Source organism: Rhizobium sp. NZLR10 (genome assembly GCF_019685125.1).
Lineage (GTDB): Bacteria > Pseudomonadota > Alphaproteobacteria > Rhizobiales > Rhizobiaceae > Rhizobium.
In genome coordinates this window covers 169,849-282,823 of sequence record NZ_JABDWE010000006.1, presented here as the reverse complement: position 1 = coordinate 282,823, position 112,975 = coordinate 169,849, and the positions used below count along the sequence as shown (strand labels likewise).

The window sequence follows — 112,975 nt, the reverse complement described above, 5'->3', positions numbered from 1 at the left end:
ACCGAGGCCCCAGTCGGCGTGCACGGAGAAAGTCGCAAGGCTGCGACGGAGAATGCCCTGCGGCTTTTGGAGCGGGTCGGTCTGTCGGAAAAGGCGGCCAGCTATCCTCGCCAGCTCTCCGGCGGTCAGCAGCAGCGCGTCGCCATCGCCCGCGCCCTGGCGATCAAGCCGAAGCTGATGCTGTTCGATGAGCCCACCTCTGCGCTCGACCCGGAGCTGGTCGGCGAAGTGCTTGCCACCATGCGCGATCTCGCCAAACAGGGCCTAACGATGATCGTCGTGACCCACGAGATCGGTTTTGCCCGTGAGGCGGCCGATCGGGTCGTGTTCATGGACGACGGCAATGTCGTTGAGATGGGCAAGCCTGAGGATGTCATCGGAAATCCGCAACATCCTCGCACCCAGGCCTTTCTCGCCCGATTTCTCTGACTGGCACCACTCAGCTGCTTCGACCCGCAGGCCGGAGCAATGGTTCTTTTCGATCACGACTGGATGTGTTCATGCCCACGCTCGATAATGCCTATGCCCGCGTTTCCGATTTCGAAGCTATGGAGGCGGAGCTGAAGGCGACCCGCCAGTATCTGCATGCTCGTCCGGAACTCTCTTTCGAAGAAGCGGAAACGGCACGTTATGTCGCCGAAAAGCTGGAAGGCTGGGGTTATGACGTGACCCGCAATGTCGGGGGCCATGGCGTTGTCGCGCGGCTCAGCGCAGGCAAGGGTGACAAGAGTATCGCCATCCGCGCCGATATGGATGCTCTGCCGATCGTCGAGGCAACGGGGCTTTCCTATGCCAGCAACACTCCCGGTAAGATGCATGCCTGCGGCCATGACGGCCACACGACCGTCTTGCTCGGCGCAGCCGAATATCTCGCCCGCACCCGCCGCTTCAGCGGCACGGTGACACTGATCTTCCAACCGGCGGAAGAGGCGGGCAAGAATAGCGGCGCCCAGGCGATGATCGCCGACGGCCTGTTCGAGCGGTTTCCGTTCGACGCAATCTTTGGTCTGCACAACCACCCCGGCGCTCCCGAAGGCACCCTGCTGCTGCGATCAGGCCCGATGATGGCGGCCTCGGATACCGTCAATATCACCATCAAGGGCAAAGGCGGCCATGCCTCGCGCCCGCACCTGACCATCGATCCCGTGGTCGTGGCATGCAACCTCGTCGTCTCGCTGCAGACGATCATCTCGCGCAACCTCGATCCGACCCAGACGGCGGTCGTTACCGTCGGCACGATCCATGCCGGCGATGCGGTCAACGTCATTCCGGAATATGCCAAGCTCGCATTGAGCGTGCGCTCTTTCGAGCCGCGCATCCGCGATCTTCTGCAGCAGCGCATCACCAAGCTGGCCCGCTCAGTGGCCGAAGGTCACGATGCTTCCATCGAGATCGACTACGATCGCGGTAATCCTGTTGTCGTCAATTCGCCTGTTGAGACGGATTTTGCCCGGATCGTAGCCGTTGAACTGATCGGCGAAGACAGGGTCGCGACTTGCCCGCTCATTCCCGGCAGCGAGGATTTTTCACACTTTCTCGAGCACAAGCCGGGCAGCTTCCTGCGTCTCGGCAATGGCATGAATTCCGCCATGCTGCATAGCACCAAATACGACTTCGCCGATGCCAGCCTGACGGTTGGCGCGGCAATGTGGGCAAGGCTCGCGGAGCGCTACCTTCAGGACGACGTCTGAGGCTGCTGCCGCTTCGGATTTGGAGCTTCCCAAGGGGACCACAGGCGATCGTGATCCTCAACTGCCGAAGCCGGTCATATCGAACACGGCCGCGTTGTCCTGAACCTCGCGCAGCCCTTTATACGAGGCGTGGCGGAGACTGCCGTCATCGGTCCAACCGCGAAACTCGATCTCGGCGATCAGTGTCGGCTGCACGAAGACGTAGCGCTTGCCCTTCAGGGGAACGACCGGCCGGGTCGTCTTCAATCGGTCGAGCGTCTTTTTCAGGTGCTCGGCATCGCTAGTGCTAAAACCGGTTCCGACCGACCCCACGGAAATCCAGTCAAAACCCTTCTTGCCGGCGAGCAGCAGGCTGCCGATGCCGCCGCGCGCGGATGCCGACTGTTCGTAACCGACGATCATGAAGCTCTCGCTCTCAACGCATTTGATCTTCAGCCAGTCGCCTGTTCGGCCACTGCGGTAGGGCCGGTCGCGATGCTTGGCGATGATGCCCTCCAGCCGATGATGGCAGGCATGCTCGAGGAGGTCTTCGGCCGGCTGGTCTATCTCTTCGGAAAAGCGGATCTGCCCATTGCCGCCTTCTGGTATCAGGTCTTCAAGAAGGTGCCGACGCACGGCGAGTTCGGTGCCGGTCAGGTCATGTCCGTCAAGATACAAAAGGTCGAAGGCGTAGAGCATCGACTCGGACGAGACCCGCTTGCCGCCTCGACCGCCGAGCGAACGTTGCAATGCGCCGAAATCCGATCGGCCGTGCTCGTCCATAACCACCGCTTCCCCGTCCAGTATGGCGGTGGCCACACCCAGTTCTTTGGCCGCCGCGGCGATGGTGGGAAAGCGGTCGGTCCAGTCATGGCCACCACGCGTAATGACACGAACGCTCTTCGGCTCGATGTGGATCGCCAGCCGGTAGCCATCCCACTTCGCCTCGTAGAGCCAATCCGAACCCAGCGGCACGGTGGGTTTCAGCAGCGCAAGGCAGGGCTCGATCCTCGCCGGCATTGGATCGAAGGGCAGGCTTGGCTGGTCGGGATCGCGCTTGCGGATCGGACGAGACTGCAGCGTTGTGTTGGACTCGTTGAGAAATGGCAATGAGGGGCGGCGCGAACGCGTCATGATGGATGTTTGCCCTTCCCGGACCGGTTTTCCGCTTCGACCGACTTGCGAAGCGCATCCATGATGTTAATGACGTTGCTCGGCGCCGGCTCTTCCTTTTCGCTCGCCTTGGGCTTCGCCTTGCCCGGCTTTTTCATCTGCTTCCGCTTCGCATCGATGATATCGAGAAGCTTGTCCTGAACCGGATCGGAGACCATTTTCGGGCTCCAGTGCTGCGTCTGCTTTTTGATCAGCTGTTGAACCAGCGGCATCATCTCGCTGTCGGCTGCGTCATCGTCAACCGTCTCGAAATAGGTCTTGGCGTCGCGAACCTCGTCACCGTAACGCAGCGTCCAGAGCACGATACCCTTGCCGCGTGGCTCGAGCATGACGGCGCGTTCCCGCCTCGAGATCACCAGCCTGGAAATACCGACCATATTCTCGGCTGCCATGGCGTCGCGGATAACGGTGAACGCCTCCTCACCGACCGGGTCGTCCGGAGAGAGGTAATAGGGCGTATCGAGCCAGATCCACTCGACACCGTCGCGCGGTGCGAAGACCTCGATGTCGATGGTCTTGGTACTATCCAGCGCGACGTTTTCCAGTTCCTCGTCTTCGAGGATCACATACTCGTTCTCACCGCGCTGATAGCCCTTGACCTCGTCCTCCTCCTTGATCTCCTTGCCGGTGACGGAATCGACATAGTGGCTCACGACGCGGTTCCGGGTTTCCCGGTTCAACGTGTGAAAGCGTACCTTCTCGTTTTCCGACGTGGCCGGCGTCATCTGGACGGGGCAGGTCACCAGCGACAGCTTCAGATAGCCTTTCCAGTGGGGGCGGGGCACTATCACTTCCTCCTCGATCAGCCGGCACGGCGCTGGTGGGCGCCGGTGCTGCGGCCCTTGGATCCGGACGCTCGAGTGGCTTTTTGCCTGCTCTTGCCGGCATTGGCGTTGGCCGCGGTGCGTTTGGTCTTGGCAGGCGCGGACATTCCCGCACTTTCACGCAGCGCCTGCAGAAGATCGCTCGGCTTGGACGCGGCGACCACCTTTTTCTTCGGCAGAGTCCGGCCCTCCATTTTGGCCTTCACCAGCTCCGCCACCGCCTTTTCATACCGGTCTTCGAACTGCTTGGGATCGAACTGGCCTTTTTTCGTGTTGATGATGTGTTTGGCAAGCTCCAGCATCTCGCCCTCGATCTTCAGATCCGGCATCTCCTCGAAAGCCTTTTCCGACGAGCGGACCTCATAGTCGTAGTTCAAGGTGGAGCCAATGAGGCCGCTGCCATGCGGCCGAATGAGAACGGTGCGCAGGCGCCTGAACAGAACCGTGCGGGCAATTGCGGCGACCTTGGCTTTCGTCATGCCGTCGCGCAGCAGCTTGTAGGCATCGCTGCCCATCTTGTCAGGAGCAAGATAATAAGGCTTGTCGAAATAGACGTCGTCGACCTCGTCAATGGGAATGAACGCTTCGACCTTCAGCGTCTTGTCGCTGTTTGGAATTGCGGCCGCGACTTCATCGGGTTCGAGGACGACGTATCGCCCATCCTCAATCTCGAAGCCTTTGACCTGATCGTCGCGCTCGACGGCATCGCCGGTTTCGCTATCGACGAACTCGCGCCGGACACGATTGCCGGTCTTTCGGTTCAAGGTATTGAAGGCGATCCGTTCGGAAGAGGATGCCGCCGTGTAGAGCGCAACAGGAAACGCGACTTCTCCGAACTTGATATAGCCCTTCCAATTCGCTCGCGGCGCAACCATCGACCCGACTCCCTCACGCAACCAACGCGAGTCAACGGCTGACCCCGCCATTTGTTCCGAGTCAAAACGAATCTAAATTCAAGCACTTAACGCGCCTAAGTTTCTCGTTTTGCGAGTCGCGAGATGCTTTTGATTCCATGCGTCTTTTTGCCGTGGCGTGCGTTCTAAAGCATGTCGCGCAAAAGTGTGCAGCGGTTTGCGGCAACGACATGCGCAAAAGCAAAGAGCTAAAGCGCGAGGAGCGAATCCGAAAGATCGCGGCGCACTTTGACGAGACGGCAACCACTGGGATGAACGACACGACCAAGCGCGAACTCATCGATACCGCCACCGACAAACGCTACGTCCGCCGCAATGAAACGGGGCAATTCAAGGAAAGCGACGATGTCGGCCGCTCACTGTCGGCCGATCGTCGCCAGACGGCGAAGACCAAAACGAAGCCTGGTGAGGGCGATCGCGGCGATCGGACCGTCAAACACTGACAAAGCAACGAGCCCTCCCTATCGGAGGGTTCGATCCCGCCAGCAGACCATCACTCTCACGGCAGCTGCGCACCGCTGACGGCGACATAGACCGAATACACCGAACGCGTCGCCGCAATAAGCAGCCGGTTGCGCCTGGGCCCGCCGAAGGTGAGGTTGGCGACGGTTTGCGGCACGCGGATCTTGCCGATCAGTTTTCCCATCGGATCGAAACAATGCACGCCATCGCCAGCACTCGACCAGAGGTTTCCGTTCACGTCGGTGCGGATGCCGTCGGGAATGCCGTTGTCGATCAGGCAGAAGACCCGGCCGTTCGCAAGCCTGATGCCATCCACCACGTCGAAAGCGCGGATGTGACGCGGCAGGCTCTCATCATGGCTTGCGGCTGAATCCGCTACGTAGAGTATCGTCTCGTCTGGCGAGAAGGCAAGGCCGTTCGGCTGGATGAAATCGGTGGCGACAGTCGCAAGCCCCCCGGTCGCCGGATCGAGCCGGTAGACGTTGCGGGTCGGCTGCTCCGGTACGGCGCGATAGCCTTCATAGTCCGACATGATGCCGTAGGTGGGGTCGGTGAACCAGATCGTGCCGTCGGATTTCACCACCACGTCGTTCGGCGAATTCAGCTTGGCGCCCTCGAAACGATCGGCGAGCACGGTGATCGAGCCATCGACCTCGGTGCGCGTGACGCGGCGGGCGCCATGTTCGCAGGAGATCAGCCGCCCCTGCCGGTCGCGCGTGTGGCCGTTGGCGAAGTTGGAGGGTTGCCGGTAGACGGAGACACCACCCTCGGGCGTCCATCGCAGCATGCGCTGATTGGGAATGTCGCTCCACAGCAGCTGGTTCGCATCGTTGAACCAAACGGGACCCTCCGCCCAGCGGCAACCGGAATAAAGTTCGTCGAGAGCGGCGCTCGTCACGATCAGCTGCCGGAAGCGCGGGTCGTGGATTTCGTAGATGCTGGCCTCGGCCATGGCGGTCTTTCCGTTTATCGCATGCCGGCCCGGCGACCGCCGGCGAGCATGATGACGCTGATGATGATGAGGCCGGTCATGATGAGGCGGATGCCGGCGCCGACCCCGTAAGTGTTGAGCATGGAGACGACCAGGAACATGAAGAGCGATGCACCCCAGATACCCGGCACGTTGGAATCGCCGCCGGCGACCGCGGTGCCGCCGATCACGACGACGGCGATCGACATCAACAGATATTCCGAGCCCATATTGAGCGCCGCGCCGCCGGAGAAACAGGCGAGCAGATAGCCTGCGACCGCGGCGAGCACAGCGCAGAACAGATAGGTGACGAAGCGTGTGCCGTCGACCGGTATGCCGGCCATGCGCGCCGCCGGCATGCTCTGGCCGATCGCCGAGATCCAGCGCCCGTAGATCGTCTTCTCGAGCAGGAACCAGGCAAGCAGCGAGATGACAAGCGCGACGATCGCCACATTCGGGACGCCGAGCGTGTTCGAGGTGGTGAACTCCGCAAGCATGCTCGGAGGCTTGATGCGCAATCCCCGGTTCGTCCAGATCGCGGCGGACTGGACGATGAAGCTCATGGACAGCGTGGCGATGATCGGCGGAATGCGCAGCGCCTTGATCAGCGCATAATTGCCGAGGCCGACGACAAGGCCGATGACGACGGCAACGAGAAGGCCGGGCAGGATCATGCCGTTTTCGACATTCATCAGCTTCAGCGCCACCGTGCCGGCAAGCGTCATCGTGGCGGGAACCGAGAGATCGATATTGCCGGGACCCAGCGTGATGACGAACATCTGGCCGATGCCGACGATGACCGAGAAGGCAGCGAAGGTGAGTGCTGCCTGCGACAGGCCGAGCGTGCTGGCGCCGAGCGTCACCATGATCGTCAGGAACCAGACGATGAAGGCGGCGAGCCACGACCAGATCCAGGGTTTGCCAAAGAGGCTGAGGAGTGGGGTCATCGGCGTTTCTCCCGCTTCTCCAAGCGGTTCAGCATCAGGCGAAGCGCGAGCACGATGATCAGGATCGCGCCCTGAGCCCCGATCTGCCAGTCCGGCGAGATGCGCAGGAAGGATAGGAACGAGCCGGCAAGCGTCAGGGTCAACGCGCCGATGACGGCGCCGACAGGGGAGACGCGGCCGCCGATGAACTCACCGCCGCCGAGGATGACGCCGGCGATCGACAGCAGCGTGTAGCGCAGCGCGATATTAGCATCGGCCGAGGTCGTCAGGCCGACGAGGGCGATGCCGGCAAGCACCGCAAACAAGCCGGCAAGACCGTAGGCGCTGGCGCGCGCTGCGACAATCGACCAGCCGGCGCGCTCGACCGAGCGCTGGTTGCCGCCGATGCCGCGGATCAGCACGCCGAGCGAGGAGCGCATAACGAGAAGATGAGCGACAGCGGCGATGATAGTACTGGCGACGATCGCCATCGGCACCAGTGGCGGCTTGACGGTCATCAGCCAGCGCACCCAGTCCGGCGCCTGACCGCCGGGTGCCGGCAGCAACAGCACGGCAAGGCCGCCCCAGACGAAGCTCATACCGAGGGTGACGACAATGGACGGCAGGTTGCGCAAATGGATGACGACACCGAGGCCCGCATAGATGGCGATCGCGCCGGCAAGGATCAGGATGCCGGTCAGTGGAGCATCCCGCAGAAAGGTTGCGGTTACGCAGGCGACGAAGCTGACGAAGGTGCCCATCGAGAGATCGAGATCGTTGACCGCCATCACCAGCATCTGGGCGATCGTCGCCAGCGCGATGGGCACAGCCAGATTGAACAGCAGGTTGAGCCCGACATAGCTCATGGCGCGCGGCTGCAGCCAGAAGACGGCGGCGAGCAACAGCGTCAGCGACAGAGCGGGGATGGCAAGACGCATGGCGTCGGACGACAGCCGGAACGTCATGCGGCGAGCCCTTCGAAGGAGGCGGCGATGATATTCTTCTCGTTGACCGCGTCGCCCGCAAGTTCGGCGGTGATGCGGCCTTCGCGGAAGACGTAGACGCGGTCACAGAGGCTCACTTCGTCCATTTCGGTCGAGTACCAGATGAAGGTGCGGCCACGCGCCGCTTCGTCGCGGATGATGGCGTAGACCTCCTGCTTGGTCCCGACGTCGACGCCGCGCATCGGATCGTCCATCAGCACGATCGGCGCGCGCGTTGAAAGCGCGCGGGCGAAGAGCACCTTCTGCTGGTTGCCGCCGGAAAGCGACAGGATGCGATTGGCCATATCGGGCGTGCGGATTTCGATCCGCCGCCTCCAGTCGGCGCCCTTCATCTCCTCTTCGCCGGCGAGGATCAGGCCGCGCCGGGTGAGGTCACCGAGCGAGGCGATGGAGAAGTTGCGTAGGATGCTCCAGAGTTCGAAGACGCCGTTAAGGCGGCGGTCGCCGGCGACGAAGGTGACGAGCGGATCGCGCTCAGGCAGCCAGTTGCCGGACTGGGCGGCATGCAGGGCAAGCAGCAGTTCGGTCTGCCCGTGGCCGGCCAGTCCCGCCAGTCCGATGATTTCTCCCTTGCCGGCAGCGAAGGGCAGGCCTTTCGTCTGATGGGACAGAATGAGCGGAGCGGTGGATTGTTCGCGCCCCGGGCGCTGCTTGGTTTCCTCCTTGGCGACAGTGCCCATCGCTTCCACAAGGCCGTGATGGTCGAAGCCCTGCGCCGGACGCTCGGCGACGACGCGGCCGTCCTTCATGACGACGATGCGGTCGGAGGTTTCGAGGATCTCGTGCAGAATATGCGAGATGAAGATGACCGATCCGCCGGCGGCGATGAAGCGGCGGACATGATCGAGCATCTGGCGGGCAAGGCTTGCATCGAGTGACGAGGTCGGTTCGTCGAGGATCACCAGCCGCGGCGCAACACCGGCGTCGGAAAAGGCCATTGATATCTCGACCATCTGCCGCTCGGCGATCGAAAGATCGCCCACGGCCCGGCTGCTGTCGATACCATGGCCGGGAAAGACGGCATCGAGGCTCTTCTCGATGATTTTTTCGGCTCGCCTGCGCCAGCCGAAACCGCCGAGATGACGATGCATGATGCGCGTGTTCTCGACGATGGAGAGGTTGGGACAGAGCGAAAGCTCCTGGAAGACGCAGCGCACGCCGCGAGCTCGCGCCACGTTGATGCCGTAGCGCTCCAGCCGCTCGCCGTCGCTTGCCACACTTCCTTCGTGCGGTGTGAGGCCGCCGTTGATCACGCTGACGATCGTCGATTTGCCGGCTCCGTTATGTCCGACGAGCCCGACGCATTCGCCCGGCATGACGCGGAGTGTGACGCCGTCGAGCGCCCTGACCGCGCCGAAGCTCACCTTGGCGCCATCGACGGCGATCACCGCCTTCAAAACCTCATCCATGCTGCCCGCCATGCCTGCTTGCAAAGAATGCCGCGCGGCCATTTGCGGGCGCGCGGCGGTCGCCGGGAGATTTACTTTGCCGACTCAATGACCTTGATCGCGTCTGCCTGCGTGTATTCCACGTTGGCAACGCCGCCGGCCTGGGTATTGGCAAGGTTGGTTTCGAGATTGTCCTGGTCGATGCGCAGGAAGGGCACGACGAGGTCCTTCTTGACTTGCTTGCCGTCGAGGATCTGCTGGGCGACCCAGAAGGCGAGCGTGGAGACACCCGGCGCGATGGACACGGACATGGTCTCGTAGCTCTTCGCCTCTTTCTGCTCCTTCCACCACTTCAGTTCGTCTTCACGGTTGCCCATGATAATGATCGGCATCTTCCGGTCTGTCGCCGCAATCGCCTGTGCGGCGCCATAACCGTCGCCGCCCTGCGTTACCACGCCGGCGATGTCGGGCAAGCTCGGCAAGATGCCGGCAACAGCCTTCTGCGCCACGTCTTGCGCCCAGTCTCCATGAACGGAGCCGACAATCTTGAACTGCGGGAACTGCTTGACGCCGTCGTGGATGCCTGCCGAGATCTCGTCGTCGACGAAGACACCGGCAAGGCCGCGGATTTCGAGCAGGTTGCCGCCATCAGGCAGTTTCTTCGACAGGTACTCGACTTCGCTGCGGCCCATTTCCTTGAAGTTGACGGCGATGCGCCAGGCGCAGGGCTCGGTCACGATGCCATCAAAGGAAACGACGGTGATGCCGGCGTCGCAGGCCTCCTTGACCGCGCCGTTCAGCGCCGTCGGCGAGGCTGCGTTCAGCACGATGGCGTCATAGCCCTGCAGGATCATGTTCTGGATCTGCGCGGCCTGTTCCGTCGCCTGGTTCTCGGCGGTGGTGAAAGGGTCGGCTGCGGCAACGGCGCCGGCCTTCACGGCTTCACCCGTCACCTTTCCCCAGCTCGTCAGCATGGCTTGGCGCCACGAATTGCCGGCATAGTTGTTGGAAAGGGCGATTTTCTTGGCCGCTGTGTCGGCAAAGGCGGAAACGGGCATCGCGGCGCAAGCAATAGCGGCCGATGCCAGAAGCATCTTGCGGATTGTCATGTCTTCCTCCCTGATGATCGCGCTGGTCGGCGGATCGCTTCACTCCTGCCAACCCAATCGGGCTCGAGTGAAAATTGTTCTTGCACTGAGCTTCCTCCTCTCAGTAAGGGCAGGATGCGGGAGATCGACCGGCCTGTACAGGGGCAAGGCAGCAAGTCGTTTGCGGGTTTTGCGCAATTAGCTGCGGGTTTACGCAAGACGGCGGCGCTTCCGTGGGCGCTTACTGCAAGGGGATCGCCGCGGGTTGAGGAGCCTGCTGCCGTCTCGGGGAGGAACTACCATGCTGCATCTCGCACCCGCAGCCATGTTCGACCACTATCTCGGTATTTCCCGGCTGCTCGCGGGCCAGCTCGACTTCCGCTCGGCTATCCGTTCGGTTGCGGCCGAAGTCGCTCATATCATCCCGCACGACCATCTCGATGTCTGTGTGCTTCTTGAGGGAGGCAACTACCATACGGCCTACGAGACGGGCATCGAAACCGCCTGGGGCAACCTTGCCGGCGCGCCTGTGGTCAACAGCCCGATCCGTTCGCTGCTCTGGGGCGAGGTGGACTTTCTGCTGGCGGACGACGCCATGACGGACCCGCGTTTCCACTTCGAGGGCGCCTTCAAGCGGCCGATCGTCGAAGAGTCGCTGAGGAGCCGCCTGCATGTACCGATGAAGGTTCAGGGCACGATCATCGCGGCGCTCTCCTGTTCGTCGCGAACGGCGGGCGTCTACACGATGGAGGATATCGAACGCGCCCGCATCATTGCCGACCTGCTGACACCCTATTTCTTCGCGCTGCAGGCTGCCGAGCAGGCGCAACGCTCGGCCATCGTCGAGGCAGAGGCCCGCGCCCGCGAGGAGGGATTGCGGCAGGGCGCGCTGAAGCTGACCGAGGCACTGGAGCAGGAACGCCAGCGGATCGGCATGGACCTGCACGACCAGACGCTTGCCGACCTGACGCGGCTCGCCCGCCGGATCGACCGGCTGTCGCGCAACGGCGAGGTGGCCCCCGAGGCGCTGGAGCCCGTTTCCCGTTCCCTGCAGCATTGCATGCAGGATCTGCGGCAGATCATCGAACAGGCCAAACCCTCCGTGCTTCAGCTCTTCGGTCTCGCGCAGGCGATCGAGCACCATCTCGACCGATCGACCCGCGACACGGGATCGGCCATCGAATGGGGCCTTGTCGACGAGACGCACGGTGCATTGGAGCGGTTGGAACCGACCGTCAGCGTCGCGCTGTTCCGGATCGCCCAGGAGGCGATCAACAATGCGGTGCGCCATGCCGCCCCGCTGGCCGTTACCGTGCGGCTCGAGGCCGACGAGGAGCGGCTGTCGATCGAAATCTTCGACGACGGGACCGGGCTCGCCAAGGCGCGGGGACGGATCGGCGGCGGCATCGACAATATGAAGACCCGTGCGCGGCTGATCTCGGCGCGTTTCACGACCGGGCCTGGCCACAACAATCACGGGACTGCGGTGCGCGTCGTGCTGCCGCTTACGCCGCACGACCCGGCGAGCGGGCCGGACTGAGGAGAGACACGATGAAGGTTCTGATCGTCGAGGACGACCCGCTGCACCGTTCCTATCTGCATGAGGCGGTCAACGCCGCCCTGCCGGAATGCGATACGGTGATCGAGGCTGAGAACGGCACCGTCGGCGAGAAGCTCGCCCGCGACCACAAGTCGGCGCATATCGTCATGGACCTGCAGATGGTCAGCCGCAACGGCATCGAGGCGGCACGCACCATCTGGAAGGAGCGGCCGGAGACCCGCATCCTGTTCTGGTCGAATTATTCGGACGAGGCCTATGTGCGCGGCGTCTCGCGCATCGTGCCGGATGGCGCAGCCTACGGCTATGTGCTGAAATCCGCCTCCGACGAGCGGCTGAAGCTGGCGCTGCGCTCGATCTTCATCGAGAGCCAGTGCGTCATCGACCGCGAGGTGCGCGGCCTGCAGCAAAAGAGCCTCGGCCAGGCGAACGGCTTTACCGATTCCGAATACGAGATCCTCGTCGATATCGCGCTCGGTCTCACCGACCGGGCCATTGCCAAACGCCGCAGCCTGTCGCTGCGTAGCGTGCAGAACCGCCTGCAGCAGCTCTACGACAAGCTCGACGTCTACCAGAGCGCCGGCGACGACCACGAGGACGGCCGCTTCAATCTCCGCGCCCGCGCCATTACGGTGGCTTTCCTGCGCAAGCTGCTGAACTACAGCGCTCTGGAGCGGGCCGAGGCAGAGCTGCAGGAGTGGCTAGACGGAAAGTAGTCCGGAGCTTGCTGGAAAGCCCATAATTCTGCCCAGGCGGATCAGGCGATGGCTTTCAACGGCGCGCGGCTGCTCGGTGCTGCCTCGGGCTTGCCGAACAGGAAGCCCTGCATCTGCGCCGGATGGCTTGCATGAAGGATCGCAAGCTGTTCTTGCGTCTCGACCCCTTCGGCAATTACCGGCAGGTTGAGCGTCGACGCCATCTCGATGACATTCTCAAACAGCGCCCTGATGGTGGGATCGACGCCGATGCCGGCAAGGAAGCGTCTATCGATTTTCAGCTTGTCGAACGGAAAATCGCGGAGGTTGCTGAGCGAGGAATAACCGGTCCCGAAGTCGTCCAGGACGATCCGGATCCCCATCGAGCGCAGCTGACCGAGCGTGGAAAGGACGGCAGCCCGATCGTGAAACAGCGCCGACTCGGTGATCTCAAGCTCCAGGCGGTCAGGCTGCAGTCCGGTTTTCGCAAGAATTTGCGAGAACTGCTCCACCAGGTTCGGCATCAGAAACTGAACCGGCGAGATGTTGACCGCGATCGTCAGCGGGGTTTTCCACGAGGCTGCTTCGCTGCAAGCTTCTTCCAGGACCCAGATCCCGATGGGGATGATGCAGCCGGTTTCTTCGGCGACAGTGATGAAGTCTGCCGGTGCAAGGATGCCTCTGCTTGCATGACGCCATCGCAACAATGCCTCGTAACCGCACGGCTCTTGCGAGGATGTATCAACGATCCTCTGGTAGACGAGGAACAGATCACCTTTGCCGAGTGCGTGCCGCAGATCATGCTCGAGCTGCCGCTTGGCATGCAATTCAATGTCCATCGCCTGCTCGAACGTGCAGGCTCTGCCGCGGCCGCCGCTCTTGGCCCGGTAAAGCGCCATGTCGGCATTGTTTCTGAGGCGCCGATCGGTAACGCCGTGCTCCGGGTACAAGGCAATGCCGATGCTGGCGCCGAATCCCGAAGAGGTTGCGAGATCTGCGAACTCGCCGGCGAAAGCCTTCAGCAGATCGGCCGACAACGCTTCCGTCTGTTGGCGGGACGTATTTGCGAGGATGATGCAGAATTCGTCTCCGCCCATGCGAGCGATCGTGACATGCGGTGGCAAGGTGCGGACCAAGACCTGCGCAACCCGCTGAAGAACTGCGTCCCCCTCGGCATGGCCGAACGTGTCGTTGACGAGTTTGAAACGGTCCAGATCGAGGGCAAGAAGCGCCAGCCCGCTTGGTGTTTCTGCAGCGCCGGCAATCGCCATCTCGAAACGCCGGTCAAACTCGCGACGGTTCGCGAGGCCGGTCAATGGGTCATGGCGCGCCATATGCTCGATCCTGCGGCTCGCCTCATGGCGCTCGGTCAGATCGCGTACGGCTATGACCTGGCACTCGCGCCCACGATATTCGATCGTTCGAGCAAGGATCTCGACCGGAATCCTGTCCTGGCCCTCTCGGAACACGGCGCCTTGGCAGGTGTCGATGCCAAGGCGTCTTTCGATCGCAAGCACCGCCTCGACCGGTTGCCCTTTCAGAAGCGCAGCTGCCTTACCGGCCATCGCCGCGAATTTCTCGTTGAGATCGATGACGACATTCTCCTGGGCAATGACGAGCCCCTCGAACGAGGCGTTCGCCAGCCCGCGCAGATCGGTCAAATGACGGTCAAGAAACAGGGCTGCGGCGGCTCCGAGCAGGATCAATGTCGAGATGATCGATACAGCGATGGCGATGGCGATCCGATCGACCGATGACAAATCGGCATGGACGGGCTCGGCGGAAGGGGTGATCTGGACACCGCTCATCGACACGGTATGCAGGCTGCAGATCGCCAGGACGATACACGCCGCGCTGGCGAAAATGTAGGAACGGCTGCCTGCGCTCCGCCGTAGGACGGCAAACGCAACCATGCCGAACACGATTGCCAACATACACGCAACGATCGATTTATCTACGGCGAGTGAGACCATGCTGAAAGGCGTGATCGCGAGCAGCCCCACGAAGTGCATCGCCGCAATGGCAATGCCGACCAAGACGCCACCAGACGCCTGGACAAGCCGGCTAGCATTCATGAAAGCGATTTCAACCGCTACCGCAAACAGAACGACGGCGGCGATAATCGACAGAACGATCAGAGGGCCGTCGTAGCCGATGGGCACCGGACCGGCATAGGCCAGCATCGCGATAAAATGGGTTGCCCAGGTGCTGGCGCCGAGAACGACGGCAGCGGCGATGAGCCAGTAGTGGTGGTGGTGCCGCACGCATTCCTGCGCACGCGTCAGCATGAAGACTGCCGTCAGGCTGCCGAAGCAGCAGATCGCCAGGGCAACGAAAAGCAACGTCCAGTCATGCTGGTCGGCGATACATGAAAGCACAGTGAACATGGCATCTCCCGAAGGTGGGGGGAGGGTGCCAAAGCGGACCTAACGAAATCATATAGGCATCATTAAAATGCAACTAATCCATGCATAAACCACAACGAAAAGACGAGAAAAAGCGTCACCTGGCAAGCCGCGAATAAAGGTGGCCACAAACCGCAGCTTCGGCCGAAGCAAGCCGACCTCTGACAAAGTGGTATTCAGGAGCTCCCCAGCGGGAGTGAACGCTTTGGCGTCTGCCAATGACGGACCGGAAATGACGCGGTACCGCGCCGCGACAAGGTTGTATATTCCGAAGGCTGCCAATCCGGCGGCAACCGCGATCCCCTAAGTTCCATAAGACAGATTACGCCACATTGTGATGTAGGAGGGTACATTCTATTTAGTAATGCGACAGTTGGGCCAGTTAGAGATGCGACAGTCTCGCCTCTTGATATGCTGGTCAATGTCAACTTACTGCTCGGCCTCATGCTGCAGGCTTATGACCATGCCGGTGCAGCCGGTCTGCTTTCGCTGGAGCGATCGCGGCCATGCAATCGTCGCCATAGCGAGAATCTTCGCAGCGCGGCGCATGTGTGCTTGAGTTGAGCGAGCGCCAGGTTTGCCGATTGCTGAACCGTATCGGCACTGGCGGCGCGGCGTCGGTGCGGCACAAAGGCGATCGGCCGGCCGTCGAACAGCCGGATCAGCGACGGCGTTCGGGGTTATGCGGTAACGCTAGGATTTCGAGCCCCAGCAATATTCCGCGACCGAGATATTTCAGAATGGGGGCGATCAGGCTGGCGACGCCGCCTGCTTCACTGCCGATGTCCATAGTGGTGTCCTTTTCGATTCGACGGATCAATATCGAAGGGGCTGTCGGGTTTCAGGACTCGGCACCTGCGCTGCTTGCAAAGAGCGCGACCGTGGCAATTACCGCAGGCAGGCTGAACGCCGCTGCGGGAGCGTACATGTAACCGACAGCGCCGACACCGCAGCCGAGGGCGAAGGTCGCGACGGCTGCTGCCATCTTTTTAACCCGTGCTTTCGCTGTCACGACTTCGTCGGCTTTCGGATCGGTCAGAATGTCCGCGAGATCGAGCATGATCTGCGTGGTCGTGCCGGTCATCAGCGTGGAAGGCGGCGCTTTCGACAGATGCGCCTTGTGAAGCCCATTCTGAATAGCCATCGCCGAAACCAGGGCCATGCCGACCGCCAGTGTGACGGCCCCTTCTTCAGCCCGAAACGGGCCATGAAAGAGTGCGTAGGCAGCAACTCCCACAAACAGCAGCAGCTTGACGACAAGCATTGGCCGGATGGGTGAGCGATCCCGACTTTGAAGTTTCAGGCAGACCAGACGTGATACAAAAACGACCAGACAAAACATCGGTAGTGCCAGGAGTTTTGACAATGCTCCGTCCAGACCGTGCGCCAACGTGGCACCTAGCGTCACGAAGTTTCCAGTGACATGGGCGGTGAACAGCCCGGAAAGCGACAGGAAGCCGAGTGTGTCGACATAGCCGCCATTAAAGCTCAGGAGTGTGGGAAGGGAAGGAAGTTTCATGATCGTGACCTCGACTGATGCTGTTGCCGTAATTTCGTGTCTCGCACGGCACCTGAGTTTTGCCGCTGATCGTCGGCTCTCGCAATTGCATCAATTGTTTCGAATTCATTGCGCCAGGCGACATAATGGAAAGGGCGGCCGAAGCCGCCCTGACCTTTGCGTTTTCGTTATGCGGCATCAGGCCGATTGATGGTCAAGAAGTGACGGACGACGGGCTTCTCCGGGCCGACGTGGTAGGTCAGAACTTTGCCCTGAAGGTCGGCGTCTGCATTGGAAACCCGCCGGTGCTGGCGAAGGTGTTCGGCCCAGGATTCCACCATGAACCACTCGACGATCTTCTCCGGGTCAGCCGAGTCTTCGGTAACGCCCCAGCCATATGCTCCATCGCGGCGACGCTCCTTGGACAGATAATCGATTGCGTGCAGGAACGCACTGCGGTGCTGCTTCTCGACCTTGTACTCGATCAGGATCAGAACCGGACCACGGTCATGGGCGATCGGCTCGGCGACAAGCGGTTCGGGCCAGTGGTTGGACGGCACCATGTCGGCATCGCCTGCAGGAAGCTTCACGCGATGCATGATGAAACCGGCAACGAGAAGACCAGCCGCTCCAATGAGCAAGGTAGACTGGATGCCAACAGCTTCGCCGACAGCACCCCAGCCGAGGCTTCCGGCAGTCATCGCACCATTGAATACGGTCAGGTAGACGGCAAGACCACGACCGCGCACCCAGTTGGGTAGAACAGCCTGCGCTGCGCCGTTGAGCGTGGTCAGGGCGGTGATCCATGCGCCCCCGAGGAACATAAGAACGATGATGGCGACGATCTTCGGCGGGGCAAGCGACAGGACACCCAAGACGACTGCGGTGATCAGTGCTGCGCCAAGAAGCAGACCGTCCGAGCTCAGGCGTTCGCGCAGCCTCGGCATGACCAAGGCTCCACCGATCGCACCAGCTCCGACCGCACCAAGCAGGATGCCGTAGAAGCTGGCATCCCCACCGAGCAGTTGCCGGGCGACGAGCGGGAGGAGCGCCCAGACGGCGCTGGCGAAGGCGAAGAAGATGGCGGCCCGCAGGAGGACGACATGCATCGGTCTGCTGGAGCGGGTGTAGCGAAGTCCGGCGCGGAAGGCACCGAAGAAGTTCTCCTGAAGCGCGTCGTTTGCATCCTTCGCCCGTGGCCACCAGACCAGAGCTGCGATCACCACGATGTAGCTTGCGACATCCGCGCCATAGGTGATCCCGGCTCCAAAGGCTGCGAGAAGCAGGCCGCCCGCAGCAGGCCCGATGGAGCGGGCGATATTGATGCCGAGCGAGTTGAGCGCCACCGCGCTCTTCACGTCCTCACGCTTCACCAGTTCCGGAACGATCGCCTGCCAGGTCGGCCCCATCAACGCGGCGCCAATGCCGCCGAGGAAGGTCAGGCCGATCAGCGCGCTGACCGAAAGCATGCCTGTCTGGGACAGAACCACCAGGGATATACTGACGGATGCCAGCAGGAGCTGGACAGCGATCAGGAACTTGCGGCGATCGAGGATGTCGGTGAGAACGCCTGCCGGGATGGCAAGCAGGAAGATCGGCAGGGTTCCGGCCGCCTGAACCATGGCGACTGCGGCGGGCGATGCGGACAGATCCGTCATCAGCCAGGAGCTGGCGACGTCGCGCATGAAACTTCCGGTGTTGCCAACGACGGTGGCGATCCACAGAACAGCGAAGACTGGCTGTGCGAGGGGCCCGAAGGTTCCCCCGGATGATTTTGCGGCACTCATTTGCCTGCTCCCTTGGTGAGGTCAAATGCTGCAACGAAGACGAATGCGCCTGCGAGGCCCAGGTGCTCGAAGAAGGCGTTGGCCGCCATCATACGGTCCATGCCCGGGGCCATTTCCCAGAAGCGGAGCGCGATGAAGGTCGCGAGAAGCGTGAAGCCAGCCAGCGCCAGGGCGCCTGTCCAGCGCAGGAAGCCCGAGACCACCATGGCGGAAGCCGTGAGTTCGAAGACGATGACGGCGACTGCGAAGAAGGCCGCTGGATGGAGGTCGAAATGATCCATCTCGGCCAATGCGCCGTTGAAATCGAAGATCTTGGTGAGCGGTCCCTGGATATAGGCGGCGCAGAGCGCCAGCAGCGACACCGTTCGCGTGACAGGAGAGCCGACGACGCGGGCCAGACTGCTCCGAACTGGATTCGACATATGTGATTGGTTGGTCATATCTGCTCCCTGCAGGTTCGCCGGTCTGAACGAGCGGCTGCGTTTGATGGAGCGATATTGGCTGGTTACCGCCCTGCCAACAATTGCAGCAATCGTTTCGATTCAATTGCGATTTTTGAAATTATGAAATGGATTGCTCGGGCGGCGGCGTGGCCGCCCAAGCGTGAAGCCGAGATCAGACTGCCCAGCAGGAGCAGCCGAGAGCGCCGAAGAATCCCTTGAGGTCGGCGATCGGAAGTTTGGACGTCCAAGCACCGGCATGATCATGCCCATGCACGCCGCAATCGCTGGCACATCCGCATGTGGAGATTGCCGTGCGGCGTAACGAACGGGCACCGGCACCTTCCGGCTCGCCCCAGGCGGCATAGCCGCCGAATTTGCGGACAGGAGACCAGTCGGGCATCGCGGGCGGGATGTCGTTCTCGTCGAGCGTCTTGAAGTCGCCCGCGCCGTAGACGATCTTGCCACCGACCATGGTCAGCTCCGAAACGAGGAACGAGATTTCGTCCTCGGCGCAGGAGAAGAAGTCCTTGTCCGGCACGACCAGATCAGCGAACTGGCCCTTTTCGATACGGCCCTTCTTGCCCTCTTCGTTCGAGAACCAGGTGACCATTTCGGTCCACATGCGAAGCGCCGTCTCGCGATCAAGGCAGTTGGCACGCGGGTAGAGTTGCATTCCGCCAACTGTCTTGCCGGTCACCATCCACGAGAGCGAGACCCACGGATTGTAGGAGGCGACACGGGTGGCATCCGTACCTGCCGAGACATTCACGCCCTTGTCGAGCATGCGCTTGATCGGCGGCGTGGCTTCCGCCACGCCATGGCCGTAGCGCTCGACGAAATATTCGCCCTGATAGGCCATGCGATGCTGAGTGGCGATGCCGCCGCCAAGTGCCGCAATGCGGTCGATCGACCGTTCCGATATGGTCTCCGCGTGATCGAAGAACCAGTTGAGGCCTTTGAGCGGGATGTCCCTGTTGACCTTCTCGAACACGTCGAGCGAGCGGGAGATGGTCTCGTCATAGGTGGCGTGCATGCGCCACGGCCAACGGTTTTCGGCAAGAACCCGGACCACCGCTTCCAGCTCGCCTTCCATCTCCGGAGCCATTTCAGGACGTGGCTGTCGAAAATCCTCGAAATCGGCGGCGGAGAAGACAAGCATTTCGCCGGCACCGTTGTGACGGAAATAGTCGTTGCCCTGCTTGTATTTGACCGACTGCGTCCAGTTCAGAAAATCCTGCTTTTCTTCCTTCGGTTTCTGCGTGAAGAGATTGTAGGCCAGACGAACCGTCATCTGGTTCTCGTCCGACAGCTTCTGGATGACCTCGTAATCGTCCGGATAGTTCTGGAAGCCGCCGCCCGCGTCGATCACTCCGGTCACGCCAAGGCGGTTCAGTTCGCGCATAAAGTGGCGGGTCGAGTTTACCTGATAGTCCAGAGGAAGCTTCGGCCCCTTGGCGAGCGTCGAGTAGAGAATGCCTGCATTCGGCTTGGCCAGCAGCATGCCAGTCGGATTGCCATTGGCATCACGGGTGATTTCACCACCCGGCGGGTTCGGCGTATCGCGGGTGTAGCCGACGGCGCGCAGGGCCGCGCCATTCAGGAGTGCCCGATCGTATAGATGCAACAGGAAGACCGGGGTATCGGGAGCGATCGCATTGATCTCCTCGATCGTCGGCAGACGCTTTTCGGCGAACTGATGTTCGGTGAACCCGCCGACAACGCGCACCCATTGCGGCGCGGGCGTGATCGCCACCTGGCGCTTCAGCATGTCCATGGCATCTGCGAGCGAGCGCACGCCGTCCCAGCGCAGTTCCATGTTGTAGTTCAGGCCACCGCGAATAACGTGGGTATGGTTGTCAATCAGGCCCGGCAGGACGCGCTTGCCCTTGAGGTCGACGATCCTGGTGTCGGGGCCAGCCAACACCATGATCTCGCTGTCGGATCCGACCTCCAAGAACAGCCCGTCCTTGATGGCGATCGCCGTCGCGTTCGGATTGGTCCGGTCAAGTGTGGTGATGCGGCCGTTGTGAAGGATCAGGTCGGGATGCATGGTGTCTACTCGGGTCTGGTTGGGATCGGCGGCTTTCGCCGGTGAGAAGAGGTTCGAAAACGCCAGGCTTGATGCTCCTCCAAGGAAGGTTCGCCGCGTCGTCATCAGCTCCGCTCCTCTACTTGGCCGTCTGCGCGATGAGCAACGTCGATACGATCGCCGCCCTTGGGTAGGTGACCGAACATGTGCGGCTTGATCTGATGAAGCCATGAGACGGCTACCGGCTCCTTGCTCCACAAGGTCTTTGCGAGCGGTATGATCTGTTCGCCGACAAGAATTCCGAGAAGGCCGACTAGAGCGATGACCGGCGGTGCGGGTGAGCGGACGTTGAGCAGGCTGTAGACGATGCCGACAAGCAGGCCTGCACCGAGCGACAGGAGATAGATTTTCATGGGATGTCCTCCAGAATGACGGAAAGACCGCCCCGACGGGGTTATCGGAGCGGGCCGAGCAGGCCTTACTTGGCGGGGTTCGGGCCGATGCGCTTGCCGTGGGCGACGCGTTCGGCGGCCTTGTGGACGTGGGTGTAGGCATAGTCGATGCCCATGCCATAGGCGCCGGAGTGTTCCTTCACAAGCGTGGTGACCGCGTCGTAGGTCTCCTTGCGGGCCCAGTCGCGCTGCCACTCGAGCAGAACCTGCTGCCAGGTGACCGGGATCACGCCTGCCTGCACCATGCGATCCATCGCGTATTTGTGTGCGTCGGACGAAGTGCCGCCCGAAGCGTCGGCGACCATGTAGATCTCGTATTCCGGAACGTCGTGGAGGGCGGAGAGTGCGAAGGTCGTGTTGCAGACTTCCGTCCAGAGCCCCGAGACGACGATCTTCTTGCGTGCGTTGGCGGCATTCTTCGCCAGCGCGTCACGGACGTTCTGGTCGTCCCAGGAGTTCATAGAGGTCCGCTCGAGAATATCGTTCTCCGGGTAGACGGCGAGCAGTTCCGGAAAAGTATTGCCCGAGAAGGATTCGGTTTCGACCGTGGTGATCGTGGTGGGGACGTTGAAGATCTTGGCGGCCTTGGCAAGGCCGACGACATTGTTCTTCAGTGTCTGGCGATCAATCGACTGCACACCGAACGCCATCTGCGGCTGCTGGTCGATGAAGATGAGCTGGCTGTTTGCCGGGGTCAGGACTTCGAGCTTGGACATAGTCAATTCCTCTTCGGTTGTTTGGACCGCCTGTGCGGTGTCAGAATGGGCAGCAGCATCGGATGCCGCGGCACGACGCTCGTTCTGCAATCCTTGGAGTGTTGCGGGTTCCCTTTGAGAGCCGCTCACTCGTTGTCTTGGCTGCTGAATAGAAATCTATTGCGTCGGCTCTCGACACGGAATTGCAATATTACTTGCGAATGAATTACACATTTCGCAACAATGGACATCAAGCCTCAGCTTCCGCCGTTCCGTAGTGGGGAAGCGCCCGCCGCTCGCCCGATCAGGGGAGTCGGAACCACGCCTGGAATCTGGCGCCGAAACGCCTGGGCCGCTCCAGCGCGCGCGGCCAGATTTGCCTGTCTTTCGTTCCATGGATCTGACTATTCGACAAGACCTGCGGCGAACTTCGCGCGAGAAACTATCCTAATATGACCCGACGCGCCACAACGGTGGATTGAGCGGAAATTTGCAAACCAGCGGCTCGGGAAGTCTGTTCGACCTCCACGCCCTCTTCATAAGAGTTCATTGTGAGGGAGCATCGGCGGTCGCCAACAATATGGGCGAATGGGTCCAGGCGGGCAGTGCACGCACTCTCGTGACGAGGCCTCTTCGGGAAGCCGAGATGACAATGGCCTATGTCGCCAGAGGTTACACCGAGCGGGATCCTGCCGTGGTCATATCCGGCCGACGACGCGTTTCTCATCGTGCTCCATCTGATCGAGTCGAGCATTCCGACATATGGCAGAACAGACCGCCCTCTCCTCCGAAGATCTTATCCCAAAGGATCCGTCTGTCTCATAAGTCTGCGCAGGGCGCGGCAATCGCCGTCCGCGGAAAGTTCGAAGCATTCGTCATACATCTCCCGCGGAAGCATCTGACCGAACTCGCGGATCAGACAGGTGAGGGCTGAATGATCTGGCTGTCTGTCGCGGCATGGATGATCCTACGGTGCGGGATATCGGCGCTGCCCTCCTGCCCCTGATCGGTCAGGATGGCGCGGACCGCTCTCTCGTCGCGCATATCGCCCTCGCCCTCAACGCCCGCATAGCTCATCGCTGCGGGCGTTCGCGCAGGACGCACTGAAGCGCCGCGATTCAGGGATCCGCGACGCTTCAAGTTCTTCGTCACATGACGATCAATGCTGGGCATCAGGCCGCCAGCGGCACGAGGTTGGCCTGGATCTCATCCCGGAATTCCTCGTATCGGCTCGGGAGCTTGAGTGCTTCGCCGAGATGCGCGGTGTCCTCGTCTCGGTTGAAGCCCGGCTCGTTCGTGGCAACCTCGAACAGAACGCCACCCGGCGTGCGGAAGTAGATCGCCCAGAAATAGTCGCGGTCGATGACGGGCGTGACCTGATATCCGGTATCCATCAGCGCCTTGCGCACCTCAAGCTGCTTCTCGCGGTTGTCGACCGCAAACGCGATATGGTGGACCGAACCCGCACCCTGACGGGCAAAAGGCGTCTTCGGCAGTGCTGCAAGATCGATCGTGTCCGCTCCGTTTCCGTTTGGAATGATGAAGCGAGTCACATCGCCCTCCTTTTCGGCGCGTTGGTAGCCCATGAAGCCGAGCAGTTCTTCAGTCGCTGCGATATCGTGCAGGCTGAAGCGAGCGCCGGCGAAACCGCGGATGGCAGCATCGCTAGGGATACCGTCGCCCAGCCATGGGGCGCGGGTATCGTCGGCGGACTCGATAAGCGCAAGGCTGTCGCCATCCGGTCCCATGAAACGAAGACGGTTGGCACCAAAGACGGTGTCCGTTTCCAGCCCGTCGACACCTTGAGCGGTGAAGCGATCCTGCCAGAACTTCAGCGAACCCTTCGGCACGGAGAACTGCGTTTCACCGACCTCGCCCACGCCTGGACGCCCCAGCATCATGTTCTGGAACGGGAAGTAGGTCATGACCGTCCCGGCTGAGCCGTTCTCGTCGCCGTAATACAGATGATAGACGCTTGGGTCGTCAAAGTTGACTGTCTGCTTGACGCGGCGCAGGCCCAACGTGTCGGTGAAGAAGCGGTTGTTCTGCCGCGCATCCGATGCCATCGAGGTCACGTGATGCAGTCCCTTGATATCTTTGATCATGTCGATGCCTTTCAATGGGCGTTGATGTTCGTGTGTTGATATGAATGTAGGCCGGTTGATCGCCGCCGAGAATTGCAATATTCCTTGTGATTGAATTGCAATTTTTGAAACAATGATATGAACGATTACAAAGCTCTCCGAACCTTCCTCCTCGCCGCCGAGAAGCGGAATTTCGCCCAGGTAGCCCGCGAACTGGACATGACACCCGCAGCCGTCACGCGTGCCATCGCCGCGCTCGAGGCAGAACTCGGCGTTCAGCTCTTTGTGCGCACTACGAGGCAGGTTTCCCTCACGACCGATGGCGCGATCTTTGCCGCGCAGATCCAGCCTGCGGTGAAGACGCTCGAAGACGCACGGCGCGAGGTGATGAACACTCACAAGGCTGACGAAGGGCGGCTCCGGATCAGCGCGCCGACATGGTTCGGAAAGGCAGTGCTGCCGCCGATCCTTTCAGGATTCAAGGAACGATATCCAAAGATGAGCTTCGAGATCTCGCTGTCCGATGGATTGGTGAACATTGTCGATGACGACTACGACCTGGCGATCCGCATCTCATCCCAACCATCGGACAAGTTCACGATCTGGCGCAAGATCCGTGCCGTTCCTCGGATACTCATCGCGGCGCCCGGGAGTCGGTTCGCCGAAATGCAGCACCCGAACGAACTGACACCTGACGACTGCCTCGCCTATAGCGGTGAGAGCCGGCGCGAGAACTGGGTGCTATCGGATGGTGGATCCAGCATGACGATTTCGGCAGGTCGGGCCTTCAGCGCCAACAGTGGCGAGGTTCTGGCGGACATGGCCGCCGACGGTGTGGGCGTTGCCATGCTACCGGGGTTCAATATTGCCGACCACATCCGCAGCGGTCGTCTTGTCCATGTCTTCAAGGGATGGGCTCCGCCCGACCTGTGGTTGACGCTCTACTACCCGCCATATCAGGCCCTGCCGCCCCGGATCGCATCCTTCTCGAAGTTCTTCGAAGAGCAAGTCCCGGCGCACATGGTCATGCTGGATTGACGTTCAGTTAGGACGACGATCAGGCTGCTTGCTTTGCCTTGATCTGCTCGGCCACGAGCGCCTGCAGATGCCAGAGATTTCGGTCTCGGATCCCCTCGGCCTCAAGATCAACGATCGTGTTGTGCAGATATTGCGCGCACGATCCGCCCTGCCCGCAGGCGTTTGCGATTAGCTCCGCGGTGGTCTGCCTCGGCAATGGCTTGGTGAGGCCGGATCGTCTGGTACTTGCCCAGAAGGTCAGGGCGTTCTTCATGCCTTCAGGCGTCTGCACGCGAACCCACCGGACCATGGCGGCGACTTCGTGGTACTTGATTTCGCGCGCCACGAGCGCACCGAGATCCTGGCGGCGACGCTCTTCGGATAAACGGAGTACCACACCATCACAACGCCCGCCGCGTTCGAGAACCATCATCAGACCTGGTTGTTCGCTGGTTGCCCGCCAACGTTCGATCCTCAGCGAAAACGATCGATGCCATCCATATGCGAATGCTGGCATTCGGGCTGCCGGCTCGAACTCAGGGTTCCAGATAAGGGACCCGTAAGCGAAGACCCAAATCGGTTCGCCACCTGCCTCTCGTTCAATCCTGTCGACGAGACAGTCAAGTTCCGCCTCGGAGAGTGGTGTCCAGCCCGGTTCTGGGCCATCGTCCAGGACGTCTCGCAACGTCAGGGCAACAAGCTCTGGGGTCAACAGCATCATGGTCCCGTTCCGAATTTCGTGCTGTGTTCAATAAAAGATCGGAGCCGCGATTGCTTTCACATCGCGGCTCCGGGTCTTGTTTAGGACTGCACGAAGGCCAGAAGATCGGCGTTCAGGACATCGGCATTGACGGTCAGCATGCCGTGCGAGAAGCCGGGATAGGTCTTGAGTGAACCATTCTTCAACAGCTTTGCCGACTTCAGGGCCGAATCCGCGATCGGAACGATCTGGTCATCTTCGCCGTGCAGTACGAGCGTCGGAACCGTGATCGCCTTCAGGTCTTCCGTTTGGTCCGTTTCGGAGAAGGCCTTGATGCCGTCGTAGTGGGCCTTGGCTCCGCCCATCATTCCCTGCCGCCACCAGTTCTGGATCACACCTTCCTGAACTGTCGCGCTATCACGATTGAAGCCGTAGAACGGACCGGCCGGAACGTCGCGGAAGAACTGGGCGCGGTTCGTCGCGAGCGCCGAACGGAAACCATCGAAGACTTCGATCGGCAGGCCTTCCGGGTTGTTCTCGGTCTTCAGCATCAGCGGCGGCACAGCCGAGACGAGAACCGCCTTGGCGACGCGGCCGGCGGGCTGGCCGTGCTTGGCGACATAGCGGGCAACCTCGCCGCCGCCCGTCGAGTGGCCGATATGCACGGCATTCTTCAGGTCGAGCGCTTCTGCGACGGCGAAGGCATCGGCGGCGTAATGGTCCATATCGTGTCCGTCGGCAACCTGGGCGGAGCGACCGTGACCGCGGCGGTCATGGGCGACGACGCGGTATCCCTTCGAAAGGAAGAAAAGCATCTGGGCGTCCCAGTCGTCCGATGACAGCGGCCAGCCGTGATGGAAGACGATCGGCTGCGCATCCTTCGGACCCCAGTCCTTGTAAAAGATCTCAACGCCGTCGTTGGTGGTTATATATGCCATTGTCTTGGTTCCTTCGATTGGGTTGGTGGCGGGAGCAGCGTTGGCTGCGAAGCTGAGAGAGGGTGAAATTGCCATGGCCGCTGCGGCGGCGCCTGCGGAGAGTAGTACGCCCCTGCGTGTTCATGGAAGAAAGGTTCTGAGCCATCTCGCGTCTTGCGAGTTCATCATTGAAAACTTCAGGCGACGCTGTGTTCGTCTGACGGATGGATATTGCCGTCAGATCCTCACACCCACAATTGCGTGAATAGTTTCTATTTTATTGCCGGGTCTGCAATAATGAGACGCGCCTTCGCAGAAGTGAAGGTCCGATCTTGAAGCCGCCCCCGAAATCGAGCAAGGCGGCGTTCATATCCGGACGTTTCATCAGGACGAAGAACGATCTCTTTGAGATGCCTGCAGCATCCCTCGCGGCCCGCAAGGCGCCGAGGAAAGGATCCTTGGAGGGTATTTAGCAGAAGGCGGGTGTCTGGTTCCCAGAGCCAACGGCCAATTTAACGTTGCATTATATCACTCCCGTATCTGGAGGTGGAGATTGCAGATGGCGGCAGCTGCGCATGTGATGCCAGCGCCAAGTCCCTTGTTTCTATCGCACCTCAAATTCCGGATCGGGCGGAACCTGCATGGCGAGAGCGAGATGGTTTGTCTGGCCGGCAAGTCCGATGATCGTCAGGAGTTCGCCGTGTTGGGCATCGGTCATTCCCCGCGCACGGGCGGCAGCGGTATGGGATTGAACGCAGTACTGGCAAGCATTGGCGGTTGACACCGCTATGTAGATCATCTCGCGCGTCAACGGATCGATCGCGCCCTCGACCGTCATGACCGATTTGAGCGTTTCCCATACGCGTTTGAGGTTTGCGGGATCGATTGCAAGGGCACGCCAGAAGTTGTTGATGAAGTCGGTCTTGCGTGTCGCTCGGATGTCGTCGAACACGGCTTGCACGGCCGGAATGGCTGCGGCCTCTTGGTCCGACAGGAGTTTGACTGTTGTCATCGAAAGTTCCTCTCCGGGCGCCGATTTACGGCCTCTGAAATTGCCGGGACATCCGGCGCAGCCTGCGGACGATACGAAGAAACGACAGGCGCCGCCAGTCTCCCCGTCGGCGAGGAAACCATCGGCGAGAAAGAACGATCGAAGTCGGTTGTTTTTACGAAAACACGCAAAATTAGAAATTATTGTCTATATCTTTTATAGATTATTTTGTTCGATGACCCTGTCGATTTCAGCGATGAGATTTTCGAACGCCCTTTGAACGCTTCTTCGGGCGCATGTGACCTGCCGACTTCTTCCCATATCAACAGGAGATTTCCATGAGCAATCCGGTTCTCGTCAATCAGATCATTCCCGACACCGATGTCGTGCCGCTGACCGGCCGTGTCGGAGCCGAAATCAAAGGTATCCGCCTCGGCGGAGAACTTTCGGATGCAACGGTGGCGGCCATCAATCAGCTTCTCCTGAAGCACAAGGTCATCTTCTTCCGCGACCAGGGACATCTTGACGATTCCGAACAGGAATCCTTCGCACGCCGCCTGGGCGACCTCGTGCCGCATCCAACCCAGGGACCGGTCGCCGGCACCGCTTCCATCCTCAACCTCGATTCCAGCCGCGGCGGCGGCAGAGCGGACCAGTGGCACACCGACGTTACCTTCGTCGACGCCTACCCCAAATTTTCTGTCCTTCGCGGCGTCGTCATTCCGGCAGCCGGCGGTGACACGATCTGGTCCAACACCCATGCGGCATACGAAAGTCTGCCGGCGCCGCTCAAATTGCTGGCGGATAATTTATGGGCCATTCACAGCAATGCCTATGACTATGCCGCCGTGCGCCCTCGCGCCACGGATGCAGAGAAGAAGCATTTCGAGGAGATTTTCACCTCGACCATCTACGAGACCGAGCATCCGGTCGTGCGTGTTCATCCGGAAACCGGCGAAAGATCGCTGCTGCTTGGGAATTTCGTTCAGCGCCTGATCGGCGTATCGAAGGCCGATTCCGCCAACCTCTACGAGGTCTTCCAGTCCTACGTCACCGCGCCGGAAAATACCGTGCGCTGGCGCTGGAGAGCCGGAGATGTCGCGATCTGGGATAATCGCGCCACCCAGCATTATGCTGTCAACGATTATGGCGACCAGCACCGGGTGGTGCGCCGCGCCACTGTTGACGGCGACGTCCCCGTCAGCGTCGACGGTCGCCGCAGCACAACCCATGTGAAGGCTGCCAAGCGACAAGCAACGGCGGCGTGATCACGGCCGCATGGATGTCGCCCGGCGCAGGTTCTACCAGAGTTTCATGTGCCGGTTGACGTCCTTGTAGAGCAGGTAGCGGAACCGGCCGGGGCCGCCGGCGTAACAGGCTTGCGGGCAGAAGGAGCGCAGCCACATGAAGTCGCCGGCCTCGACCTCGACCCAATCCTGGTTGAGGCGATAGACCGCCTTTCCCTCAAGCACATAAAGGCCATGCTCCATGACATGGGTTTCCATGAAGGGGATCACCGCACCTGGCTCCAGGGTCACGATATTGACGTGCATGTCGTAGCGCACATCGGCTGGATCGATGAAGCGGGTCGTGCCCCAGCGCCCATCGGTGTCGGGCATCGCCCGGATCGGATGGTCATCCTCATGCGTGACGATGGCCGGCGGCAGCTCCAGCCCCTCGACCTCCTGAAAGGCCTTGCGGATCCAATGGAAGATCGCCGCGGTCGAGCCATCGTTTTTCAGGCGCCAGGCCGAACCGGCCGGGATATAGACGAAGGAGCCGGCGCGCAGCGCGTGGCTGACGCCTTCAAGCTCCACCGTCATGCCGCCTTCGACGACGAAGAGGACCGCCTCGGCCCGCTTGTCCGGCTCCGGCCGGTCGCTTCCGCCGCCCGGCTGAACTTCCATAACATATTGCGAGAAGGTCTCGGAGAAGCCGGAAAGCGGCCGGGACAGAACCCATGCCCGCGTTCCCGTCCAATGCGGAAGGACGCTCGTGACGATATCGCTCATGACGCCGCGCGGGATGACCGCGTAAGCCGTGGTGAAAACGGCCTTGCCGGAAAGCAATTGGGTCTGCGGCGGCAGACCGCCAAGCTTCGAATAATACTCTGTCTTGTCCATTGATGCGGCTTTCCAGGCAGGTGTCACTACATCTGCTTTATGCGCCGCCAGCCCGTTAGGCAACTGCCATTGGGCCAAGCGAACCTACCGATCGGCCATCACCAGATGGCCCGGTCCGACTTCACGATAGAAGGTGGCCGGAGGCTGGTAGTCGACCGAGCGCATCGGGCTCTTGATCTCGTCATTGGCCACCATCCGCTTTTCGTGGCGGCGGTCCGGATCGGGCACCGGCACGGCGGCGATGAGTTTCCTGGTGTAGGGATGCTGCGGATTTTCGAAGACGGCGGCCCGTGGGCCGATCTCGACGATCTCGCCGAGATACATCACCGCCACCCGGTGGCTGACGCGCTCGACCACCGCCATGTCGTGCGAAATGAACAGGAATGCGAGGTTGAGGCTCTGCTGCAGGTCCAGCATCAGGTTGATCACCTGCGCCTTGATCGAAACGTCGAGCGCCGAGACGCTTTCGTCGGCAACGATGACCTTCGGCTGCAAGGCAAGCGCCCGGGCAATACAGATGCGCTGGCGCTGGCCGCCGGAAAATTCATGCGGATACCGCGCCGCCATATCCGCAGACAGGCCGACCTTCACCAACAGGTCGGCGACCACGTCCCTTGCCTGCTTTGCATTGCCCATCCTGTGTTCGAGATAGGGTTCGGCGATCGCCGCACCCACCGTCATGCGCGGATTGAGGCTGGCAAAGGGATCCTGGAAGATCATCTGCACGGATTTTCGCATCTCGCGCAGCTCCCTCCTGTCGAGGCCGAGCACCTCCCTGCCCTCGACGAGAACGGAACCGGCTTGCGGCTCGATGAGCCGCAAGATGGCGCGCCCCGTCGTCGATTTACCGCAGCCGGACTCGCCGACGAGCGACAGCGTCTCCCCGGCATGGAGATCGAAGGAGACGTTCTCGACCGCGTGCACGCGGCTGGTCAGCCGGCCGAACAGGCCGGAGTGAATGTCGAAACGCTTGGTGAGGTTCTTCACCTCAAGGACCGGCGCCATCGCGACCGTATCGGCGGCTTCGGCCGGAATGTCGGATTCCCCCGTCGCCGTATTGACCACGGGGAAACGCAGAGGCCGCTGGCGGCCCTGCATTGAGCCGAGCACCGGCACGGCCGATAGCAGCGCCCTGGTATAGGGATGTCTGCCGCGGTGGAAAATATCGGCGGTGAGCCCGCTTTCCACCTGTTCGCCGCGATACATCACCACCGTCCGGTCGGCGATCTCGGCGACGACGCCCATGTCATGGGTGATGAACAGAACCGAGGTCCCCTCCTCCTCCTGCAGCATCTTGATGAGATCGAGGATCTGGCCCTGGATCGTCACGTCGAGCGCCGTCGTCGGCTCGTCGGCGATCAGCAGTTTCGGCCGGCTGGCAAGGGCCATGGCGATCATGACCCGCTGGCGCATGCCGCCGGAAAAACGATGCGGATATTCGCCGAAACGCGAGGCGGCAGAGGGGATGCGGACTTTTTCCAGCAGCCTAATCGTCTCGGCTTTGGCATCGGCTCGGCTCATATCGGAATGGCAAAGCAGCGCCTCGGAGATCTGGTCGCCGATGGTGAAGAGCGGATTGAGCGATGTCATCGGCTCCTGGAAGATCATCGCCACCTCGTTGCCGCGCACCTGCCGCATGGCATGTTCCGGCAAGGCCAGCAGGTCGCGGCCGCCGAGCAGCACGCGGCCGTCGACGCGGCTCGTATCCGCCTGCAGCAGCCGCATGATGGAGAGCGAGGTGACGCTCTTGCCCGAGCCGGATTCGCCGACGATCGCCACCGTCTCGCCGGGTGCGACGGTGAACGAGACATCGCGCACCACCGGCTTCCAGGCGCCATCCACCAGAAAGGAGGTGGTTAGCCTGTCGACGGAAAGAACGGGTGCGCTCGTCTCGATCGGTTGCGCTTGAACCTCAGCCATATCGCTCCCCTTGCGGCTTAATCCGGCCAGCGCAGCGCGGCATCGAAGCGGTGCCGGCTGCGGTTTTCGATCGGCGTCGCGATGATTTCGTTGGAAGCGCGCGCCTTGTCGAGTTCCTCGGCCAGGCGGTTTGCGACGATGACGTCCTGGCCCGGATGCAGGTTGCACGGGTCGAGATAGAAATAACGGTGCTCCACCTCATGGTCGCGCACGATGATCGGCGGGTTGCCCCTCGCCAGCGCATCGGCCAAGTCCCAGGCGGTGATATGGGCCTCTTCGGGATCGACGATCAGGCGCAGCCGCTCGAGCGGATTGTTGGTCGGGTCAGGCTCGATCAGCGAGGTCAGGCCGGGGCGGCCATCGAGTGTGCGCTTCCACAGGTTGAGATAACCGGTCTCGCGTTCGCGGATGCCGGCATGGTCACGGTTTTCCCAGGCTTCCAGCGCTGCCATGACGCCGAAGATGCTTTCCTTGCCGACCTTCATGCCGCGGCCGATGCCCATGTTCTGCAGGAAGGCATGGCGCACCAGTTCCTTCCGGCCGGCAACGATGCCGGAGGTCGGGCCGCCGAGGAACTTGTGGCCGGAATAGAGGGCGATATCGGCCCCCTGCTCCAGGAAAATCCGGAGATCGTATTCCGAGGCGGCATCGACGATCACAGGCACGCCCTTGGCATGGGCGACCTCGACGAATTCCTTGAGGTTCAACAGGCCGTAATCGACGACATGGTGGGAGACGACATAGACGGCGGCGGCTGTTTTGTCGGTGATCGCCTTTTCCATGTGGAAGCGATGCGTCGAGGTCGCCTGGCCGATCAGCACGGCCTTGCCGCCGGCAAGCCGGATCGCCTGGTCGACCGGCGCGCCGTAGCTCACCACATGGCCCATCTGCACCAGCACTTCGTTCTTCTCGGGCACGGCATCCGGCAGCTTCTCGATCGCCAGCAGATTGTCGGCGGTGATGGCGCCGGCGACCGCCAGCGAAATACCGGCCGAGCAGGAGGCGGTGACGAAGCCCGCCTCACCGCCGGTCAGCCGGGCGATGATGGCGCTTGCCTTGCGCTGCAGGTCGTTGATCTCGACGAAATGCGGCAGGATCGATGCCATCGCCTCGATCGCCTCCGGCACGACGATCGACGCGCCGAGGCTGGTCATCGTGCCGGATACGTTGATGACGGGCCGAAGGCCGAGCGAAGGTCTGATATCATTGGGCATGAAGGTCTCCAGAAGTCTGGGTCGAGGAACGGGCCATGGGTGGACCCTTCTCCAAATATGAAAGCTCTCGTCAGCCATTCAAGGCAACGATCGCCTCGATCTCGACGGTGATGTTGCCCGGCAGCGAGCCGAAGCCGACGGCTGAGCGGGCATGTTCGCCGGCCGCGCCGAAGACCGCGATCAGCAGATCCGAGCAGCCGTTGATGACGCTCGGATGATCCTCGAACTCAGGCACGGCATTGACCATGCCGAGCAGCTTGACCACCCGCTTGACGCGGGAGAGATCGCCGAGCGCATCATGCATGACGGCGAGCAGATTGATGCCGGTCAGCCGTGCATGCCGATAGGCCTCCTCGACACTGACGCCGGCGCCGACCTTGCCGGCATGCAGGAAGCCATCGGCCTCGCGCGGCCCCTGGCCGGAGAGGTAGAGCATATTGCCCTCCACCACATGCGTCACGAAATTGGCGATCGGCGGCGGCGGCGGCGGAAGCTTGATGCCGAGGGCGGCCAACCGTTGGTAAGGCGAGTTCTCGACCTTGCCGGCGGCGGTGGGAAACTGATTCACGCAAACTCCTGTCATGCAAATTTGGATTGGGCCGACGTCTGGTCGGCGGATTAAAGGTCCTTGCGAAGTCTTGGATCGAGCATGTCCCTGAGGCCGTCGCCGACCATCTGCAGCGACAGCACCGAGAGGATGATGGCGACACCCGGAAACAGCGTCATCCAGTCGGCCTGGCCGATATATTGGCGGCCGGCGGCGATCATCGTTCCCCAGGTCGGGATTTCGGGGCTGACGCCGAGGCCGAGGAAGGAGAGCCCGGCTTCGGCGAGCATGGCGCTGGCGAAGAGGAAGGTGGCCTGCACCAGGATCGGCGAGAGCAGATTGCGCAACACATGCCGGGTCATGATGTGGAAGGTCGAAATGCCGAGCGCCTTTGCCGCCTCGACATAGGGCAGCTCGCGAATGACCAGCGTCGACGCACGGACGATGCGGGCAAGGCGGGGCGCATAAACGATCGACAGCGCGATGATAACCGTGGTCAAGGAGGGACCGAGGGCGGCGACAAGCGCGATCGCCAGCAGAATATCGGGAAAGGCCATCATCGCGTCGATCAGCCGGGCGATCGGCGTATCGAGCTTCTGGAAAAAACCGGCAAGCAGGCCGAGTGTCACGCCGATCACGGCTGACAGGCTGACGACCGCCACCCCGACGAGCAGCGACAGGCGGCCGGCAAAGATCGTGCGCGAGAAGACGTCGCGGCCGAACTCGTCGGTGCCGAAGAAAAAGGTGCCGCTCGGCGGTTTCAGCCGGTTGACGATGGAAAGTTTGGACGGCGAATAGGGCGCGACGACAGGGGCGAAGACCGCCAGCAGCACGAAGATCGTCAGGATCAGCAGGCCGAAGGCCACCGTCTTGCGCTTCAGCAGGCGGCGGACGAATTTGCTGCCTTCGCTCTCGGCGGGCTTGATCGCGATATCGGCCATCAGTAGCGCACCCTCGGATCGACCAGCAGATAGAGCATGTCGATTGCAAAATTGATCAGCACGTAGAGGGCGGCGATGACGAGCAGCGCCCCCTGGATGACGGGGTAATCGCGGCGCAGCACCGCCGAGACGACGAGATTGCCGACACCCGGCAGGCCGAAGACGGTCTCGGTGACGACGGCGCCCGAAATCAGCACCGCCGCCGTCAGGCCGAGCACCGTCAGGATCGGGATCAGCGCATTCTTCAGCGCGTGCTTGAGGATGACCTTGCGCTCGACCAGCCCCTTGGCGCGCGCCGTGCGGATATAATCATCGCCGAGCACATCGAGCATCGACGCGCGGGTGAAACGCAGGATCAGCGCCGAGGAGACGATGCCGAGCGCGAAGGCCGGCAGGGTCAGATGATACATCCGCTCAAGGAAGGTCGAGCCGGGGCCGCCATAACCCGAGACCGGGAAAAGGTTGAGCCGGACGGCGAAGAACTGCATCAGGATGAGGCCGAGCCAGAAGCTTGGGATGCTGGCGGCAAACATCGCCAGCGTCGTTGCCGCCTGGTCGACGAAGGAGCCGCGCCGATAGGCCGCATAGATGCCGATCGGCAGCGCGATGACGCCGGCAATGGCCAGCGAAAACAGCGTCAGGAAGAAGGTCGGCTCGGCGCGGTCGAGCAGAGCCGAGGTGACAGGCATGTTGAGGAAGATCGACTGGCCGAGATCGCCCCTCAGCAGCTGACCGATATAATAGAAATATTGCAGGCCGAGCGACTGGTCGAGGCCGAGGCGGCTCCGCAGATCGGCAACATCCTGCGGCGTCGCATCCGGCCCGAGCATGACGGCAGCCGGGTCCCCCGGCGTCACGCGCACGATGACGAAGACGATCGTGACGACGAGAAACATCACGACGATCATGCCGAACAGGCGCTGGAGGATGTAGCGGATCATGAATGCTGGCCTTCAAGCCCTTGCAGATGCGGCAGAAAAGAAGACCGGCACCGGCCACGAAGGGCCAGCGCCGGCGGCGATGTTTACTTCTTGATCGAAGCGTTCCAGAAATACGGCCATGGGGCCGGATCGACACCTTCGAGCTTGACCGATTTCGCCGAGACGGCGTTGAAATCGCCGATCTTCATAAAGGGCGCATCTGTATAGATAGCCTTCTGGACATCGGCCCAGAGCGCGGCGCGCTTCTTCGGGTCGACCTCGGCGGTGAAGGCATCGACGGCGGCCTTGCGGGCCGGCGTATCCCACCAGCCGGGCGAGCTGGTCGAAAGCGAGCCGATCAGGGCCGGCTCCGGCAGGAACGGGCTGTGGGTGATGTAGATATCCCAGAGCTTCGGATCGGTGCGGCGCTGAGTCAGCGTCGCCCAGTCCACCACCTGCATATCGACGGTGAAGCCGGCAAGCTTCAGATATTCTGCGGCGACCTGCGCCATCTTATAGTGGAATTCGTACTGCCGGCTGGTCAGGATTCGGATCGGCTCGCCATTATAACCGGCCTTCTTGGCAGCAGCGGCCGCCCCTTCCGGATCCGCGAGATTATAGGCGCCTTCGACGCCGGCATCGGTCGACCAGGAAAAGGACTTCGGATAGATGGCGCCGTCGAGCGCATAGAAATCCTTGCTGCCGAAAGCGGCGGCCAGCATGTCTTCCATGCTGAGTGCCTGGCGGATCGCCTTGCGGACCTCGACATTCCCAGCAACACCTTCCTTCGTGTTGAAGACGAAGACCGGATAGCCGAAGGGCTTCAACATGACCGGCTGCGAGGCAGTCGACGCCTTCACCTTATCGTAGGATTCGACGGCGATCGAATCGACATAATCATACTGGCCGGAGACGGCGGCTTCGACACGGGTGTTCGGATCGGGCACCGGCACGAAGCGGATTTCATCGAGATATTGATGGCGGGCGCCGCCATAACCATTGCTGTCGCCTTCGCGGGACTTATAGCCATCGAAGCGGACGAGCTGGATATACTGGTCGGCCTTGCGCTCCTTCAGCATATAGGGACCGGTGCCGATGAACTCCTTCATCGGCTCGTCCTGTTTTTCCGACGGGATGATGATCGCCGCCGAATTGTTGAAGGCAAGCAGCGAGGTCAGCGGCGCATAGGGCTGCTTCAGCGTGATGGTGACGGTTGAAGGATCGACAGCAGTGATCTTGTCGATGAAGCCCGACACCTGCTTGCCGCGCGAGGCGATCTTCATCCAGCGGGTCAGCGAGGCGACGACATCGTCCGAGGTCATGTCGCTATTGTCGTGGAATTTGATGCCGGTCCTGAGCTTGATCGTATAGGTTTTGCCATCGGCGCTGATCTCGGGCAGGCTTTCGGCCAGTAGCGGCGTGACGTTCCAGCTCTTGTCGAATGTGTAAAGCGTTTCGAAAATATGCTGGGTGACGATGCCGACGAGATCGGCCGTCGACGACATCGGATCAAGCGTCGGCGGCTCGCCGATCGTCGCGACATTGATGACGCCGCCCTTTTCCTGGGCAAGCAGGGTCGAAGGCAGGGCGACGAGCGCGGTGCCAAGGAGAAATGCGACAAGTGTTTTCATGAGAAGGCTCCCGGTCCAGTTCCACAATTATGTAATTCATCTTTTTGTAAGAGAATAAGAGCTGGATTGATCCTGTCAAGCGTGGGTGACCGATTATGCCTCTGCCGGGATACCGGAACGCGAGAAAACACAATCTTCGGCTGCGCCTGCACGAAGGCTGCGCATTATGCCAAGCACACGGATGGTCAGGCTTCAGCGGAACGGGAGAAAAGAATGAACATCAATTTCAAGGGCGGAAAATGGCTGAACGAACCGGCCAGCTGGCACGCCGACGACACCGCCCTCACCCTGACGACCGATGAAAAAACCGATTTCTGGCGGGAAACCCATTACGGCTTCACCCGCGACAGCGGCCATTTCCTTGCCTTTCCCACGGCAGAGAGCTTCACCGCCCAGATCCGCATCCAGGGCGAATTCCGCACCCTCTACGACCAGGCTGGCCTGATGGTGCGCCTCGACGGGAAACGCTGGGTAAAAACAGGCGTGGAATTCACCGACGGCGAAGCTTTCCTCAGCACCGTCGTCACCGACGGCAGGTCCGACTGGTCGGTGTCGCAGCCCTTCAAGGAACTCGAAGATTTCCAGATCCGCGTCACCCTCGCCAACGGCGCCCTGCGCATCCAGACCTCTCGCGACGGGAGCCGCTGGCCGCTGCTGCGGCTAGCGCCCTTCCCGGCCGCCGACGGTTACGAGGTCGGGCCGATGGCCTGCACGCCGGAGCGCAGCGGGTTGACGGTGCGGTTTTCGGAGTTTTCGATCGGGTTGGCGATTGCGACGGATCTTCATGATTTGAGTTAGACGCTATTATAAGATTCTCTGCGGACACGATCTGGGGTGATCCACGACTGTTGGCCGTTCTATTCGTCGCCCCTGCTGTAAATGCCACACAAATAGGACTGTCATTTTCGAGATGACATCCGCCCCATTCTCTGCGAAAAAGAGCGCGATGAGAGACAGGGGCGCCCGTCGACAGACGGGCTGAGAAGCACCCTTCGAACCTGAACCGGATAATGCCGGCGGAGGGAGTCGCTCGGGGTCGCGGCTCGCCGTACGAATTACCCCGTGCCCGCCCCCGCCTGAAAGGGGCCACATGCAGACCAGGACCACACCAGGAGCCATGCTGAAGGCGATGCGCGAGAAGCCGCCGCTCGTTCAGTGCATCACCAATTACGTCGCCATGAACATCGCCGCCAACGTCCTGCTGGCCGCCGGCGCCTCGCCCGCCATGGTGCATGCCGCTGAGGAAGCCGGCGAATTCGCCGGCATCGCCAACGCGCTGACCGTCAATATCGGCACGCTGTCGTCGCAATGGATCGACGGCATGCAGGCCGCAGCGAAGGCAGCGACCTCAGCCGGCAAACCCTGGGTGCTCGATCCGGTCGCCCATTATGCCACGGCTTTCCGCCGCGATGCGGTCGCCGGTCTGCTGGCGCTCAAGCCCACGATCATCCGTGGCAATGCCTCCGAGATCATCGCGCTCGCCGGCGGCGAGAGCCGCGGCCAGGGCGTCGACAGCCGCGATCCGGTTGAACAGGCGGAAGGTTCAGCGCGATGGCTCGCCGAGCGCCAGCAGGCGGTCGTCGCCGTCACCGGTGCAGTCGATTTCGTCACCGATGGGGAGCGGGCGGTGCGGATCACAGGCGGATCGGCCTTGATGCCGCAGGTCACCGCCCTCGGCTGCTCGCTCACCTGCCTCGTCGGCGCCTTTGCCGCCACAGTACCCGAGGATATGTTCGGGGCGACGGGCGCAGCACTCGCAACCTTCGCCATCGCCGGCGAAGAGGCAGCACTCGGTGCGGCCGGTCCCGGCTCCTTCGCCTGGCGCTTCCTCGATGCGCTGAACGCGCTTGACGCCGAAACGCTCGATGCCAGGGCCAGGATATCGGCCGCATGAAGACCTTCGATCTCTCGCTCTATCTCGTCCTCGACCCCGATCTCTGCGCCGGGATCGGCATGGTCGAGACCGCCCGCCTTGCCGTTGCCGGCGGCGCGACAATGGTGCAACTGCGCGACAAACATGCCGGCACGACCGGGATGATCGAGACCGGACGCGCGTTGAAACAGGCGCTTGATGGCACCGGCGCCCTGCTCATCGTCAACGACGATGTCGAGGCGGCCATCGCCATCGGCGCCGACGGCCTGCATATCGGCCAGGAAGACATGGATGCGGCGAGAGCGCGCAAGATGATCGGCCCCGGAATGATCCTCGGCCTGTCGGTCGAGACCGAGGCGCTCGCCGCTGCCGTCGATCCCAGCCTCGTCGATTATACCGGCGTCGGCCCGGTGTTTGCGACGCCGACCAAGGCCGACCACAAGCAGCCGATCGGCTTTGAGGGCCTGGCAAGGCTGGTGGCGGCTTCGCCGGTGCCGTCGGTTGCGATCGGCGGCCTGAAGGCAGAGCATGTGGCCGAAGTCTTTGACGCGGGCGCCAAGGGGCTTGCCGTCGTCTCCGCCATCTGCGGCACGCCGGACCCTGAAGCCGCTGCTCGCCGCATCGCCGGAGAAATCCGAAAGGCCCGCGCATGATCCGCAACGTCTTATCGATCGCCGGCTCCGATCCCTCGGGCGGCGCCGGCATCCAGGCCGATCTCAAGGCCTTTTCCGCTCGCGGCGTCTACGGCATGGCGGTACTGACCGCGCTGACGGCGCAGAACACTCAAGGTGTCACCGGCGTGCATCTGGTGCCGCCGCAATTCGTCGCCGACCAGATCAACGCCGTCTTTGCCGATGTGCGCGTCGATGCCGTCAAGATCGGCATGATCGCCAATGCCGGCATCGCCGATGCCGTCACCAACGCGCTTGTTGCCGCACTGGCCGACCGGCGCAGCATCCCCATCGTCATCGACCCCGTCATGATCGCCAAGGGCGGCGCCGCCCTGCTGGCACCCGAAGCGGTCGACGTGCTGACCAGCCGGCTGCTGCCGCTGGCGACACTTCTGACCCCGAACCTGCCGGAGGCCGCCGCCCTGCTGCACCAGCCGGTGGCGACAAACCGGTCTCACATGGCGGCGCAGGCCGAGCAGCTGCGCGCGCTCGGCCCGGCGGCCGTGCTGGTCAAGGGCGGTCATCTCGACAGCGACGACAGCCCCGACGTGCTTGCCACAGCCGACGGCCTGCACTGGTTCGAAGCCAGACGCGAGCCGACCAAGAACACCCACGGCACCGGCTGCACGCTGTCGAGCGCGCTGGCGGCAGAGCTTGCCAAGGGCGCCTCGGTGTCTGAGGCCGTCGCCATCGCCAAGGATTACCTCGCCGGCGCGGTCGCGGCATCAGGAAGCCTCACCGTCGGCTCCGGCCACGGCCCGGTGCAGCATTTTCATGCGCTCTGGAGAGTCGAGGGATAAGCGCGCACATCGACGCACGCTTCCATCGAAACGGCTCGGGCTCGCGCCCCGAGCCGTTTTTGCGTTCGGCAACTACCTTGCTTTGAAAGCAGGAGCGTAACGGCGAGCAGCGTTGCGACCCATCTGAAAAATCCCTGTTGACAAGCCCAGCCAGATCGCCAAATCTATGTCATTAAAAGGGGATATATTCCGTAATAGAGGAATATCAGGAGGAGTGACGGGTGCCAGACCTGCTTGTGAGCTTATACTCCACACAGCTTGCCGATCTGAAGCGGAAAGCCGACGATGTCAGCGTTTCCATCCGCCCGGCCCTTCCCCCGGAATTGCATCTCGTCGTCAACTGGGTTCGCGAAAACTTCAGCGAAAACTGGGCGAGCGAAGTTGCAATCGCCTTCGCGCGTCAGCCTGTTGCCTGCCTGATCGCCGTCGACGGCGGCAAGCTCAAGGGCTTTGCCTGCTATGACACGACGGCGCGCGGCTTCTTCGGCCCGACCGGCGTCGACCGCCAAGCGCGCGGCAAGGGCATCGGGCTCGCCCTTTTTTCCGCCTGCCTTCAGGCGATGAAGACGCTCGGTCACGCCTATGCCTTCATCGGCGATGCCGGCCCGGTCGATTTCTACGCCGGGACCGCCGGCGCCATCGTCATCCCCGCCCCCGACAAGGGCATTTACGAAGGCATGCTGAGAAGCATGCCGAAATGACCATCTGATCCCGGAGTTACAGAATTGTCCTCGACCCCGCTCGCCCTTTTCGTCGGCCTTCCGAATCCCGCGATTTCGGATGATGAATTCGCCCTCTTCCGCGAGACCAATCCGCTCGGCCTCTTCGTCGGCCGGCGCAACCAGCGCGAGCCGGAACAGACCAGGCGCCTGATCGAACGCTTTCGGCAAGCCGTCGGCCGCGACGATGCGCCTGTCTTCACCGACCAGGAAGGCGGCCGCGTCCAGCATCTCGATGCCGGGCCTTGGCCGCTTTTCCACAGCTTCGGCCAGTTTGCCGAACTTGCCCGCCGCGATTTCGATCTCGGCAAAAAAGCACTGCGCCTTTCCTCCCAGGCCATGGGCGCGATGATGACGGAACTCGGTCTTTCCAGCGGCTGCTCGCCCGTTCTCGATCTCGTCTTCGAGACGACGAGCGCGGTCATCGGCGCCCGCTCTTTCGGCCCGGATCCCGATGTCATCGCCGCCCTCGGCCGCGAGGTGGTCAATGGCCTGCTCGAGACCGGCAACATGCCTGTGATCAAGCACATTCCCGGCCATGGCCGTGCGACGCTTGACTCCCACAAGGAGCGCCCGGTGGTCGACGCCTCCCGCGCGACGCTCACTGCGACCGATTTCAAGCCCTTCGTCGCGCTGAAGGATACGCCCTGGGCGATGGTCGCCCATGTCGTCTACTCGGCCTATGACGCGGAGCTGCCGGCCTCCGTCTCACCTGTCATGCACGACGTCATCCGCAACGACATCGGCTATGACGGCGTGCTGATTTCCGACTGCATCTTCATGGAGTCGCTCGCCGGCACCCTGCCGGAACGCGTCAGGCAGGTGCTCGACGCCGGCTTCGACATCGCCCTCCACAGCCATGGCGACATTGCCGAAAGCGAGGCCGCCGCCAAGGCCGCCCGGCCGCTGACGGACGCCGCGCTGCAACGGATCGCCGCCGGCAAGGGCCGCCTCGGCAATCTCAAGGTCGACGTCCGCGCCGCCCATGCTGAAGTCGAAGACATGTTTGCAAGCGCGCTGGTCTCCTGACCGGCGCATCTCTCATCGTATAAAAAAGGGGAATAAGACATGAAAAAATATCTTCTTGCCGCCGCTGCGCTGACGCTGCTTTCGGGCTCTGCCCTGGCGCAGACGATCCTGACGGTAAATATCGAACCGGCGACGACCTGGGTTCGCAACTTCAATCCGTTCAACCAGACCTCGTCGCGCCAGTCGACGCTCGATTTCATCTACGAGCCGCTGGTTATCTTCAATCGCTTCGACAGCAACAAACCGGTTTATCGCCTGGCCGAAAGCTTCAAGCTCTCCGACGATCTGAAGAGCATCGATTTCAAGCTGCGTCCGAACCTGAAATGGTCGGACGGCAAGCCGCTGACCGCAGCCGACGTCAAGTTCACCTATGATTACCTGAAGAAATTCCCGGCGCTCGACTTCGTCAGCATCTGGACCTTCATCACCGACGTGCAAGCCGTCGACGGCCAGACGGTGCGCTTCACGCTCGCCAATCCGAGCTCGCTCGCCGCCGAACAGATCTCGCAGCTGCCGATCGTTCCCGAACATGTCTGGAAGGACGTCGCCGATCCGGTCACTTTCGCCAATGAGGCGCCGGTCGGCAGCGGCCCGCTGACGGAGGTGCCGCGCTTCACCGGCCAGACCTACGACCAGTGCCGCAATCCGAACTACTGGGACAACGCGCATCTGAAAGTCGATTGCATGCGCTTCCCGCAGCTTGCCGACAACAACCAGATGCTGACGGCGACGGCCGACGGCACGCTCGACTGGGGCGTCTCCTTCATTCCCGATATCGACAATGTCTATGTGTCCAAAGACCCGGCGCATTTCCACTACTGGTATTCGCCGAGCAGCATGGTCGCCTTCCTGTTCAACCTGGACACGGCGAACGAGAACAACAAAAAGGCCTTCAACGATCTGAAGTTCCGTCGTGCCGTCTCGATGGCGCTCGACCGCAAGACGATGATCGATGTCGCCGGCTACGGCTATCCGACGCTGAACGAAGACCCCGGCCTGATGGGCGAGCTTTACAAGAGCTGGGCGGATCCATCGGTCAAGGCCGACTTCGGCAAGTTCGCGACTTATGACGCCGATGCCGCCAAGGCGCTGCTCGACGAAGCGGGCTATAAGGACAAGGACGGCGACGGCCTCCGCGACAATCCCGATGGCAGCAAGATCTCCTTCTCGATCATCGTCCCGAGCGCCTGGACCGACTGGATCGACACCGTCAACCTCGCCGTCGAAGGCATGCAGGCGGTCGGCATCGACGCCAAGATCGAAACGCCTGAAGAAGCCGTCTGGACCGGCAACCTCATCAACGGCACCTTCGATGCGGCGATCAACAGCTTGCCGGCATCGGCCTCGCCCTATTATCCCTACAAGCGCGCCTTCAGCGCTTCGGACAAGGGCAAGACCCGCTTCACCGCGCAGCGCTGGTTCAATCCTGATGTCGAGAAACTCGTCACCGAGTTCACCCAGACCGCCGATCTTGCCGAGCAGAAGGATGCGATGAACAAGGCGCAGCGCATCGTCGCCGAAAATATGCCCGTCATTCCGGTGTTCAACAATCCGAACTGGTATCAGTACAACACCAAGCGTTTCACAGGCTGGTCGACCAAGGAAAACCCCTTCGTCAATCCGTCGATCTCGCGGACCAACCCGGCACGCCTGCTCAACCTCTTGGCCCTCGAACCCGTCAAGTAAGCATCATCATCCCGGGAGCGGCGTCAGAGCATGATGCTGAAAACTGTAAGCGGTTTTCGGATGCTCATCTAGACGCGCCGCTCACGTCACGACGGAGTTCCCATGGTTTTCCTGCTTCGCCGCCTCGTCTTTTACATGGCAGCCTTCATCGCGGCAGCGACGATCAATTTCTTCCTGCCGCGGCTGATGCCGGGCGACCCGGTGCAGATCATGTTCTCCAGCGCCGGCACCGAATTGCCACCGGAAAGCCTGCAGGCGCTGAAGCTCACCTTCGGCTTCGTCGACGGCCCGCTCTGGCAACAGTATCTCACCTATCTCGGCAGCATCTTCACCGGCGATCTCGGCCGCTCGATCAAGTATTTCCCGCTGCCGGTCACCTCGGTGCTCGGCCATGCTCTCATCTGGACCGTCGGCCTGATGGGCACAGCGACGATCATCAGTTTTGCACTTGGCACCCTGCTCGGCATCGCCGCCGCCTGGCGCCGCGGCAGCAGGTTCGACGTTATCGTCTCCGTCGGCGCGATTTTCGCGACCTCGGTGCCGGCCGTCGTCACCTCGCTGATCGTGCTCTTCATTTTCGGCTTCACGCTCGGCTGGTTTCCGAACGGCTACGCCGCCGATCCATCGCTCGATCCAGCCTTCAGCCTGCAATATCTCGGCAGCGTCGCCTATCACGGCATCCTGCCGATGGTGACGCTCTGCACGGTGCTGATCGGCGGCTTCACCGTCACCATGCGCAACAACATGATCAACCTGCTCGGTGAGGACTATATCGTTATGGCCCGCGCCAAGGGACTTTCCGACCGACATGTGATGCTCTGGTACGCCGCCCGCAACGCCCTGCTGCCGACCGTCTCCAGTCTCGCCATCGCCATCGGCACCATCCTCGGCGGCTCGCTGGTGACGGAGGTCGTCTATAACTATCCCGGCCTCGGCAACATTCTCTACCAGGCGATCCTCGCCCGCGATTACCCTGTCATCCAGGGCCAGCTCCTCATCATGACTGCGACCATGCTGATCGCCAATTTCATCGTCGACGTCAGCTATATGCTGCTTGACCCGCGGCTGAAGGGAGCGTGAGATGATGACCCTGCTTCGAAACCGCAAGGCGCTCACCGGCCTCGTCATCATCGCCGTCATCATCATCATCGCGATCGCCGCACCGCTGCTGACGCAATATGATCCCGCCGCCCGCACCGGGCGGCCGCACCAGCCGCCGTCGCTCGACCATATCCTCGGCACCACCCGCATCGGCCAGGATGTCTTTGCCCGGCTGATTTACGGCGCCCGCACCTCGCTTGCCGTCGGCTTCGGCGCCGGCCTGCTGATCACCCTTGTCGGCACCGCGCTCGGCATCATCTCCGGTTATCGCGGCGGCAGAACCGACGAGGTGATCAGCTTCTTCACCAATATGGTGCTGGTCGTTCCCAACCTGCCGCTGCTGCTGGTGCTGGCCGCCTTCATCGGCCAGGCAAGCCCGCTCGTCATCGCCCTCATCCTTGGCGCCACCTCCTGGGCCTGGGGCGCACGCGTCACCCGCGCCGAAACGCTCTCCGTCAAACACAAGGATTTCATCAAATCGGCCGAGATGATGGGCGAGCCGCAATGGCGGATCATGACCTTCGAGATCTTTCCCAACGTGATTTCGATCGTCGGCATCAATTTCATCGGCAGCGTCATCTTCGCGATCATCACCGAGGCGACGCTGGAATTCCTCGGCCTCGGCGATCCCCGCGCGATCTCGTGGGGTACAATGCTCTACAATGCCCAGAAGGCCTCGGCCCTTTCGGTCGGTGCATGGTGGGATATTCTCACCCCCTGCTTCGCGCTCGCCTTCCTCGGCATCGGCATGTCGCTGTTGAACTTCGCCGTCGACGAGATCGCCAATCCGCGGCTGCGCACCGGCAATCACCTGAAGCGCTGGTCCCTGCTTGTCCGTTCCGGGGAGGGCCGCCTGTGACGCAGCCGTTGCTTTCGGTGAGGAACCTCACCATCGACTATATCGGCGAGGAGAAGGATTTCCGCGCCGTCGACGATGTCAGCTTCGACGTGGCGCCGGGCGAGGTCTTCGGCCTTGCGGGCGAATCCGGCTGTGGCAAAAGCACCATCGCCTTTGCCATCAGCCGCCTGCACAAACCGCCGGCCCTGATCCGCAAAGAGAGCCGCATCCTGCTCGACGGCCGCGACGTGCTCGGGCTCGACCGGCAGGCGCTTGCCGCATTCCGTTGGCGCGAGGTCGCCATGGTCTTCCAGAGCGCCATGAACTCGCTGAACCCGGTGCTGCGCATCGAGGCGCAATTCTACGATATGCTGCGCACCCACAAGGGCATGAGCCGTGCGGCGGCCCGCGAGCGCACCGCCGAAATGCTGAGGCTCGTCGACATCGCGCCGGACCGCATGCGTGACTATCCGCATCAGTTTTCCGGCGGCATGCGCCAGCGCATCGTCATCGCCATCTGCATGGCGCTCGATCCGAAGCTCGTCGTCATGGACGAGCCGACGACGGCGCTCGACGTGGTCGTCCAGCGCGAGATCCTGCAGCGCATCAACGAGCTGCGCCGCAATTTCGGCTTCTCGGTGCTGTTCATCACCCATGATCTCGGGCTGATGGTGCAGTTCTGCGACCGCATCGGCATCATGCTGTCAGGCAGGCTGGTGGAGCAGAACACAGCCGAGGCGATCTACCGGAAGCCGCAGCACGACTACACCCAAAAGCTCTGGGCCTCCTTCCCCTCGCTGCATGGAGGAGTGCTGTTGTGACCAATGCCATCCTCGCGCTCGACGCGGTGACGAAGACTTTCGGCCATGGTCCCGGCGCCGTGCATGCGGCGCGCGTCATCTCGTTTTCGCTGCATGCCGGCAGGGCGCTGGCGCTCGTCGGCGAATCCGGCAGCGGCAAGACCACCTGCGCCCGCATGGCGATGCGCGAATATCTGCCGACATCGGGCCGGATTCTCTACAAGGGCCGGCCGGTCGAAGCGGCGAACTCCGCCGAGATCGCCCGCTACCGCCGCTCGGTACAGATGATCTTCCAGGATCCCTTCGCCTCGCTGAACCCCGCCCACACCATCGCCCATCATCTGAGGCGGCCGCTGAAGCTGCATCGCCCGGAGATCAAAGGAAGCGAGATCGACGGCGCGGTCCGCGAACTGCTTCACCGTGTCAGGCTCGATCCCGATCTTCTCGCCCCGAAATATCCGCATGAACTCTCCGGCGGCCAGCGCCAGCGCGTCAACATCGCTCGCGCACTCGCCGTGAAGCCGGAGGTGATCGTCGCGGACGAACCGACCTCGATGCTCGATGTCTCGGTGCGCCTCGGTGTATTGAATCTGTTGAACGAGATGAAACAGGAGATGAACCTCGGCCTGCTCTACATCACCCATGACATCGCCACCGCCCGTTATGTCGCAGAAGACATCGCCGTGATGTATGCCGGTCAGATCGTCGAATGGGGCAGTACCGCCCGGGTGATCGACAATCCGCTGCATCCCTATACAAGGCTGCTGCTCTCGGCCGTGCCCGATCCCGACATCCGCTTCGAGGATCCGAAGGCCCGTCTCCGGCCCGACGAGGTCGAGGATATCCGCCGCCGTTCGGCCGCGCCGCAGGACGAGATCGTCGAAGTGGAGCCGGAGCATTTCATGCGGATGATCTGACAGCCCGTTTGATTGCGCCTCAGCTGAGTTCTTGCGCAAGCCCGAGGAGAAGCCCTTCGGGCCCACGGATGTAGCAGAGCCGATACGCGTCCTTATACTGGACGACCTCGCCTACGAGCTGCGCGCCCCGCGCGCTGAGCCTTTCCAGCGTCATGTCGATGTCATCCACGGTGAACATGACGCGGAGATAGCCGAGCGCGTTGACCGGAGCGTTGCGGTGATCTGCGACGATATCAGGCATGAGGAAGCGGGAAAGCTCGAGCCGGCTGTGGCCATCAGGTGTGCGCATCATGGCAATCTCGACGCGTTGATCGCCCAGTCCAGTGATACGTCCGGCCCATTCTCCTTCGATCGTGGCCCGTCCTTCGAGCTCGAGGCCGAGTTCGCCAAAGAAATCAACCGCTGCTGCGAGGTCTTCGACGACGATGCCTACATTGTCCATCCGCTTGAGCGCCATGTTTCCAATCTCCAAAGTGTCGTTGCAATCTACGAGGTGCCGCCTCGTCTGACAAAGGACGTTTGAGGCGCCCCAACACCGACAGCCGTCCGAACCCAATTCGCTGCTGTCCACATCAGAAGCTTGAATCATGGACCGCCTCAAACCACCGCGCCGTTTTCAAACGGTCTCCGAGGCCTGCTGACTGGCCCGGCTCATCGCCGCATGCTAGGGGACGGTTCCTTTCAAACGAGGCAAAGCCGTCATGCTCCCCTGGATACAGCTCGATTCCGCGACCATTCCCGGTGAAAACGGCGAACTGCGATTGAAGCGGCGCGGCGGCGAATTCTCGATCATGCTCGGCGCCAATGAGCTGATGAACAGCCGCCTCAGCGGCTCGGAGGAAGCGCTGGCGACACTTTCCTGGGAGCGGATCAAGGCGCATCCGAAGCCGAGAATCTTGATCGGCGGGCTCGGCATGGGTTTTACCCTGCGCGCCGCCCTGGCAGTTCTTCCCGAAGATGCCGGCGTCACCGTCGCCGAACTGGTGCCTGCTGTCGTTGCCTGGGCCCGCGGCCCGATGACCGAGGTCTTCAAGGGCTGTCTCGACGATCCGCGCGTCGGCATCCATCAGGGCGATGTCGGCGAGGCGATCCGCGCCGGCAAGGCCGCCTATGACGCGATCCTGCTCGACGTCGACAACGGCCCGGATGGGTTGACCCGAAAATCCAACGATCGGCTCTACGATTTCGCCGGCCTTCGCGCCGCCCGCGACGCACTTCGCCCCGGCGGCGCGCTTGCCGTCTGGTCGTCCGGTCCGGATCCGGATTTCACCAGCCGCCTCAAGGACAGCGGTTTTTCCGTCGATGCAGTCAACACCCGCGCCAACGGCAAACGCGGCGGCGCCCGCCATGTCATCTGGCTGGCGGTGAAGCCGGCCGGCTGACGGAGATTTCCGGCAGCCAATCTCTTCGGCGATTGCCGATGGAGGAGTAGCGGCTCAGGCTGCGTCTGTCTGCCGTTCACCGTCTTCGCCCTGCCCGCGGAAAGCCTGCAGCATGAGGTCGACGAGCTCCTTGGTGGGCCGACGGTCGCGGCAGTTATTGCGCGGAGTGTCCTAATGGCGCAGGATCTTGCTCAGGAAGGCGCGGCTGCGGTCGGTTTTCGGATTGGCGAAGAATTCATCCGGCGTGCCGCTCTCGACGATGGCGCCGGCATCCATGAACACCACGCGCTGGGCGACCTTGCGGGCAAAACCCATCTCGTGGGTCACCACCATCATGGTCATGCCTTCCTCGGCGACAGCGACCATGACGTCGAGCACTTCCGAGATCATCTCGGGATCGAGCGCCGAGGTCGGCTCGTCGAACAGCATGATTTTGGGGCGCATGGCGAGGCAGCGCGCGATCGCCACACGCTGCTGCTGGCCGCCGGAAAGCTGTGCGGGATAGGCATCGAGCTTGTCGGCAAGACCGACCTTGGCAAGCAGTTCGCGGCCGGCCTTCTCGGCCTCGGCACGCGGGATCTTGCGCACGTGGATCGGCGCCAGCGTGACGTTCTCCAATGCTGTCTTGTGCGGGTAGAGGTTGAACGACTGGAAAACGAAGCCGATCTCGGTGCGCAGCCGTGTCATGTTGGTAGCCGGATCGCCGAGGCGCTGGCCGTCGACGAGCAAATCGCCGTTACGGATCGTCTCCAGACCGTTGATGCAGCGGATCAAGGTGCTCTTTCCCGACCCCGACGGGCCGCAGACGACGACAACTTCGCGCGGCTCGACGCTCAGCGTGATATCCTTGAGCACATTCAGTGGGCCGAACCATTTGTTGACGCCGCGAAACTCGATCATGCTGGTTCAACCTTTCGGATTCTGCTGCGACGTCACAATTGCACCTCGCCATGGGCGGTTCCCATCCGGTGCTCCAGACGGCGAGCGAGCATGATCAGCGGATAGCAAACGATGAAATAGCCGACGCCGACCAGGAAGAAGACCAGCAGGCCGTTCGGCACCCGCTGCACCACCAGCCAGCCGACCCGGGTGAGATCGGTGAGCCCGATCGCCGAGACGACGGAAGAATCTTTGATCAGCAACACATACTGCCCGACCAGCGGCGGCAGCACGATGCGCATCGCCTGCGGTAGCACCACCTGACGCATCCGCTGCCAGCGTGACAGACCGGAGGCCAGTGCCGCCTCGATCTGACCGATTGGTACCGCGCGGATGCCGGCCGCGACGATCTCGCAGATGAAGCAGGCGGCCAGGTTTGTCAGCGCAATGATGCCGGCGGAGAAGGCGTCGAGCTCGATGCCGAATTCCGGCAGGATGAAGAAGATCAGGAAGATCTGGACCAAGAACGGCGTGCCGCGGATCAGGTCGACCCAGGTGCCGATCGCCCCGCTGAGCAGCCGGTTGCTGCCGGTTCGAAGGATGCCGAGGCAAAAGCCGATCAACGTACCCAGCACCAGGCTGATCAGCGACAGCATGATGGTCATGCTGAGGCCGCGCAAGGCAAGGGGATAGCTGCCGGCGAGGCTTTGCAGCTGCTGCCAGATCATGTCCGCGCTCCTGTTGGTGCCAATCCGAGCCGACGTCCGGACAGCGCCGCCAGCCCCTTAAGACCGTAGTAGAGCAGGAGGTAAAACGCCGCGATGGCGATGAAACCTTCCGCCGGCATGAACCGGTCAGAGGCGAGCAATTGCCCGGCCCGTGTCAGTTCGGCGACGGAGATCAACGATAACAACGCCGAATCCTTGACCAGCACGATCGCCTGGCCCAGCAACGGCGGGATCGTTACCTTGAACGCTTGCGGCAGAACGACGAAGCGCATGCGTTGGATGTAGGTCATCCCAGAAGCGACGCCCGCCTCCACCTGGCCGCGGGGGATCGACAGGATGCCGGCACGGATGATCTCGGCGACATAGGCGCCGCTGTTCAGCGACAAAGCGAGAATGCCGACAACGAGTTCCGGCAGGATGAAGCCGAGCCGGGGTAGGCCGAAATAGAGGAAATAGAGCTGCGCCAGCAATGGCGTGGCGCGTACCGTGTCGATATAGGCCTTGGCCGGAAGACGAAAAAGCCGGGCGGGCTGCAGGTTCATGGCGGCCAGCACGATGCCAATGGCGAGCGCGCCGGCAAAGGAGAGGAGCGACAGCCACACGGTCGTAACGAGGCCCTGCCCGAACAAGGGCAGATATTCAACGATGGTGCGGAAGCTGAAGTTCTCGAGCATTGCGGGCGGACTACCTCAGGCGGCAAGGGGACGAATTGTCCAGACGGTTTCGCAACGCCGAGGCGCAAGCGAAACCGTCTGGGCCGTAAAGATGCCTAGATCATGATCCGGATCGATCAGCAGGGTCGAACCTAGTGATCCTTCTTCCAGTCGTCGGAATTGACCCAGTAGTCGAGGTTTTTCTGCAGGCGGCCATCGAGGCTTACCTGGTCGAGAAACTGGTTCATCCAGATCAGGAGGTCCTGCTCGTCATAGCGCGTGGCAAACGCCAGCGGTTCCTTTGACAGCATGTCGGGCATGATGGTGAAGCTGCCGGCCGGATAGGCCGTTGACTGGCCCTTCACTGCCGAGACGTCATTGACGCCGCAATCGGCCTGGCCGTTATTGACAGCATCAAGCAACAGCGGGCCGCCGCCCTTGTAGCTCTTGATCTCGGCATCGGGGAAGGCGGCCTTGGCCTCTTTCTCGCCGGTGGCACCGAGGAGCACAGCGATCTTGGTGCCCTTGGCCTTGCAGTCGTTGGTCGAGCCGAACTTGCCACCGGCCTTGGTGAAAACGGTGCTGCCGGTAAACATATAGGGTTTGGTGAAGGCGACCTTCATCCCCCGCGCCAGCGTCGGCGTCATGTCGGCGACCAGAAGATCAGCTTTGCCGGATAGCAGCGCCGGGATCAGGCCGTCCCAGTCGAAATCAAGGAAGGTGATCTTCACGCCCATTTCCTTGGCCATCAATTCGGCAAGTTCGACCGAACTGCCGGTCCGTTCGCCGGCCTTCCCGACCAGGGAGAAAGGAGGGCCTTGTGTCTGTACTGCAACCCGCAACTCACCGCGCTTGGTGATGTCGTCGAGCGCCCCGGCATTTGCAGCGGCCGCGATACTTGCGAGCGCAAGTGTTGTGATAAAAAGCTTGGCAATCTTCATTTGGCATTCCTCCCTGTTATCGTTGTCGTTCCCACCCTTGGGTGCCTTTTTGAACAGCGGTGCCGTTGCCGGCGGCGACCGCGCTCGAAAATCCTCAATCCCAGCTAACCGTCTCGGAAACCCGGATGCCGCGCCTGGCCAATTCGTCGAAGAAGTGGCCGTCCGGCACATGCATCAGCGGGTTGAGCAGGCCGGGCTCGTCGATTTCGCGGCGCGCCAGCATCTGCGCCACGATGCTGGCGGGATAGCCGACGCCGCGGCTCATGCCGAACAGTCCAGAGGTCAGGTCGCGCTCTATGTTCAGGTCCGATGTCACTGTTTTGCGGCGGCCGCCTTCGCTGCCGGAAAAGACATTGCGCATCACGCAAAGATCCTTCTCGTCGGCGCCATACTGCAATTGGGGACCGAGCATCCGGCCGAGAAATTCGCGCGGGCTGGCGCCAAGGCCAGGCACTTTGTCTTCAGAGAGGAAGCCGAGTTCCTTCAGCGGAGCCCAGAACGCCGACCAGCCCGGCCAGCGCAGCGAATAGCGGCCACTGCGCTGCAGCCCCTTGGCAGAGCCGAGCATGTCGGCATAATGTGCCGCATCGCCATTCGGGAAGGCCTCCAGCCTGCCGAGGCCGGCGACCTCGATCTGATGGATGAAGCGATTGTCGTGTTGCCGGCGGGCCGGCACCTCGACCCGCTCGCCGTCCTCGATCAGCACGCTGTCGCGGTTCTGGCTCATCAAAACCGTGTCGAAGTTCCAGCTCACCTTGTAGCATAGCGGCTTGGTCATCGCTTTCGGCTCGGGGACGCCGCCGCAATAGGAATCGATGGAGGTGATGGTTTCGAACTGCCGGGCGGCCCGTGCATAGAGCACAAGGTCGATGCCGGGGTCGAGCCCGCATTCGGTCATGATCGAAACGCCCGCTGCCGTAGCCGCGGGAGCGAGATCGGCAATGGCCTTGCCGTAATTGGTGGTGACCAGCGGCGTGCACGTGGCGATCGCCGCCAGCACCGCCTCGCGCATCAGCGGCTGTGGCAAGAGGTCGATGACGGCGTCGGCATCCCGGATCACATCCGCCAGCACCGGACCGATCGGTCCTTCCGGCACGACGAAACGTATGCGGGTAAGGTCGGTCAGGCCGCCAAGCCGGGCCGCGCCATCCGGCGCGGTATCGACACAGACCACCTGCTCGACACCGTCGCTGGCGACGAGATCGGCGATCGCCGCCCGGCCTTGTAGGCCGAGGCCGCCGAGAACCGCGATCTTCATGCGGTTTCCTTTCGCATATTCTCCTCGGACCAGCAGCCTTCCGGCAGGCTGACCCACTTGTTGCATGCGGCCATGACGACGAAGGTCTCGCTGCGCACGATTTCGCCCGGCTCGCCCGCGCCGGGGATCAGCTCGCTGGTGACACGGTAGAGATCGTCAACATCCCCGGCCACGGTCACGTCGACGATAATGTCGAAACGTCCGGTGACCACGCAGGCCGAGTTCACGAAAGGCAGCTCGGAGATGCGCTGCGCCAGTTCCCGTGCTCGGCCGCGCCCCAGCGCATTGATGCCGACGATGGCTGAAATCAATTCGGGGCGCTCGGTCAGATTCAGCAACCCGACGATCTTGAGCAGGTTGCGGCCCACGAGACCGCGAAGCCGCACGCGCACGGTCGGCACCGAGATCGCCATCTTCTCGGCGAGGTGATTGACGCCAAGCTGCGCATCCTGCGACAGCAGCTTGACCAGTCGCCGGTCGGTCTGATCGAGATGTTCTCGCAAAGGCTCCGTCTTTCATAAATGGAAAGAATTTGTAGCTCTTTCTTTCTAATATGAAAAATAGCTTACGGAATTTCGATTTAAATGCAAGTGTAGCCTTGATGCATGCAAAGATAATTGGGACGATTGCGAAGGGTTGGCCAATGCGTGCCTTTCTGCGCTGTTTAGTCATGCAATAAAATCGAAATACCCATCGAGGTCGGGCTTGGTGCGTTGGCGTAACGAGCCGAAACTTCGGCGCGAACGCTCCCCTCGTGAACCCTCCGACAAGCGAACATGAGAGGAGTTTCAGCTGATCGCAGTCTTTACCCCGTGAATTATCGGCCTCACGATGTTGGGCTCGCGAAGTTCATAATCGGGAAAGAGCCGTTGGCATTGGAGGCGGTAAATACCCTGTATCCCGTAACCCATATGTCGATCATGTTCAGTTCAGTCATGGCTGCGTGAGAAACGGGTTGCAGTAGCGGCGAGGCACCCCTCATGCAGCACACAATCAACGGGCTGGCCCAAGCGCAAAAATACGTGCCCAGAGAAGAACTGCGCAATGACGGGCGCTCGGATCAACTGCCCGAAGCGACCCTGCGGGCGGCGTTGATGGCGCGGCGGGCGCCGGAGCGCAATTGCGTGGTCTCCGCACCGGCAATGACCAGATCAAAGCCGAATTTCAGCAGTTCGCCGGCCCGCTCGCCGTCGGCGGCATAGGCGCAGGCGAATTTGCCGTGGGCGCGGCAGCGCAAAACCGCATGCTGCATGGCGCTGTCGATCTCGGCAGCGTTCGGCGCCACCTGATCGCCATTCGACAGTGCGATTGAAAGGTCGGAAGGGCCGATGAAAATGCCGTCGATGCCGGCAACGCCGAGAATGGCATCGATCGCGTCGAGCGCCGCCCGGGTCTCGACCATGGCGATGGCGACGGTGAGCGCGTTGGCGTTTTTCAGATAATCGTCGCCCGACAGACCCATATGGTTCAACGCCAGCGACGGTCCCCAACTGCGCTCGCCGACAGGCGGGTATTTGGTGGTCTTGACGAAGGCTTGCGCGTCTTCGACCGAATTGATCATCGGCGCGATGATGCCGGAGGCGCCGGCATCGAGAAGGCGCGAGGCGGAGGCGAAATCGCCGACCGGAATGCGCGCCAGCGCCGGTTTGCCGGCAAGACGCACCTGCCCGACGGCGTTCGCCGCCGACGGCATGTCCCACATGCCGTGCTGCATATCCAGCACGACGGCGTCGAAGGACTCCTGCGCCAGATGGTTGGCGAGCGTGGCATCGGGAATGCCGATCCAGGCGGAGATCATGCCCTCTTGATGGCTCCTGATCCGGGTCGCAAAATCCTCGATTTCAGTTGCACTCATACCATTCTCCTTCATTCGCCAGCCTGCCGCGGCCAGATATTCGACTTCGACTCCGGACGCTGCAAGCGGCAGCGGTTCACCTCCGGCGCAGCCGCGAGATGATGACCAGTACGACAATTCCCGCTGCGGCCAGAATGGCGCCCCAAAGCACCCAGATCGTTTGGGCGATCATGAAACTGGACGCCGGATAGGGAAAATAGCCGCTTCCCTGTCCAATCCAGATCAGCCCGAGGACGACCATAAGCAGTCCAATGATATATCCGATCGTTCGCCGCATGCTTCCGCCCACTTTCGCTATGGATTCGATCCCACAATGTCGGTCGGCGCGACCGATGACAAGGTCTTCTCCAGCGGAGAAATGCATTGCGGCGCTAGAGCCTTTCGACCTCATCCACCAGCCAGGCACCGAGGCTTTCGCTATGCGCGCTTGGAGATCGCGGCGGCACCAGCCAGTAACCGCGGTCCTGCGCCTCGAGCGGCGGGCCGGCTTCGACCAGCATGCCCGCGGAGAGCAGCGTATCGACGAGCCCCATCCAGCCGATCGCCACACCCTGTCCGCTCAGCGCAGCCTGAACGACCAGCGAGTAGGTATTGAAGCTGATATCGCCGCGGCCGGCATGGATGTCGCGCAGGACGGAGAATTCGGTCAGATAACTGCGCCAGTCGAACCAGGGCGACGGCATCGGCGTGTCGAGATGGATCAGCACCGCCTTGGCAAGCTGCCCCGGATCGTCGAACGGACCGCTGCGATCGAGAAATCCCTGCGTGCAGACCGGCACGACCTTTTCTGGCAGCAGGAGCGTGCCGATGGCGCCGAATTCCGCACGCGTGCCGAAAACGACCGCGACATCCGCTTCGTCACGAAAGCCGGCCGAAAACCGCTGCGTCGCGACGATCTGTATATCCGTTTCCGGATGAAGAAGCCGAAATCCGTCCATGCGCGGGATCAGCCAAAGCGATGAAAAGGCATAGTCGGTTCTGAGCCGGACGACCGGTCTCTGGGCCTCGGCACGGAAGCTGCGGGCGAGCGCATCGATATCGCCGACTGCCTTGGCGGTGACGTCGAGAAGCCGCTCGCCTTCGGCAGTCAGCGTCACGCCGCGATGCTGGCGGCGCAGCAGGCTGACGCCGAGCTGCTCCTCCAGCCGACGGATCTGATAGCTGACGGCTGGCTGGGTCAGCCCGAGCAGCGCTGCGGCCGCCGAAAAGCTTCCAAGCCGCGCAACTTCGACGAAGATGCGCATCCATCCAAGCTCAAGCAAGCGGTCTGGCATAAAAATTCCTTTTGGCATCCATCGAAAAAAGCTGCCTTTACAGCGGCGATAATAGGCGCTTCAATAAAATCTGCAAATAGCATAGGAGGAGCCGGATGGCGCGCCCGAATATTCTCATCCTGATGGTGGATCAGTTGAACGGGACCTTGTTTCCCGATGGGCCTGCCGATTTTCTTCATGCGCCGCATCTGAAATCGCTGGCGGCGCGTTCCGTGCGCTTCGCCAACACCTATACGGCAAGCCCGCTCTGCGCACCGGCGCGGGCATCCTTCATGTCCGGGCAATTGCCGAGCCGGACGCGCGTCTACGACAATGCGGCAGAATTTGCCTCCGACATTCCGACCTACGCGCATCATCTGCGCGCCGCGGGATACCAGACGGCTCTATCAGGCAAGATGCATTTCGTCGGCCCCGACCAGCTTCATGGCTTCGAGGAGCGCCTAACGACGGATATCTACCCCGCCGATTTCGGCTGGACGCCCGACTATAGCAAGCCCGGCGAGCGCATAGACTGGTGGTATCACAATTTGGGTTCGGTGACCGGCGCCGGCGTTGCCGAGATCACCAACCAGATGGAATATGATGATGAGGTCGCCTACCACGCCGCCCGCAAGCTGCATGATCTCTCACGTGACCATGACGAACGCCCCTGGTGCCTGACCGTCAGCTTCACCCATCCGCACGACCCATATGTCGCACGCCGCAAATTCTGGGATCTCTACGAGGATTGTCCGGCACTTGACCCTGCGATTGCGCCGATTGCCTTCGAGCGGCAGGATCCGCATTCGCAGCGGCTGATGAAAGCCTGCGACCACGATGCTTTCAACATCAGCCCGGAAGAAATCCGGCGGGCAAGGCGGGGCTACTTTGCCAATATCTCCTATGTCGACGACAAGATCGGCGACATTCTCGGCGTCCTGGAACGGACCCGCATGGCTGACAATACCATCATCCTCTTCGTTTCCGACCATGGCGACATGCTCGGCGATCGCGGCCTCTGGTTCAAGATGAACTTCTTCGAAGGATCGGCCCGCGTTCCGCTGATGATGTCGGTCCCCGGCTGGACACCCAAGCGCATCGATCAGCCGGTCTCCACTCTCGACGTGACGCCGACGCTGGCGGCTCTTGCCGGCATCGATATCGCCTCGTTGAAACCGTGGACCGAAGGCGAGGATCTTACGGCACTGGCCGAGGGCATCGGCAGCCGCGGGCCGGTAGCGATGGAATATGCCGCCGAAGGTTCCGAGGCGCCGCTCGTCTGCATCAGGGACGGGCGACACAAGCTCTCGCTCTGCGAGAAGGACCCGCCGATGCTGTTCGATCTCGAAGCCGATCCGCGGGAATTGGACAATCTGGCAGACGACCCGGTTCATGCCGAAACCTTGGTAAGGCTTGTCGACCTGGCCAGGCGGCGCTGGAACCTTGCCGATTTCGACGCCGCCGTGCGCGAAAGCCAGGCGCGCCGCTGGGTGGTCTACGCAGCGCTGCGCAATGGCGCCTATTATCCCTGGGACTATCAGCCGCTGCAAAAAGCCTCGGAGCGCTATATGCGCAACCACATGGACCTGAACGTGCTAGAGGAAAGCCAGCGGTTTCCGCGTGAGGAATAGCGCTTCGGTTCAAGCCGTCCTGCGGGCCGGCGCTTCGCGCAGAAAATCCTCGATGAACTGCTTTTGCAGCAGGATACCGTCCCATTCGTCGGGGAAGAAGGGCGAGTCGTAGATCAGCGTGAAGGGGCCGGCGTAACCGGCCCGCTCGCACATCTCCAGGCACGTGCGGTAATCGTCGGCATCGAGGCCGGCAATGCCGTAATCGGCCTTTGCATGGCAGATTTCCGCCCGGCGCATGATGTCGGCGAGACCCTCGTATTTCGCCGGTGCCGCCCAATTGCCGAGGTCGCCGTTGAGGCCGACCTTGCCGTCCAGCCGGTCCAGCAGCCAGTTCATCTCGACAGGCGACGGCAGCAGGTCGAACCAGTTTTCGACCACGACGCGCACACCGCTGCCTTCGGCTATCTCGGCCAGCCAGCCGAGGTGACCGGCGACGCGGGCAAGGTTTTCCTCGGCCGGTTTCTGCTTGCCGGCGATGACGCGCATTCTCTGCGCCCCAAGCGCTGCCGCAATGTCGATCCACTGCGCCATCCATCCAACGTCGCGTTCGGCCGTCTCGGGATGGCTCGGATCGCCGTCCTCGACCAGCAGCGTCTGGAACAGCACGTCCGAGGCCGCCATCGCATCGCGCAATTCGCTGATATAGCCGGCGTCGAGGCTCGGCAGATGAAAGGAACAAATCTCCAGCCGGTTGACGCCGCGCGCCGCCAGCGCTGCCGGCATGTCGATCAGCGCCGCTGCCCCCGGGCCATAGGGTTCTTTCGCTGCCGCGCTCTTGTCCGGATCGGGACTGTAAGCATAAACGGCGCCGAGCAGCCGATGCAGCGACCATGTCGAAACCGCGAAACGTCCGTTTTGCAAAAGCTGCACGTGTCGTCCTCCAGCATCTCCTGATGCCATCAATCGCAATAAAAGCCCGGCGGTTCAATTCCCATTCAACGGAAATCGCCGCGGACGGTCGGCTCGGCGGCAAGGGCGATCCTCAGCAGCGCTTCGTCGCGATGGGCGGTGGCCGAGAGCAGCAAGCCGACCGGCATGCCGGATGCACCCGTGCCGCAGGGAATGGAGACGCCGCACCAGTCGAGGAAATTGCCGAGCGCGGTGTTGCGCAGCGTCTTGTTGTTCGTCGCGAAGAACAGTTCGTCGTCCTCTTCCAGCGGTCCGATCGGCGGAGCGACATGGGCGACCGTCGGAAAAGCGAGCAGCCGGTCGCCGACAAGGCGCTCGACATCGCTGATCAGGCGACCGCGCGCCTCGAGGATCGCCAGGTAATCGGCCAGTGTCGTCTTGGCTCCCAAGCGGGTGCGCATGACGACGCGGTGGTCCATCCTGTCCGCCTCCGGTCCCGCCAAGCGTTGATGATGAAGCGCGAAAGCTTCCGCGGTGACCAGCGGGCCATATCTCGTCATCAGATCGAATATCGCGTCGAAGGCGGGAATGACGGTGCGGGAAACATGGGCGCCGGCCTTTTGAAGACGTTCCAAAGCGGCTTCAAAGGCGGCGATCACGCCCGGTTCGGCTCCGTCGAAGACGATATTTTCCGGTACGAGCAATTCCAGCCCCTGCAGGGGACGCTCGACGACGTCAGGCGCGATCCGGCCGCGCATCGCCGCATCGATCCACACCGCATCCCTGACGCTGCGGCAGAGCGGCCCCAGCGAATCCAGGCTCTTGGCAAGCGGATAGACGCCGTCCATGACATGACGGCCGCGGGTCGCCTTGTAGCCGACGATGCCGTTGAAGGCGGCGGGAATACGCACCGAGCCGCCGGTATCCGTGCCCATCGCGACCGGCACCAGGCCGGCTGCGACGGCGACACCGGCACCGGAGGACGAGCCGCCCGGAATGCGCGGGAGATCGGTGCCGTGCGGATTGACCGGCGTGCCGTAATGCGGATTGATGCCGAGGCCGGAAAAGGCAAATTCGCTCATATTGGTACGGCCGATGGCGACCATGCCGGCCTGCCGGAGGAGGTCGACGACGGCCGCATCGCGCTTGGCCGGCGCGTCCCCGGCCAGCACGACGGAACCCGCCGTCGTCGCCAGGCCTTTGATATCGAAAAGATCCTTCCAGGCGATCGGAATGCCGTCCAGCAATCCGAGCGAGCGCCCTTCCCGCAAACGCTTCGAAGAGGCGCGCGCCTCCTGCATCGCCCGGCCTTCCAGGAGCGTGGTGAATACCGCCTTGTCGGCGTAATCGGCGATGGTTTCGAAGACCGCCTCGGCCACGTCGACCGGATCGGCCGCGCCACCTTGAATGAGGACGGAAAGCTGGGCGACCGACATCGCGCCGAAGGACTTGCTCATGGGACGATCCACAGAAAGATGACCCCCTGGACTACCCCGGATCATTCCGTCGAACCAGAGCATCACGATATTTTGCATTTATTAGGACGGTTTTTTGAACACTGAGTTTGCAGATTGCCCCTTCAATTGCCGCGATTAAAGACACACATGCTGCACGCATGCGGGAGTCGGTCCGCCATGAGGGTTGAGAGTTATTCTTGAGAGACCGGCGCCACATGTGTTGCAGGAGTAATGAAGATGACAGATTGTGAAAATTTGACCCGTCGCCAGGATATGGTGACCCTCCATGTGAAAGAGGATGGAACCGCCGGCTTGGGCGAGCGCGACTATGTGGAACATGTCAGCGCCCAGAAACTTTCGGGCTTCGAGCGGATTGTCGTGGTCGCAGCGCTGGCTCTCTTGAGCTTTGTCGGTTTTGCCGCATATTCTTCCAGTGAGACGGACCCGGTGACGACATCGGCCATTGCCGCCCCCGCTGGCGACAGCGCGCCGCACCATCAGCCCTACGGCCATTGCCGTGAGAGCAGCCCTTATGCTGAAAGGGTCTGCTGAGGGCGAGCGCGGCTCACCCCTGGCAAGCTAGCTTGCCAGGGCAAGCTAGCTTGCCGGGGCAAACTCGTTCGCCGGGCATGGAGGCCTTGGCCTATGCTGCATAATGCAGAAAAAGGGTAAAGGGCCATGGCCGGTGATATCGATTACAATCTCGACCGCTTCATCGATGCCCAGAACGGCATTTACGAACAAGCGCTCTCCGAGCTGAAAGCCGGGCGCAAGACGTCCCATTGGATGTGGTTCGTCTTCCCGCAGATATCAGGTCTCGGCACGTCGGCAATGGCCGAAAAATATGCGATCCGTTCGGCCGAGGAAGCTGCTGCCTATCTTGCCGATGCCATTCTCTCAAGCCGGCTGCTGCGCTGCATCGAGGCCATATTGTCGGTTGACGGCCGATCGGCGCTTCAGATCCTCGGTTCACCCGATGACCTGAAACTACGCTCGTCGATGACCTTGTTTGCCGCGATCAGCGACCATGGCTCGCCCTTCCACCGGGTGATCGAGCATTTCTACCAAGGAAAATTCGACGAACGGACGATGGAAATCCTCCGGACTTAGAACAGGTAGATTTTAGGCCCGGTCGGCCCAATGTCGTCCGAGACAGCGACAGTTTTCGGCATCATGCTCTGGCGGCCCGGCCTGCTTCCAGCGCAGCTATTTCGTCGGAGATTTCGTTCAGCCGCTGACGCAGATCGCTGTCGGTGCCGTCATCGACCTCTTCCTCGCCGAAACAATAGCGCGCGTCGTGAAGCTCCAGCTTGGCTTCGAGCTCGGCGCGTTTGGCATACAGGTGCTTGAGATAGACGTGGTTCATCTCCCGGTCTCCACTTGTCCTCCGGTGATGGAAAAACGGTATGGAAGCGGTAAGGTTCCCGAAAGACCGGTTCAGGCGAAAGAAGCGATCGCCGCGTTGCAGGCTTTGGCGAAATGACCGCAGCAGCCGGCAGCACCCATAGCCTGGCGGCTGACGCGCGCACCTTCGAGCAGCAGCGTCAGCGTATCGGCAAGAAGGTCGGGCTCGCGCGCATCGGCCGCCGAACAGAGCGCGGCCAGGCGATCACGCTGTTCGGCCTTGTGGCGCTCGATCATCTCGTGGGCGGGATGGCCCTCGCCCTTCAGCTCGATGGCGGCATTGGCGAGATCGCAGCCGGCGGGCTCGCCGTTCAGACATTGCGCCCGCATCTCGACCCAGGCGTATAGCTGGGCGCGCGGATCGCCGGGATAGGCCGCCTCCAGCTCGCGCCAGATCGCATCTGCCTTTTCCGAGGCGCGGCGCAATGTTTCGCAGACGAGTTCGTCCTTCGAGCCGAAATGCCGGTAGAGCGTCATCTTGTTGGTGAGAGCCGCGTCGGCGATGGCATCGACGCCGATGCCGCGGATACCGCGCTCGCGGAAAAGCTCCGAGGCGGTCGAGACGATACGTTCCCGCGGTGGGATGCGATCCTCTGGAACGGCTGCGGAGATTTCATTCGAAGTTTCTGATTTTTTTGCGGACGTAGTCCTTGACATCGATGTGACCGATCGGTAACAAATGCATTGTTACTTACCGGTAACACCACGAAACGCGAAAGTCAACGAGAACACGGCAGCGCAAAGTGGAACACGGGCGACCGCCCACGAAAGGAGGACAACCATGAGAAAGACCAGAGACGACCTGACGATATCCGAAGCCCTTCGCGACCCCCTGATCGCCATGGTGTTGCGCGCCGACGGCGTGAAGCTTGAAGATTTCAAGCAACTCCTGGAGACGGCCGCCGGTAAACGCGAACCGCGCTCGACCTCGGTGGGCAACATGATCGGAGCGCTCGCAAGCCGCGCCAATCTGCCGGCGATGCCCTGCTTCGGCTGAACAATCGGCTTGAAAATTTCGGGGGATCTTTCCCTGCCCCCGTCAAGGGCTGCCGTCAGAAAGAGGCGGCGGCCCTTGCCGCTTGATCGTAATGCCCTGAAAGCGCCCTGAGCGTCGCCGCCACAGCCGATGCCGCCGCAGCATCGAGCCCGAGCCTGTTCATAGACTCCACCAGCAACGCCTCCCGCACCGCCCGGTATTTCAGGCAGATTTCAACGCCTTTTTCGGTGGCGGCGATCAGCTTCTCCTTGCCTGCCCGCGCGCTTGTCACGAGGCCGCGCCTTTCCAGCTTCTTGATCGCGTAGATTACCAGATGCGTATCCTCGACACCGAGCACGCTGCAGAGATCGCCGAGCCGCTTCGGCCGCTGCCTGTGGGCCACCGAATGCAGCACCAGCACGTCGATTGCAGCACAGCCGGGCTCGCCCGCCGCCGTCATGCAGCGAACCATCCAGCGATCGAAGGCATTGCCGGCGAGGATCAGGCCGAATTCCAGCTCCGAAAGAGCCGGCAGCGCTCCATCTGCCAGATGTGCGGAGGAGACGATCGGCCCGATTTCCTGTCGCCCGCGCTGATCTGCCATGTCGCCCCTCCATGATTTCGAGAAGATAACGTTGACATTTTATCGATAAATCGTCAATAAATTTTCAGTTCAATGGGAGGCCGGATGATGGGCAGACAGTGGGATTTCTGGGTCGATCGCGGCGGCACTTTCACCGATATCGTCGCGCGCCGTCCCGACGGTTCGCTCACCGCCCACAAGCTGCTCTCGGAAAATCCGGAAGCCTATCGCGACCCGGCGGTGCACGGGATCCGTGAGCTGCTTGGTGTGACAGCCGGCCAGCCAATCCCTTCCGAGCTTATCGGTGCGGTGAAAATGGGAACGACGGTCGCCACCAATGCGCTTTTGGAACGCAAGGGCGATCCGACCCTGCTGGTGACGACGAAGGGCTTTCGCGATGCGCTGGAGATCGGCTACCAGGCCCGCGCCGATATCTTCGCCAAGAAGATCGTCAAACCAGAACTGCTCTATGCCGACGTTATCGAGGCCGAGGAGCGCGTGCTGGCGGACGGCACGGTGGAACGCGTCCTCGATGAACATGTCTTGCGGCAAGCACTGGAAGCCGCCTATACCAACGGCCTGCGCGCCGTTGCCATCGTCTTCATGCATGCCTACCGCTACCCCCAGCATGAGCAGCAGGCCGCCGCCATCGCGCACGCGATCGGCTTCACGCAGATCTCGCCGTCGCACGTGGTTTCACCGCTAATCAAGCTCGTCGGCCGCGGCGACACTGCCGTCGTCGACGCCTATCTGTCACCGGTTCTTCGGCGCTATGTCGATCAGGTCGCCGCCGAACTCGGCACCGTCGAGGGAGAAGGTCCGAAGCTGATGTTCATGCAGTCCTCCGGCGGGCTGACCGATGCGCATCTCTTCCAGGGAAAGGACGCGATCCTCTCGGGCCCCGCCGGCGGGGTGGTGGGCGCGGTCGAGGTCTCGCGCATCGCCGGTTTCATCAAGATGATCGGCTTCGACATGGGCGGCACCTCAACCGACGTCTCGCATTACGACGGTGAACTGGAACGCGCCTTCGAGACCGAAGTCGCCGGCGTGCGGATGCGCGCGCCGATGATGAAGATCCATACCGTCGCTGCCGGCGGCGGTTCGATCTTGAGCTATGACGGTTCGCGCTTCCGCGTCGGCCCTGAATCGGCCGGTGCGACACCCGGCCCGATATCCTATCGGCGCGGCGGCCCGCTCACCGTTACCGATGCCAACATCATGGCCGGCAAGCTGCTGCCGGAATTCTTCCCTGAAATCTTCGGCCCGTTGCAGGACCTGCCGCTCGATGCCGAGACAGTGCGCGCCGCCTTCGCCGAAATGGCGCAGACGATCGGCGGCGGGCGGACGGCGGAAGATGTCGCCGACGGTTTTCTCGCCATCGCCGTCGAGAACATGGCCAACGCCATCAAGAAGATCTCCGTCCAGCGCGGTTATGACGTTTCGGACTATGCGCTCACCTGCTTCGGCGGTGCCGGCGGCCAGCATGCCTGCCTCGTCGCCGACAGCCTCGGCATGAAGACCGTGCTGATCCACCCCTTCTCCGGCATTCTCTCGGCCTATGGCATGGGTCTTGCCGATATCCGCGCCACGCGCCAGCGCGCGGTGCTGACGGAACTCGCCGCAGCGTTGATGACGATCGCCGACGTCCGGGCCGGGTTGGCCGAGGAGGTGCGCGAGGAGTTGACGCTGCAGGGTGTCGAGGCTGCCGACATGGAGATCGTCACCCGGCTGCACCTGCAATACAAAGGCACCGACACCGCCCTGCCCGTCGCCTTCGGGCCGCAGGAGGAAATGGCGCAGGCCTTTGCCGCCGCCCATAAGAAGCAGTTCGGCTTCATCTTCGAAGACCGGCCTGTTGTCGTCGATTCCATCGAGGTCGAGGGCATTGGCGGCGGCGCCGACATCGAGGAGGCGGACATACAGGCGGAAGCCTTCGAGCCGGAAGCCCTGCGCACAACCCGCTTCTATTCCGGCGGAACATGGCGCGAAGCCGGCATTTTCAGGCGCGACGGGCTGAAGCCGGGCGCCGTCCTCAAGGGCCCCGCCCTCATCATCGAACCGCATCAGACGATCGTTGTCGAAGCCGGCTGGCAGGCACGGCTTACCGGCCACGACCATATCGTGCTCACCCGCGAGATCCCGCTGTCGCGCAATGCGGCGATCGGCACCAGCGCCGATCCGGTCATGCTCGAAGTCTTCAACAATCTGTTCATGGCGATCGCCGAGCAGATGGGGGTGACGCTGCAGAACACTGCTCATTCGGTCAACATCAAGGAGCGGCTCGATTTCTCCTGCGCCGTCTTCGACCGCACCGGCGCGCTCGTCGCCAATGCGCCGCATATGCCGGTGCATCTCGGCTCGATGGACCGGTCGGTCGAAACGATCATCCGCCTCAATGAAGGCCGCATCCGCCCGGGCGACGTCTTCGCGCTCAACGCTCCCTACAATGGCGGCACGCATCTGCCCGACATCACCGTCGTCACGCCTGTTTTCGACGATCCGGGCGAAGTCATCCTCTTCTACGTCGCCTCGCGCGGTCATCATGCCGATATCGGCGGCAAGGCGCCGGGCTCGATGACGCCGAGGGCGACGAAGGTCGACGAGGAAGGCGTGCTGATCGACAATTTCCTGCTGGTCGACGAAGGCCGTTTCCGTGAGGGCGACTTCGCAGCGATGCTGCAGGACCATCCCTACCCTGCCCGCAATCCGGCCCAGAACGTCGCCGACGTCAAGGCGCAGATCGCCGCCAACGAAAAGGGCGTGCAGGAATTGCGCAAGATGGTCTCCCATTTCGGGCTCGACGTCGTCGAGGCCTATATGGGCCATGTGCAGGACAATGCCGAAGAGAGCGTCCGCCGGGTGATCGCCCGTCTGAGCGACAGCGAATTCACCTATCCCACCGACCAGGGCGCCGTCATCAAGGTGAAGATCACCGTCGACAGAAAAGCGCGTGAGGCGACGGTCGATTTCACCGGCACGAGCGCGCAGCAGCCGACCAATTTCAATGCGCCGGAACCAGTGACGCGCGCCGCCGTGCTTTATGTCTTCCGGGTCATGGTCGAGCAGCCGATCCCGATGAATGCCGGCTGCCTGCGGCCGATCCGGATCATCGTGCCCGATGGCTCGATGCTGCGTCCGGCCTATCCGGCCGCCGTCGTCGCCGGCAATGTCGAGACCAGCCAGCATGTGACCAATGCGCTGTTCGGGGCGCTCGGAACGCTGGCGGCAGCGCAGGGCTCGATGAACAACCTGACCTTCGGCAACGCCGTTTATCAATATTACGAGACGATCTGCGCCGGCGGCCCCGCCGGTCTGCTCAACGACGGCGCCGGCTTCAGCGGCGCCGATGGTGTGCACACGCACATGACCAACTCACGGTTGACCGATCCTGAGGTGCTGGAATTCCGTTTTCCCGTCGTGCTCGAAGATTTCCACATCCGCCGCGGCTCCGGCGGCAAGGGAAAGTATAGCTCCGGCGGCGGAACTGAGCGCAGCATCCGCTTCCTGGAGATGATGGATTGCAGCATTCTCTCCTCGCATCGCATGATCCGGCCGTTCGGCCTCTTCGGCGGGGAAGACGGGCAATTGGGAAAAACCGAGATCCGTCGCGCGGACGGCAAGGTCGAAAGGCTGGAGGGCGCTGACCAGGCAATGCTCGCCGCCGGCGACGCCGTGATCGTCACGACACCGACCGGCGGTGGCTACGGCAAGACATAGGTGCACTTGACGCCACAGCCAACTTTTGCCGCGTGCAGGACTGTAAGATCGTTTGGCTGTTCTCCTCCGACCCCAAGCAAGAAGACACTTTCTGGGGCAAATAAGGCGCCGAGCCGCGACCAACGGACCGAAAGCGTCGCTGCCCGTACCACGATCACTTTCAAGGAAATAGTGAGCTCGGCACGCTGCCGCGACAGGAGAGGCCCTCAATCAAGCCCGTGGCTTCGGTCATATCCATTCAAAGCGCGCGTCTTCCAATTCAATGGATAGCCTGCTGGTTTGAAGACTTCAACGATTAGGGGATAGCAGGCGGCCATGTCAGAGGAATGGACGGTAGAGCAGTCGCCTCCGGGGCATGCGGATATGCAGCCTAAAAGATCGATCTCGGCGAAGAATTCGAGGTAATCATTCGGCCGCACAGGGCTTGCCTTCATGAAGTACTGTCCGGTGTCGCGCGAAAATCCGGTGCACATGAAGACGTTCAGAATATCATGAACATGCAGTTCCGCTTCATTGATCGGAAGACCAGTTCTCTGTGCTAAGGCGCGGGTCAGGTTGGAGTGGCAGCAATAATGGTACTGCCCGCCGTCGCTCAGTAGGTTGTGGGTGTAAGGGTCACAACGTGTACCGATGACGTCGTGGACTGACCCGCCGAATTCGTCAAAACCATACCAATCGAGGGTATCGTGAGTTATGGTTGCGATCGGCCGGAGGTAGGGGAAGTTGGAAAAAAGCTGATCGCCAACGCCCACATGCGTCCCATTCAGGGCGCGCGTCTTGCCGCTGTAAAAGCGCTCGCCAATGTTCTTCAGGTTGAACAGGTTCAGGTCGCCAACCTGCGCGCCCTCGGAACAAATGATCCTGCAGAAATGACCAGCGGGGACCTCCCACGTTGCAGCATCGCGCGGTGGGACGGTCACTCGATCAACGAGCTCCAACGCATCACGAAGCGTCCGATAGGCAGATAAGTCGGGGCGTGGCAGCGTGTCTGTCGGATAGCAGATGACGGGTTTAATCGCTTTCCGTACATCGGCATCGGCGGGAGCGGTGGTCATCGAGGTGGTTTTCATGTTGACGATCTCATACGGCTGAATTGTTTGGCAGGGACGATGGCAAGTCAGCACCGTCTAGACCAGTCGTTCATAGCTATGAAGTGACAAAGTCGGATCCGAAGCGGATTTCCCCACGCTGAAACTGAATAGCCCTCGCCAAGCGCCAGAGTTGGCAATTGCGAGGGCGAATTGAAGCAGGCCGACTAATGGGTGTCGGCCGGAATGTAATCGATTCCATTCGGATAATAGACGAAAAACACGCAGTCTTCGGGACCCATACACTTGTTGACGCCTTTGCCGGCTGGCACCAGGTCGAGCCCGGTTGTATCGTCATAGGGGCTTCTGCCCCTCCAGCATTTCGAACCGTTGCTCTGACGTGGTAAGCTGCCTCGACAAGTTTGAGCGACAGGGCACCCTGCGGGCCGGAGAGTTTATCCGCAAATCCTACCGAAGGTGGAACCGAACTCGGACGGGCTGGCGCTCCCGGCCAATGATTCCGCAGCGTAAGCGATGCAGATGGCGGATCGGGGTTCCGTCCTAGAGAATTGGTTTGCCGCCGGTGACCGCGATTGTCGCGCCGGAGACATAGCTCGACAAGGGATCGGCCAGCATCACATAGGTCGTCGCCAGTTCGGCCGGCTGGCCGGGCCGTTTCATCGGCACCTGCTTGCCGAAACTGCTGACGCTTTCCTCTGGCAGGGTCGACGGAATGAGCGGCGTCCAGATTGGGCCCGGCGCCACCGCATTGGCGCGAATGCCTTTCTCCGCCAGAAGCTGGGCGAGCCCGGCCGTGAAATTCTGGATCGCGCCCTTGGTCGTCGCATAGGCAAGCAGGGTCGGGTTCGGGCTGTCCGAATTGATCGACGCGGTGTTGATGATGGAACTGCCGGGCTTCATATGGGGAACGGCCGCCTTGGTCAGGTAGAACATCGCATGGATATTGACCCTGAAGGTCAGTTCCCACTCCTCATCGCTGATCTCGTCGATACTCTTGAAGCTCGCCTGATGAGCCGCATTGCTGACCAGAATGTCGATCCCACCAAGCTCCTTAACCGCCGTTTCGACGATCTGCCGGCAGTGGGCGGGATCCTGAATGTCGCCACTGACGAGCAAAGCCTTGCGCCCGGCCTGCTCGACCAGCCGTTTCGTCTCGTCGGCGTCCTCGTCCTCATCGAGATAGGAGATCAAAAGGTCGGCGCCTTCCCGGGCATAGGCGATCGCCACCGCCCGGCCGATACCGCTATCGCCGCCAGTGATGATCGCCCGCTTGCCCTTCAGCCGCTCGGACCCGCGATAGCTTTTTTCGCCATGGTCGGGAACGGGGTCCATCTGTGCGGTGAAACCCGGCATCGGCTGCTTCTGGGATGGGAAAGGCGGTGTTGGATAATTCGTCATCATGATCTCCTGGGTTCGGGATCAAACTCAGGCTGCGGCTTGTTGTTCCAGCGGCATTGCAGCCGAATGACTTTGCGATTAAAATGACCAGAAAATTGGTCAGAATGGACGCATGATGGCAAGTGTCAACCTAGCGGAAGCAAAAGCTCATCTCAGTGAATTGCTCAATCGCGTCGAAGCTGGTGAGACCGTCGAGATATTGCGACATGGCAAGCCTGTGGCACAGCTCGTGCCGGTGAAGACGCCGAAAAAGCCACTCGATGTCGAGCGGTTGAGGGCAATGACTGCCTCAATGAAACCGCCGGCCGAACCGGTCGATTCCATGACCTTTGTCCGCGATATGCGCGATACCGATCGTTATTGAATTGCCCATGCTTTACATCGACACATCAGTGCTCGTCGCCGCTTGAACGGTCGAAACCCGCACGGCCGACGTGCAGCAATGGCTGGCGAAACTTGCTTCTCAAGAGATGGCCGTCAGCGGCTGGACGATCGCCGAATTTTCAAGCGCCATCGCGCTCAAAGCAAGAAAAGGACAGATCGATCAAGACGATCGCAGCAAGGCTTTGGCGATGTTCAATGAACTGTGCTCAACGACATTCGAGCTCTTGCCGACATCGCGCGCGCATTTCGTGGATGCAGCCCGTATGACCGATCAATTCGAAATCGGACTTCGCGCCGGCGATGCGCTCCACCTCGCTATCGCGGTCGGCAGCGGCGCGACGCTCATCACGCTGGACAAAGGGCTGGCAAGAGCCTGCAGCATCGTCGGTGCGCCTCATCGGTTGTTGTGAAAACGACGATATCGCGACGGATGGATCCCGGTGTCACGCGGCTCTCAATGCTTCCACCGCTGTCGCAACCGCCCACACAATCAACCTACAAAATGTTGCGATTTGCCACAGCGAACACTATCCCATAGTAATGTAACATGATCGCAGTTTTAACGAGGTGCATGGAATTGGACGGAAAGACATCACCCGCAGTTTACACCGAAGATGAGGCCCATGCCGACGACGTCGCCGGCAAGGGTGCGCGTCGCGCCCGCGTCAGCGGCATCGACCGTGCGCTTCAAGTGATCGATCATCTTTATGAGACCGGCTCGCCTGCCGGCGTCTATGCGATCGCCAAGGCAGTGAAGGCGCCGCTGTCGACCGTTTACGTCATCGTCGACGATCTGGTCGAGAAGAACATGCTGACGCGCCAGGCGGACGGCTCGATCTGGCTCGGCGCCCGGCTCTATCATTACGGCCTTGCCTATGCCCGCTCGCTGGATTTCATGAGCATCGCCACCCACGAGATGCACGATCTCTGTCGCCAGGCCGGCGAAACCGTGCAGGTCTGCGGCCGCGACGGCGACTATATGCTGGTGCTTGCCATGGCCGACGGCCCGAGCCATTTCCAGGTGGCGTCCCGCGTCGGTACCCGCGTGCCGCTGAACTGGACGGCGTCTGGCCGCCTGCTTGCCGGCCACCTGCCGGAGGAGGAGCGCATCGAGCTATTCAAGCGCTGCGCCCGATCGTCACCGACCGGCCGCGCCGAGATTGATCCGAGCACCCTGTCAGAAGCCGCCGGCAAGGCCTTCGAGGCGCGCCTGTCGATCCAGGCGGGAGAATCGGATTATGCGGTTGCCTGCATCGCCTCGCCGATCTGCGATCGCGACGGCCAGTGCGTCGCCACCATTTCCATCGTGCTGCCGGAACAGAAGGCCTTTTCCGACGAAAATCACTATACCACGCACGTGCGCAGTTCGGCGGAGCGGATCGAAAAGCTGATGGGCTGGCGCAACCGCTGAGCGCTTCGCTCGTCAGCGGATCCTACCGGTAGGAGTAACCGTGGCTGTGGCGCACGAGCTTGCGTGCCCGCGGCACATAGCGGCCGGCGGTAAAAGCATCGGCGCCGATCACCGCATACCGCGGCTCGAACAGCTTGTTGAGGACGGAGACGTCGCCGTTGGAATCCGTCGCCTCAAGGTCGGAATCGACGAGGTCGAAAATCGTGAATTCAGCCTGCGCGCCGACCGAAAGCCGGTTCTCCATCGACAGCTTGATGACCGATGCCGGCGCGTGGGTGACGGCCTCCACCACCTTGTCGAAGGGCATGCCGACGCTGAGCAGCTTCGACATCGTCGTCGCCAGGTCCCAAACCGGGAAATTCATCGAATGGCCGTGCAGGTCGGTCGAGATCGAGAATGGCAGAAGCCCGCGCGCGATCGCCGCTTCCGCCACCTTGAAGGAGAAGGAGGCCCCGCCATGGCCGATGTCGAGGCGGATACCCTCGGAGGCGCAGCGCTCGGCGAGATTGAAGAGATCCTCGTCCTCCATAATGCTCGAGCCGGCCTTGCCGTTGAAGCAATGGGTGACGACGTCGCCGGGGCCGAGAATCTCCAGCACTTCGTCATAGAGCGCCGGCGGCTCGCCGACATGCACCATCATCGGCACTTTCAGGATCTTGGCGATCTTCTTGCCGAGCTTGACGGGGGTCACACCCCAGGAGCCGGTGATCACGTGGCTCGCACGTACCTTGATGCCGACGATGTGCTCGCTGTTTTCAGCATAGACTTCGAGGATGCGGTCGAGATCGATATCTCTTATATCCCTGAGTTCGGCGACGCGGTTGCAGGCGACGAGGCCGATCGAGCCGAGGTTCAGGAAGGCCTTGATGCGCTCACGCGCGGGCTCGATGATATATTCGCGGAAACCATGGAAGTTCGCCTCACCGGCCGAACCGGCGTCGACCAGCGTGGTGACGCCGCGCTCGACGCCGCATTCGGAGGGGCGGATGGAAATGTCGGTGCCGCCGTGCCAGATATGCACGTGAAGGTCGACCCAGCCCGGCGAGACGAAGGCGCCCTTGCCGTCGATGCGCGTCACATCCTCAGAGACCGCGAGCGACGGACCGATTTTGGCGATCCTGCCATCGGCATTGACGAGAATGTCGATCACCCCCTCGGCTGTGCCCGCGCCGAAAGCCATCGGTTTGACATTGGTGAGGAGAAGCGGCTTCTGAGGCTGGTCGCCGGACATGGTCATATTGCTGAATTCCATAGTTATGCTATATAAATCTTTATAATAGAATAAGGCTGAGGACGCCGCTGTCAAGGACAATGACGCGGGATCCGCCGCTGAGGAAACGTCGATGGCGCGCTCGTTCCAAAGCGCGCCAGTCGCGAAGATCCGGTAGTTCCAAAGCGCGCCTGTTCGCGAGGATCCGGCAAATCAGCGTTGATTTTCAATCCCGGAGGATCGAGTAGTCAAGCCGTTGGAGGTGATCCGGATCGGCAATGGCGTCGATCGCGGTGATCCTGCCGTCGGCGATCGTCAGCGCCACGACGACGCGGAGCTGGCCGGCGATCTGCACGACAAATCCGAGCTCGCCGTCGACAACGGCAATCTCTGCCGCCTGCGCCCGACCCTTGAAGGCTTCGGCTACCCCAACTGCGCCGCGCATTTCGCCAATGGTGCCGAATCGGGCCGCCGTCGCATCCGGCCGGAAGACGACATCGGGGGCAAGCACGGCAAGCAAGGCCTCAAGATCGCCATTGCGCGATGCCGTCAAGAAAGCCTCCGCGATCGTCCGCTTGCGGCCGAAATCAACATCCGGCGCTTCGTCTGCCCCTTGCACCCGGCGGCGGGCGCGGCTTGCAAGCTGACGGGCAGCGGCAGACGAGCGGCCGATGATCGGCGCGATCTCGTCGAAGGGCAGATCGAACATGTCGTGCAGCACGAAGGCGACACGTTCGGCGGGCGCCAGCGTCTGCAGCACGACGAGCAACGCCACGCCGACCGATTCGGCAAAGGCTGCATCGCGCTCCGGATCGTTTGCCGGATCGGCGATCGCGGCATAGACCGGCATCTCCAGCGGTTCCTCGCGGCGGGTCTTGCGCGTGCGCAGCATGTCGAGGCAGATTCGCGCCACCACCGTCGTCAGCCAGCCGCCGAGATTACCGACATCGGTCGTATCCGTACGGCTGAGCCGCAGCCAGGCCTCCTGGACGGCGTCTTCCGCCTCGCTGCGCGAGCCGAGCATGCGATAGGCAGCGGCCTTCAGATGCGCCCTGTTCGCCTCGAATTCGTCGGCCAGCCAGTTTTTCTCGTCCATTTGTCACATTCCTCCGCTGCGTTCCGTCAAGGCCATGACGAATGAAACCCGGCCGATGTGACAGCGTCGGCGGATCGTCGAAAAGTAAACCGCATCAAGGAGACATACCATGCAGGAAAAACCGGTTATGCAGGAGAGAATGGGAAATCCCGCCCTCGTCCTGCCCGAGGCCATGCAGGCGCTCGCTGCCCTCAGCAAAGTGCCGACCGAGACCGGCCTTTCACTGAGGCTGCTTGAACTCGTCAATCTGCGCGCCAGCCAGATCAACGGCTGCAGCGTCTGCGTCGACGGTCATCCTCGCATCGCAAAGAAACTTGGCGAGACGGATGAAAGGCTCTTTGCCGTCAGCGCCTGGCGCGACTCGCCCTATTTCAGCGACGCCGAACGCGCAGCCCTTTCGCTGACCGAGGCGGTGACCCGCGTCAGCGACCGCGCCGACCCGGTGCCTGACGATATCTGGGACGAGGCGACCCGGCATTATGACGGAAGGAGCCTTGCGGCACTCGTCATCGCCATCGCCAATATCAATTTCTGGAACCGGCTGAACATCGCCACCCGCCAGATCGCCGGCGCCTGGAAGCCGTAAACAGCAATTGCCGGCAGCGCGTCACCCCACGCTGCCGGCAAATCTATTCAGTTTAGACGCTCAGATGATGCCGCCGCCGCCGGCAGCGGAGGCCGGGCGCTCGGCAGCCACCTTCTTGCGGTAGCCGCTGGCGCGATAGGCGGCGATCGGTTCGATCGCGCCGCCGGCCCGGCGCCGGGCTTCGGCGAGGATCGGCTCGACATCGGCGCGATAGGCGCGCTTCAAGGTTTCCGACGCCATCAACGCATCATTGTCGTCCTGGTAGGCAGACAGCGCCTTGCGGTCGACGATCAGCGCCTGCGCATAGGCGCGGCGGATTTCGTTGGCGCTGTTGATCAGGCTCTCGATCGGGTCGGTGACATTGTGTGACTGATCGATCATATGAGCCGGGTTGAAGTCGTTGACGCCACGCTGCTCGGCATCGACCAGTTCATTGAAGACGAGGAACAGCCGGTAGGGATCGATCGCGCCGGCATCGAGATCGTCATCGCCATATTTTGAATCGTTAAAGTGGAAGCCGCCGAGCTTGCCGAACTGGATCAGCCGGGCGACGATCATCTCGATATTGGTGTTCGGTGCATGGTGGCCGAGATCGACGAGGCAATGGGCCTTCGGGCCGAGCGTCTGGGCGATAAGGTAATTGGTGCCCCAATCCTGGACGATCGTCGAATAGAAGGCCGGCTCATACATCTTGTGCTCGGAGAACAGCTTCCAATCGTCGGGCAGCGCTTTGTAAATGTCAGCCATCGAGGCGAGGTAACGTTCGAAAGCCTTGGTGAAATTGCTCTGGCCGGGGAAGTTCGAGCCGTCGCCGATCCAGACCGTCAGTGCCTTGGAGCCAAGCGCCTGTCCGATCTCGATGCATTCGAGATTGTGCTCGACCGCCTGCGCCCGCGTTGCCGCATCGGTATGGCTGAGCGAACCATATTTGTAGGAATGGGCCTGGCCCGGCGCATCGGAAAAGGTGTTCGAATTCATCGCATCGAAGCCGAGGCCGAGCGCATTGCCCCTGGCCTTCAATTCGCTCACATCCGCCTTGTCCCAGGGAATATGCAGCGAGACGTTCGGAGTCGCCTGCGTCAGTTGGTTGATGACGGCGCAATCGTCGAGCTTGTCGAAGATGCCGCGCGGCTCGCCGGTGCCGGGAAAGCGGGCAAACCGCGTGCCGCCGGTGCCGACACCCCAAGAGGGAACGGCGACGAAGAATTCCGCCACCCTGCGGGTAACCGCTTCGATATCGATGCCGCGGCGGTCGAGGTTCGCACCCAGCGCCTCGTAATCGGCTTTCAGTGCGGTTGCCCGCTTGTCGTTATCAGTTGCGACCAGATCCTGCGCGATCCTGAACTCGGCCATTTCTACCTCCCACATTTGTAATTGTTCCCCTTCTCCCCAGCGGGGAGAAGGTGGCCCGAAGGGTCGGATAAGGGGCGACACGGCATGACGCCCATAGTTCTTCGCTTCCCGCTCAGAACACGCAACGCTTCGCTCAGCGTCCCCCTCATCTGCCTGCCGGCATCTTCTCCCCGCTGGGGAGAAGAGACCAAGCCTTACCGCGTAAAACTCTGTACGTTGCCGGCATCGACGTTGATAATGTTGCCGGTCGATTTCGCCGAAAGGTCCGAGGCCAGGAAGTAGATCGCCTCGGCGATATCCTCCGGAAACACGTTCAGTTTTAGCATCGAACGCTTGCGGTAATGTTCCTCGAGATCGTCAACCTCGATCTTGGAGGAGGCGGCGCGCTGTTCGCGCCATTCGCCGCTCCAGATCTTCGAACCACGCAGCACCGCATCCGGGTTGACGGTGTTGACGCGGATGCCGGCATCGGCACCTTCCAGCGCCAAGCAACGGGCGAGATGGATTTCGGCAGCCTTTGCGGCGCAATAGGCAGACGCATTCGGCGAGGCGGCAAGGCCGTTTTTCGAGGCGACGAAGACGATGTTGCCGCCGAGCGCCTGACGGCGGAACAGGCGGAAGGCTTCGCGCGAAACCAGGAAATAGCCGGTCGCGAGAATATCGATATTGCGGTTCCACGTCGCAAGCTCGGTGGCTTCGATCGGCGCAGACGAGGCAATGCCGGCATTCGAGACGAGAATATCGATGCCGCCGAATTCGATGCAGGCTTCCGTGAAGGAGGCGATCACCGCATCTTCCTTGGTGACGTCGAGGCGAACGCTGCGCACCGCATCGGCGCCAAACTTCTCGACGAAATCGGCTTCGGTGCCCTCAAGCGCCGCCTGGTCGATATCGGCAAGCACCACGCAAGCGCCCTCGCCGACGAGACGTGCGGCCGTCGCCCGGCCGATACCGCCGGCGCCACCGGTGACGAAGGCCACCCGGCCGGCAAGACTCTTCGGCTTCGGCATGCGCTGCAGCTTGGCCTCTTCGAGCAACCAGTATTCGATATCGAAGGCTTCCTGTTCCGGCAGGCCCTGATATTCCGAGACCGTCGAGGCACCGCGCATGACGTTGATGGCGTTGACGTAGAATTCGCTGGCAATGCGGGCCGTCGCCTTGTCGCGGGCAAAGGACAGCATGCCGACGCCGGGAACGAGGAAGATGACCGGATTGGCGTCGCGCATGGCGGGCGAATTGTCATGCTTGCAGTCGTTATAATAGCGGGCGTAGTCGGCGCGGTAATCCTCCAGCGCCTGGTCGAGGCCGGCCACGATCGCTTCGACATCCGGCTTTTCAGGGTCGAAATCGACGATCAGCGGGCGGATCTTGGTGCGAAGGAAATGGTCCGGGCAACTGGTGCCAAGCGCGCCGAGCGGGCGCAGGTCCCGGGAATTGACGAATTCCAGCACGGCGTCCTGATCGTCGAAATGTCCGAGCTTGCGCTCCTGCTTGCCGATGCGACCGCGGATTTCCGGCATCAGCCGGGCGGCGATGGCGCGGCGCTCGGAGACGGCCAGGGTCTGGGCGACGGCACCGCCGAAAATCGTCTTGCCCTCGGTCTTTTCGGCAAACCAGACGATAGCCTTGTTGATGATATCGAGGGTCAGCTCGTAGCAGGCCTTGGCATCATCAGCCCAGGTGAACAGGCCGTGGCTTTCGAGCACGACACCCTTGGAATTCGGGTTGGCGGCGACGAAAGCGCCAAGGTCGAGGCCGAGTTGGAAGCCCGGGCGACGCCATGGCAGCCAGCCGATCTCGTCACCGAAGATCTGCTGCGTCAATTCTCTGGAATTCTTCGAGGCGGCAATCGCGATGATCGCATCGGGATGCATGTGGTCGACATGGGTGAAAGGCACGAAACCGTGCAGCGGCGTGTCGATCGAGGCGGCGCGGCCATTCAGGTTGAAGGTGCAGTGCGGCAGGAAACCGACCATGCGGTCTTCGTCTTCGACACCCTTGTAGATGCCTTTCAGCGATTCCAGCTTGTCCTGGTAGAGGGTGGCGAAACCGTCGAGCTTGATCGTGCCGACGTCGCCGCCCGAGCCCTTGACCCAGAGAACCTTCGCCTTGCCGCCGGTCAGCGGGTCGGTTTCCATCACCTTCGCCGAGGTGTTGCCGCCGCCGTAATTGGTGATGCGCTTGTCGGCGCCGAGCAGGTTGGAGCGATAGAGCAGCTTGCCGGGCTCATCAAGGCCTGCCGCATAAGCATCATCCCACCGGTTATCCAGAAGCCGGACGTTCGCCGCCATATCATCCTCCCATATAGGCTCGTGAGGCGCCGCGATCAGCGGGCCCTTTCGCTCACGGTATCGCGCATCAAAAGTGCGCTTGTCAATCGAAAACGATCATAATCGATTATGCTGCATCGCAATATGAAAATTTATGATCGTTTGTGATTGACAGGCATTAACGGATGCGAAATAAATATGACCAGAGGAGGAGCCCCATGCATGAACGCGAACGCCACCGCATTATCTTAAGCGCCGTTCAGGAAAAGTCCGTCGTGACGATCCAGGACATTTCCGAGCTGACGGAAGCTTCTGAAGCGACAATCCGGCGCGACATTGCGGCTCTTCATGTGCAGGGCAAGATCCGCCGCGTCCGCGGTGGTGCGGAGGCTGTGCATCCGCCGCAGCTCGGCAATCTTGCCGGCCGGCCCTTCCGGGTGTCAGAATCAGTCAACATCGATAAAAAACGTGCAATTGCCCGCGCAGCCGTCGAACTCTGCGAAGCCGGCGACGCCATCATTATCAATGGCGGCACGACCACCTTCCAGATGGTGCATTACATGGCCGGCCATCGCTTGCAGGTCATGACCAATTCTTTCGCGATCGCCGAACATCTGGTGAAGCATTCCAAAAACACGGTGACGGTGCCGGGCGGCGCGATCTATCGCGAGCAAAGCCTGATCCTGTCGCCTTTCGACAATGACGCGATCCGCAATTTTTATGCGCGGCGCATGTTCATCGGCGCCCAAGGCGTCGGCCCGCTTGGCATCATGGAGGCGGATGCGCTCATCATTCAGAGTGAGCAGAAGCTGATGCACCAGGCCGACGAACTCGTCGTCATGGCCGATTCAAGCAAATTCAATCGCCGGTCGAGCCTCATTCTCTGCGCGCTCGACCGCGTTTCTGTGATCATCACTGATGACGCGATTTCGGACGAGGCAGCTCGCATGGTCGAGAATGCCGGCGTCCGGCTCGTTGTCGCCAGCCCGGTGGCCCAGGGTGTGAGGGAGGATTCCTCGTCGGTCGCATGAGGCGCCGCCGAGGTGTGGAAGTCTAATCTTTAAGGGAGGAAAGTACATGAAACTCGCAAAGACACTTGCGCTCAGTGTAGCGCTCGCCGTCGCCATGATGGCCGGCACTGCAAGCGCCAAGGACATCAAGATCGGCCTGGTCGTGAAGTCGCTCGGCAACGGCTTCTTCGACGCCGCCAACAAGGGCGCCCAAGAAGCCGCCAAGGAACTCGGCGGCGTTGAGGTCATCTACACCGGTCCGACGTCGACGACGGCCGAAGGCCAAATCGAAGTCATCAACTCGCTGATCGCCCAGGGAGTCGACGCCATCGCCGTCTCGGCCAACGATCCCGATGCGCTCGTTCCGGCGCTGAAGAAGGCTGCTCAGCGCGGCATCAAGGTCATTTCCTGGGATTCCGGCGTCGCGCCGGAAGGCCGTATCCTGCAGCTGAACCCGTCGTCCAACGAGCTGATCGGCAAGATGTGCCTGACGCTCGTCAAGGACCACCTCGACGGCGGCAAGGGTGACTTCGCCATCCTGTCGGCAACGACCACCTCGACCAACCAGAACATCTGGATCGACCAGATGAAGAAGCAGCTCAAGGATTTCCCGGGCCTCAACCTCGTCACTACGGTTTACGGCGACGACCTCTCGGACAAGTCCTATCGTGAAGCCGAAGGCCTGCTGAAGTCGAACCCGAACGTCAAGGTCATCGTCGCTCCGACGACGGTCGGCGTTCTCGCCGCCTCCAAGGTCGTCGAAGACAAGGGCCTTGTCGGCAAGGTCTACGTCACCGGTCTCGGCCTGCCGTCCGAAATGGCCGGCGCGATCAAGTCGGGCGCCACCAAGGAATTCGCCATCTGGAACCCGATCGACCTCGGCTATTCCGCAGCCCAGATCGCCTATCACCTCGTCAAGGGTGACGCCGACGGCAAGCCGGGCAGCGAAATCACCGCCGGCCGCATGGGCAAGATCAAGATCGGCGACAACGGCGAAGCCGCCATGGCTGATCCCTTCGTCTACAATGCCTCGAACATCGACCAGTTCTCCAAGGTCTTCTGATCCAGAGCAAACACAGAAAAACCCGGCGGCCTTCAAGCCGCCGGGATTTCCCATTCGACACTGGTAGAAATCTGATGAACGCCGCCTTTCAACAAACCGCCACGGACAGCAAAACCGGCGATGCGCCCGCCATTCTGGAAATGCGCGGCATCTCCCAGATCTTTCCGGGCGTGAAGGCGCTCGACAATGTCAGCATCGCGCTCCACCCCGGCACGGTGACGGCGCTGATCGGCGAAAACGGCGCCGGCAAATCGACGCTCGTCAAGATCCTGACCGGCATCTACCGGCCGAACGAAGGCGAGATTTTGGTCGACGGCCGGCCAGTGACCTTTGCCAGCGCCCAGGCGGCGATCGATGCCGGCGTCACCGCCATCCATCAGGAAACCGTGCTTTTCGACGAGCTGACGGTTGCTGAAAACATCTTCCTCGGCCACGCGCCGCGCACGCGCCTTCGCACCATCGACTGGCAGGCGATGAACAGCCGCTCGAAGGCGCTGCTCATCGCGCTCGAAAGCAATATCGACCCGACGATCCGGCTCAAAGACCTCTCCATTGCGCAGCGCCACCTGGTGGCGATCGCCCGCGCTCTGTCGATCGAGGCCCGCATCGTCATCATGGACGAGCCGACGGCCGCTCTTTCCCGCAAGGAGATCGACGATCTCTTCCGCATCGTCCGGAGCCTGAAGGAACAGGGCAAGGCGATCCTCTTCATCAGCCACAAATTCGACGAGGTTTACGAAATCGCCGATGATTTCGTCGTCTTCCGCGACGGCCGCGCCATCGGCCAGGGCCGGCTCAAGGAAACGCCGCAGGACGAGATCGTCCGGATGATGGTCGGCCGCGACGTCGAGAACGCCTTTCCGAAGATCGATGTCGCTATCGGCGGCCCGGTTCTGGAGATCCGCAACTACAGCCATCGCACTGAATTCCGCGACATTTCCTTCACCCTGCGCAAGGGCGAGATTCTCGGCATATACGGTCTGATCGGCGCCGGCCGCTCGGAACTGTCGCAATCGTTGTTCGGCATCACCAGGCCGCTCTCCGGCACGATGATGCTCGAAGGCCGCGAGGTCTCGATCCATTCGCCGCAGGACGCGATCCGGGCCGGCATCGTCTACGTGCCGGAGGAGCGCGGCCGCCACGGGTTGGCGCTGCCGATGCCGATCTTCCAGAACATGACGCTGCCCTCACTCGCCCGCACCTCGCGCCGCGGCTTCCTGAGAGCGGCAGAAGAATTCGCGCTGGCGCGCAAATATGCCGAGCGGCTGGATCTGCGTGCCGCCGCCCTTTCCGTGCCGGTCGGCACGCTCTCCGGCGGCAATCAGCAGAAGGTGGTCATCGGCAAGTGGCTGGCGACGTCGCCGAAGGTCATTATCCTCGACGAACCGACCAAGGGCATCGACATCGGCTCGAAGGCCGCCGTGCACGGCTTTATCAGCGAACTCGCCGCCGAAGGCCTGTCGATCATCATGGTCTCGTCGGAACTGCCCGAGATCATCGGCATGTCGGACCGCGTTCTGGTGATGAAGGAAGGCCTGGCGGCCGGGATTTTCGAACGCGCCGAGCTGACGCCGGAAGCGCTAGTGCGCGCCGCCACCGGCAATGCATGAGGCCCACAATGCATAAGGCAAGAGCATGGCAAGACTGATCAGAAAACGCGAAACCCTGCTGTTCCTCATCATTGTGGTGATGATTGCGATCTTTTCGACGCGGGCTGCGGATTTCGCAACGCCGGACAATCTCGCCGGCATTTTCAACGATACCTCGATCCTGATCATCCTGGCGCTGGCGCAGATGACGGTCATCCTGACGAAGTCGATCGACCTGTCGGTTGCCGCTAACCTCGCCTTCACCGGCATGGCGATCGCGATGATGAATGCCGCCTATCCCGATCTGCCGCTCGTCGTACTGATCCTTGCGGCGATCGTCATCGGCGCCTGTCTCGGCGCCATCAACGGCTTTCTCGTCTGGGCGCTGGAAATCCCGCCGATCGTCGTCACACTCGGCACGCTGACCATCTATCGCGGCATGGCCTTCGTGCTCTCGGGCGGGGCGTGGGTCAATGCCCACCAGATGACGCCGGTCTTCCTGTCGGTGCCGCGCACGCCGATCCTCGGCCTGCCCGTCCTCGGCTGGGTCGGCATCATCATCGTACTGTTGATGTATGTGCTGCTCAGATATACCCAGTTCGGCCGCTCGGCCTATGCAACCGGCGGCAATCCGACCGCGGCCGTCTATGCCGGCATCGATACCGGCTGGACCAAATTCCTCGCCTTCGTCCTGTCAGGCGCGCTCGCCGGGCTTTCAAGCTATCTCTGGGTGTCGCGCTATGCCGTCGCCTATGTCGATATCGCAAGCGGTTTTGAGCTCGACAGCGTCGCGGCCTGCGTCATCGGCGGCATCTCGATTGCCGGCGGCGTCGGCTCGGTCGCCGGCACCGTGCTCGGCGCACTCTTCCTCGGCGTCATCAAGAACGCGCTGCCGGTCATCGGCATTTCACCCTTCACCCAGATGGCGATCTCCGGAACCGTCATCATTCTCGCCGTCGCCTTCAACGCCAGGCGCGAGCGCAACCGCGGCCGCATCATCCTGCGCGACCGCGCCGCAGCCGAGATCAGAACGGAGGTCGCAGCATGAGCACCGTGCCCACACGCGAAAAGCGGGTCATCCCCGATCGTCTCGGCACGCCCTTCCGCCGCATCGCCGCCAGCTGGGAAGTGCTGCTCTTTGCCGTCGCGATCCTGATCTTCATCTTCAATTCCCTGGCTTCGCCCTATTTCCTCGACGCCTGGAACCTTTCGGACGCCACCTTCAACTTCACAGAAAAGGCAATGATCGCCTTTGCCATGGCGCTGCTCGTCATATCGGGCGAGATCGACCTCTCGGTCGCCGCGATTATCGCGCTCGCCTCGACGGCGATGGGGGCGGCAGCGCAAGCCGGCATCGGCACACCGGGCCTGGTTCTGATCGGCATCGGCACCGGCCTTGCCTGCGGCACCTTTAACGGCGTGCTGGTCTCGGTACTGAAACTGCCGTCGATCGTCGTCACCATCGGCACGATGAGCCTTTTCCGCGGCATTTCCTATATCGTGCTTGGCGACCAAGCCTATGGCAAATACCCCGCCGACTTCGCCTATTTCGGCCAGGGCTACGTCGTCTGGGTATTCTCCTTCGAATTCGTGCTGTTCTTCGTGCTGGCGATCCTGTTCGCCATCCTGCTGCACGCGACGAATTTCGGCCGGCAGGTCTATGCGATCGGCAACAATGATTTCGCTGCCCGCTTCTCCGGCATCCCGGTCGAGCGCGTCAAATTCATCCTTTTCCTGCTAACCGGCGTCATGAGCGGTGTCGCCTCCATCTGCCTCACCTCACGCCTCGGCTCGACCCGGCCGTCGATCGCCCAAGGCTGGGAGCTCGAAGTCGTCACCATGGTCGTGCTCGGCGGCATCTCGATCCTCGGCGGCTCCGGCACGATCGGCGGCGTCGTCATCGCCGCCTTCGTCATGGGCCTCGTCACCTTCGGCCTTGGCCTGTTGAACGTGCCCGGCATCGTCATGTCGATCTTCATCGGCCTGCTTTTGATCATTACCATCGCCATCCCGATCATCGCCCGCCGCGTCAAGCTCATGAGCTCCCGATGACCAGAGAAAAACACGCCTTCCAGATGCAGCTCAATCCCGGCATGGAAGCCGAATACCGCAAGCGACATGACGAAATCTGGCCGGAATTGGTCGATCTCCTGCATAGGTCGGGCGCCAGCGACTATTCCATCCATCTTGACCGCGAGACCAACACGCTGTTTGGCGTGTTGACGCGGCCCGCCGATCACACCATGGCAAGCCTGCCGGAGCATCCGGTCATGAAGAAATGGTGGGCGCACATGGCCGATATCATGGCGACCAACCCGGACAATTCGCCGGTGCAAAGCGACCTCGTCACGCTCTTCCATATGCCATGAACGCCACCTCCTATCGCCGCATCGCCGTACTCGACATCGGCAAGACCAATGCCAAGGTCGTCGTGCTCGACAGCGAAACCGGCGCCGAGATCGCCGTCCTGAAGCGCCCGAACATCGCGATCAAAACCGGTCCCTACCCGCATTACGACATTGAGGCGCTTTGGTCCTTTGCGCTCGATGCGCTGAAGAGGCTTGCGGGGGAAACGGGTTTCGATGCCATCTCGGTCACCACCCATGGCGCCGCCGCCGCGCTGCTTGGCGGGGACGGCACGCTCGCCATGCCTGTGATCGACTACGAACACGAATATCCGCAGGAAATTCGTGATGCCTATACGGCCTTGCGTCCCGCCTTCGACGAAACCTTCTCCCCACGCCTCGCGATGGGCCTCAATATCGGCGCGCAGCTGCACCATCAGAAGACCGCCTTTCCCGAGGAATTCGCCAGGGTGGCCACCATCCTCACCTATGCGCAATATTGGACGGCGCGGCTGACCGGTATCGCCGCCAATGAGCTGACCTCGCTCGGCTGCCATACCGACCTCTGGAACCCGAAGGCCGGCGACTATTCCTCGCTGGTCGACAGGCTCGGCATTCGCGCGCTGATGGCGCCGATCCGCTCCGCCTTCGATGCGCTCGGCCCGGTCCTGCCCGAGATCGCCACCGAGCTCGGCCTTGCAGCACCCGTGCCGGTCTATTGCGGCATTCACGATTCCAATGCCTCGCTGCTGCCGCATCTGGTCCATCGGGAAGCACCCTTCGCCGTCGTCTCCACAGGCACCTGGGTCATCAATTTCGGCGTCGGCGGCGACCTCGATCATCTCGATCAAAAACGCGACGCGCTCGCCAATGTCGATGCCTATGGCCGGGCCGTTCCCTCCTCGCGTTTCATGGGCGGGCGGGAATTCGAAATCCTTTCGGCCGAGATCGGTCCTGTCGACGAAAAGGCGGCCCAGGCGGCGATCGGCCCTGTCATCGGTAAAGGCATGATGCTGTTGCCCAATATCGGCCCCGGTTCCGGGCCGTTTCCGGGAAAGGTGAGCCGCTGGATCGGCGCCGAGCAGGCAAGCCGCGAGGAGCGTTATGCCACGGCCTGCCTCTATCTCGCTTTGATGACCGATGCCTGCCTCGGGCTGATTGGCGCCAAAGGCCCCGTCATCGTCGAAGGGCCTTTTGCCCTGAACGAGACCTATCTCAAGCTGCTTGCCGCCCTTACCGGCCGCGAGGTCATGGCCGTTCCTGGTACAACCGGCACCAGCCAGGGCGCGGCCCTCCTCACCGGCATCCGGCCGTTATCGGGTGCCGAGACGCATGTTCCGCCGACCGAGATCCCAGGGCTCTCGGCGTATCGCGATCACTGGTACGCGGCGATGGAATAAGAGTCTTTCCAAATACGGCCCAAGAACGGTCTTGCTCGCCCCTGCCTTGCGGTTAGTGTGCCCCTCGAAAACCAAGTCGAGGAGACAGCATGACAGAGACATTCGATCCGCGCGGGCTCGCAGTCAGGTTTCACAGCCTGCGCCAGGCCGGCAGGCAGGAGGAAACCGGCAGTTTCACCCTGCCGGCCGATCTGCATCAGGCGATGGAAGCGCAGAATTTCCTTGCCGCCGCAGATGGCATCTCCAGCAATGCCTGGAAAGTGACGGTCTCGCCGCAGGGCCAGGCGGTTACTGCTCCCCTGCATCCCTATGCCGAGGCTGCCGCCGGCGCCAGCATCCCCTGGTATCCGGGCCTGAAATTCGAGACCGAGATCGCCGTCCGTCTCGGCAAGGACCTGCCGATCCGCCCGGGTGCTCCCTACAGCCGCGCCGACGTGGTCGAAGCGATCTCCGCTGCCTATCTCGGCGCCGAACTGCTGGTCAGCGCCCTCAGGGAAAGCGGCGGCGTTTCCTTCCTGCTGTTCGTCGCCGACCGGCTCGGCAATAGCGGTTATGTGCTCGGCCCGAAGCTCGAAAAAAGCTTTGTCGACAAAGCCGGTGGCACGCCGCTCAAGGTCACCCATGCCGGCCGCACGATCTATGATGGCCCGGCGCAGCATCCGAAGGGCGACGTTCTCACCTGGCTCGTCGATTACGCCAATGATGGCTTGCGCCCAGAGACATCGCTGAAGGCAGGCGCGCTGATCACGACCGGCACGTTGAGCGGCGCGGTCGAACTGACCGAACCCGGCGAGATCGATATCCTGTTCGGCGACAGCAGGCTAAGTTTCTCGGTGTCGAAGTGTTGATTTGAAGCCCACGGGAGGATGTCACCGCATCCGGTCGGCGCGCGGAACCGTGTCGGACAGAAAGCATAAGTTGACAATTCAGGTTAAGTTTTGCAGGGAAAGGGAGGGCTTGCCCTCTCGAACCCGTGCGACACCGAACCCGGAGCAGACCATGCCTTCGCCTTTCCTTGACCTGTCGGGAGTCGATTATGCCATCGGGCCGAAATCCATCTTGCATGGCATCGACCTGACGCTCGAGCAGGGCCGCATCTACGGTCTGGTGGGGCCGAACGGTTCCGGCAAGAGCACGCTTTTGAAGATCATCGCCCGCCAGGTCGCGCCGAAATCCGGCGCCATCGCCTTCAACGGCAAACGGGCGGGCGATTGGGGCGCCCGGGAATTTGCCCGGCACGTCGCCTACATGCCGCAATTCACGCCGGCGACCGACGGCATGACCGTGCGGGAACTCGTGGCGCTCGGCCGTTTTCCCTGGCACGGCACGCTTGGCCGCTTCACCGCGACGGATCGCAACATGGTCGAGGAGGCAATTGCCCGCACCGAGCTTGACGATTTTGCCGATCGTCTCGTCGCCAACATGTCCGGCGGCGAGCGCCAGCGTGCCTGGATCGCCATGATGCTCGCCCAGGACGCCCGCTGCCTGTTACTCGACGAGCCGACCTCGGCGCTCGACCTTGCCCATCAGGCAAGCGTCCTCTCGCTGGTGCAGGAACTCAGCCATGAACGCGGGCTGACCGTCATCATCGTGTTGCACGACATCAACCTTGCCGCACGCTACTGCGACGCGATCATCGCGCTCAATCGCGGCCGGATCACCGCCGAGGGCACGCCCATGGAGATCATGCAGGCCGAGACGCTGCAGTCGATTTTCGGCGTCGGTATGGGTGTCTTTCCCCATCCGGTTCGAAACGAGCCGGTCAGCTATCTCTTATAAAGCAATTCCAGGAAAAGTGCGAAGCGGTTTTCCGTCCGGAATTGCGTTAAAACAAAAGGTTAGAGTGGTTCTGCGCTTCCATCAAAAGCTGAACCGCTCTAGCTGGTCGCTTACACCTTCTCGCGGAACATCTCGATGATGGCGGAAAAATCCCTGCCGCCGTTGCCCTGCTTTTCGAAGAGCGCAAAAAGCTGGGCCGCTTCGGCACCCATCGGCGTTGAGGCACCGCTCGCCAGCGCCGCCTCCTGCGAGAGTCTCAGATCCTTCAGCATCAGCGCCGCGGCAAAACCCGGTTTGTAGTCGTTGTTGGCCGGCGACGTCGGCACCGGCCCGGGCACCGGGCAATAGGTATTGATCGACCAGCACTGGCCGGATGAGGTCGAGGCGACGTCGAACAGCGCCTGGTGCGAGAGGCCGAGTTTTTCGGCGAGCACGAAGGCCTCGCAGACGCCGACCATCGAGATGCCGAGGATCATGTTGTTGCAGATCTTTGCCGCCTGGCCGGCACCGGCCTCGCCGCAATGGACGATCTTCTTGCCCATCGCCTCGAGAATGGGTTTTGCTCTGGCGAAGGCCTCGTCCGAGCCGCCCGCCATGAAGGTCAGTGTGCCGGCGCTCGCCCCGCCGGTGCCGCCGGAGACGGGCGCGTCGAGCGAAAGGCAGCTTGCGGCCTTGGCCATCTCATGCGCCTTGCGGCTGCTCTCGACATCGATCGTCGAGCAATCGATGACCAGTGTGCCCTGCGCCGCGGTCTGCAGGATATCCGTCCAGGCCGTCAGCACGTGCCTGCCCTGCGGCAGCATTGTGATGACGATCTCGGCGTCCTTGACCGCCTGGCTGGCATGGCTTGCCGGCTTGACGCCGCTGTCCTCGGCCGCCTTCAGCACGGAGGCCGCGAGATCGAAACCGAGGACCTCGTGGCCTGCTTTGACCAGATTGGCCGCCATCGGCCCACCCATATTGCCAAGCCCGATGAATGCGATCTTTGCCATGGTCTTCTCCTATCGATTGTCTTCGAGGATCATCGCTGCCGCCTTTTCGGCGATCATGATCGTCGGCGAATTGGTGTTGCCCGAGGTGATCGACGGCATTACCGAGGCGTCGGCGATCCTGAGCTTGCCAAGCGCCCGGAAGCGCAGCCGGGGATCGACGACGCTGTCCCTGTCGGCGCCCATGCGGCAGGTACCGACGGGATGGAAGATCGTCGTGCCGATTTCGCCCGCCGCCTGCTCCAGATCGGCTTCCGTCTGATAGCTAGGCCCCGGCTTGAACTCCTCCGGCCTGAATCGGGCGAACGACGGCTGCGCGACGATCTTGCGCGTCAACCGTATCGAACGGACAGCTATGTCACGATCGCGCTGTGTCGAGAGGTATTTCGGGCTGATCGTCGGCTGGGCGGCGAAATCCGGGCTCGACAGGTGCACCGATCCGCGGCTTTCGGGCCTCAGATTGCAGACGCTCGCGGTGATTGCCGGGAAAGGATGGACGGGATCGCCGAACTTCTCCAGCGATACCGGCTGCACGTGATATTGCAGATCGGGCGTTTCCCGGTCCGGACCCGATCGGGTGAAGATACCGAGCTGGCTCGGCGCCATCGCCATCGGCCCGGAGCGGCGGACGAGGTATTCGAGCCCGATCGCCGCCTTGCCGATCAGCTTTGTCGCCTTTTCGTTCAGCGTCGGAACGCCCGTCACCTTGTAGGCCAGACGCAGCTGCAGATGGTCCTGCAGGTTCTCGCCGACACCCTTCACCTCAGTGACGACATCGACGCCCGCCTGCCGGAGAACCTCACCCTTGCCGATGCCGGACAATTCCAGGATATGCGGCGAGCCGATCGACCCGGCTGACAAAATGGTCTCCTTTGCCGCATAAGCACGTTGCGGCTCGCCGCGATGCTGGAATTCGACGCCGGCAACGACGCCCTCCTCGACCAGCAGCCGCCGAACCTGCGCCTTGGTCAGCACGGTCAGGTTAGAACGTCGCATCGCCGGGCGCAGGAAGGCATTCGAGGTGTTCCAGCGAATGCCGGAACGCTGGTTGACGTCGAAATAGCCGGAACCTTCGTTGCTGCCGCGGTTGAAATCTGCGGTCTCCGGAATGCCTGCCTCCTTCGCCGCCTGCTGGAAAGCGTCGAGCACGGCCCAGCGCACCCGCGCCTTCTCGATCCGCCATTCGCCGCCAGCGCCGTGCATCTCGTCTTCGCCGCGATAAAAATCCTCGGACTTGCGGAAGAAGGGCAGGACATCGTCCCAACCCCAACCGCTGCAGCCCATCTGCCGCCAGAGATCGTAATCACGCGCCTGGCCGCGCATATAGATCATGCCGTTGATCGAAGAGGAGCCGCCGAGCACCTTGCCGCGCGGATAGCTCAGCGCCCGGCCGTTCAACCCGGCTTCAGGCGCCGTGGTGAAACACCAGTCGGTACGCGGATTGTTGATGCAATAGAGATAACCGACAGGAATGTGGATCCAGTGGTAATTGTCGCTGCCGCCGGCTTCGAGCAGCAGCACCCGGCTCCTGCCATCGGCTGACAGCCGGTTGGCGAGCACACAGCCGGCGCTGCCTGCCCCGATGATAATATAGTCGTAATGATCCATGTGCCCCACACGAAACCTCAGATGCCTGCCGCTTCCCTCTCCCCGCGGGACGGGAAGAGGTTCGCCCGCTCAGCGGCGATAGACGAATCCCAGTTTGCGCCCCAGCCGCGAGGCGTAGAATTCGCCGATGATGCCGCGACGAAAGATCAGCACGCAGACCATGAAGACGATGCCGGTGATGATCGTCACCGGAAATTCCGAGGTAGCGAGGTAGTTTTCCAACGCCACCACCAGCCCGGCGCCGAAGAGCGGGCCGATCAGCGTGCCGATGCCGCCGAGCAGCGTCATCAGGATCACCTCGCCCGACATCTGCCAGGCGACGTCGGTCAGCGTCGCAAACTGGAAGACGATCGATTTTACCGCGCCCGCAAGCCCGGCAAGGGCTGCCGACATGACGAAGGCGCCGAGCTTGTAACGCGCGACGGAATAGCCGAGCGAGACAGCCCGATTTTCGTTCTCGCGGATTGATTTCAGGATCATGCCGAAGGGCGAGTTGATGAAACGCCAGATGATCAGCACGCCGATCATGAAAACCGCCAGCACGAAATAATACATGTTGGTCGAGCTGTTCAGATCGATGAAGCCGAAGAGATGGCCGCGCGGCACCGATTGGATGCCGTCCTCGCCTTCGGTGAATTTTGCCTGCAGGCAGAAAAAGAAGAACATCTGCGACAGCGCCAGCGTGATCATCGCGAAATAAATCCCCTGGCGGCGGATGGCGAAGAAGCCCATCACCAACCCGAGAAACGCCGCACCCGCCACCCCGATCAGAATGCCGAGCTCCGGCGGCAGCCCCCATTCCTTCACCGTATAGGCGGTGAAATAGGCGGCCCCGCCAAAGAAGGTGGCATGGCCGAAGGACAGCAGGCCGGTATAACCGAGCAGCAGGTTGAAGGCGCAGGCAAACAGCGCGAAGCACAGCAGCTTCATCAGGAAGATCGGATAGAAGAAGAACGGCGCGAGCAGCAGGAGCAAAAGCCCAATGGCGAGGAAGCCCGCCTGCACCGAAAGGGCGGTTCGGCTTTTTTCCGTTTGAATGGTGTCGGTGATGTCGGTCATGTCAGGCATCCCGGCCGAAGAGGCCCGCAGGCCTGATGAGAAGCACGATCGCCATGATGACGAAGATGACGATGTTGGAAGCCTCGGGATAAAAGACCTTGGTCAGGCCCTCGGCGATGCCGAGCACATAACCGGTGATGATCGCGCCCATGATCGATCCCATGCCGCCGACGACCACCACGGCGAAGACGACGATGATCATGTTCGAGCCCATCAGCGGCGAGACCTGGTAGATCGGCGCGGCCAGCACGCCGGCAAAGGCGGCGAGGCCGGCGCCGAGCGCGTAGGTGAGCGTCAGCAGCACCGGCACGTTGACGCCAAAGACCTGCACCAGTGTCGCGTTTTCGGTGGCGGCGCGGAGATAGGCGCCGAGCTTGGTCTTCTCGATCAGCAGCCATGTGCCGAGGCAGACGACGAGCGAGACGACGACCACCCAGCCGCGATAGATCGGCAGGAACATGAAGCCGAGATTGGCACCGCCTGCCAGTGCGGCCGGCGTCGCATAGGGCTGGCCGGACGAGCCATAGAGATAACGGAAGGTGCCCTCGACCGCGAGCGCCAGCCCGAAAGTGAAGAGCAGGCCGTAGAGCGGATCGAGATCGTAGAGCCGCCGCAGGAACAGCCGCTCGATGATCGCACCGGCAAGGCCGACGATGACAGGCGCCAGGATCAGCGACGGCCAGTAGCCGATGCCGGCATAGGTCAGCAGCAGATAGGCGACAAAGGCGCCGAGCATGTACTGCGCGCCATGGGCGAAGTTGATCACCCTGAGCAAGCCGAAGATGATGGCAAGGCCGAGGCTGAGCAGCGCATAGAACGAGCCGTTGATCAGGCCGATCAACAGCTGGCCGAGCAACGCCTGCAGGGGAATGCCGAAGATCATCGTCATCTGGTCATACTCCCAGAACCTTGTGCAGCGTATCCATGCGCTGCGGCAGTTCGCCGACCGGGAATTCCGACACCATCTGCCCATGATCCATCAGATAGAAGCGATCGGCAATACGGCTGGCGAAACGGAAGTTCTGCTCGACCAGCAGGATCGTCATGCCGCGTCCTTTCAGGGTCTGCAGCACCTCGCCGATACGCTGGACGATGACGGGGGCAAGTCCCTCCGTCGGTTCGTCGAGAATAAGCAACCTGACGCCGGTGCGCAGTATCCGGGCGATCGCCAGCATCTGCTGTTCGCCGCCGGAAAGTTTAGTGCCGGGGCTGCTGCGGCGTTCGTAGAGATTGGGGAAGAGTTCGTAGATCTCGTCAAGCGTCATGCCGCCCTTCGCCACGACCGGCGGCAGCAGCAGGTTTTCCGAGACCGTCAGCGTCGAGAAGATGCCGCGCTCCTCCGGCACGAAGCCGATGCCGCGGTGGGCCGTCCTGTGCAGCGGCACCTGCATCATGTCGCTGCCGGCAAAGCTGATCCTGCCCTTGCGGGACCGCACGATGCCGGTGATGGTGCGCAATGTCGTCGTCTTGCCGACGCCGTTGCGGCCGAGAATGGTGATCGTCTCGCCTTCGGCCACTCGCATGTCGACACCGTGCAGGACGTGGCTTTCGCCGTACCAGGCGTTCAGTCCCTGGACTTCGAGGAGAGCGACCATCAATGCTCCTCCGTGCCCATATAGGCGACGCGCACGCGCTCGTCCTGGCTGACTGTGGCGTAGTCGCCCTCGGCGAGGATTTCGCCGCGCTGCAGCACGGTGACATGCTGGCAGATATTGGCGACGACGGAGAGATTGTGCTCGACCATCAGCACCGCCCGGTCGCGGGCGACGTCGCGGATGATGGATGAGACGACGGCGACATCCTCAAGCCCCATGCCGGCCATCGGTTCGTCGAGCAGCAGCACCTTGGGATCGAGCGCCAGCGTGGTGGCGATCTCCAGCACGCGCTTGCGGCCATAGGAGAGATCGGCGGCGATCTGATCGCGCTCCTTGGAAAGCCCGACGCTGGCAAGCAGTTGCTCGGCGCGCGCGTTCAGCCGGTCGAGCGCCGAGAGCGGCCGCCAGAACTGGGTGGAAAGATTGTTCGGCCGCTGCAGCGCCACCCGCACATTGTCGAGAACGCTTAAGTGCGGGAAGACCGCCGAGATCTGGAAGGACCGCACCAACCCCATGCGCGCCACCCTGTCTGGCGGCGTCTTGGTGATATCGGTGCCCATCAGCGTGATCGTGCCCGATGTCGGCTGCAGGAACTTGGTCAGCAGGTTGAACACCGTCGTCTTGCCGGCGCCGTTTGGGCCGATCAGCGCATGCACGCTCGCATCATGCACGTCGAGATCGACGTTCTTGACGGCCGTGAAGCCGCCGAAATCGCGGCGCAGGCCGCGGGCGGACAATACCACCCGCGGCTTTTCCTGCGTTTCAATTGCGGAAACCGCCATTGCGCTCACTTCACCAGATCGCAACCGCTCTTGGCGGGATCGATATAGGCTTCCTTGCCGGGAATGGTGGCAAGCACGTTGAAATAATCCCACGGCTCCTTGCTTTCAGCCGGCTTCTTGACCTGCAGCAGGTACATGTCGTGGATCATCCGGCCATTGGCGCCGACCGTGCCACCGCGGCCGAAGACGTCGTCGACCGGCATTTCATGCAGCTGCTTGGCGACGGCTTCCGTTTCGTCGGTGCCGGCCTTCTGCACCGCCTTCAGATATTGCGTCACTGCCGAATAGGTGCCGGTGTGGATCATGTTCGGCATCTTGCCGGTGCGGGCGAAGAACTTCTTGGCGAAGGCGCGGCTTTCGTCGTCGCGGTTCCAGTAAAAACCTTCCGTCAGCGTCAGCCCCTGTGCCGCCTCGAGGCCAAGACCATGCACTTCGGCGAGCGTGAAGAGCAGCGCCGCCAGATGCTGGCCGCCCTGGGTGATGCCGAATTCGGCCGCCTGCTTGATGGCATTCGAGGTGTCGAGGCCGGCATTGGCGAGACCGATCACCTTGGCGCCGGATGATTGCGCCTGCAGCAGGAAGGACGAGAAGTCCTGGGTCGACAGCGGATGGCGGACGGCGCCGACGACTTTGCCGCCGCTCGCCTTGACGTAATCGCTGGTCTGCTGTTCCAGCGAATAACCGAAGGCATAGTCGGCGGTCAGGAAGAACCAGCTGTCGCCGCCCTGCTTGACGAGGGCGCCGCCGGTGCCGACGGCAAGCGCATGCGTGTCGTAGGCCCAATGGAACCCGTAAGGCGAGCAGGCCTTGCCGGTGAGATCGGTCGTCGCCGCACCGGTGACGATGTCGATCTTCTTCTTCTCCTTGGCGATAGCCTGCACGGCGAGCGCCACCGACGAGGTCGTCAATTCCATGATCGCATCCACCTGCTCGGTGTCGTACCATTGGCGGGCGATGTTGGAGGCAATATCCGGTTTGTTCTGGTGGTCGGCATCGACAATCTCGATCGGCACATTAAGCACCTTGCCGCCGAAATCCTCGACCGCCATCTTGGCAGCCTCGACGGAAGACTTGCCGCCGAAATCGGCATAGACACCCGACTGGTCGTTCAGGATGCCGATCTTGACCTTGCCGTCGGTCGCGCTCTGCGCGAGCACCGCAGTGCTGCTTGCAAGCAGAAATGCAACTGATGCAATGAGATTCTTACGCATATTCTCTCCTCCCAGAGATTGGCCAGATTGCGGATCTGTTCAGATTTGGCCAGCCGCACTCCTCGGAGCGGCCGACCCTTAGCCTACGATCAAGGAAATTCCGCCTTGAGGCAACGGGTGATTTACAACTAATTCCAAACAGTATCTGTTCATTTTTGAACAGAGGGGATCGCCATGAACAATCCACCGCAGTTTACTTGGGACGATCTGCAGTTTTTTCTAGCCGTAGCCCGCACTGGACAGCTCTCGACGGCGGCCCGGCAGTTGCGCTCTAGCCATGCCACGGTCTCGCGCCGCATCGACCGGCTGGAATTCACCCTCAAGGTCAAGCTCTTCGAGCGCAATCCGCGCGGCTATGTGCTGACCGCCATGGGCACGCGTTTCATCGAGACAGCCGAGCGGATGGAGCAGGAGACCGAGCGGCTGCGCGCCGATCTCGCCGACGGCTCGATGGCGCAGCGCGGCCTCGTGCGCCTCAGCGCGCCTGAAGGTTTTGCCAATTTCTTCTTCGCGACCGTGCTGCCGCGGTTTGCCGCCCAGCATCCGCACTTGGCGCTGGAACTGGTGACGATCCAGCAGATCATGTCGCTGTCGCGCAAGGACGCCGATCTTTCCGTCGTGCTCGACGAGCCGAAGGGCGGGCCTTATTTTGCCGAGAAGCTGACCGATTATCACCTGCAGATCTACGGCTCGCGCGACTATCTGGCAAAGGCGCCTGAGATCACCTGCCGCGAGGACCTGCTCGGCCATCCCTTCGTCAGCTATATCGAGGAAATGATCTTCGCGCCGGGCCTGGATTATCTGAGCGATGTGCATCCGCGCATCAAGCCGCAATTCCAGAGTTCCAGCATCTTCGCGCAGCTCACCGCCACCCGAAACGGCCTCGGCCTCTGCATCCTGCCCTACTTCTTCGCCAGCCGTTATCCCGAGCTCGTGCGCGTGCTGCCCGAGGAAATCGACCTCAAGCGCCAATACTGGATCACCTGCCATCGCGACCTGAAACAGGCGCCGCGCGTTCGCGCCGTCATCGATTTCCTGCGCGAGGCGGTGCGCGGCGAGGATGTGCGCTTCGTGCCGCCCTACGTCACCGCCGCAGGCGCGCCGCGCCGGTCCGAAGCCGAAACTTGACTATTTGAGAAACTCGGCCCGGTGCGGGGTGAATGCATCGATCAGCCGACCCTTTTCCAGCGCCTTCACGCCGTGGACGAGATTGGGGGGCACGATGAAGCTGCCGCCCTGGCGCAGCACCTCAGTCCGGCCGTCGATCGTCACTTCGAAGCTGCCCTCGGCGACATAACTTGCCTGGATGTGCGGATGCGAATGAGCAGCACCGACAGCGCCGCTTTCGAAGGCCACTTCCACCATCATCATCTCAGGCAGATAGGTCATGATGCGCCTGACGACGCCGGGCTCGGGGTTGACCCATTCGGCGCCTTCGGCCGATACGAACAGATCGCTTGACGACATTTCCGTCTCCTCATTCCAGAATCGATCGCCGGCAAAGTGGATCATGCCGACGCTTTTGAAAAGATGGCGGGCGCTGTCTTTTCGATACGGCCGCCTTCTGTTGACGCGGTCGGCTGGCGGGTCTATGCGAGCTTGAGCGAGGCAAGCCTGAGTTCAAGGGTGAGGAGACGCCGACATGCAGCATACGCGCGAGGTTTTCGACTGGGCCGACCCGTTCCGCCTGGTGGAGCAGCTCACCAGCGAGGAGCGCATGGTGCAGGATACGGCCCATGCCTATGCGCAGGAAAAACTTGCGCCCCGCGTTCTCGACGCCTTCCGCAATGAAAAGACCGATCCTCAGATCTTCCGCGAAATGGGCGAACTCGGCCTGCTCGGCCCGACGATCTCGCCTGAGTATGGCGGCGCCGGTCTCGGTTACGTCGCCTACGGCCTGATCGCCCGCGAAGTCGAACGGGTCGATAGCGGTTACCGCTCGATGATGAGCGTGCAGTCCTCGCTGGTCATGGTGCCGATCGAAACATTCGGCTCCGAAGCACAGAAGCTGAAATACCTGCCGAAACTCGCCATCGGCGAATGGATCGGCTGCTTCGGCCTGACCGAACCCGATCACGGCTCCGACCCCGGCTCGATGGCGACACGCGCGAAAAAAGTCGACGGCGGCTACAGCCTCACCGGCTCGAAGACCTGGATATCCAATGCGCCGATCGCCGATATCTTCGTCGTCTGGGCCAAGACCGAGGACGGCCTCATCCGCGGCTTCATCCTCGAAAAGGGCTGGAAAGGGCTTTCGGCTCCCGCCATCCACGGCAAGGTGGGCTTGCGCGCCTCGATCACCGGTGAAGTGGTGATGGACGGGGTCTTCGTGCCCGAGGAAAATCTTCTGCCCGGCGTCACCGGCCTCAAGGGCCCGTTCACCTGCCTGAATTCGGCCCGTTTCGGCATCGCCTGGGGCGCGCTCGGTGCTGCCGAGGATTGTTATGCCAGGGCACGGCAATACACGCTGGAGCGCAAGCAGTTCAGCCGGCCGCTCGCCGCCAATCAACTGATCCAGAAGAAGCTCGCCGACATGGCGGCGGAGATCTCGCTCGGCCTGCAGGGCTGCCTGCGGCTTGGCCGCATGAAGGAGGAAGGCCATCCGCCCGTGGAACTAACCTCGATCCTCAAGCGCAACAGCTGCGGCAAGGCGCTGGAGATTGCGCGCGCCGCCCGCGACATGCTCGGCGGCAACGGCATTTCCGACGAATTCGGCATCGCCCGCCATCTCGTCAATCTCGAAGTGGTCAACACCTATGAGGGTACGCACGACATCCATGCGCTGATCATCGGCCGGGCGATCACCGGCATCGCGGCTTTCGCGAACTAATTCACCGGCCCGTCAAGGCGAATTGCCAGGCGCCTGACAATGTGCAACCTTTCCTCTCGCGGCACAAAGCCGGCAAAGAGGGGGATCGCATGTTTCTGCTTCTTGCATTGCTGATCGGTGTCGTTGCCGGCCTTCGCACCATGACGGCGCCGGCCGCCGTCGCCTGGGGTGCGGCACTTGGCTGGTTCGACGTCTCGCAGACGCCGCTTGCCTTCATGGGTTACAAGTGGACGCCGTGGATCTTCACGGTTCTCGCCGTCGTCGAACTGATCGCCGACCAGTTGCCGTCGACGCCGTCGCGCAAGGTGCCGATGCAGTTCGGCGCCCGCATCGTCGCCGGCGCGCTGGCAGGCGCAACCATCGGTGCGGCCAGCAGCCTGTTGTTCGGCGGGCTGATCGCCGGCGTAATTGGCGCCGTCATCGGCACCTATGGCGGCGCTGCCCTCCGCAGCCGGCTTGCCGCCTCCTTCGGCAAGGACCTGCCAGCCGCCCTCATCGAGGATGCCGTCGCCGTCATCGGCGCGGTGCTGATCGTGGGGGCCGTCGGATGAAAAGCTTCGACGCTATCGTGATCGGCGCCGGCCAGGCCGGCCCGTCGCTTGCCGCCCGCATGGTCGAAAAGGGCATGAAGGTGGCGCTGATCGAGCGAAAATTCCTCGGCGGCACCTGCGTCAATGCCGGCTGCATGCCGACGAAGACGCTGGTCGCCAGCGCCCGCGCCGCCCATGTCGCAAGAAGCGGCGCCGCTTATGGTGTCAGGATCCCCGGCGCGATCGCCGTCGACATGAAGGTGGTCAGAGCCCGCGCCGAAAAAGTCACGATGAATGCCCGCAACGGCCTGATCGATTGGTTGGGCAGCATGGACGGCATGAGCATCATCTACGGCCATGCCCGCTTCGAGGGCCCCAACACCGTCAGCGTCGATGGCGAGACGCTGACCGCGCCGCGCATCTTCCTCAATGTCGGCGCGCGGCCCGTCATCCCCGAGCTCCCAGGCATCAATGATATCGATTACCTCACCAGCACCTCGATCATCCATCTCGACACGCTGCCCCGGCATCTCGTGGTGATCGGCGGCAGCTATATCGGGTTGGAATTCGCGCAGATGTATCGCCGCTTCGGCACTGACGTCAGCGTCATCGAGCATGGCCCGAAGCTCGCATCGCGCGAGGACGAGGATATATCGGATGCGATCGCCGACATCCTGCGCTCGGAAGGCATCGGCATCCACACCGACGCCGGCAATATCGCCTTCGCCAGAAACGGCAGCGGGGTGAGCGTCACCGCCGGCCCGGCGAAGATCGATGCGAGCCATGTGCTGATCGCCACCGGCCGCAAGCCGAACACCGACGATCTCGGCCTCGATGCCGCGGGCGTCATCACCGACAAACGCGGCTTCATCGCGGTCGATGACAGGCTCGCCACCAATATCGAGGGCATCTGGGCGCTCGGCGACTGCAACGGCCACGGCGCTTTCACCCACACCTCCTACAATGATTTCGAGATCGCCGCTGCCAATCTCCTCGACGGCGACGACCGCAAGGTTTCAAGCCGCATCCCGGCCTATGCGCTCTATATCGACCCGCCACTCGGCCGCGTCGGCATGACGGAGAAGCAGGCGCGCGCCTCCGGCCGCAAGATCATGGTATCGACCCGGCCGATGAGCCGGGTTGGCCGCGCCAACGAGCGCGGCGAGACCAAGGGCTTCATGAAGGTGATCGCCGATGCCGAGACCAAGCAGATTCTCGGCGCGGCGATCCTCGGCATCGAGGGCGACGAGGTGATCCACGGCTTGATCGATGCGATGAATGCGGGAACGACCTATCCGGCATTGCAATGGTCGGTACCGATCCATCCGACGGTATCGGAGTTGATTCCAACGCTGCTTGGCGATCTGAAGCCGGTTTAGCTGTGATGTTTGGAAATCGACAGCTGGAGGCGGACCCCGCGTGTCTATCGAACTGCTGATCGAGAATTACGGCCTGCTGGCGATCTTTCTGGGCGCCGCCTTTGAAGGCGAAACGGCCGCGTTCCTTGGCGGCGTGATTTCACACCGCGGGCTGCTGCCCTATTGGTCGGCGTCGCTCGCGGCCACGGCCGGATCTTTCGCCGGCGATCAACTATGGTTCCTCGTCGGTCGTTACGCGGCTAGCTGGAGCCTCGTCCGCCGGCTGAAGGAAAAGCCGGCGCTGGCGCGCGCAACCGCGCTTTTGGAAAAATATCCCACCGGTTTCATTCTTGCATTTCGTTTTCTGGTTGGGCTGCGGACGATCAGCCCCATCGTCATCGGCACGACACGGATACCGACCGGAAAATTCGTCCTCCTGAATGCCGCGGCCGCGCTGGTGTGGGGGCAGCTTTTCACGGCGCTCGGTTACCTGTTCGGACACGGCATCGAACAGATATTAGGCCACCTTCCCCTTCACCGCCATCTGCTGGTCGCAGCCGGAGGCGCGGCTGTCGTCGCAGGCGCGGCTCTGGTCTTTCGCAAAATGAAACTCAGCGCCAGGCGCTCGTAAAGGCGATGAGACGGCCTATTCCATCACGATCTGCAGCTTTACGTCGTTCGGCCGCGCCTCGACGGCGCGATCAAACGCCTTGATCGAATCCTCGAATGTGAAGGTCTCGGAAATCAGCGGTTTCAGGTCGACGCGACCCGAGCCGAGCAGGGCGATCGAGCGCTCATACTGATGCGCGTAGCGGAACACCGTCTCGATGCGGATCTCCTTGGTCGATGCCGTCGAAACGTCGAAGCCGATCGGGTTGACCGGCAGGCCGACGACGACGATGACGCCGCCCGGGCGCGGCAGCGCCATGATCGTCTCCCAGGCCTTCGGTGAGCCGGAGCATTCGAAGACGACATCGGCGCCCCAGCCGTCCGTCAGCCGGCCGACCTCTTCGCTCAGGTTCTTTTCGCGGATATTGACCGGAATGACGCCCTGATATTGCGCGGCGATATCGAGCTTCGGCTGGGCGAGATCGGCGACGATCGCCCGGGCGCAGCCGCCGGCAAGGGCAGCAATCGCCACCATCGTGCCGATCGGCCCGGCGCCGAGGACGACGGCGGTATCGCCGGGTGTAATCTTCGCTTTGCTCGCCGCCTGCATGCCGACGGCGAAGGGCTCGACCATGGCGCCCTCGGCGAAGCTGACATTGTCAGGCAGCTTGAAGGTGTAGTTGGCGGGATGCACGACCTCCGGCGTCAACACGCCATGGACCGGCGGCGTCGCCCAGAAGGTCACCGCCGGATCGATATTGTACATGCCGAGCCGGCTTGCCTTGGAATTCGGATCGGGAATGCCAGGCTCCATGCAGACGCGGTCGCCAACTTTCAGATGCGTGACGCCGGCCCCGACCTCGACGACCGTGCCTGCTGCTTCATGGCCGAGCACCATCGGCGCGTTGACCACGAAGGGGCCGATCTTGCCGTGCGTGTAATAATGCACGTCGGAACCGCAGACACCGACGGTGTGGATCCTGATCTTCACCTCGCCCGGGCCGGTTTCGAGCGGCAGATCGATATCACGAAGCGCAAGCTCATGCTGGCGCTCGAGGACAAGCGCACGGACTTTGGTCATCGTCGGTTTCCTTCCCTATGGCCCCTCGGTTCATCGAGTGCCGTTGAAGCGACTATAAGACGGGAAGGGGCGGCAATTCAATCTTAGAGATTAAGCTTTTGCTCAACATGCGATGAAATGCCCGCCTCTATAATCCGAAAGATTTGTGTTCCAAGACCTCTGTATGATTCCAGCCGAGACCGTCGGAGAGTACATTCTCCATACGAGATCCCGACCATGAGGACAGGCAGAGAGATGAAGAAAGATCCCGATAATGTCGGCGGAAATCGGTCTTGCGGCCTGACGATATCAAGGTCATTGCGGGAATTCTGGCGCCGGCTTGTGGACCCGATTGTCGAACTGCCGAAGGGCCGCCAGCCGCGGCCGGTGCGTGTTGTCGTCGAGACGAGGGATCGAAATCGCCACCGACAGCGTTATTAGCCATGAGCCGGCACGGCGCCACGGAAGCATGATGACTCCGGGCAGATGCGGATCAGCAAGATAAGGAAGACCATCATGAAATCGATCGTGTCATTCTGTCTGTTCGCATCCCTGCTCTTTGCCGCAAGTGGGGCGTCTGCGGCCCTCGAACAAGCATCGCTCCCGCCGCAGCAGGAAGAAAGGGTGGTGCCGGCCAATCTCGCGCTCACCTTCACCGGCCCGGTCAATCTTGCCCGCTCGACGGCCATCCTGTTCGATGCTGAGGGTTTGGCGCTTCCCACCGGCAAGCCATTTCTCTCCGGTCCTGAAGGATCGATCTTCAAGGTCCCGCTCGACCCTGCTATGGCGCCCGGCCTCTATACCATCGACTGGCGTGTCCTCTCGATGGACGGCCGCAGCGCCCAAGGCCAATACCGGTTCCGGATCGATCCTTAGCTCGCTCGCTGAAAAGCATTTATGAGATTTTTATATTGACGGCTCCTTGCTCGTCTCGAACCTTTATGCCCTTCGGTTCCATATTGATCTCCGAGAGATCGAAAAGATCATCTCCACGCCAGAAAGCATGAAAGGCGACCCCCCCAGGGTGTGCGCCCTTTGTCTTGTCTGACTCCAACAATAACAACAGGAGTCACGATCATGATGGATATCATTCTGCTTGGCACCGCGATCATATTCTTCGCGCTGTGCTTTGCCTACACAAGAGCCTGCGACAGGCTTTGACAGGAGAAACGACGATGACCCTCGATTATGTCTTGAGCGGTGCCGTAACCGTGTTTCTCACTGTCTACCTCACCTACGCTCTGCTTCGCCCGGAACGCTTCTGAAAAGAACTGGCGCTTCTGAGGTCGCGCATGCGACCGAGAAGCAGCCGGGTATTGAAAGTTTACCTCCATGACCCTCAACGGATGGCTTCAGATCCTGCTTTACTGCGGGATCATCCTGGTGCTCGTCAAACCGCTCGGCGGCTACATGACGCGTGTCTTCAGCGGCGAGCGCACTTTCCTGTCACCCGTCCTCGTTCCGATCGAACGGCGACTTTACCGCATGGCCGGCACGGGCGAACGCGAGGAACAGCATTGGACCTCCTATGCCTTTGCCATGCTGCTCTTCAACCTTCTCGGCGTCATCGTGCTTTATGCGCTGCAGCGCCTGCAGGCCGGCCTTCCCTATAATCCGGCCGGCATGGCGGCCGTCCCGCCGGAGCTTTCGTTCAACACCGCCGTCAGTTTCGTCAGCAACACCAACTGGCAGAACTACGGCGGCGAAAGCACGATGTCCTATCTGACCCAGATGGCTGGCTTCACCGTCCAGAACTTCGCCTCCGCGGCGACGGGCATCGCCATCGCACTTGCCTTCATCCGCGCCTTCGCGCGCACGTCGGGCAAGGCCATCGGCAATTTCTGGGTCGATATGACGAGGGCCACCTTCTATGTGCTGCTGCCCATCTGCATCGTGCTGACGCTTGTCTATGTCTATCTCGGCGTGCCGCAGACGCTCGGACCCTATGTCAATGCGACGACGCTCGAAGGCGCGCAGCAGACGATCGCCGTCGGCCCCGTCGCCTCGCAGCTTGCGATCAAGATGCTCGGCACCAATGGCGGCGGCTTCTTCAACGCCAATTCGGCCCATCCCTTCGAAAACCCCGATGCGATCTCCAACCTCATCCAGATGGTTTCGATCTTCGCAATCGGCGCGGCGCTGACCAACGTCTTTGGCCGCATGGTCGGCAACCAGCGCCAGGGCTGGGCGATCCTTGCGACGATGGGCGTGCTGTTCCTCGCCGGCGTCACCGTCACCTATTGGGCGGAAGCCGCTGGTAACCCATCGATGCACGCCTTCGGTCTTGGCGGCGGCAACATGGAAGGCAAGGAAGTCCGCTTCGGCGTCGCCCTGTCTTCGCTGTTTGCGGTCATCACCACCGCCGCCTCCTGCGGCGCGGTCAATGCGATGCACGGCAGCTTCACCGCGCTCGGCGGCCTCGTTCCGTTGATCAACATGCAGCTCGGCGAAGTCATCGTCGGCGGTGTCGGCGCCGGCTTTTACGGTATCCTGCTGTTCATCATCGTCGCCGTCTTCGTCGCCGGCCTGATGGTCGGCCGCACGCCGGAATATCTCGGCAAGAAGATCGAGGCGAAGGAAATGAAGATGGCCGTTCTCGCCATCCTCTGCTTGCCGCTTGCCATGCTGGTTTTCACCGCGATCGCCACGGTGCTGCCGTCCGCCGTCGCCTCGATCGGCACCGCCGGCCCGCATGGCTTCTCCGAAATCCTCTACGCCTATACCTCGGCTGCGGCCAATAACGGCTCGGCTTTCGGCGGGCTGGCAGGCAATACACCCTGGTACAACGTGACGCTCGGCATCGGCATGCTCGCCGGCCGCTTCCTGGTCATCATCCCGGCACTGGCCATCGCCGGCTCGCTGATCGGCAAGAAGACGGTTCCGGCCTCGGCAGGCACTTTCCCCACGGATGGTCCACTCTTCGTCGGGCTGCTCGTCGGCACTATCCTGATCGTCGGCGGCCTGACCTTCTTCCCGGCCTTGGCGCTCGGCCCCGTCGTCGAGCACTTGGTGATGATCGCCGGCCAGACCTTTTGAGGTGATGCCGCAGCGATCCTCACGATTTGACAGGGCTGACCGGCATCCGGTTCGCCATCCTCTTTCCAAGCTGGAGCCTCTTATGAGCCAGGCAAAATCCGCGAGTATCGTCGATAGTCGCATTCTCATTCCGGCCATGGGCGCCGCCTTCAAGAAGCTTGACCCACGGGCACTTGCCAGAAATCCGGTCATGTTCGTCGTGGCCACGGTCTCGGTGCTGACCACCGTGCTTTTCCTGCGCGACCTCGCGGCCGGCAACGGCAATCTCGGCTTCTCCTTCCAGATCAATCTCTGGCTCTGGTTCACCGTGCTGTTTGCCAATTTCGCCGAGGCGGTTGCCGAGGGCCGCGGCAAGGCGCAGGCGGATTCGCTGCGCAAGGCGCGCACCGAGACCCAGGCCAAGCTGCTGACTGCCAACAATGGCAGCGACTACCGCATGGTGCCGGGCACCAGCCTCAAGGTCGGCGACGTCGTGCTCGTCGAGGCTGGCGACATCATTCCCTCGGACGGCGAAGTCATCGAAGGTGTGGCCTCTGTCAACGAGGCGGCGATCACGGGCGAATCCGCCCCCGTCATCCGCGAATCCGGCGGCGACCGCTCGGCGGTGACCGGCGGCACCCAAGTGCTGTCCGACTGGATCCGTGTCCGTATCACCGCGGCGGCCGGCTCGACCTTCATCGACCGGATGATCGCGCTGGTCGAAGGCGCTGAACGCCAGAAGACGCCGAACGAGATCGCGCTCAACATCCTGCTGGCCGGCATGACGCTGATTTTCGTGCTCGCCACCGCGACGATCCCGAGCTTTGCCATCTATGCCGGCGGCTCGATCCCGATCATCGTGCTCGTCGCCCTCTTCGTCACCCTGATCCCGACGACGATCGGCGCGCTGCTGTCGGCTATCGGCATTGCCGGCATGGACCGCCTGGTCCGCTTCAACGTGCTCGCCATGTCCGGCCGCGCCGTCGAGGCCGCCGGCGATGTCGACACGCTGCTGCTCGACAAAACAGGCACGATCACCCTCGGCAATCGCCAGGCGACGAGTTTCCGCCCGGTTCGCGGCGTCTCCGAACAGGATCTCGCCGATGCCGCCCAGCTCGCCTCGCTGGCCGACGAAACGCCTGAGGGACGCTCCATCGTCGTGCTCGCCAAGGAGAAATATGCGATCCGCGGCCGCGACATGGCGAGCCTCAAGGCGACCTTCGTGCCCTTCACCGCCCAGACCCGCATGAGCGGCGTCGATCTTGAAGGCGCCTCGATCCGCAAGGGTGCGGTCGATGCCGTGCTGACCTATGTCAATGGCGACGCGCCTTCAAAGAATGGCAGCGAGGTCGTGCGCGAACTGCAGTCGACCGCCGACGAGGTCGCCAAATCGGGCGGCACGCCGCTGGCCGTTGCCCGCGACGGCAGGCTGCTCGGCGTCATCCAGCTGAAGGACATCGTCAAGGGCGGCATCCGCGAGCGCTTCACCGAGCTGCGCCGCATGGGCATCCGCACCGTGATGATCACAGGCGACAACCCGCTGACGGCAGCCGCCATCGCTGCCGAGGCCGGCGTCGACGACTTCCTTGCCCAGGCGACGCCGGAGATGAAGCTGGCGCTGATGCGCGAGGAACAGGCCAAGGGCAAGCTCGTCGCCATGTGCGGCGACGGCACCAACGATGCGCCGGCGCTTGCCCAGGCCGATGTCGGCGTCGCCATGAACACCGGCACGGTCGCCGCCCGCGAGGCCGGCAACATGGTCGATCTCGACAGCGACCCGACGAAGCTGATCGAGATCGTCGAGATCGGCAAGCAGTTGTTGATGACGCGCGGCGCGCTGACGACGTTTTCGATCGCCAACGACATCGCCAAGTACTTCGCCATCATCCCGGCGATGTTCCTGACCTTCTATCCGCAGCTCGGCGTCCTGAACGTCATGGGGCTTTCGACGCCGCAAAGCGCCATTCTCTCGGCGATCATCTTCAACGCACTGATCATCGTCGCGCTGATCCCGCTGTCGCTGAAAGGTGTGCGCTACCGTCCGATCGGCGCAGGCGCGCTCTTATCGCGCAACCTGCTGATCTACGGCCTCGGCGGCATCATCGTCCCGTTCATCGGCATCAAGGCGATCGACATGGCCGTCGCAGCCCTCGGCCTCGCCTGAAACACTCCAAGGAGTAACAACAATGTTGAAAGAATTTCGCCCGGCCGTCGTCATGATTGTCGCCACCACCGCCATCACCGGGCTTCTTTATCCGCTCGCCATGACCGGTGCTGCCCAAGCCCTCTTTCCCAGCCAGGCGAACGGCAGCCTGATCGAGAAGAACGGTGAGGTGATCGGCTCGGCGCTGATCGGCCAGGCCTTTAGCAGCGACAAGTATTTCCACGGCCGCCCTTCGGCTGCCGGCGACGGCTATAATGCCGCTGCCTCCAGCGGCTCGAACCTCGGCCCGACCAGCAAGAAACTGATCGACCGCGTCAAAGACGATTACGAGACCGCCAAGGCGGCGAACCCGAATTCGGAGGTGCCCGCCGACCTCGTCACCGCGTCGGGCAGCGGCCTCGATCCCGATATTTCGCCGGAGGCGGCCTACTTCCAGGTGACCCGCGTCGCCAAGGCGCGAAGCCTGGACGAGGCCAAGGTCAAGGCGCTGGTCGACGGCGTCGTTCAGGCCCGTGAACTCGGCCTTCTCGGCGAGCCCACCGTCAATGTTCTGGCGTTGAACCAGCGGCTTGATGCTTCTATGACTGAGTGAAGGTAGGCGGGCCACAGCCTTTCCCTCATTGCTGTGCTCGTCACAGCAATGAGGGAAAGTGGAGCAAGCCTCGCCGACATGAAAGACCACACCCATGCCAGACGACAATCGCGACCAGGCCGGCAGGCCATCGCCCGATGCGCTTCTCGAAAAAGCCCGGGCGGAAACGCGCGGCCGTCTGAAGATCTTTCTCGGTGCCGCCCCGGGCGTCGGCAAGACTTACGAGATGCTGATCTCCGGCCGCGCCAAGATCGCCGATGGCCTCGATGTCGTCATCGGCGTCGTCGAGACCCACGGCCGCAAGGAGACCGAGGCGCTCGTCGCCGGTTTCGAAATCATTCCCAGCGTCGAAATCGACTATAGGGGCCGGCTGCTCCAGGAGATGGATCTCGACGGAATCCTCGCCCGCCGGCCTGATCTCGTGCTGGTCGACGAACTCGCCCATAGCAATGCCGAGGGCAGCCGCCATCCGAAACGTTACCTCGACGTCAGGGAATTGCTCGATCGCGGCATCGACGTTTATACGACGCTGAACATCCAGCATGTCGAAAGCCTGAACGACGTCGTCTCGCAAATCACCCGCATCCGCGTGCGCGAGACGGTGCCGGACTCCATCATCGACATTGCCGATGACGTCGAGATCATCGATCTGACGCCGGACGATCTCATTAAGCGTCTGCACGACGGCAAGGTCTACATGCCGCGCACCGCCGAGCGGGCGCTGACCAACTACTTTACCCCCGGCAACCTGACGGCGCTCAGGGAACTGGCGCTGCGCAAGACGGCGCAGCGCGTCGACGACCAACTGCTGACCCACATGCAGGCCCACGCCATCTCAGGCCCCTGGGCGGCGGGCGAACGTGTCCTCGTCTCGGTCGACCATCACCCGCGCTCCGCCTCGCTGGTGCGTTACGCCGCCCGCATGGCCTCGCGGCTGCGCGCCCCCTGGGCCGCCGTCTATATCGAGACCAACCGCTCGATCAATCTCAGCGAAGCCGAGCGCGATACCGTCGCCGCCACCCTGCGCCTTGCTGAACAGCTCGGCGGCGAGGCGATCACCCTTCCCGGCCGCGAGGTGGCCGAAGAACTCGTCCGCCACGCCACCGCCAACAACGTCACCCACATCGTCATCGGCGCCCCGAAGAAGCCGACCTGGCGCGACTGGTGGAACCGCTCGATCACCGACGAACTGATCCGCAAGACAGGCGAGATCAGCGTCCATGTCATCTCAGGCAGCGAGAAGGATGGCACCACCGCGCGCGGGGTCAGGGCGGCCGCCATCGCACCGCCACTGGATTTCAGAGCCTACCTGCTGGCGACCGTCTATGTCGCTATTGCGCTCGGCGTCGGCGTCGTGCTCGACCAGGTGCTTGACGTCCGCAACCTCGCCCTGGTCTTCCTGATGGCGGTGCTGACCTCCGCCGTGCTTCACGGCCTGCGGCCGGCACTTTACAGCTGCATCCTCAGCGCACTGTCCTTCAATTTCTTTTTCCTGCCGCCGCGCTACACGCTGACGATCAGCGATCCGGAAAGCGTGCTGGCCCTGTTCTTCTTCCTCGGCGTCGCCATCATCGCTAGCAACCTGACCGCGACCGTGCAGCGCCAGGCCGCCGCCGCGAGGCAGCGGGCGCGCACGACCGAAGACCTCTATCTCTTCTCGAAAAAGCTCGCCGGCACCGGCACGCTCGACGACGTCCTCTGGGCGACCGCCTTCCAGCTCGCTTCGATGCTGAAGGTCCGCGTCGTGCTGCTGCTGCCGGAAGAGGGCGGCATCGCCGTCAAGGCCGGCTACCCACCCGACGATACGCTCGACGATGCCGATATCGCCGCCGCTCGCTGGGCCTGGGAACACAATCACGCCGCCGGTCGCGGCGCCGATACCCTGCCCGGCGCCAAACGCCTCTACGTACCGCTCAGAACCGGGCGCACCGCCGTCGGCGTCATCGGCCTCGACAGCGACCGCCGCGACGGGCCGCTGCTGACACCCGAGCAGCAGCGGCTGCTCGATGCACTGGCCGACCAGGCGGCCCTTGCCATCGAGCGTGTCCAGCTTGTCGCCGATGTCGATCGGGCAAGGCTCGCGGCCGAAGCCGACCGGCTGCGCTCGGCGCTGCTCACCTCGATCTCGCACGACTTGAAGACACCGCTTGCCGCCATCCTCGGCGCCGCCGGCACGCTGCGCGACTATTTTGCCTCGATGCCGGAGGAGGATCGTAGCGACCTGCTTGCCACCGTCGTCGACGAATCCGAGCGCCTCAACCGCTTCATCGCCAATCTGCTCGATATGACCAAGATCGAATCCGGCGCGATGGAACCGAACCATGCGCTGCATTATGCCGGCGATATCGCCGGCAGCGCACTCCGTCGCGCCGCAAAGATCCTCGAGCGCCACAAAACCGAGATGCATATCCCCGCCGACCTGCCGATGGTGCGTGTCGATCCTGTCCTGTTCGAGCAGGTGATGTTCAACCTGCTCGACAATGCCGCAAAATACGCGCCCGAGGGATCGGTGATCGACATCGGGGGCTGGGCGGATGCCGATTACGTCGTTCTGCAGGTCGTGGACGAAGGCCTGGGCATCCCGCCGGCCGATCTCAACCGTGTGTTCGACACCTTCTATCGTGTGCGCAAGGGCGATCAGGTGCGCGCCGGCACCGGCCTCGGCCTTTCCATCTGCCGCGGCTTCATCGAGGCGATGGGCGGCACGATTACCGCCAGCAACCGGCCGGGCCGCCCAGGCGCGGTCTTCACCATCCGCCTGCCAAAACCCACCGACATTCCGAAACTGGATGAACTTTGATGAGCGGCTCAACCGTCAAAATCCTTGTCGTCGACGATGAGCCTCCGATCCGCAAGCTGCTCCGCGTCGGCCTGACCGCGCAGGGTTACGAGGTACAGGAGGCGGCCAACGCGGCCAACGCCCGTCAGTCGGTCGCCGACGCCATGCCCGACCTCATCGTGCTCGACCTCGGCCTGCCCGATACATCGGGCCACGACCTGCTGCAGGAGTGGCGCGACCAAGGGCATTCCATGCCCATCGTCATCCTTTCCAGCCGCACAGACGAGGCCGGCATCGTCAAGGCGCTGGAAAGCGGGGCCGACGATTACGTCACCAAACCCTTCGGCGTCAACGAACTCGGCGCCCGCATTCGCGTGGCGCTGCGCCACCGCCTGCAGCAGCAGGGCGAAAAGGCGATCTTTCAGACGGGCGGGCTGTCGATCGATCTGGTCAAGCGTATCGTCAAGGTCGACGGCCAGGACATAAAGCTGTCGCCGAAGGAATACGACATCCTGCGGGTGCTCGCCCAGCACGCGGGCAAGGTGCTGACACACCAGTTTCTTCTAAAGCAGGTATGGGGACCGGCGGCGGATGTGCAGTATCTGCGCGTCTACATCAGGCAGCTGCGGCAAAAAGTCGAGCAGATTCCCGACCAGCCGCACTATATCACCACCGAGACCGGCGTCGGCTACCGGCTCAGGGAACCGGACTGAACGCCCTTCCCTCCCGCTGCCCGAACGAACCAGAACAGCATCGAGCCCAGACAGCATAGAGAATGACATGAACCTTCCCAACATCATCCGACCGGAGCACACCTTCATCGGCGTGTCGGCGCCGACGAAATGGCGCGCGCTGCAGGGTATAGCGGATAAGGCGGCCAAGGCCTTCTCTGTCGACGGCCAGACCATCCTGAAAGCGCTTGAAACGCGCGAGAAGCTCGGCTCCACGGGGATCGGCAACGGTATCGCCATTCCGCATGCGGCGATCGACGGCATGACCAGCCCGCGCGGCCTTCTCCTCCGCTTCGCCCAGCCGCTGGATTTCGAGGCGATCGACGATATCCCGACCGACATCGCCTTCGTGCTGCTCTTCGGGGAAAACAATCGCGGTGAATATCTGAACGTGCTTTCCGCCATCGCCCGGCGGCTGCAATCGGACGGCGTGCTTGCCGCCATGCGCAAGGCAAGGACGGTCGACGAATTCTATTCCGATTTCATCGCCGATTCCAGGGTATGAAAAAGGCGCGGCCCAAAGGTCGCGCCTCCTCGTCTGCAATCAGACTATCTTAGAAATCGCGCTGGAAGCGCAGGAAGCCGAACACTTCGTCGTCGCCTTCGTCCTCATCGTGATATTGCACGCTGAGCTTCGTCCTGAGGTCGTCAACGATACGGTAGTCGATCGTGACGCCGGTGGTGTAGGCGCTGCCGCCGCTGAAGCCGTTGCCGTCAGCGTCGAGAGCGATATTTTCGAAGTACTGGAAGCCGGGGGTGACCGACCACTTATCATTGATCTTCAAGGCGTATTCTGCTGCGATCGTCCATTCGGACTCTTCGTAGTAGTAGTTGGCGCCGCTTGCCCATACGCCGGCAATGCCGAGCGTGCCCGGGCCGATGTCGGCATAAACGATGCCACGGACCGCGACTTCGCTGGTGTCGGTGTCATAACCGGCAAGCAGGTAGGCGCTGATGGCGCCGGCCTTGTAGGAGACCTGGCCTGCGACACCAAAATTGTTCGGACCGTCGCCCGGCTTGGTGGCGTAGTCGTCTTCCAGTTCGTCGACCGAGATGCCGGCGGCGAAAGCGCCGGACTCGTACTGATAACGGATCGAGTTGTGGGTCGTCTCGTTGCTGGCGAGCGTATCGGTCTCGCCGCTCATGTCGTCATCCCACCAGCTGTACAGCTTACCGACGCGGAATCCGGCAATATCGATATAGCCTTCATCCAGCAGAGCTTCCTGGTCGGTGGCATTGTCGACATTGTAACGCAGCGTGATGACGCCGGTGAGCGTACCGTACTCGGTGTCGTTCTTGGCCTGGAAGGTGACCTGACCGCGAGTCCAGAAGTCTACGTCGGAATCGCCGGAGATCTGCTTACCGAAGCGCACTTCGGTACGAATGTAGCCGCCGATCGAAAGGCATGTTTCCGTCCCCGGAATATAAAAATAGCCGGTACCGTAGGCGTCGCAAACGCGAACATATTCCACGGGCTCGGGTTCCGCCGCCACGATGGCGTCGGCTGCGCGGGCTCCGGAGGCCGCGGCAAGGGCGGCAACGGAGGCAAAAAGGATAGTTCTGATATTCATTTTGAATGGCCCTAACAGGTTTGGAATGCGAGGCGCATTTCAAGGGATGCCCCCACGTAGCGGTCGGAGAATACGACCGCACGGGGGCCATATAGGAATCCGCAAGTGTCATCGCGGCAAAATCTGGGCAAAAATCAGCAGCACCACGGCGCTTTAGTGGAGGAACTGTGGCGAAAAAAACACGGTCCCGCGGCCGACGGCGGCGGCAACGAATTGGCCGCGGCCAACTTCGACACGTCTATTTCAAAATCACCCCTCAAATGGAATGACATTCTAACGGCAGGGCCGGAACCGGAAGAACCTTTGTTTCATTATACGACTGACTTGATAGAGTTAAGACAGAAAACAGGAGGGTTCCCATGCAGACACAACGGCTCACCCGGCTCCTCGCGGCCGCGGTCATGGCGGGCAGCTTCGCGATCGGGAGCATTGCTCCCGCTTTCGCGGATCAGACGCTGCTCAACGTTTCCTATGATCCGACTCGCGAATTGTATAAGGATTTCAATGCTGCCTTTGCTGCCAAGTGGCAAAAGGACAGCGGTGAAACCGTGACGATCCAAGCCTCGCATGGCGGTTCCGGCGCCCAGGCCCGCTCCGTCATCGACGGTCTCGACGCCGACGTCGTCACCCTGGCGCTCGAAGGTGATATCGACGCCATCGCCAAGGCGACCGGCAAGATCCCGGCCGACTGGAAGACAAAATTCCCCAATAATTCGACGCCCTATACGTCGACGATCGTCTTCCTCGTGCGCAAGGGCAACCCGAAGGGCATCAAGGATTGGGGCGACCTGGTCAAGGACGACGTGCAGGTCATCACCCCGAACCCGAAGACATCGGGCGGCGCCCGCTGGAACTTCCTCGCTGCCTGGGCATGGGCCAAGCAGGCGAATGGCGGCGACGAAGCCAAGGCGCAGGATTATGTTGCGAAACTGCTGCAGCACGTTCCAGTTCTCGACACCGGCGCGCGCGGCGCCACGACCACCTTCGTCCAGCGCGGCCTCGGCGACGTGCTGCTTGCCTGGGAAAATGAAGCCTATCTTTCGCTCGAAGAACTCGGTCCCGACCAGTTCGAGATCGTGACGCCGAGCTTCTCGATCCGCGCCGACCCGCCGGTTGCCATCGTCGACGGCAATGTCGACAAGAAGGGTACACGGAAGGTCGCCGAAGCCTATCTCAACTACCTTTATTCGGACGAAGGCCAGAAGATCGCCGCCAAGCACTATTACCGGCCGATCAAGCCGGAAGCCGCCGATCCGGCCGACATAGCCCGCTTCCCGAAGCTGACGCTCGCGACCATCGACGACTTCGGCGGCTGGAAAGAAGCGCAGCCGAAATTCTTCGGCGACGGCGGGGTATTTGACCAGATCTACAAGCCGGCCCAATAATAGACTTCATGAAAGCACATAGCCCCACGCGGTGGCGGTTCAGGCGGCCGAGCGTCATTCCGGGTTTCGGAATGACGCTCGGCTTTACCTTGACCTGGCTCACCCTTCTGATCCTCATCCCGCTCTCGGGCCTTGCCGTCCGGTCGAGCGCGCTCGGCTGGGAGAAATTCTGGTCGAT

At 62.0% G+C, this 112,975-nt stretch carries 111 protein-coding genes, 1 pseudogene and 1 riboswitch (2 of these 113 running past the window's edge); of the genes and pseudogenes, 53 read left to right on the top strand and 59 right to left on the bottom strand.

Annotated elements, in window-relative coordinates; genetic code table 11:
• A protein-coding gene (locus HJB82_RS12175) for an amino acid ABC transporter ATP-binding protein (RefSeq protein ID WP_221140066.1) crosses the window boundary here: on the top strand, window positions 1-429 show its 3' portion. The gene continues 351 nt to the left of window position 1, outside the view; only the last 429 of its 780 coding nucleotides appear in the window; the start codon falls outside the window, past its left edge; its stop codon occupies window positions 427-429.
• 71 nt (window positions 430-500) lie between these two features.
• On the top strand, window positions 501-1,691 hold the full coding sequence (locus HJB82_RS12170; protein ID WP_207585266.1) for a M20 aminoacylase family protein: 1,191 nt from the start codon (window positions 501-503) through the stop codon (window positions 1,689-1,691).
• Between the two features lie 57 nt (window positions 1,692-1,748).
• On the opposite strand, the gene ligD is transcribed toward HJB82_RS12170, so the two are convergent.
• From ligD to HJB82_RS12155, 3 genes are read right to left on the bottom strand one after another with little or no spacing between them, the layout of a single operon-like run.
• The gene (gene ligD, locus HJB82_RS12165; RefSeq protein WP_221140064.1) at window positions 1,749-2,804 is read right to left on the bottom strand and encodes a non-homologous end-joining DNA ligase; all 1,056 of its coding nucleotides are present in this window, start codon (window positions 2,802-2,804) and stop codon (window positions 1,749-1,751) included.
• A complete protein-coding gene (locus HJB82_RS12160; RefSeq protein WP_221115727.1) occupies window positions 2,801-3,631 on the bottom strand; it encodes a Ku protein in 831 nt (276 codons plus the stop codon). The genes ligD and HJB82_RS12160 overlap by 4 nt, the downstream gene beginning before the upstream one ends.
• Before the next feature lie 14 nt (window positions 3,632-3,645).
• A complete protein-coding gene (locus tag HJB82_RS12155; protein ID WP_221140062.1) occupies window positions 3,646-4,542 on the bottom strand; it encodes a Ku protein in 897 nt (298 codons plus the stop codon).
• A 290-nt stretch (window positions 4,543-4,832) separates the two neighbouring features.
• On the opposite strand from HJB82_RS12155, the gene HJB82_RS12150 reads away from it, so the two are divergent.
• Window positions 4,833-5,024, top strand: a complete 192-nt coding sequence (locus HJB82_RS12150) for a hypothetical protein (protein ID WP_221140087.1) — start codon at window positions 4,833-4,835, stop codon at window positions 5,022-5,024.
• Between the two features lie 56 nt (window positions 5,025-5,080).
• Here HJB82_RS12150 and HJB82_RS12145 read toward each other — a convergent pair whose 3' ends face one another.
• From HJB82_RS12145 to HJB82_RS12125, 5 genes are all read right to left on the bottom strand, one after another.
• The gene (locus tag HJB82_RS12145) at window positions 5,081-5,995 is read right to left on the bottom strand and encodes an SMP-30/gluconolactonase/LRE family protein (RefSeq protein ID WP_221140051.1); all 915 of its coding nucleotides are present in this window, start codon (window positions 5,993-5,995) and stop codon (window positions 5,081-5,083) included.
• 14 nt (window positions 5,996-6,009) lie between these two features.
• Window positions 6,010-6,960: an ABC transporter permease gene (locus HJB82_RS12140; RefSeq protein WP_221140049.1), complete on the bottom strand. Its 951-nt coding sequence runs from the start codon at window positions 6,958-6,960 to the stop codon at window positions 6,010-6,012.
• Window positions 6,957-7,904 carry an ABC transporter permease gene (locus HJB82_RS12135; RefSeq protein WP_221140048.1) on the bottom strand — a complete coding sequence of 316 codons (948 nt, stop codon included), beginning with the start codon at window positions 7,902-7,904 and terminating at the stop codon, window positions 6,957-6,959. The genes HJB82_RS12140 and HJB82_RS12135 overlap by 4 nt, the downstream gene beginning before the upstream one ends.
• Window positions 7,901-9,352, bottom strand: coding sequence for a sugar ABC transporter ATP-binding protein (locus tag HJB82_RS12130; RefSeq protein WP_221140046.1), 1,452 nt, complete (start codon window positions 9,350-9,352; stop codon window positions 7,901-7,903). Before HJB82_RS12130 ends, HJB82_RS12135 begins: the two co-directional genes overlap by 4 nt.
• Window positions 9,353-9,423: 71 nt before the next feature.
• A complete protein-coding gene (locus HJB82_RS12125; protein WP_207585258.1) occupies window positions 9,424-10,440 on the bottom strand; it encodes an ABC transporter substrate-binding protein in 1,017 nt (338 codons plus the stop codon).
• Between the two features lie 280 nt (window positions 10,441-10,720).
• On the opposite strand from HJB82_RS12125, the gene HJB82_RS12120 reads away from it, so the two are divergent.
• Together HJB82_RS12120 and HJB82_RS12115 are read left to right on the top strand one after the other, a co-directional pair.
• Entirely contained in the window at window positions 10,721-11,959 is a 1,239-nt protein-coding gene (locus HJB82_RS12120; protein ID WP_221140044.1) for a sensor histidine kinase, read from the top strand.
• 11 nt (window positions 11,960-11,970) lie between these two features.
• A complete protein-coding gene (locus tag HJB82_RS12115; RefSeq protein ID WP_207585256.1) occupies window positions 11,971-12,693 on the top strand; it encodes a response regulator transcription factor in 723 nt (240 codons plus the stop codon).
• 41 nt (window positions 12,694-12,734) lie between these two features.
• Here the strand turns inward: HJB82_RS12115 and HJB82_RS12110 are convergent, their stop codons facing one another.
• Window positions 12,735-15,059, bottom strand: coding sequence for an EAL domain-containing protein (locus HJB82_RS12110; protein WP_221140042.1), 2,325 nt, complete (start codon window positions 15,057-15,059; stop codon window positions 12,735-12,737).
• Window positions 15,060-15,622: 563 nt separating this feature from the next.
• Here HJB82_RS12110 and HJB82_RS12105 point away from each other — a divergent pair.
• Window positions 15,623-15,773 (top strand): annotated as a pseudogene (locus HJB82_RS12105) (helix-turn-helix domain-containing protein); the annotation flags it as partial.
• Here the strand turns inward: HJB82_RS12105 and HJB82_RS31585 are convergent.
• The 9 genes from HJB82_RS31585 to HJB82_RS12065 form a co-directional block, all read right to left on the bottom strand.
• Window positions 15,739-15,867: a hypothetical protein gene (locus HJB82_RS31585; RefSeq protein ID WP_259669622.1), complete on the bottom strand. Its 129-nt coding sequence runs from the start codon at window positions 15,865-15,867 to the stop codon at window positions 15,739-15,741. The pseudogene HJB82_RS12105 and the gene HJB82_RS31585 overlap by 35 nt on opposite strands.
• 51 nt (window positions 15,868-15,918) lie before the next feature.
• Window positions 15,919-16,596 (bottom strand): YoaK family protein, encoded by a 678-nt coding sequence (locus tag HJB82_RS12100; protein WP_221140039.1) that lies wholly within the window; start codon window positions 16,594-16,596, stop codon window positions 15,919-15,921.
• A gap of 167 nt (window positions 16,597-16,763) precedes the next feature.
• Complete coding sequence (locus tag HJB82_RS12095) at window positions 16,764-18,362, bottom strand: MFS transporter (protein ID WP_207585253.1); 1,599 nt, start codon at window positions 18,360-18,362, stop codon at window positions 16,764-16,766.
• Entirely contained in the window at window positions 18,359-18,802 is a 444-nt protein-coding gene (locus tag HJB82_RS12090) for a DoxX family protein (protein ID WP_207585252.1), read from the bottom strand. The genes HJB82_RS12095 and HJB82_RS12090 overlap by 4 nt, the downstream gene beginning before the upstream one ends.
• A gap of 175 nt (window positions 18,803-18,977) precedes the next feature.
• Window positions 18,978-20,960, bottom strand: a complete 1,983-nt coding sequence (locus HJB82_RS12085; protein ID WP_221131907.1) for an amidohydrolase — start codon at window positions 20,958-20,960, stop codon at window positions 18,978-18,980.
• Window positions 20,960-21,247, bottom strand: coding sequence for a XapX domain-containing protein (locus HJB82_RS12080; RefSeq protein ID WP_207585250.1), 288 nt, complete (start codon window positions 21,245-21,247; stop codon window positions 20,960-20,962). The genes HJB82_RS12085 and HJB82_RS12080 overlap by 1 nt, the downstream gene beginning before the upstream one ends.
• A gap of 65 nt (window positions 21,248-21,312) precedes the next feature.
• Window positions 21,313-22,002: a hydrolase gene (locus HJB82_RS12075; RefSeq protein WP_207585249.1), complete on the bottom strand. Its 690-nt coding sequence runs from the start codon at window positions 22,000-22,002 to the stop codon at window positions 21,313-21,315.
• An 894-nt stretch (window positions 22,003-22,896) separates the two neighbouring features.
• Window positions 22,897-23,058, bottom strand: a complete 162-nt coding sequence (locus tag HJB82_RS12070) for a hypothetical protein (RefSeq protein WP_221140037.1) — start codon at window positions 23,056-23,058, stop codon at window positions 22,897-22,899.
• A gap of 95 nt (window positions 23,059-23,153) precedes the next feature.
• Window positions 23,154-24,086 carry a VOC family protein gene (locus tag HJB82_RS12065; protein WP_207585248.1) on the bottom strand — a complete coding sequence of 311 codons (933 nt, stop codon included), beginning with the start codon at window positions 24,084-24,086 and terminating at the stop codon, window positions 23,154-23,156.
• A 117-nt stretch (window positions 24,087-24,203) separates the two neighbouring features.
• Here HJB82_RS12065 and HJB82_RS12060 point away from each other — a divergent pair, with 117 nt between their 5' ends.
• Window positions 24,204-25,103, top strand: a complete 900-nt coding sequence (locus HJB82_RS12060; RefSeq protein ID WP_207585247.1) for a LysR family transcriptional regulator — start codon at window positions 24,204-24,206, stop codon at window positions 25,101-25,103.
• A 19-nt stretch (window positions 25,104-25,122) separates the two neighbouring features.
• On the opposite strand, the gene HJB82_RS12055 is transcribed toward HJB82_RS12060, so the two are convergent.
• The 3 genes from HJB82_RS12055 to HJB82_RS12045 form a co-directional block, all read right to left on the bottom strand.
• A complete protein-coding gene (locus tag HJB82_RS12055) occupies window positions 25,123-25,800 on the bottom strand; it encodes a gamma-glutamylcyclotransferase (RefSeq protein WP_207585630.1) in 678 nt (225 codons plus the stop codon).
• Window positions 25,801-25,883: 83 nt separating this feature from the next.
• The gene (locus HJB82_RS12050) at window positions 25,884-26,720 is read right to left on the bottom strand and encodes an alpha/beta fold hydrolase (protein WP_207585246.1); all 837 of its coding nucleotides are present in this window, start codon (window positions 26,718-26,720) and stop codon (window positions 25,884-25,886) included.
• 583 nt (window positions 26,721-27,303) lie between these two features.
• Window positions 27,304-27,711, bottom strand: a complete 408-nt coding sequence (locus tag HJB82_RS12045; protein ID WP_221131906.1) for a carboxymuconolactone decarboxylase family protein — start codon at window positions 27,709-27,711, stop codon at window positions 27,304-27,306.
• Window positions 27,712-28,028: 317 nt separating this feature from the next.
• Between HJB82_RS12045 and HJB82_RS12040 the strand changes: the two genes are divergently transcribed.
• Window positions 28,029-28,958, top strand: a complete 930-nt coding sequence (locus HJB82_RS12040; RefSeq protein WP_221140036.1) for a TauD/TfdA family dioxygenase — start codon at window positions 28,029-28,031, stop codon at window positions 28,956-28,958.
• 33 nt (window positions 28,959-28,991) lie between these two features.
• On the opposite strand, the gene HJB82_RS12035 is transcribed toward HJB82_RS12040, so the two are convergent.
• From HJB82_RS12035 to HJB82_RS12005, 7 genes are all read right to left on the bottom strand, one after another.
• Window positions 28,992-29,813 carry a bifunctional allantoicase/(S)-ureidoglycine aminohydrolase gene (locus HJB82_RS12035; protein WP_207585243.1) on the bottom strand — a complete coding sequence of 274 codons (822 nt, stop codon included), beginning with the start codon at window positions 29,811-29,813 and terminating at the stop codon, window positions 28,992-28,994.
• Window positions 29,814-29,897: 84 nt separating this feature from the next.
• On the bottom strand, window positions 29,898-31,733 hold the full coding sequence (locus HJB82_RS12030; protein WP_207585242.1) for an ABC transporter ATP-binding protein: 1,836 nt from the start codon (window positions 31,731-31,733) through the stop codon (window positions 29,898-29,900).
• Window positions 31,734-31,750: 17 nt separating this feature from the next.
• Window positions 31,751-32,947 (bottom strand): aminotransferase class V-fold PLP-dependent enzyme, encoded by a 1,197-nt coding sequence (locus tag HJB82_RS12025; RefSeq protein ID WP_207585241.1) that lies wholly within the window; start codon window positions 32,945-32,947, stop codon window positions 31,751-31,753.
• Window positions 32,948-33,017: 70 nt separating this feature from the next.
• Entirely contained in the window at window positions 33,018-33,530 is a 513-nt protein-coding gene (locus tag HJB82_RS12020) for a RidA family protein (protein ID WP_207585240.1), read from the bottom strand.
• Window positions 33,531-33,565: 35 nt separating this feature from the next.
• Window positions 33,566-34,435: an ABC transporter permease gene (locus tag HJB82_RS12015; RefSeq protein ID WP_221115702.1), complete on the bottom strand. Its 870-nt coding sequence runs from the start codon at window positions 34,433-34,435 to the stop codon at window positions 33,566-33,568.
• Complete coding sequence (locus HJB82_RS12010) at window positions 34,435-35,376, bottom strand: ABC transporter permease (RefSeq protein WP_221140034.1); 942 nt, start codon at window positions 35,374-35,376, stop codon at window positions 34,435-34,437. Before HJB82_RS12010 ends, HJB82_RS12015 begins: the two co-directional genes overlap by 1 nt.
• 83 nt (window positions 35,377-35,459) lie before the next feature.
• Window positions 35,460-36,986, bottom strand: a complete 1,527-nt coding sequence (locus HJB82_RS12005) for an ABC transporter substrate-binding protein (RefSeq protein ID WP_221140032.1) — start codon at window positions 36,984-36,986, stop codon at window positions 35,460-35,462.
• Window positions 36,987-37,199: 213 nt separating this feature from the next.
• Here HJB82_RS12005 and HJB82_RS12000 point away from each other — a divergent pair, with 213 nt between their 5' ends.
• The 11 genes from HJB82_RS12000 (at window position 37,200) to HJB82_RS11950 (ending at window position 47,420) form a co-directional block, all read left to right on the top strand.
• A complete protein-coding gene (locus tag HJB82_RS12000; protein WP_221131902.1) occupies window positions 37,200-37,784 on the top strand; it encodes a DUF1349 domain-containing protein in 585 nt (194 codons plus the stop codon).
• Window positions 37,785-37,931: 147 nt separating this feature from the next.
• Window positions 37,932-38,028, top strand: a riboswitch (TPP riboswitch).
• Window positions 38,029-38,076: 48 nt separating this feature from the next.
• Window positions 38,077-38,880, top strand: coding sequence for a hydroxyethylthiazole kinase (thiM, locus tag HJB82_RS11995; protein WP_221131901.1), 804 nt, complete (start codon window positions 38,077-38,079; stop codon window positions 38,878-38,880).
• Window positions 38,877-39,512, top strand: coding sequence for a thiamine phosphate synthase (gene thiE, locus HJB82_RS11990; protein ID WP_207585234.1), 636 nt, complete (start codon window positions 38,877-38,879; stop codon window positions 39,510-39,512). The genes thiM and thiE overlap by 4 nt, the downstream gene beginning before the upstream one ends.
• A complete protein-coding gene (gene thiD / locus HJB82_RS11985) occupies window positions 39,509-40,330 on the top strand; it encodes a bifunctional hydroxymethylpyrimidine kinase/phosphomethylpyrimidine kinase (protein WP_221140030.1) in 822 nt (273 codons plus the stop codon). Before thiE ends, thiD begins: the two co-directional genes overlap by 4 nt.
• Before the next feature lie 221 nt (window positions 40,331-40,551).
• On the top strand, window positions 40,552-41,031 hold the full coding sequence (locus HJB82_RS11980) for a GNAT family N-acetyltransferase (RefSeq protein ID WP_207585232.1): 480 nt from the start codon (window positions 40,552-40,554) through the stop codon (window positions 41,029-41,031).
• Between the two features lie 24 nt (window positions 41,032-41,055).
• Entirely contained in the window at window positions 41,056-42,078 is a 1,023-nt protein-coding gene (locus tag HJB82_RS11975; protein ID WP_221140028.1) for a glycoside hydrolase family 3 N-terminal domain-containing protein, read from the top strand.
• Window positions 42,079-42,117: 39 nt separating this feature from the next.
• Window positions 42,118-43,764 (top strand): ABC transporter substrate-binding protein, encoded by a 1,647-nt coding sequence (locus tag HJB82_RS11970; protein WP_221140026.1) that lies wholly within the window; start codon window positions 42,118-42,120, stop codon window positions 43,762-43,764.
• 102 nt (window positions 43,765-43,866) lie between these two features.
• Window positions 43,867-44,844: an ABC transporter permease gene (locus HJB82_RS11965; RefSeq protein ID WP_221140024.1), complete on the top strand. Its 978-nt coding sequence runs from the start codon at window positions 43,867-43,869 to the stop codon at window positions 44,842-44,844.
• Between the two features lies 1 nt (window position 44,845).
• Window positions 44,846-45,724 (top strand): ABC transporter permease, encoded by an 879-nt coding sequence (locus HJB82_RS11960; RefSeq protein ID WP_207585228.1) that lies wholly within the window; start codon window positions 44,846-44,848, stop codon window positions 45,722-45,724.
• The gene (locus HJB82_RS11955) at window positions 45,721-46,524 is read left to right on the top strand and encodes an ABC transporter ATP-binding protein (protein WP_221140022.1); all 804 of its coding nucleotides are present in this window, start codon (window positions 45,721-45,723) and stop codon (window positions 46,522-46,524) included. The genes HJB82_RS11960 and HJB82_RS11955 overlap by 4 nt, the downstream gene beginning before the upstream one ends.
• Entirely contained in the window at window positions 46,521-47,420 is a 900-nt protein-coding gene (locus HJB82_RS11950; protein WP_221140020.1) for an ABC transporter ATP-binding protein, read from the top strand. Before HJB82_RS11955 ends, HJB82_RS11950 begins: the two co-directional genes overlap by 4 nt.
• A gap of 19 nt (window positions 47,421-47,439) precedes the next feature.
• Here HJB82_RS11950 and HJB82_RS11945 read toward each other — a convergent pair whose 3' ends face one another.
• A complete protein-coding gene (locus HJB82_RS11945) occupies window positions 47,440-47,877 on the bottom strand; it encodes a VOC family protein (protein WP_207585225.1) in 438 nt (145 codons plus the stop codon).
• Between the two features lie 244 nt (window positions 47,878-48,121).
• Here HJB82_RS11945 and HJB82_RS11940 point away from each other — a divergent pair, with 244 nt between their 5' ends.
• Window positions 48,122-48,802, top strand: coding sequence for a spermidine synthase (locus tag HJB82_RS11940; protein ID WP_221140018.1), 681 nt, complete (start codon window positions 48,122-48,124; stop codon window positions 48,800-48,802).
• A 171-nt stretch (window positions 48,803-48,973) separates the two neighbouring features.
• Here the strand turns inward: HJB82_RS11940 and HJB82_RS11935 are convergent, their stop codons facing one another.
• The 9 genes from HJB82_RS11935 to HJB82_RS11895 all read right to left on the bottom strand — a co-directional run bounded on the left by HJB82_RS11935 (window position 48,974) and on the right by HJB82_RS11895 (window position 56,390).
• Window positions 48,974-49,702 carry an amino acid ABC transporter ATP-binding protein gene (locus HJB82_RS11935; RefSeq protein ID WP_221140016.1) on the bottom strand — a complete coding sequence of 243 codons (729 nt, stop codon included), beginning with the start codon at window positions 49,700-49,702 and terminating at the stop codon, window positions 48,974-48,976.
• A gap of 32 nt (window positions 49,703-49,734) precedes the next feature.
• Window positions 49,735-50,409: an amino acid ABC transporter permease gene (locus HJB82_RS11930; protein ID WP_221140014.1), complete on the bottom strand. Its 675-nt coding sequence runs from the start codon at window positions 50,407-50,409 to the stop codon at window positions 49,735-49,737.
• Window positions 50,406-51,083 carry an amino acid ABC transporter permease gene (locus tag HJB82_RS11925; protein WP_221140012.1) on the bottom strand — a complete coding sequence of 226 codons (678 nt, stop codon included), beginning with the start codon at window positions 51,081-51,083 and terminating at the stop codon, window positions 50,406-50,408. The genes HJB82_RS11930 and HJB82_RS11925 overlap by 4 nt, the downstream gene beginning before the upstream one ends.
• A 131-nt stretch (window positions 51,084-51,214) precedes the next feature.
• A complete protein-coding gene (locus tag HJB82_RS11920; RefSeq protein ID WP_221140010.1) occupies window positions 51,215-52,003 on the bottom strand; it encodes an ABC transporter substrate-binding protein in 789 nt (262 codons plus the stop codon).
• Window positions 52,004-52,097: 94 nt separating this feature from the next.
• On the bottom strand, window positions 52,098-53,261 hold the full coding sequence (locus HJB82_RS11915; protein ID WP_221140008.1) for a saccharopine dehydrogenase C-terminal domain-containing protein: 1,164 nt from the start codon (window positions 53,259-53,261) through the stop codon (window positions 52,098-52,100).
• Window positions 53,258-53,764 (bottom strand): Lrp/AsnC family transcriptional regulator, encoded by a 507-nt coding sequence (locus tag HJB82_RS11910; RefSeq protein ID WP_221140006.1) that lies wholly within the window; start codon window positions 53,762-53,764, stop codon window positions 53,258-53,260. The genes HJB82_RS11915 and HJB82_RS11910 overlap by 4 nt, the downstream gene beginning before the upstream one ends.
• A gap of 557 nt (window positions 53,765-54,321) precedes the next feature.
• Window positions 54,322-55,116: an HpcH/HpaI aldolase/citrate lyase family protein gene (locus HJB82_RS11905; protein WP_221140004.1), complete on the bottom strand. Its 795-nt coding sequence runs from the start codon at window positions 55,114-55,116 to the stop codon at window positions 54,322-54,324.
• Between the two features lie 76 nt (window positions 55,117-55,192).
• Complete coding sequence (locus HJB82_RS11900; RefSeq protein WP_221140002.1) at window positions 55,193-55,393, bottom strand: hypothetical protein; 201 nt, start codon at window positions 55,391-55,393, stop codon at window positions 55,193-55,195.
• Between the two features lie 94 nt (window positions 55,394-55,487).
• Complete coding sequence (locus HJB82_RS11895; protein ID WP_221140000.1) at window positions 55,488-56,390, bottom strand: choline sulfate utilization transcriptional regulator; 903 nt, start codon at window positions 56,388-56,390, stop codon at window positions 55,488-55,490.
• A gap of 95 nt (window positions 56,391-56,485) precedes the next feature.
• Here HJB82_RS11895 and betC point away from each other — a divergent pair, with 95 nt between their 5' ends.
• Window positions 56,486-58,000, top strand: a complete 1,515-nt coding sequence (gene betC, locus HJB82_RS11890; protein ID WP_221139999.1) for a choline-sulfatase — start codon at window positions 56,486-56,488, stop codon at window positions 57,998-58,000.
• Between the two features lie 9 nt (window positions 58,001-58,009).
• On the opposite strand, the gene HJB82_RS11885 is transcribed toward betC, so the two are convergent.
• Together HJB82_RS11885 and HJB82_RS11880 are read right to left on the bottom strand one after the other, a co-directional pair.
• Complete coding sequence (locus tag HJB82_RS11885) at window positions 58,010-58,870, bottom strand: TIM barrel protein (RefSeq protein WP_221139997.1); 861 nt, start codon at window positions 58,868-58,870, stop codon at window positions 58,010-58,012.
• Between the two features lie 65 nt (window positions 58,871-58,935).
• A complete protein-coding gene (locus tag HJB82_RS11880) occupies window positions 58,936-60,306 on the bottom strand; it encodes an amidase (protein ID WP_221139996.1) in 1,371 nt (456 codons plus the stop codon).
• A gap of 273 nt (window positions 60,307-60,579) precedes the next feature.
• Here HJB82_RS11880 and HJB82_RS11875 point away from each other — a divergent pair, with 273 nt between their 5' ends.
• Both HJB82_RS11875 and HJB82_RS11870 read left to right on the top strand, forming a co-directional pair.
• Window positions 60,580-60,858 carry a hypothetical protein gene (locus tag HJB82_RS11875; protein ID WP_204330335.1) on the top strand — a complete coding sequence of 93 codons (279 nt, stop codon included), beginning with the start codon at window positions 60,580-60,582 and terminating at the stop codon, window positions 60,856-60,858.
• Window positions 60,859-60,984: 126 nt separating this feature from the next.
• The gene (locus tag HJB82_RS11870) at window positions 60,985-61,416 is read left to right on the top strand and encodes a DUF1810 domain-containing protein (RefSeq protein ID WP_221139995.1); all 432 of its coding nucleotides are present in this window, start codon (window positions 60,985-60,987) and stop codon (window positions 61,414-61,416) included.
• Window positions 61,417-61,477: 61 nt separating this feature from the next.
• On the opposite strand, the gene HJB82_RS11865 is transcribed toward HJB82_RS11870, so the two are convergent.
• Together HJB82_RS11865 and HJB82_RS11860 are read right to left on the bottom strand one after the other, a co-directional pair.
• Window positions 61,478-61,672 (bottom strand): hypothetical protein, encoded by a 195-nt coding sequence (locus HJB82_RS11865; protein ID WP_221139994.1) that lies wholly within the window; start codon window positions 61,670-61,672, stop codon window positions 61,478-61,480.
• A 71-nt stretch (window positions 61,673-61,743) separates the two neighbouring features.
• Window positions 61,744-62,367 carry a TetR/AcrR family transcriptional regulator gene (locus HJB82_RS11860; protein ID WP_221139993.1) on the bottom strand — a complete coding sequence of 208 codons (624 nt, stop codon included), beginning with the start codon at window positions 62,365-62,367 and terminating at the stop codon, window positions 61,744-61,746.
• 124 nt (window positions 62,368-62,491) lie between these two features.
• Between HJB82_RS11860 and HJB82_RS11855 the strand changes: the two genes are divergently transcribed.
• Window positions 62,492-62,707 (top strand): hypothetical protein, encoded by a 216-nt coding sequence (locus HJB82_RS11855; protein WP_007627616.1) that lies wholly within the window; start codon window positions 62,492-62,494, stop codon window positions 62,705-62,707.
• Between the two features lie 55 nt (window positions 62,708-62,762).
• Here HJB82_RS11855 and HJB82_RS11850 read toward each other — a convergent pair whose 3' ends face one another.
• Window positions 62,763-63,290 carry a winged helix DNA-binding protein gene (locus tag HJB82_RS11850; protein WP_221139992.1) on the bottom strand — a complete coding sequence of 176 codons (528 nt, stop codon included), beginning with the start codon at window positions 63,288-63,290 and terminating at the stop codon, window positions 62,763-62,765.
• An 87-nt stretch (window positions 63,291-63,377) separates the two neighbouring features.
• Here HJB82_RS11850 and HJB82_RS11845 point away from each other — a divergent pair, with 87 nt between their 5' ends.
• Complete coding sequence (locus HJB82_RS11845) at window positions 63,378-66,986, top strand: hydantoinase B/oxoprolinase family protein (RefSeq protein WP_221140086.1); 3,609 nt, start codon at window positions 63,378-63,380, stop codon at window positions 66,984-66,986.
• 206 nt (window positions 66,987-67,192) lie between these two features.
• Here the strand turns inward: HJB82_RS11845 and HJB82_RS11840 are convergent, their stop codons facing one another.
• Window positions 67,193-68,056 (bottom strand): DUF1989 domain-containing protein, encoded by an 864-nt coding sequence (locus HJB82_RS11840; protein ID WP_221139991.1) that lies wholly within the window; start codon window positions 68,054-68,056, stop codon window positions 67,193-67,195.
• Between the two features lie 519 nt (window positions 68,057-68,575).
• Window positions 68,576-69,433 (bottom strand): SDR family oxidoreductase, encoded by an 858-nt coding sequence (locus HJB82_RS11835; RefSeq protein ID WP_221139990.1) that lies wholly within the window; start codon window positions 69,431-69,433, stop codon window positions 68,576-68,578.
• Window positions 69,434-69,548: 115 nt separating this feature from the next.
• On the opposite strand from HJB82_RS11835, the gene HJB82_RS11830 reads away from it, so the two are divergent.
• The 3 genes from HJB82_RS11830 (at window position 69,549) to HJB82_RS11820 (ending at window position 71,228) form a co-directional block, all read left to right on the top strand.
• Window positions 69,549-69,797 (top strand): type II toxin-antitoxin system Phd/YefM family antitoxin, encoded by a 249-nt coding sequence (locus HJB82_RS11830; RefSeq protein WP_221140084.1) that lies wholly within the window; start codon window positions 69,549-69,551, stop codon window positions 69,795-69,797.
• Between the two features lie 70 nt (window positions 69,798-69,867).
• A complete protein-coding gene (locus tag HJB82_RS11825; RefSeq protein WP_311044401.1) occupies window positions 69,868-70,227 on the top strand; it encodes a type II toxin-antitoxin system VapC family toxin in 360 nt (119 codons plus the stop codon).
• Between the two features lie 161 nt (window positions 70,228-70,388).
• Window positions 70,389-71,228, top strand: a complete 840-nt coding sequence (locus tag HJB82_RS11820; RefSeq protein WP_221139989.1) for an IclR family transcriptional regulator — start codon at window positions 70,389-70,391, stop codon at window positions 71,226-71,228.
• A gap of 22 nt (window positions 71,229-71,250) precedes the next feature.
• Here HJB82_RS11820 and HJB82_RS11815 read toward each other — a convergent pair whose 3' ends face one another.
• Both HJB82_RS11815 and HJB82_RS11810 read right to left on the bottom strand, forming a co-directional pair.
• On the bottom strand, window positions 71,251-72,459 hold the full coding sequence (locus HJB82_RS11815; RefSeq protein WP_221115725.1) for an amidohydrolase/deacetylase family metallohydrolase: 1,209 nt from the start codon (window positions 72,457-72,459) through the stop codon (window positions 71,251-71,253).
• A 205-nt stretch (window positions 72,460-72,664) separates the two neighbouring features.
• Window positions 72,665-73,534, bottom strand: a complete 870-nt coding sequence (locus HJB82_RS11810) for a sigma-70 family RNA polymerase sigma factor (RefSeq protein ID WP_221139988.1) — start codon at window positions 73,532-73,534, stop codon at window positions 72,665-72,667.
• 127 nt (window positions 73,535-73,661) lie between these two features.
• Between HJB82_RS11810 and HJB82_RS11805 the strand changes: the two genes are divergently transcribed.
• Entirely contained in the window at window positions 73,662-74,120 is a 459-nt protein-coding gene (locus HJB82_RS11805; protein WP_221115724.1) for a carboxymuconolactone decarboxylase family protein, read from the top strand.
• A 60-nt stretch (window positions 74,121-74,180) separates the two neighbouring features.
• Here the strand turns inward: HJB82_RS11805 and rhaI are convergent, their stop codons facing one another.
• Together rhaI and HJB82_RS11795 are read right to left on the bottom strand one after the other, a co-directional pair.
• Complete coding sequence (gene rhaI / locus HJB82_RS11800; protein ID WP_221115687.1) at window positions 74,181-75,473, bottom strand: L-rhamnose catabolism isomerase; 1,293 nt, start codon at window positions 75,471-75,473, stop codon at window positions 74,181-74,183.
• 194 nt (window positions 75,474-75,667) lie between these two features.
• Entirely contained in the window at window positions 75,668-77,764 is a 2,097-nt protein-coding gene (locus HJB82_RS11795; RefSeq protein ID WP_221115686.1) for a bifunctional rhamnulose-1-phosphate aldolase/short-chain dehydrogenase, read from the bottom strand.
• A gap of 197 nt (window positions 77,765-77,961) precedes the next feature.
• On the opposite strand from HJB82_RS11795, the gene HJB82_RS11790 reads away from it, so the two are divergent.
• From HJB82_RS11790 to HJB82_RS11750, 9 genes are all read left to right on the top strand, one after another.
• Window positions 77,962-78,774, top strand: a complete 813-nt coding sequence (locus tag HJB82_RS11790; RefSeq protein WP_207585610.1) for a DeoR/GlpR family DNA-binding transcription regulator — start codon at window positions 77,962-77,964, stop codon at window positions 78,772-78,774.
• A gap of 46 nt (window positions 78,775-78,820) precedes the next feature.
• Window positions 78,821-79,816 carry a rhamnose ABC transporter substrate-binding protein gene (gene rhaS, locus HJB82_RS11785; protein WP_007627590.1) on the top strand — a complete coding sequence of 332 codons (996 nt, stop codon included), beginning with the start codon at window positions 78,821-78,823 and terminating at the stop codon, window positions 79,814-79,816.
• Window positions 79,817-79,890: 74 nt separating this feature from the next.
• Window positions 79,891-81,426: a sugar ABC transporter ATP-binding protein gene (locus HJB82_RS11780; RefSeq protein ID WP_221131890.1), complete on the top strand. Its 1,536-nt coding sequence runs from the start codon at window positions 79,891-79,893 to the stop codon at window positions 81,424-81,426.
• Window positions 81,427-81,451: 25 nt separating this feature from the next.
• Window positions 81,452-82,453, top strand: coding sequence for an ABC transporter permease (locus tag HJB82_RS11775; protein ID WP_221139987.1), 1,002 nt, complete (start codon window positions 81,452-81,454; stop codon window positions 82,451-82,453).
• A complete protein-coding gene (locus HJB82_RS11770; protein ID WP_221131888.1) occupies window positions 82,450-83,457 on the top strand; it encodes an ABC transporter permease in 1,008 nt (335 codons plus the stop codon). Before HJB82_RS11775 ends, HJB82_RS11770 begins: the two co-directional genes overlap by 4 nt.
• On the top strand, window positions 83,454-83,774 hold the full coding sequence (gene rhaM / locus HJB82_RS11765) for an L-rhamnose mutarotase (protein WP_221139986.1): 321 nt from the start codon (window positions 83,454-83,456) through the stop codon (window positions 83,772-83,774). Before HJB82_RS11770 ends, rhaM begins: the two co-directional genes overlap by 4 nt.
• Window positions 83,771-85,150, top strand: a complete 1,380-nt coding sequence (locus HJB82_RS11760; protein ID WP_221115682.1) for an FGGY-family carbohydrate kinase — start codon at window positions 83,771-83,773, stop codon at window positions 85,148-85,150. Before rhaM ends, HJB82_RS11760 begins: the two co-directional genes overlap by 4 nt.
• Window positions 85,151-85,239: 89 nt before the next feature.
• The gene (locus tag HJB82_RS11755) at window positions 85,240-85,998 is read left to right on the top strand and encodes a fumarylacetoacetate hydrolase family protein (RefSeq protein ID WP_221115681.1); all 759 of its coding nucleotides are present in this window, start codon (window positions 85,240-85,242) and stop codon (window positions 85,996-85,998) included.
• A 151-nt stretch (window positions 85,999-86,149) separates the two neighbouring features.
• Complete coding sequence (locus tag HJB82_RS11750; protein ID WP_221131885.1) at window positions 86,150-86,929, top strand: ABC transporter ATP-binding protein; 780 nt, start codon at window positions 86,150-86,152, stop codon at window positions 86,927-86,929.
• A 110-nt stretch (window positions 86,930-87,039) separates the two neighbouring features.
• Here the strand turns inward: HJB82_RS11750 and mmsB are convergent, their stop codons facing one another.
• From mmsB to HJB82_RS11715, 7 genes are all read right to left on the bottom strand, one after another.
• Window positions 87,040-87,921 carry a 3-hydroxyisobutyrate dehydrogenase gene (gene mmsB / locus HJB82_RS11745; protein ID WP_221131884.1) on the bottom strand — a complete coding sequence of 294 codons (882 nt, stop codon included), beginning with the start codon at window positions 87,919-87,921 and terminating at the stop codon, window positions 87,040-87,042.
• A 9-nt stretch (window positions 87,922-87,930) separates the two neighbouring features.
• The gene (locus HJB82_RS11740; RefSeq protein WP_221140082.1) at window positions 87,931-89,526 is read right to left on the bottom strand and encodes a GMC family oxidoreductase; all 1,596 of its coding nucleotides are present in this window, start codon (window positions 89,524-89,526) and stop codon (window positions 87,931-87,933) included.
• 69 nt (window positions 89,527-89,595) lie between these two features.
• Entirely contained in the window at window positions 89,596-90,585 is a 990-nt protein-coding gene (locus HJB82_RS11735; protein ID WP_221131883.1) for a branched-chain amino acid ABC transporter permease, read from the bottom strand.
• 1 nt (window position 90,586) lies between these two features.
• A complete protein-coding gene (locus HJB82_RS11730) occupies window positions 90,587-91,474 on the bottom strand; it encodes a branched-chain amino acid ABC transporter permease (protein WP_221115677.1) in 888 nt (295 codons plus the stop codon).
• A 4-nt stretch (window positions 91,475-91,478) separates the two neighbouring features.
• Entirely contained in the window at window positions 91,479-92,180 is a 702-nt protein-coding gene (locus HJB82_RS11725; protein WP_207585598.1) for an ABC transporter ATP-binding protein, read from the bottom strand.
• Window positions 92,180-92,962 (bottom strand): ABC transporter ATP-binding protein, encoded by a 783-nt coding sequence (locus HJB82_RS11720; protein ID WP_207585597.1) that lies wholly within the window; start codon window positions 92,960-92,962, stop codon window positions 92,180-92,182. Before HJB82_RS11720 ends, HJB82_RS11725 begins: the two co-directional genes overlap by 1 nt.
• Window positions 92,963-92,967: 5 nt before the next feature.
• A complete protein-coding gene (locus tag HJB82_RS11715; protein WP_207585596.1) occupies window positions 92,968-94,173 on the bottom strand; it encodes an ABC transporter substrate-binding protein in 1,206 nt (401 codons plus the stop codon).
• Window positions 94,174-94,347: 174 nt separating this feature from the next.
• On the opposite strand from HJB82_RS11715, the gene HJB82_RS11710 reads away from it, so the two are divergent.
• Window positions 94,348-95,301, top strand: a complete 954-nt coding sequence (locus HJB82_RS11710; RefSeq protein WP_221115674.1) for a LysR family transcriptional regulator — start codon at window positions 94,348-94,350, stop codon at window positions 95,299-95,301.
• Here HJB82_RS11710 and HJB82_RS11705 read toward each other — a convergent pair whose 3' ends face one another.
• Window positions 95,302-95,640 carry a cupin domain-containing protein gene (locus HJB82_RS11705; RefSeq protein WP_183834382.1) on the bottom strand — a complete coding sequence of 113 codons (339 nt, stop codon included), beginning with the start codon at window positions 95,638-95,640 and terminating at the stop codon, window positions 95,302-95,304. It abuts the gene before it with no gap.
• A gap of 175 nt (window positions 95,641-95,815) precedes the next feature.
• Here HJB82_RS11705 and HJB82_RS11700 point away from each other — a divergent pair, with 175 nt between their 5' ends.
• The 4 genes from HJB82_RS11700 to HJB82_RS11685 all read left to right on the top strand — a co-directional run bounded on the left by HJB82_RS11700 (window position 95,816) and on the right by HJB82_RS11685 (window position 99,522).
• The gene (locus tag HJB82_RS11700; protein WP_207585594.1) at window positions 95,816-97,003 is read left to right on the top strand and encodes an acyl-CoA dehydrogenase; all 1,188 of its coding nucleotides are present in this window, start codon (window positions 95,816-95,818) and stop codon (window positions 97,001-97,003) included.
• Between the two features lie 89 nt (window positions 97,004-97,092).
• The gene (locus tag HJB82_RS11695; RefSeq protein WP_221115673.1) at window positions 97,093-97,554 is read left to right on the top strand and encodes a DUF4126 family protein; all 462 of its coding nucleotides are present in this window, start codon (window positions 97,093-97,095) and stop codon (window positions 97,552-97,554) included.
• Entirely contained in the window at window positions 97,551-98,912 is a 1,362-nt protein-coding gene (locus HJB82_RS11690) for an FAD-containing oxidoreductase (RefSeq protein ID WP_221139985.1), read from the top strand. The genes HJB82_RS11695 and HJB82_RS11690 overlap by 4 nt, the downstream gene beginning before the upstream one ends.
• Window positions 98,913-98,952: 40 nt before the next feature.
• On the top strand, window positions 98,953-99,522 hold the full coding sequence (locus HJB82_RS11685; protein WP_221115671.1) for a DedA family protein: 570 nt from the start codon (window positions 98,953-98,955) through the stop codon (window positions 99,520-99,522).
• A gap of 15 nt (window positions 99,523-99,537) precedes the next feature.
• Here the strand turns inward: HJB82_RS11685 and HJB82_RS11680 are convergent, their stop codons facing one another.
• The gene (locus HJB82_RS11680; protein ID WP_221139984.1) at window positions 99,538-100,581 is read right to left on the bottom strand and encodes an NAD(P)-dependent alcohol dehydrogenase; all 1,044 of its coding nucleotides are present in this window, start codon (window positions 100,579-100,581) and stop codon (window positions 99,538-99,540) included.
• Between the two features lie 495 nt (window positions 100,582-101,076).
• On the opposite strand from HJB82_RS11680, the gene HJB82_RS11675 reads away from it, so the two are divergent.
• The 8 genes from HJB82_RS11675 (at window position 101,077) to HJB82_RS11640 (ending at window position 110,346) form a co-directional block, all read left to right on the top strand.
• On the top strand, window positions 101,077-101,436 hold the full coding sequence (locus tag HJB82_RS11675) for a copper resistance protein CopC (protein ID WP_207585589.1): 360 nt from the start codon (window positions 101,077-101,079) through the stop codon (window positions 101,434-101,436).
• 299 nt (window positions 101,437-101,735) lie between these two features.
• A complete protein-coding gene (locus HJB82_RS11670; RefSeq protein ID WP_003547774.1) occupies window positions 101,736-101,825 on the top strand; it encodes a K(+)-transporting ATPase subunit F in 90 nt (29 codons plus the stop codon).
• Between the two features lie 67 nt (window positions 101,826-101,892).
• Entirely contained in the window at window positions 101,893-103,596 is a 1,704-nt protein-coding gene (gene kdpA, locus HJB82_RS11665) for a potassium-transporting ATPase subunit KdpA (RefSeq protein WP_221115669.1), read from the top strand.
• Between the two features lie 82 nt (window positions 103,597-103,678).
• Complete coding sequence (gene kdpB / locus HJB82_RS11660; RefSeq protein WP_221115668.1) at window positions 103,679-105,739, top strand: potassium-transporting ATPase subunit KdpB; 2,061 nt, start codon at window positions 103,679-103,681, stop codon at window positions 105,737-105,739.
• A gap of 22 nt (window positions 105,740-105,761) precedes the next feature.
• On the top strand, window positions 105,762-106,331 hold the full coding sequence (gene kdpC, locus HJB82_RS11655) for a potassium-transporting ATPase subunit KdpC (RefSeq protein WP_221115667.1): 570 nt from the start codon (window positions 105,762-105,764) through the stop codon (window positions 106,329-106,331).
• Window positions 106,332-106,425: 94 nt separating this feature from the next.
• A complete protein-coding gene (locus tag HJB82_RS11650; protein WP_207585585.1) occupies window positions 106,426-109,131 on the top strand; it encodes a sensor histidine kinase KdpD in 2,706 nt (901 codons plus the stop codon).
• On the top strand, window positions 109,131-109,823 hold the full coding sequence (locus HJB82_RS11645) for a response regulator transcription factor (protein ID WP_207585584.1): 693 nt from the start codon (window positions 109,131-109,133) through the stop codon (window positions 109,821-109,823). Before HJB82_RS11650 ends, HJB82_RS11645 begins: the two co-directional genes overlap by 1 nt.
• 67 nt (window positions 109,824-109,890) lie before the next feature.
• Window positions 109,891-110,346 carry a PTS sugar transporter subunit IIA gene (locus tag HJB82_RS11640; protein WP_207585583.1) on the top strand — a complete coding sequence of 152 codons (456 nt, stop codon included), beginning with the start codon at window positions 109,891-109,893 and terminating at the stop codon, window positions 110,344-110,346.
• Window positions 110,347-110,395: 49 nt separating this feature from the next.
• Here HJB82_RS11640 and HJB82_RS11635 read toward each other — a convergent pair whose 3' ends face one another.
• Window positions 110,396-111,412, bottom strand: coding sequence for a porin (locus HJB82_RS11635; RefSeq protein ID WP_207585582.1), 1,017 nt, complete (start codon window positions 111,410-111,412; stop codon window positions 110,396-110,398).
• Window positions 111,413-111,771: 359 nt separating this feature from the next.
• Between HJB82_RS11635 and HJB82_RS11630 the strand changes: the two genes are divergently transcribed.
• Together HJB82_RS11630 and cysT are read left to right on the top strand one after the other, a co-directional pair.
• Window positions 111,772-112,797: a sulfate ABC transporter substrate-binding protein gene (locus HJB82_RS11630; protein WP_207585581.1), complete on the top strand. Its 1,026-nt coding sequence runs from the start codon at window positions 111,772-111,774 to the stop codon at window positions 112,795-112,797.
• An 8-nt stretch (window positions 112,798-112,805) separates the two neighbouring features.
• On the top strand, window positions 112,806-112,975 hold the 5' portion of the coding sequence (cysT, locus tag HJB82_RS11625; protein ID WP_207585580.1) for a sulfate ABC transporter permease subunit CysT. 688 nt of this gene lie beyond the right edge of the window; 170 of the gene's 858 nt are visible here — the first part of the coding sequence; it begins with the start codon at window positions 112,806-112,808; its stop codon lies beyond the right edge, outside the window.

Coding starts and splice junctions, on each gene's coding strand:
- HJB82_RS12170 (WP_207585266.1), top strand. CDS start 501: ATGCCCACGCTCGATAATGCCTATGCCCGCGTTTCCGATTTCGAAGCT.
- ligD (WP_221140064.1), bottom strand. CDS start 2,804: ATGACGCGTTCGCGCCGCCCCTCATTGCCATTTCTCAACGAGTCCAAC.
- HJB82_RS12155 (WP_221140062.1), bottom strand. CDS start 4,542: ATGGTTGCGCCGCGAGCGAATTGGAAGGGCTATATCAAGTTCGGAGAA.
- HJB82_RS12150 (WP_221140087.1), top strand. CDS start 4,833: ATGAACGACACGACCAAGCGCGAACTCATCGATACCGCCACCGACAAA.
- HJB82_RS12145 (WP_221140051.1), bottom strand. CDS start 5,995: ATGGCCGAGGCCAGCATCTACGAAATCCACGACCCGCGCTTCCGGCAG.
- HJB82_RS12140 (WP_221140049.1), bottom strand. CDS start 6,960: ATGACCCCACTCCTCAGCCTCTTTGGCAAACCCTGGATCTGGTCGTGG.
- HJB82_RS12135 (WP_221140048.1), bottom strand. CDS start 7,904: ATGACGTTCCGGCTGTCGTCCGACGCCATGCGTCTTGCCATCCCCGCT.
- HJB82_RS12130 (WP_221140046.1), bottom strand. CDS start 9,352: ATGGATGAGGTTTTGAAGGCGGTGATCGCCGTCGATGGCGCCAAGGTG.
- HJB82_RS12125 (WP_207585258.1), bottom strand. CDS start 10,440: ATGACAATCCGCAAGATGCTTCTGGCATCGGCCGCTATTGCTTGCGCC.
- HJB82_RS12120 (WP_221140044.1), top strand. CDS start 10,721: ATGCTGCATCTCGCACCCGCAGCCATGTTCGACCACTATCTCGGTATT.
- HJB82_RS12115 (WP_207585256.1), top strand. CDS start 11,971: ATGAAGGTTCTGATCGTCGAGGACGACCCGCTGCACCGTTCCTATCTG.
- HJB82_RS12110 (WP_221140042.1), bottom strand. CDS start 15,059: ATGTTCACTGTGCTTTCATGTATCGCCGACCAGCATGACTGGACGTTG.
- HJB82_RS31585 (WP_259669622.1), bottom strand. CDS start 15,867: ATGGACATCGGCAGTGAAGCAGGCGGCGTCGCCAGCCTGATCGCCCCC.
- HJB82_RS12100 (WP_221140039.1), bottom strand. CDS start 16,596: ATGAAACTTCCTTCCCTTCCCACACTCCTGAGCTTTAATGGCGGCTAT.
- HJB82_RS12095 (WP_207585253.1), bottom strand. CDS start 18,362: ATGAGTGCCGCAAAATCATCCGGGGGAACCTTCGGGCCCCTCGCACAG.
- HJB82_RS12090 (WP_207585252.1), bottom strand. CDS start 18,802: ATGACCAACCAATCACATATGTCGAATCCAGTTCGGAGCAGTCTGGCC.
- HJB82_RS12085 (WP_221131907.1), bottom strand. CDS start 20,960: ATGACGACGCGGCGAACCTTCCTTGGAGGAGCATCAAGCCTGGCGTTT.
- HJB82_RS12080 (WP_207585250.1), bottom strand. CDS start 21,247: ATGAAAATCTATCTCCTGTCGCTCGGTGCAGGCCTGCTTGTCGGCATC.
- HJB82_RS12075 (WP_207585249.1), bottom strand. CDS start 22,002: ATGTCCAAGCTCGAAGTCCTGACCCCGGCAAACAGCCAGCTCATCTTC.
- HJB82_RS12070 (WP_221140037.1), bottom strand. CDS start 23,058: ATGAGCTATGCGGGCGTTGAGGGCGAGGGCGATATGCGCGACGAGAGA.
- HJB82_RS12065 (WP_207585248.1), bottom strand. CDS start 24,086: ATGATCAAAGATATCAAGGGACTGCATCACGTGACCTCGATGGCATCG.
- HJB82_RS12060 (WP_207585247.1), top strand. CDS start 24,204: ATGAACGATTACAAAGCTCTCCGAACCTTCCTCCTCGCCGCCGAGAAG.
- HJB82_RS12055 (WP_207585630.1), bottom strand. CDS start 25,800: ATGCTGTTGACCCCAGAGCTTGTTGCCCTGACGTTGCGAGACGTCCTG.
- HJB82_RS12050 (WP_207585246.1), bottom strand. CDS start 26,720: ATGGCATATATAACCACCAACGACGGCGTTGAGATCTTTTACAAGGAC.
- HJB82_RS12045 (WP_221131906.1), bottom strand. CDS start 27,711: ATGACAACAGTCAAACTCCTGTCGGACCAAGAGGCCGCAGCCATTCCG.
- HJB82_RS12040 (WP_221140036.1), top strand. CDS start 28,029: ATGAGCAATCCGGTTCTCGTCAATCAGATCATTCCCGACACCGATGTC.
- HJB82_RS12035 (WP_207585243.1), bottom strand. CDS start 29,813: ATGGACAAGACAGAGTATTATTCGAAGCTTGGCGGTCTGCCGCCGCAG.
- HJB82_RS12030 (WP_207585242.1), bottom strand. CDS start 31,733: ATGGCTGAGGTTCAAGCGCAACCGATCGAGACGAGCGCACCCGTTCTT.
- HJB82_RS12025 (WP_207585241.1), bottom strand. CDS start 32,947: ATGCCCAATGATATCAGACCTTCGCTCGGCCTTCGGCCCGTCATCAAC.
- HJB82_RS12020 (WP_207585240.1), bottom strand. CDS start 33,530: ATGACAGGAGTTTGCGTGAATCAGTTTCCCACCGCCGCCGGCAAGGTC.
- HJB82_RS12015 (WP_221115702.1), bottom strand. CDS start 34,435: ATGGCCGATATCGCGATCAAGCCCGCCGAGAGCGAAGGCAGCAAATTC.
- HJB82_RS12010 (WP_221140034.1), bottom strand. CDS start 35,376: ATGATCCGCTACATCCTCCAGCGCCTGTTCGGCATGATCGTCGTGATG.
- HJB82_RS12005 (WP_221140032.1), bottom strand. CDS start 36,986: ATGAAAACACTTGTCGCATTTCTCCTTGGCACCGCGCTCGTCGCCCTG.
- HJB82_RS12000 (WP_221131902.1), top strand. CDS start 37,200: ATGAACATCAATTTCAAGGGCGGAAAATGGCTGAACGAACCGGCCAGC.
- thiM (WP_221131901.1), top strand. CDS start 38,077: ATGCAGACCAGGACCACACCAGGAGCCATGCTGAAGGCGATGCGCGAG.
- thiE (WP_207585234.1), top strand. CDS start 38,877: ATGAAGACCTTCGATCTCTCGCTCTATCTCGTCCTCGACCCCGATCTC.
- thiD (WP_221140030.1), top strand. CDS start 39,509: ATGATCCGCAACGTCTTATCGATCGCCGGCTCCGATCCCTCGGGCGGC.
- HJB82_RS11970 (WP_221140026.1), top strand. CDS start 42,118: ATGAAAAAATATCTTCTTGCCGCCGCTGCGCTGACGCTGCTTTCGGGC.
- HJB82_RS11965 (WP_221140024.1), top strand. CDS start 43,867: ATGGTTTTCCTGCTTCGCCGCCTCGTCTTTTACATGGCAGCCTTCATC.
- HJB82_RS11960 (WP_207585228.1), top strand. CDS start 44,846: ATGATGACCCTGCTTCGAAACCGCAAGGCGCTCACCGGCCTCGTCATC.
- HJB82_RS11945 (WP_207585225.1), bottom strand. CDS start 47,877: ATGGCGCTCAAGCGGATGGACAATGTAGGCATCGTCGTCGAAGACCTC.
- HJB82_RS11940 (WP_221140018.1), top strand. CDS start 48,122: ATGCTCCCCTGGATACAGCTCGATTCCGCGACCATTCCCGGTGAAAAC.
- HJB82_RS11935 (WP_221140016.1), bottom strand. CDS start 49,702: ATGATCGAGTTTCGCGGCGTCAACAAATGGTTCGGCCCACTGAATGTG.
- HJB82_RS11930 (WP_221140014.1), bottom strand. CDS start 50,409: ATGATCTGGCAGCAGCTGCAAAGCCTCGCCGGCAGCTATCCCCTTGCC.
- HJB82_RS11925 (WP_221140012.1), bottom strand. CDS start 51,083: ATGCTCGAGAACTTCAGCTTCCGCACCATCGTTGAATATCTGCCCTTG.
- HJB82_RS11920 (WP_221140010.1), bottom strand. CDS start 52,003: ATGAAGATTGCCAAGCTTTTTATCACAACACTTGCGCTCGCAAGTATC.
- HJB82_RS11915 (WP_221140008.1), bottom strand. CDS start 53,261: ATGAAGATCGCGGTTCTCGGCGGCCTCGGCCTACAAGGCCGGGCGGCG.
- HJB82_RS11905 (WP_221140004.1), bottom strand. CDS start 55,116: ATGAGTGCAACTGAAATCGAGGATTTTGCGACCCGGATCAGGAGCCAT.
- HJB82_RS11900 (WP_221140002.1), bottom strand. CDS start 55,393: ATGCGGCGAACGATCGGATATATCATTGGACTGCTTATGGTCGTCCTC.
- HJB82_RS11895 (WP_221140000.1), bottom strand. CDS start 56,390: ATGCCAGACCGCTTGCTTGAGCTTGGATGGATGCGCATCTTCGTCGAA.
- betC (WP_221139999.1), top strand. CDS start 56,486: ATGGCGCGCCCGAATATTCTCATCCTGATGGTGGATCAGTTGAACGGG.
- HJB82_RS11880 (WP_221139996.1), bottom strand. CDS start 60,306: ATGAGCAAGTCCTTCGGCGCGATGTCGGTCGCCCAGCTTTCCGTCCTC.
- HJB82_RS11875 (WP_204330335.1), top strand. CDS start 60,580: ATGGTGACCCTCCATGTGAAAGAGGATGGAACCGCCGGCTTGGGCGAG.
- HJB82_RS11870 (WP_221139995.1), top strand. CDS start 60,985: ATGGCCGGTGATATCGATTACAATCTCGACCGCTTCATCGATGCCCAG.
- HJB82_RS11865 (WP_221139994.1), bottom strand. CDS start 61,672: ATGAACCACGTCTATCTCAAGCACCTGTATGCCAAACGCGCCGAGCTC.
- HJB82_RS11860 (WP_221139993.1), bottom strand. CDS start 62,367: ATGTCAAGGACTACGTCCGCAAAAAAATCAGAAACTTCGAATGAAATC.
- HJB82_RS11855 (WP_007627616.1), top strand. CDS start 62,492: ATGAGAAAGACCAGAGACGACCTGACGATATCCGAAGCCCTTCGCGAC.
- HJB82_RS11850 (WP_221139992.1), bottom strand. CDS start 63,290: ATGGCAGATCAGCGCGGGCGACAGGAAATCGGGCCGATCGTCTCCTCC.
- HJB82_RS11845 (WP_221140086.1), top strand. CDS start 63,378: ATGGGCAGACAGTGGGATTTCTGGGTCGATCGCGGCGGCACTTTCACC.
- HJB82_RS11840 (WP_221139991.1), bottom strand. CDS start 68,056: ATGAAAACCACCTCGATGACCACCGCTCCCGCCGATGCCGATGTACGG.
- HJB82_RS11835 (WP_221139990.1), bottom strand. CDS start 69,433: ATGACGAATTATCCAACACCGCCTTTCCCATCCCAGAAGCAGCCGATG.
- HJB82_RS11830 (WP_221140084.1), top strand. CDS start 69,549: ATGGCAAGTGTCAACCTAGCGGAAGCAAAAGCTCATCTCAGTGAATTG.
- HJB82_RS11820 (WP_221139989.1), top strand. CDS start 70,389: ATGGAATTGGACGGAAAGACATCACCCGCAGTTTACACCGAAGATGAG.
- HJB82_RS11815 (WP_221115725.1), bottom strand. CDS start 72,459: ATGTCCGGCGACCAGCCTCAGAAGCCGCTTCTCCTCACCAATGTCAAA.
- HJB82_RS11810 (WP_221139988.1), bottom strand. CDS start 73,534: ATGGACGAGAAAAACTGGCTGGCCGACGAATTCGAGGCGAACAGGGCG.
- HJB82_RS11805 (WP_221115724.1), top strand. CDS start 73,662: ATGCAGGAGAGAATGGGAAATCCCGCCCTCGTCCTGCCCGAGGCCATG.
- rhaI (WP_221115687.1), bottom strand. CDS start 75,473: ATGGCCGAGTTCAGGATCGCGCAGGATCTGGTCGCAACTGATAACGAC.
- HJB82_RS11795 (WP_221115686.1), bottom strand. CDS start 77,764: ATGGCGGCGAACGTCCGGCTTCTGGATAACCGGTGGGATGATGCTTAT.
- HJB82_RS11790 (WP_207585610.1), top strand. CDS start 77,962: ATGCATGAACGCGAACGCCACCGCATTATCTTAAGCGCCGTTCAGGAA.
- rhaS (WP_007627590.1), top strand. CDS start 78,821: ATGAAACTCGCAAAGACACTTGCGCTCAGTGTAGCGCTCGCCGTCGCC.
- HJB82_RS11780 (WP_221131890.1), top strand. CDS start 79,891: ATGAACGCCGCCTTTCAACAAACCGCCACGGACAGCAAAACCGGCGAT.
- HJB82_RS11775 (WP_221139987.1), top strand. CDS start 81,452: ATGGCAAGACTGATCAGAAAACGCGAAACCCTGCTGTTCCTCATCATT.
- HJB82_RS11770 (WP_221131888.1), top strand. CDS start 82,450: ATGAGCACCGTGCCCACACGCGAAAAGCGGGTCATCCCCGATCGTCTC.
- rhaM (WP_221139986.1), top strand. CDS start 83,454: ATGACCAGAGAAAAACACGCCTTCCAGATGCAGCTCAATCCCGGCATG.
- HJB82_RS11760 (WP_221115682.1), top strand. CDS start 83,771: ATGAACGCCACCTCCTATCGCCGCATCGCCGTACTCGACATCGGCAAG.
- HJB82_RS11755 (WP_221115681.1), top strand. CDS start 85,240: ATGACAGAGACATTCGATCCGCGCGGGCTCGCAGTCAGGTTTCACAGC.
- HJB82_RS11750 (WP_221131885.1), top strand. CDS start 86,150: ATGCCTTCGCCTTTCCTTGACCTGTCGGGAGTCGATTATGCCATCGGG.
- mmsB (WP_221131884.1), bottom strand. CDS start 87,921: ATGGCAAAGATCGCATTCATCGGGCTTGGCAATATGGGTGGGCCGATG.
- HJB82_RS11740 (WP_221140082.1), bottom strand. CDS start 89,526: ATGGATCATTACGACTATATTATCATCGGGGCAGGCAGCGCCGGCTGT.
- HJB82_RS11735 (WP_221131883.1), bottom strand. CDS start 90,585: ATGACCGACATCACCGACACCATTCAAACGGAAAAAAGCCGAACCGCC.
- HJB82_RS11730 (WP_221115677.1), bottom strand. CDS start 91,474: ATGACGATGATCTTCGGCATTCCCCTGCAGGCGTTGCTCGGCCAGCTG.
- HJB82_RS11725 (WP_207585598.1), bottom strand. CDS start 92,180: ATGGTCGCTCTCCTCGAAGTCCAGGGACTGAACGCCTGGTACGGCGAA.
- HJB82_RS11720 (WP_207585597.1), bottom strand. CDS start 92,962: ATGGCGGTTTCCGCAATTGAAACGCAGGAAAAGCCGCGGGTGGTATTG.
- HJB82_RS11715 (WP_207585596.1), bottom strand. CDS start 94,173: ATGCGTAAGAATCTCATTGCATCAGTTGCATTTCTGCTTGCAAGCAGC.
- HJB82_RS11710 (WP_221115674.1), top strand. CDS start 94,348: ATGAACAATCCACCGCAGTTTACTTGGGACGATCTGCAGTTTTTTCTA.
- HJB82_RS11705 (WP_183834382.1), bottom strand. CDS start 95,640: ATGTCGTCAAGCGATCTGTTCGTATCGGCCGAAGGCGCCGAATGGGTC.
- HJB82_RS11700 (WP_207585594.1), top strand. CDS start 95,816: ATGCAGCATACGCGCGAGGTTTTCGACTGGGCCGACCCGTTCCGCCTG.
- HJB82_RS11695 (WP_221115673.1), top strand. CDS start 97,093: ATGTTTCTGCTTCTTGCATTGCTGATCGGTGTCGTTGCCGGCCTTCGC.
- HJB82_RS11690 (WP_221139985.1), top strand. CDS start 97,551: ATGAAAAGCTTCGACGCTATCGTGATCGGCGCCGGCCAGGCCGGCCCG.
- HJB82_RS11680 (WP_221139984.1), bottom strand. CDS start 100,581: ATGACCAAAGTCCGTGCGCTTGTCCTCGAGCGCCAGCATGAGCTTGCG.
- HJB82_RS11675 (WP_207585589.1), top strand. CDS start 101,077: ATGAAATCGATCGTGTCATTCTGTCTGTTCGCATCCCTGCTCTTTGCC.
- HJB82_RS11670 (WP_003547774.1), top strand. CDS start 101,736: ATGACCCTCGATTATGTCTTGAGCGGTGCCGTAACCGTGTTTCTCACT.
- kdpA (WP_221115669.1), top strand. CDS start 101,893: ATGACCCTCAACGGATGGCTTCAGATCCTGCTTTACTGCGGGATCATC.
- kdpB (WP_221115668.1), top strand. CDS start 103,679: ATGAGCCAGGCAAAATCCGCGAGTATCGTCGATAGTCGCATTCTCATT.
- kdpC (WP_221115667.1), top strand. CDS start 105,762: ATGTTGAAAGAATTTCGCCCGGCCGTCGTCATGATTGTCGCCACCACC.
- HJB82_RS11650 (WP_207585585.1), top strand. CDS start 106,426: ATGCCAGACGACAATCGCGACCAGGCCGGCAGGCCATCGCCCGATGCG.
- HJB82_RS11645 (WP_207585584.1), top strand. CDS start 109,131: ATGAGCGGCTCAACCGTCAAAATCCTTGTCGTCGACGATGAGCCTCCG.
- HJB82_RS11640 (WP_207585583.1), top strand. CDS start 109,891: ATGAACCTTCCCAACATCATCCGACCGGAGCACACCTTCATCGGCGTG.
- HJB82_RS11635 (WP_207585582.1), bottom strand. CDS start 111,412: ATGAATATCAGAACTATCCTTTTTGCCTCCGTTGCCGCCCTTGCCGCG.
- HJB82_RS11630 (WP_207585581.1), top strand. CDS start 111,772: ATGCAGACACAACGGCTCACCCGGCTCCTCGCGGCCGCGGTCATGGCG.